This window comes from Thalassospira sp. MCCC 1A01428 (assembly GCF_002115825.1).
Lineage (GTDB): Bacteria > Pseudomonadota > Alphaproteobacteria > Rhodospirillales > Thalassospiraceae > Thalassospira.
Window position 1 is genome coordinate 1 of record NZ_JFJZ01000003.1, and the last position, 115,343, is coordinate 115,343.

At 53.9% G+C, this 115,343-nt stretch carries 95 protein-coding genes and 1 other RNA gene (1 of these 96 running past the window's edge); 46 read left to right on the forward strand and 50 right to left on the reverse strand.

The annotated features are described in order from the left end of the window. Positions 1–195: 195 nt before the first annotated feature. Entirely contained in the window at positions 196–1,329 is a 1,134-nt protein-coding gene (locus THS27_RS03035; protein ID WP_085587766.1) for a DUF2336 domain-containing protein, read from the reverse strand. 258 nt (positions 1,330–1,587) lie between these two features. Here THS27_RS03035 and THS27_RS03040 point away from each other — a divergent pair, with 258 nt between their 5' ends. Beyond that, positions 1,588–1,986 (forward strand): cytochrome c family protein, encoded by a 399-nt coding sequence (locus THS27_RS03040; RefSeq protein ID WP_085587768.1) that lies wholly within the window; start codon positions 1,588–1,590, stop codon positions 1,984–1,986. A 186-nt stretch (positions 1,987–2,172) separates the two neighbouring features. On the opposite strand, the gene THS27_RS03045 is transcribed toward THS27_RS03040, so the two are convergent. Beyond that, the gene (locus tag THS27_RS03045) at positions 2,173–2,904 is read right to left on the reverse strand and encodes a hypothetical protein (RefSeq protein WP_085587770.1); all 732 of its coding nucleotides are present in this window, start codon (positions 2,902–2,904) and stop codon (positions 2,173–2,175) included. Positions 2,905–3,038: 134 nt separating this feature from the next. Further along, positions 3,039–3,926 (reverse strand): SUMF1/EgtB/PvdO family nonheme iron enzyme, encoded by an 888-nt coding sequence (locus THS27_RS03050; protein WP_246832820.1) that lies wholly within the window; start codon positions 3,924–3,926, stop codon positions 3,039–3,041. A gap of 986 nt (positions 3,927–4,912) precedes the next feature. Here THS27_RS03050 and THS27_RS03060 point away from each other — a divergent pair. Further along, positions 4,913–6,001 carry a response regulator gene (locus tag THS27_RS03060; RefSeq protein ID WP_085587774.1) on the forward strand — a complete coding sequence of 363 codons (1,089 nt, stop codon included), beginning with the start codon at positions 4,913–4,915 and terminating at the stop codon, positions 5,999–6,001. A gap of 79 nt (positions 6,002–6,080) precedes the next feature. On the opposite strand, the gene THS27_RS03065 is transcribed toward THS27_RS03060, so the two are convergent. The 3 genes from THS27_RS03065 to THS27_RS03075 are packed head-to-tail and all read right to left on the reverse strand — an operon-like array spanning position 6,081 to position 9,459. After that, positions 6,081–8,240 carry an asparagine synthetase B gene (locus THS27_RS03065; protein WP_085587776.1) on the reverse strand — a complete coding sequence of 720 codons (2,160 nt, stop codon included), beginning with the start codon at positions 8,238–8,240 and terminating at the stop codon, positions 6,081–6,083. Continuing rightward, entirely contained in the window at positions 8,203–9,186 is a 984-nt protein-coding gene (locus tag THS27_RS03070; RefSeq protein WP_210402816.1) for an SDR family oxidoreductase, read from the reverse strand. The genes THS27_RS03065 and THS27_RS03070 overlap by 38 nt, the downstream gene beginning before the upstream one ends. Further along, a complete protein-coding gene (locus THS27_RS03075; protein WP_085587778.1) occupies positions 9,187–9,459 on the reverse strand; it encodes a ribbon-helix-helix domain-containing protein in 273 nt (90 codons plus the stop codon). Positions 9,460–9,544: 85 nt separating this feature from the next. Between THS27_RS03075 and THS27_RS03080 the strand changes: the two genes are divergently transcribed. Beyond that, entirely contained in the window at positions 9,545–10,336 is a 792-nt protein-coding gene (locus THS27_RS03080) for a phosphodiesterase (protein WP_168184808.1), read from the forward strand. A gap of 9 nt (positions 10,337–10,345) precedes the next feature. Here THS27_RS03080 and queG read toward each other — a convergent pair whose 3' ends face one another. The 10 genes from queG to THS27_RS03130 all read right to left on the reverse strand — a co-directional run bounded on the left by queG (position 10,346) and on the right by THS27_RS03130 (position 25,419). Further along, complete coding sequence (gene queG / locus THS27_RS03085; protein WP_085587779.1) at positions 10,346–11,506, reverse strand: tRNA epoxyqueuosine(34) reductase QueG; 1,161 nt, start codon at positions 11,504–11,506, stop codon at positions 10,346–10,348. Positions 11,507–11,896: 390 nt separating this feature from the next. After that, positions 11,897–14,413 (reverse strand): TonB-dependent siderophore receptor, encoded by a 2,517-nt coding sequence (locus THS27_RS03090; RefSeq protein WP_139835458.1) that lies wholly within the window; start codon positions 14,411–14,413, stop codon positions 11,897–11,899. A gap of 159 nt (positions 14,414–14,572) precedes the next feature. Then, a complete protein-coding gene (locus THS27_RS03095; RefSeq protein ID WP_139835459.1) occupies positions 14,573–15,724 on the reverse strand; it encodes a FecR domain-containing protein in 1,152 nt (383 codons plus the stop codon). Positions 15,725–15,824: 100 nt separating this feature from the next. Next, the gene (locus tag THS27_RS03100; RefSeq protein WP_085587783.1) at positions 15,825–16,352 is read right to left on the reverse strand and encodes an RNA polymerase sigma factor; all 528 of its coding nucleotides are present in this window, start codon (positions 16,350–16,352) and stop codon (positions 15,825–15,827) included. A gap of 247 nt (positions 16,353–16,599) precedes the next feature. Beyond that, complete coding sequence (gene queF, locus THS27_RS03105) at positions 16,600–17,067, reverse strand: preQ(1) synthase (RefSeq protein WP_085587785.1); 468 nt, start codon at positions 17,065–17,067, stop codon at positions 16,600–16,602. 18 nt (positions 17,068–17,085) lie between these two features. Further along, positions 17,086–18,228 carry a tRNA guanosine(34) transglycosylase Tgt gene (gene tgt, locus THS27_RS03110; protein ID WP_085587787.1) on the reverse strand — a complete coding sequence of 381 codons (1,143 nt, stop codon included), beginning with the start codon at positions 18,226–18,228 and terminating at the stop codon, positions 17,086–17,088. Continuing rightward, positions 18,225–19,283, reverse strand: a complete 1,059-nt coding sequence (gene queA / locus THS27_RS03115; RefSeq protein WP_085587789.1) for a tRNA preQ1(34) S-adenosylmethionine ribosyltransferase-isomerase QueA — start codon at positions 19,281–19,283, stop codon at positions 18,225–18,227. Before queA ends, tgt begins: the two co-directional genes overlap by 4 nt. Before the next feature lie 70 nt (positions 19,284–19,353). After that, positions 19,354–19,914 (reverse strand): queuosine precursor transporter, encoded by a 561-nt coding sequence (locus tag THS27_RS03120; RefSeq protein ID WP_085588250.1) that lies wholly within the window; start codon positions 19,912–19,914, stop codon positions 19,354–19,356. Positions 19,915–20,148: 234 nt separating this feature from the next. After that, positions 20,149–21,678 carry an inorganic phosphate transporter gene (locus THS27_RS03125; RefSeq protein ID WP_085587791.1) on the reverse strand — a complete coding sequence of 510 codons (1,530 nt, stop codon included), beginning with the start codon at positions 21,676–21,678 and terminating at the stop codon, positions 20,149–20,151. A gap of 177 nt (positions 21,679–21,855) precedes the next feature. Next, positions 21,856–25,419: an AsmA family protein gene (locus tag THS27_RS03130; RefSeq protein ID WP_085587793.1), complete on the reverse strand. Its 3,564-nt coding sequence runs from the start codon at positions 25,417–25,419 to the stop codon at positions 21,856–21,858. Between the two features lie 390 nt (positions 25,420–25,809). Between THS27_RS03130 and THS27_RS03135 the strand changes: the two genes are divergently transcribed. Next, the gene (locus tag THS27_RS03135) at positions 25,810–26,685 is read left to right on the forward strand and encodes a DUF2189 domain-containing protein (RefSeq protein WP_246832821.1); all 876 of its coding nucleotides are present in this window, start codon (positions 25,810–25,812) and stop codon (positions 26,683–26,685) included. 137 nt (positions 26,686–26,822) lie between these two features. Here THS27_RS03135 and THS27_RS03140 read toward each other — a convergent pair whose 3' ends face one another. Next, the gene (locus tag THS27_RS03140; RefSeq protein ID WP_085587795.1) at positions 26,823–27,554 is read right to left on the reverse strand and encodes an SDR family NAD(P)-dependent oxidoreductase; all 732 of its coding nucleotides are present in this window, start codon (positions 27,552–27,554) and stop codon (positions 26,823–26,825) included. Between the two features lie 100 nt (positions 27,555–27,654). Between THS27_RS03140 and THS27_RS03145 the strand changes: the two genes are divergently transcribed. The 3 genes from THS27_RS03145 to THS27_RS03155 all read left to right on the forward strand — a co-directional run bounded on the left by THS27_RS03145 (position 27,655) and on the right by THS27_RS03155 (position 29,713). Continuing rightward, a complete protein-coding gene (locus THS27_RS03145; protein ID WP_246832822.1) occupies positions 27,655–28,023 on the forward strand; it encodes a helix-turn-helix domain-containing protein in 369 nt (122 codons plus the stop codon). Positions 28,024–28,116: 93 nt separating this feature from the next. Continuing rightward, a complete protein-coding gene (locus tag THS27_RS03150) occupies positions 28,117–28,770 on the forward strand; it encodes an HAD-IA family hydrolase (RefSeq protein ID WP_085587797.1) in 654 nt (217 codons plus the stop codon). 34 nt (positions 28,771–28,804) lie between these two features. After that, complete coding sequence (locus THS27_RS03155; protein ID WP_085587799.1) at positions 28,805–29,713, forward strand: agmatinase; 909 nt, start codon at positions 28,805–28,807, stop codon at positions 29,711–29,713. An 84-nt stretch (positions 29,714–29,797) separates the two neighbouring features. Here THS27_RS03155 and THS27_RS03160 read toward each other — a convergent pair whose 3' ends face one another. Then, entirely contained in the window at positions 29,798–30,694 is an 897-nt protein-coding gene (locus THS27_RS03160) for a DMT family transporter (protein ID WP_168184809.1), read from the reverse strand. A gap of 215 nt (positions 30,695–30,909) precedes the next feature. On the opposite strand from THS27_RS03160, the gene THS27_RS03165 reads away from it, so the two are divergent. The 4 genes from THS27_RS03165 to THS27_RS03180 all read left to right on the forward strand — a co-directional run bounded on the left by THS27_RS03165 (position 30,910) and on the right by THS27_RS03180 (position 33,807). Then, positions 30,910–31,830, forward strand: a complete 921-nt coding sequence (locus THS27_RS03165; RefSeq protein WP_085587803.1) for a LysR family transcriptional regulator — start codon at positions 30,910–30,912, stop codon at positions 31,828–31,830. Further along, the gene (locus THS27_RS03170; protein WP_246832823.1) at positions 31,814–32,911 is read left to right on the forward strand and encodes a lipid A deacylase LpxR family protein; all 1,098 of its coding nucleotides are present in this window, start codon (positions 31,814–31,816) and stop codon (positions 32,909–32,911) included. The genes THS27_RS03165 and THS27_RS03170 overlap by 17 nt, the downstream gene beginning before the upstream one ends. An 88-nt stretch (positions 32,912–32,999) precedes the next feature. Further along, positions 33,000–33,455 carry a MerR family transcriptional regulator gene (locus tag THS27_RS03175; protein ID WP_085587804.1) on the forward strand — a complete coding sequence of 152 codons (456 nt, stop codon included), beginning with the start codon at positions 33,000–33,002 and terminating at the stop codon, positions 33,453–33,455. Further along, positions 33,364–33,807, forward strand: a complete 444-nt coding sequence (locus THS27_RS03180; RefSeq protein ID WP_085587806.1) for a carboxymuconolactone decarboxylase family protein — start codon at positions 33,364–33,366, stop codon at positions 33,805–33,807. Before THS27_RS03175 ends, THS27_RS03180 begins: the two co-directional genes overlap by 92 nt. Positions 33,808–33,935: 128 nt before the next feature. Here THS27_RS03180 and THS27_RS03185 read toward each other — a convergent pair whose 3' ends face one another. The 3 genes from THS27_RS03185 to betC form a co-directional block, all read right to left on the reverse strand. Then, complete coding sequence (locus THS27_RS03185) at positions 33,936–34,916, reverse strand: hypothetical protein (RefSeq protein WP_085587808.1); 981 nt, start codon at positions 34,914–34,916, stop codon at positions 33,936–33,938. 449 nt (positions 34,917–35,365) lie between these two features. Next, entirely contained in the window at positions 35,366–36,766 is a 1,401-nt protein-coding gene (locus tag THS27_RS03195) for an FAD-binding oxidoreductase (protein ID WP_085587812.1), read from the reverse strand. A gap of 205 nt (positions 36,767–36,971) precedes the next feature. After that, on the reverse strand, positions 36,972–38,522 hold the full coding sequence (gene betC / locus THS27_RS03200; protein ID WP_085587814.1) for a choline-sulfatase: 1,551 nt from the start codon (positions 38,520–38,522) through the stop codon (positions 36,972–36,974). A 167-nt stretch (positions 38,523–38,689) separates the two neighbouring features. Between betC and THS27_RS03205 the strand changes: the two genes are divergently transcribed. Further along, the gene (locus tag THS27_RS03205; protein WP_085587816.1) at positions 38,690–39,643 is read left to right on the forward strand and encodes a LysR substrate-binding domain-containing protein; all 954 of its coding nucleotides are present in this window, start codon (positions 38,690–38,692) and stop codon (positions 39,641–39,643) included. 90 nt (positions 39,644–39,733) lie between these two features. On the opposite strand, the gene THS27_RS03210 is transcribed toward THS27_RS03205, so the two are convergent. Then, entirely contained in the window at positions 39,734–40,441 is a 708-nt protein-coding gene (locus tag THS27_RS03210; RefSeq protein ID WP_085588256.1) for a TIGR00266 family protein, read from the reverse strand. A 240-nt stretch (positions 40,442–40,681) separates the two neighbouring features. Here THS27_RS03210 and THS27_RS03215 point away from each other — a divergent pair, with 240 nt between their 5' ends. Continuing rightward, on the forward strand, positions 40,682–42,142 hold the full coding sequence (locus tag THS27_RS03215; protein WP_085587818.1) for a branched-chain amino acid ABC transporter permease: 1,461 nt from the start codon (positions 40,682–40,684) through the stop codon (positions 42,140–42,142). 89 nt (positions 42,143–42,231) lie between these two features. On the opposite strand, the gene THS27_RS03220 is transcribed toward THS27_RS03215, so the two are convergent. Beyond that, positions 42,232–43,896 (reverse strand): FMN-binding glutamate synthase family protein, encoded by a 1,665-nt coding sequence (locus THS27_RS03220; protein ID WP_085587820.1) that lies wholly within the window; start codon positions 43,894–43,896, stop codon positions 42,232–42,234. Positions 43,897–44,192: 296 nt separating this feature from the next. Between THS27_RS03220 and THS27_RS03225 the strand changes: the two genes are divergently transcribed. Next, entirely contained in the window at positions 44,193–45,716 is a 1,524-nt protein-coding gene (locus tag THS27_RS03225) for a DNA sulfur modification protein DndB (protein ID WP_085587822.1), read from the forward strand. 172 nt (positions 45,717–45,888) lie between these two features. On the opposite strand, the gene THS27_RS03230 is transcribed toward THS27_RS03225, so the two are convergent. From THS27_RS03230 to THS27_RS03260, 6 genes are all read right to left on the reverse strand, one after another. Next, a complete protein-coding gene (locus THS27_RS03230) occupies positions 45,889–49,527 on the reverse strand; it encodes a hydantoinase B/oxoprolinase family protein (protein WP_085587824.1) in 3,639 nt (1,212 codons plus the stop codon). 74 nt (positions 49,528–49,601) lie between these two features. Further along, positions 49,602–50,900 carry a TRAP transporter large permease gene (locus tag THS27_RS03235; protein ID WP_085587826.1) on the reverse strand — a complete coding sequence of 433 codons (1,299 nt, stop codon included), beginning with the start codon at positions 50,898–50,900 and terminating at the stop codon, positions 49,602–49,604. A 15-nt stretch (positions 50,901–50,915) separates the two neighbouring features. After that, positions 50,916–51,428, reverse strand: coding sequence for a TRAP transporter small permease (locus THS27_RS03240; protein WP_085588257.1), 513 nt, complete (start codon positions 51,426–51,428; stop codon positions 50,916–50,918). 120 nt (positions 51,429–51,548) lie between these two features. Continuing rightward, positions 51,549–52,523: a TRAP transporter substrate-binding protein gene (locus tag THS27_RS03245; protein WP_085587828.1), complete on the reverse strand. Its 975-nt coding sequence runs from the start codon at positions 52,521–52,523 to the stop codon at positions 51,549–51,551. Between the two features lie 292 nt (positions 52,524–52,815). After that, the gene (locus tag THS27_RS03255; RefSeq protein ID WP_085587831.1) at positions 52,816–53,325 is read right to left on the reverse strand and encodes a winged helix DNA-binding protein; all 510 of its coding nucleotides are present in this window, start codon (positions 53,323–53,325) and stop codon (positions 52,816–52,818) included. 156 nt (positions 53,326–53,481) lie between these two features. Next, the gene (locus tag THS27_RS03260) at positions 53,482–55,446 is read right to left on the reverse strand and encodes a methyl-accepting chemotaxis protein (RefSeq protein WP_085587833.1); all 1,965 of its coding nucleotides are present in this window, start codon (positions 55,444–55,446) and stop codon (positions 53,482–53,484) included. A 223-nt stretch (positions 55,447–55,669) separates the two neighbouring features. On the opposite strand from THS27_RS03260, the gene THS27_RS03265 reads away from it, so the two are divergent. The 4 genes from THS27_RS03265 (at position 55,670) to THS27_RS27705 (ending at position 60,628) form a co-directional block, all read left to right on the forward strand. After that, complete coding sequence (locus THS27_RS03265; RefSeq protein ID WP_085587835.1) at positions 55,670–56,464, forward strand: TerB family tellurite resistance protein; 795 nt, start codon at positions 55,670–55,672, stop codon at positions 56,462–56,464. A 192-nt stretch (positions 56,465–56,656) separates the two neighbouring features. Continuing rightward, on the forward strand, positions 56,657–58,492 hold the full coding sequence (locus THS27_RS03270) for an ATP-binding cassette domain-containing protein (RefSeq protein ID WP_085587837.1): 1,836 nt from the start codon (positions 56,657–56,659) through the stop codon (positions 58,490–58,492). A 348-nt stretch (positions 58,493–58,840) separates the two neighbouring features. Then, a complete protein-coding gene (locus tag THS27_RS03275; RefSeq protein ID WP_085587839.1) occupies positions 58,841–59,713 on the forward strand; it encodes a DMT family transporter in 873 nt (290 codons plus the stop codon). 3 nt (positions 59,714–59,716) lie between these two features. Then, complete coding sequence (locus tag THS27_RS27705) at positions 59,717–60,628, forward strand: N-acetylmuramoyl-L-alanine amidase (protein WP_085587841.1); 912 nt, start codon at positions 59,717–59,719, stop codon at positions 60,626–60,628. A gap of 32 nt (positions 60,629–60,660) precedes the next feature. On the opposite strand, the gene THS27_RS03285 is transcribed toward THS27_RS27705, so the two are convergent. After that, a complete protein-coding gene (locus THS27_RS03285; RefSeq protein ID WP_168184810.1) occupies positions 60,661–61,470 on the reverse strand; it encodes an ABC transporter substrate-binding protein in 810 nt (269 codons plus the stop codon). Positions 61,471–61,668: 198 nt separating this feature from the next. Between THS27_RS03285 and rnpB the strand changes: the two genes are divergently transcribed. Continuing rightward, an RNA gene (rnpB, locus tag THS27_RS03290) (RNase P RNA component class A) lies at positions 61,669–62,070 on the forward strand. Between the two features lie 158 nt (positions 62,071–62,228). On the opposite strand, the gene THS27_RS03295 is transcribed toward rnpB, so the two are convergent. Beyond that, positions 62,229–62,852 (reverse strand): pyridoxamine 5'-phosphate oxidase family protein, encoded by a 624-nt coding sequence (locus THS27_RS03295; protein WP_085587845.1) that lies wholly within the window; start codon positions 62,850–62,852, stop codon positions 62,229–62,231. 70 nt (positions 62,853–62,922) lie between these two features. Beyond that, positions 62,923–63,486 carry a cysteine hydrolase family protein gene (locus tag THS27_RS03300; protein ID WP_085587846.1) on the reverse strand — a complete coding sequence of 188 codons (564 nt, stop codon included), beginning with the start codon at positions 63,484–63,486 and terminating at the stop codon, positions 62,923–62,925. Positions 63,487–63,633: 147 nt separating this feature from the next. Here THS27_RS03300 and THS27_RS03305 point away from each other — a divergent pair, with 147 nt between their 5' ends. Continuing rightward, positions 63,634–64,647 carry a GlxA family transcriptional regulator gene (locus tag THS27_RS03305; RefSeq protein WP_085587848.1) on the forward strand — a complete coding sequence of 338 codons (1,014 nt, stop codon included), beginning with the start codon at positions 63,634–63,636 and terminating at the stop codon, positions 64,645–64,647. Here the strand turns inward: THS27_RS03305 and corA are convergent. After that, a complete protein-coding gene (gene corA, locus THS27_RS03310) occupies positions 64,625–65,854 on the reverse strand; it encodes a magnesium/cobalt transporter CorA (RefSeq protein ID WP_085587850.1) in 1,230 nt (409 codons plus the stop codon). The genes THS27_RS03305 and corA overlap by 23 nt on opposite strands. A gap of 147 nt (positions 65,855–66,001) precedes the next feature. After that, on the reverse strand, positions 66,002–66,802 hold the full coding sequence (locus THS27_RS03315) for an EF-hand domain-containing protein (RefSeq protein ID WP_085587853.1): 801 nt from the start codon (positions 66,800–66,802) through the stop codon (positions 66,002–66,004). A 459-nt stretch (positions 66,803–67,261) separates the two neighbouring features. Between THS27_RS03315 and THS27_RS03320 the strand changes: the two genes are divergently transcribed. The 14 genes from THS27_RS03320 to THS27_RS03385 all read left to right on the forward strand — a co-directional run bounded on the left by THS27_RS03320 (position 67,262) and on the right by THS27_RS03385 (position 83,045). Beyond that, positions 67,262–67,780 (forward strand): division/cell wall cluster transcriptional repressor MraZ, encoded by a 519-nt coding sequence (locus THS27_RS03320; protein ID WP_085587854.1) that lies wholly within the window; start codon positions 67,262–67,264, stop codon positions 67,778–67,780. Next, entirely contained in the window at positions 67,777–68,775 is a 999-nt protein-coding gene (gene rsmH / locus THS27_RS03325; protein WP_085587856.1) for a 16S rRNA (cytosine(1402)-N(4))-methyltransferase RsmH, read from the forward strand. Before THS27_RS03320 ends, rsmH begins: the two co-directional genes overlap by 4 nt. Beyond that, entirely contained in the window at positions 68,772–69,212 is a 441-nt protein-coding gene (locus tag THS27_RS03330; protein ID WP_085587858.1) for a hypothetical protein, read from the forward strand. The genes rsmH and THS27_RS03330 overlap by 4 nt, the downstream gene beginning before the upstream one ends. Next, positions 69,209–70,927 carry a penicillin-binding protein 2 gene (locus THS27_RS03335; protein WP_085587860.1) on the forward strand — a complete coding sequence of 573 codons (1,719 nt, stop codon included), beginning with the start codon at positions 69,209–69,211 and terminating at the stop codon, positions 70,925–70,927. The genes THS27_RS03330 and THS27_RS03335 overlap by 4 nt, the downstream gene beginning before the upstream one ends. Next, positions 70,914–72,374, forward strand: a complete 1,461-nt coding sequence (locus THS27_RS03340; protein WP_085587862.1) for a UDP-N-acetylmuramoyl-L-alanyl-D-glutamate--2,6-diaminopimelate ligase — start codon at positions 70,914–70,916, stop codon at positions 72,372–72,374. The genes THS27_RS03335 and THS27_RS03340 overlap by 14 nt, the downstream gene beginning before the upstream one ends. Before the next feature lie 110 nt (positions 72,375–72,484). Next, the gene (locus tag THS27_RS03345) at positions 72,485–73,921 is read left to right on the forward strand and encodes a UDP-N-acetylmuramoylalanyl-D-glutamyl-2,6-diaminopimelate--D-alanyl-D-alanine ligase (protein WP_085587864.1); all 1,437 of its coding nucleotides are present in this window, start codon (positions 72,485–72,487) and stop codon (positions 73,919–73,921) included. Between the two features lie 22 nt (positions 73,922–73,943). Next, positions 73,944–75,032 (forward strand): phospho-N-acetylmuramoyl-pentapeptide-transferase, encoded by a 1,089-nt coding sequence (gene mraY, locus THS27_RS03350; RefSeq protein ID WP_085587865.1) that lies wholly within the window; start codon positions 73,944–73,946, stop codon positions 75,030–75,032. 30 nt (positions 75,033–75,062) lie between these two features. Continuing rightward, on the forward strand, positions 75,063–76,490 hold the full coding sequence (gene murD / locus THS27_RS03355) for a UDP-N-acetylmuramoyl-L-alanine--D-glutamate ligase (protein ID WP_085587866.1): 1,428 nt from the start codon (positions 75,063–75,065) through the stop codon (positions 76,488–76,490). Continuing rightward, positions 76,487–77,629: a putative lipid II flippase FtsW gene (gene ftsW / locus THS27_RS03360; RefSeq protein WP_085587869.1), complete on the forward strand. Its 1,143-nt coding sequence runs from the start codon at positions 76,487–76,489 to the stop codon at positions 77,627–77,629. Before murD ends, ftsW begins: the two co-directional genes overlap by 4 nt. A 104-nt stretch (positions 77,630–77,733) precedes the next feature. Next, positions 77,734–78,930, forward strand: coding sequence for an undecaprenyldiphospho-muramoylpentapeptide beta-N-acetylglucosaminyltransferase (murG, locus tag THS27_RS03365; protein WP_168184811.1), 1,197 nt, complete (start codon positions 77,734–77,736; stop codon positions 78,928–78,930). After that, positions 78,927–80,339 carry a UDP-N-acetylmuramate--L-alanine ligase gene (gene murC / locus THS27_RS03370; protein WP_085587873.1) on the forward strand — a complete coding sequence of 471 codons (1,413 nt, stop codon included), beginning with the start codon at positions 78,927–78,929 and terminating at the stop codon, positions 80,337–80,339. Before murG ends, murC begins: the two co-directional genes overlap by 4 nt. Continuing rightward, entirely contained in the window at positions 80,336–81,277 is a 942-nt protein-coding gene (gene murB, locus THS27_RS03375) for a UDP-N-acetylmuramate dehydrogenase (RefSeq protein WP_085587875.1), read from the forward strand. The genes murC and murB overlap by 4 nt, the downstream gene beginning before the upstream one ends. Then, the gene (locus THS27_RS03380) at positions 81,274–82,188 is read left to right on the forward strand and encodes a D-alanine--D-alanine ligase (protein ID WP_085587877.1); all 915 of its coding nucleotides are present in this window, start codon (positions 81,274–81,276) and stop codon (positions 82,186–82,188) included. Before murB ends, THS27_RS03380 begins: the two co-directional genes overlap by 4 nt. Further along, complete coding sequence (locus THS27_RS03385; RefSeq protein WP_085587879.1) at positions 82,176–83,045, forward strand: cell division protein FtsQ/DivIB; 870 nt, start codon at positions 82,176–82,178, stop codon at positions 83,043–83,045. Before THS27_RS03380 ends, THS27_RS03385 begins: the two co-directional genes overlap by 13 nt. A 41-nt stretch (positions 83,046–83,086) precedes the next feature. On the opposite strand, the gene THS27_RS03390 is transcribed toward THS27_RS03385, so the two are convergent. The 7 genes from THS27_RS03390 to THS27_RS03420 all read right to left on the reverse strand — a co-directional run bounded on the left by THS27_RS03390 (position 83,087) and on the right by THS27_RS03420 (position 89,703). Then, a complete protein-coding gene (locus THS27_RS03390) occupies positions 83,087–83,665 on the reverse strand; it encodes a PIN domain-containing protein (protein WP_085587881.1) in 579 nt (192 codons plus the stop codon). A 2-nt stretch (positions 83,666–83,667) separates the two neighbouring features. Beyond that, on the reverse strand, positions 83,668–84,138 hold the full coding sequence (locus THS27_RS03395; RefSeq protein WP_085587882.1) for a helix-turn-helix domain-containing protein: 471 nt from the start codon (positions 84,136–84,138) through the stop codon (positions 83,668–83,670). A gap of 169 nt (positions 84,139–84,307) precedes the next feature. Then, on the reverse strand, positions 84,308–85,384 hold the full coding sequence (locus THS27_RS03400; RefSeq protein ID WP_210402817.1) for a LacI family transcriptional regulator: 1,077 nt from the start codon (positions 85,382–85,384) through the stop codon (positions 84,308–84,310). A gap of 46 nt (positions 85,385–85,430) precedes the next feature. Continuing rightward, positions 85,431–86,543 (reverse strand): ABC transporter ATP-binding protein, encoded by a 1,113-nt coding sequence (locus THS27_RS03405; RefSeq protein ID WP_085587886.1) that lies wholly within the window; start codon positions 86,541–86,543, stop codon positions 85,431–85,433. Between the two features lie 55 nt (positions 86,544–86,598). Continuing rightward, the gene (locus THS27_RS03410; RefSeq protein ID WP_085587888.1) at positions 86,599–87,483 is read right to left on the reverse strand and encodes a carbohydrate ABC transporter permease; all 885 of its coding nucleotides are present in this window, start codon (positions 87,481–87,483) and stop codon (positions 86,599–86,601) included. Continuing rightward, positions 87,483–88,376, reverse strand: coding sequence for a carbohydrate ABC transporter permease (locus THS27_RS03415; protein WP_085587890.1), 894 nt, complete (start codon positions 88,374–88,376; stop codon positions 87,483–87,485). The genes THS27_RS03410 and THS27_RS03415 overlap by 1 nt, the downstream gene beginning before the upstream one ends. A gap of 67 nt (positions 88,377–88,443) precedes the next feature. After that, on the reverse strand, positions 88,444–89,703 hold the full coding sequence (locus tag THS27_RS03420) for an ABC transporter substrate-binding protein (protein ID WP_085587892.1): 1,260 nt from the start codon (positions 89,701–89,703) through the stop codon (positions 88,444–88,446). Positions 89,704–90,007: 304 nt separating this feature from the next. On the opposite strand from THS27_RS03420, the gene ftsA reads away from it, so the two are divergent. The 8 genes from ftsA to THS27_RS03460 all read left to right on the forward strand — a co-directional run bounded on the left by ftsA (position 90,008) and on the right by THS27_RS03460 (position 100,796). Beyond that, entirely contained in the window at positions 90,008–91,258 is a 1,251-nt protein-coding gene (gene ftsA, locus THS27_RS03425) for a cell division protein FtsA (protein ID WP_085587894.1), read from the forward strand. A 212-nt stretch (positions 91,259–91,470) separates the two neighbouring features. Then, complete coding sequence (gene ftsZ / locus THS27_RS03430; RefSeq protein ID WP_085587896.1) at positions 91,471–93,180, forward strand: cell division protein FtsZ; 1,710 nt, start codon at positions 91,471–91,473, stop codon at positions 93,178–93,180. A gap of 295 nt (positions 93,181–93,475) precedes the next feature. Next, entirely contained in the window at positions 93,476–94,441 is a 966-nt protein-coding gene (lpxC, locus tag THS27_RS03435; protein ID WP_085587898.1) for a UDP-3-O-acyl-N-acetylglucosamine deacetylase, read from the forward strand. Between the two features lie 241 nt (positions 94,442–94,682). After that, positions 94,683–95,507, forward strand: a complete 825-nt coding sequence (locus tag THS27_RS03440; protein ID WP_085587900.1) for an outer membrane protein assembly factor BamD — start codon at positions 94,683–94,685, stop codon at positions 95,505–95,507. Between the two features lie 163 nt (positions 95,508–95,670). Further along, a complete protein-coding gene (gene recN, locus THS27_RS03445; protein ID WP_085587902.1) occupies positions 95,671–97,341 on the forward strand; it encodes a DNA repair protein RecN in 1,671 nt (556 codons plus the stop codon). Between the two features lie 229 nt (positions 97,342–97,570). Further along, positions 97,571–99,640 carry an NAD-dependent DNA ligase LigA gene (ligA, locus tag THS27_RS03450; protein WP_085588259.1) on the forward strand — a complete coding sequence of 690 codons (2,070 nt, stop codon included), beginning with the start codon at positions 97,571–97,573 and terminating at the stop codon, positions 99,638–99,640. A gap of 42 nt (positions 99,641–99,682) precedes the next feature. Beyond that, on the forward strand, positions 99,683–100,075 hold the full coding sequence (locus THS27_RS03455; protein WP_085587904.1) for a hypothetical protein: 393 nt from the start codon (positions 99,683–99,685) through the stop codon (positions 100,073–100,075). A 112-nt stretch (positions 100,076–100,187) separates the two neighbouring features. Continuing rightward, entirely contained in the window at positions 100,188–100,796 is a 609-nt protein-coding gene (locus THS27_RS03460; protein ID WP_246832824.1) for a thermonuclease family protein, read from the forward strand. Positions 100,797–100,954: 158 nt separating this feature from the next. Here THS27_RS03460 and THS27_RS03465 read toward each other — a convergent pair whose 3' ends face one another. Beyond that, positions 100,955–102,028 (reverse strand): DMT family transporter, encoded by a 1,074-nt coding sequence (locus THS27_RS03465; RefSeq protein WP_085587906.1) that lies wholly within the window; start codon positions 102,026–102,028, stop codon positions 100,955–100,957. Positions 102,029–102,162: 134 nt separating this feature from the next. Here THS27_RS03465 and THS27_RS03470 point away from each other — a divergent pair, with 134 nt between their 5' ends. Continuing rightward, entirely contained in the window at positions 102,163–103,065 is a 903-nt protein-coding gene (locus THS27_RS03470; RefSeq protein WP_085587907.1) for a LysR family transcriptional regulator, read from the forward strand. Positions 103,066–103,131: 66 nt separating this feature from the next. Here THS27_RS03470 and mgrA read toward each other — a convergent pair whose 3' ends face one another. Further along, a complete protein-coding gene (gene mgrA, locus THS27_RS03475; protein WP_085587909.1) occupies positions 103,132–104,178 on the reverse strand; it encodes an L-glyceraldehyde 3-phosphate reductase in 1,047 nt (348 codons plus the stop codon). A 291-nt stretch (positions 104,179–104,469) separates the two neighbouring features. Here mgrA and THS27_RS03480 point away from each other — a divergent pair, with 291 nt between their 5' ends. Further along, complete coding sequence (locus THS27_RS03480) at positions 104,470–105,369, forward strand: LysR family transcriptional regulator (RefSeq protein ID WP_168184812.1); 900 nt, start codon at positions 104,470–104,472, stop codon at positions 105,367–105,369. A 77-nt stretch (positions 105,370–105,446) separates the two neighbouring features. On the opposite strand, the gene THS27_RS03485 is transcribed toward THS27_RS03480, so the two are convergent. The 6 genes from THS27_RS03485 to THS27_RS03510 all read right to left on the reverse strand — a co-directional run bounded on the left by THS27_RS03485 (position 105,447) and on the right by THS27_RS03510 (position 113,261). Further along, positions 105,447–106,466, reverse strand: coding sequence for a TRAP transporter substrate-binding protein (locus THS27_RS03485; RefSeq protein ID WP_085587913.1), 1,020 nt, complete (start codon positions 106,464–106,466; stop codon positions 105,447–105,449). Between the two features lie 63 nt (positions 106,467–106,529). Next, the gene (locus THS27_RS03490; protein WP_085587915.1) at positions 106,530–107,849 is read right to left on the reverse strand and encodes a TRAP transporter large permease; all 1,320 of its coding nucleotides are present in this window, start codon (positions 107,847–107,849) and stop codon (positions 106,530–106,532) included. Next, entirely contained in the window at positions 107,846–108,382 is a 537-nt protein-coding gene (locus THS27_RS03495; protein WP_085587917.1) for a TRAP transporter small permease, read from the reverse strand. Before THS27_RS03495 ends, THS27_RS03490 begins: the two co-directional genes overlap by 4 nt. Positions 108,383–108,422: 40 nt before the next feature. Further along, a complete protein-coding gene (locus THS27_RS03500) occupies positions 108,423–109,802 on the reverse strand; it encodes an MmgE/PrpD family protein (RefSeq protein WP_085587919.1) in 1,380 nt (459 codons plus the stop codon). 23 nt (positions 109,803–109,825) lie between these two features. After that, positions 109,826–110,710: an amidohydrolase gene (locus THS27_RS03505; RefSeq protein WP_168184813.1), complete on the reverse strand. Its 885-nt coding sequence runs from the start codon at positions 110,708–110,710 to the stop codon at positions 109,826–109,828. 535 nt (positions 110,711–111,245) lie between these two features. Next, entirely contained in the window at positions 111,246–113,261 is a 2,016-nt protein-coding gene (locus THS27_RS03510; RefSeq protein ID WP_085587923.1) for an aminopeptidase P family protein, read from the reverse strand. Between the two features lie 244 nt (positions 113,262–113,505). Between THS27_RS03510 and THS27_RS03515 the strand changes: the two genes are divergently transcribed. Both THS27_RS03515 and THS27_RS03520 read left to right on the forward strand, forming a co-directional pair. Next, positions 113,506–113,703 carry a hypothetical protein gene (locus THS27_RS03515; protein WP_085587925.1) on the forward strand — a complete coding sequence of 66 codons (198 nt, stop codon included), beginning with the start codon at positions 113,506–113,508 and terminating at the stop codon, positions 113,701–113,703. Positions 113,704–114,009: 306 nt separating this feature from the next. After that, entirely contained in the window at positions 114,010–114,756 is a 747-nt protein-coding gene (locus THS27_RS03520; RefSeq protein ID WP_085587927.1) for an SDR family oxidoreductase, read from the forward strand. A gap of 247 nt (positions 114,757–115,003) precedes the next feature. Here THS27_RS03520 and THS27_RS03525 read toward each other — a convergent pair whose 3' ends face one another. Continuing rightward, positions 115,004–115,343, reverse strand: the 3' portion of a protein-coding gene (locus THS27_RS03525) for a 50S ribosomal protein L11 methyltransferase (RefSeq protein ID WP_085587929.1). 542 nt of this gene lie beyond the right edge of the window; only the last 340 of its 882 coding nucleotides appear in the window; its start codon lies off the right edge, out of view — the gene reads right to left on this strand; its stop codon occupies positions 115,004–115,006.

Sequence of the window (115,343 nt, forward strand, 5' to 3'; positions counted from 1 at the left end):
ATCCTCTCGCTCCGACCATCAGTTAGAAACCCTGGCGCCTGAAACATGGCGACGGGGTTTCTTTTTTTCACCGCTGAATTTCCCCTTCCTTTCTGCCCTTCATTACCAACCTGACCGCTCCTGAACAAAAACGCACCCGCCGGCATATGCGATGGGTGCGTTTTATAACAAAGGGGCAAATCCCGGGTTGCAACCCTAATGCAGGCTGCTTTCACTGGGCAATTGCAACATACGCCCCATCAGGTAATCAACATCGTCGGAATCAAATTCAACGCCAAGGTCGCCATACTGCGTCAAAATGCGTTCGATCATCCGGCGCGAATACCGTTCACGATCCTTTTCGCGACCATCAAGGTCTGTCTCATGGGCAACCTCGAGGGCGGCACGCACGCCGGGGAAAAAACTGGCGGGCATATCGGCCTTGTTATAAATCGCCTGCAATCCGTAAAGCCCGGAGTCGTGGATCAGGATACGGCTGTTGAGCAACGACACCGCTGCACGACGCGCGATACCGGCTTCAAAAAACGAAATATCGCCCATGCATAATGCACGCAGAATCAAACCGCCAGTGAGGCGATTGTTGGTATAAAGATGCTCGACCAGAATTTCGACATCGCGGCTTTCGCTGTCGTCGCCCAAAAGGCCAATGGTGGCACTTTCCTGCGACTGGGTCATCACGGCATTAACAATCCCCTCGGGCAAGTGCCCGCGTGACACCAGTTCGCCGCGCAACCGGTCTGAAACCAAGGTTACCATGCGTTCGGCAATGGTAATTGGCAAATGATTGCGCGAAATGATCGGCTTTTGAATCCGTTCATTATGGCCGAAATCATCGACAACCTTTTGCAGGGATTGTTCGCTGATTTCCGCCCCGTCATTGCCGATCAGATCAACCAGCACATCTTCGTGTCCCGCCTGGACCAGCGCGCTGGAAACAATCTCGGATACATTGCCGCGTGTGGCAATCGCCCGCTGTTTTTCCACACTGTCAGGACCATCGCCAATAATATCGACCAGGTCACTGTCACTCAGAATTTCAGAGAACTGCAATATCGGCAGCGCCACCGCATCCACATCGCGCGCCAGCGTCAGGGCAACATCGTGGGGCAAAAGCGGCGTCTGTTTCAGATTGCGGGCCAGCGCCTTGCGCACCCGGACTTCCGCATCCTTTATCATGATGCGAAATATGTCTTCGGCCAGCGAACGTTCATTCTCGGATAGCTGGTCGTCACTGAATTGCTTGCTGATTTTATCCGCGGCTTCGGCGCGGTTGTTACCCGAAGGGTCATTAATCAGTTTTGCGACATCGTTTTTTGTAATCGGGGCCACGTAACCTCTCCTGCTACGGCTGGAAATTCCACCAACCGTTACACTTCTTACTATACACCCAAGAGCCCATTGATTGAACGCAATTTATTCACATGTAAATCAGGGTAAGATAACCTGTTCGTGATCATGGCTCGCGACTTATAATGATTCCACGGATTGTCGTGCTTTGATTGCGTTACCCGCCGGGGGCTGTCAGAAAGTTTCCGCGTTGCGTTCGGCGTGGGCACCACGCTACATGCCAAGAGAGAGGCCTTGTAAATGAATTCGATCAAAATGCTTGCTATTGCAATTTCCGCCACCGCAATGTTCAGCACTGCTGCATTTGCTGCGGGCGATGCTGCCAAGGGCGAGAAAGTCTTTAAAAAATGTGCCGCCTGCCATTCGATTGAAGAAGGCAAAAACAAGGTTGGCCCGTCCTTGCATAGTGTAATTGGTCGCGAATGTGGCGCGATTTCCGATTACAAATACAGCAAAGGTTATCAGGATGCGTGCGAGAAGGGCTTCACCATTGATGAAGCATTCCTTGACGAATACCTGAAAGATCCGTCAGCCAAAATCAGCGCGATTGCTGATACCAAAGAGCGTTCGAAAATGACGTTCAAGCTGAAAAAAGAAGAAGACATTCAGGATGTTACTGAATATCTGAAACAAAACTGATCTGTTTTTCCGCACAATTTTTGTGCCAAATTCAAGATCTGGCATCAAAAGGTCGACCGGCACAGGTCGGCCTTTTGGTTCTTCAGGCCAACATTCCGCGAAAAACCTGCCGACGGGCAGAACATTCAATCACCGCACCAGACACCTGTGATTCGGCCCGGATATCGTGCCGTCAGCCCTGAATGTTTAGCGACGATTACCCAATTCCGTTGCAATGCTGCGCATTTGTTCCTCAACGCGGATCACACATTCTGACGTCACCTCAAGATCGCGATCTTCGTAAACATCGCTGTCCGGGTGTGTTTCAGCCCACGAGCAAATAGTTGCATCGCGCTGACGCACCAGAATTTCGATTTGTGGCCGGTAAAACGCAATCATGCCCGTTACCCACCGGTTTACCGGCCAGGATGGCTGGGCATGGTCAATAATGAAATTATCGAGCATCGACAAAACCGTTTCCGCATCATACCAGACCTCGCCGGTCACCCAGCGGTTGGTGGTAAACAAACGTTGGGCAAAACCATACTGGTCCATCGAAATTGCGACAAGATGCGACAGGGCCTCGTTCGGGCCGTCCGGCATTTCAAAACCTTCAATCGGCAAAGGTCGTGCCGACTCGGGCATACCACGCGGACGCATGAAGCTATGGAAATGACCATGTTCGTTCCAGTTGCGCTGCTCGTCCTTGGGATGGGCATGATAATAAAACTGGGCATGGCTGGTGCGGTCATAAACGTCACCTTGCGGGTAATGCGTCCATTCATAAAACGCCCCCGTCGTGCGGATCAATTCACCAACAATGTTGTCACCTGTTGCCGACAGAACGCGATGGCATTCCATCACATCGCGCCCGGCAGCCATCATGGTTTTGAGCTGGCCGGTGGACAATTCCGACCAGTTTATTTCAAGTTCAGTCATGGTTGTATCACCACTTGATGTGTCAACCTTCCACTTCTGAGCAGGCCCGATCGGGCAGAATGGAAATGTCGATCCGGCGGAAAGCCGGTTTGCACACAGTCAGGCCTGTATCAAAAAACTACAAGTAAAAATACTTATCTGTTTGATGACGATACGCGCAAAACACGAAAACCGATCAATATATGCCGCAAATGTTCGGGGCGGCTGTGACGCGCCGCCGGGCGGCATACCCCGCACCCCCGATCATCCCACGAGCCACCCTTTACAATGCGCGCGCCCGGCTGCTGCTGGGACATTGTCCATTCAAACACCTGTCCCGACCCGTCATAAAGACCATAAGGCCCCGGTGGATATGATTTGACAGGAACCGTGTCAAACGGCCCGCGATCAGCACTGTTTAACAAGGACGGATCATAAATATTACCCCACGGATAAAAGGTACCGTCTGGTCCGCGCACAGCCTTTTCCCATTCTGCCTCATTTGGCAGGCGCCATGTTTCGCCGGTTTTTTTACTTAACCACTGGGTATAAGCCACCGCATCCTGCCACGACACCATCACAACCGGGTGATTTTCGCGTCCGGGCCGGGGCGCCCCGTTTTTCCATGCAAACGGGCGCGTGGCTTCATAACCATGCACCAGCCCATAGGTATCCCAGACTTCCCTGGTTACACCAGGGGCAGGGTAGCCACTATCCTTGATAAAGGCCGCATACTGGTGGTTGGTTACCGGCGTTGTCGAAATTTCAAATTCCGGTAAATAAATGCGCCATTTGGTAATTTCCGAATCATACCAGCGGTTACGATGGGCGACATCCTGGCCATAAATCTGTTCGTCAATCCGATAGGCATAATCTCGTTCGATGGCATCCGACCCCTGCCAGAACCAGCCGGCAGGAATAACCGTCAGATCGGGTTTTTCAATATCGGCAGCAAAAACCGTTGATGTCTGTAACGACAGCACCATCATTGTCGCCAGCCCGAAAGCGGTTTGGCATAAGCTGCGTCCGTTAGACAACATCATTGCAATACTGGTTCCCAAAAACAAAATCCCCAAATCCTGGCAGGCTCGCTTCTTTCCCTAACACCAAATTCCCTGGATCAAAACCAATCCCCGGGCCCCTCAATTGGCGAACGGGCTTTGCAAAACAAACCCAACCGTCCCCGACATTCGTCGGGCTGCGTCCTTATGCTCCGTCTGTTTTCCCTAAACTGATATTCTGAAAACCGGTTATAACGGGACTTTTAGAAGTTACATATTTGTAAAACCGCTACATCAATGTCAAGCAACCCCAGGCTGAACCAGATCACACTGCAAATATTCCTGCCATTTTCGTCGCGAAAAAATACTCACGAAAGCGTGAAAACACGTGACCCCACAAACCTGAAATTTTTGTCACTATAGCTTTGCTGATTGATTGCAAACACCCTGTGCCGGGCCGTTTGCACGGTAAATGTTTTTCTCCCCCCGAACATTTGCCACACCGGTCAGCACCTGGACGAAAAACGTCTTCTTCCGCGGGCTTCTCCCCCCGCAAAACGAAAAACCGGCATTGCCCCTTTCCCCAGGGCAATGCCGGTTTTGTATTTTGCACACAAAGCTGGCGTCAAAGGATACGATCAAACACCCCCTTTGCCTGTTTGATCGTATCCTTTCCCGTTTTATTATGCCGCCCTGCTGTTTTGCCTGGTGCCAGGCGTCAGGCAAAACAACGCTTTTCCTTAATAAAACATGCTGCCACCCTGCCATATTCAAGAAAAACCAGGCACAAACTGCGGGGGAAATTTTTTGCAAAACCCGATTTAACATTATCACCACGACAATTTCGGGCCTTAATCGTGCCATTCACACCCCAAACGATTACCGCGAAAGCAGCGCAAGATAACAAAATCATGGACTTATTGCGCAAAAACAGCAAAAATACCGGTTAACACTGTATAAAATATCAAACCTGAAAACAGAAACTCTTACAGTTACGGGACAAGGGCGCCGGTTTAACAAGGTGGCCTATGGAAAAGCAGATTCTAGATGCGCTCTCGCAATCGAATGCCGGGATCGCTCTGTTTGATGCCAATGAACGTCTTATTTTTGCAAATCCGGCATGGAATCAACTGATTACCGGTATTGCAGAAGACGACCTGGTATTTGACGAAACCAGTCTCGACAATGGCGGCATGCTTTCTGTGTGTCTTGTACGTCCGCATATCCATGCCAGCGAAATGCGCCCTTCCCTTACCGATGTTGACAACCAGAAACGCGGCACTGTTCTGGTTGCCGATGACAGTGCATCAAACCGTATGGTGGCACGCCGGATGTTACAGGCCGAAGGTTTCAGCGTAATGGAAGCAGGCGATGGCCAAAGCGTGCTGGATATTTTACGCCGCGGTATTCCGGTTGATGTTGTGCTGATGGATGTTGAAATGCCCGACATGGACGGGCTGCATACCACCCGGCGCATTCGCCACATGGATGGTCCTTCGTCACGCATTCCAATTATTGCCTTTTCAGCACACCGCACCCGTGACTGGAACATGATTGCCCGGCAATCAGGTGTGAACGATTTTATTAGCAAACCAATTCAACGGGCCAGCCTGTTACGCGTTATCAGCGAAAACCTGCTGCGCAACGGCACCAACACCCGCAAGGGTAACCTCTCGGCACCGGCCCCCGTTGCCCGGATGAAACAAAATACCCGCGCTTTTAACAAACTCCCCTCTGACGATTTGCCTGCCAGTCCGGTTCTTGACGTTAATATTCTTGAAAAACTTTATCGCGATGCGGGTATGGACGGGGCAGCCAACGGCATTGACCTGTTTATTACCGAGACCGAATCTCGCCTGGTGCAAATTGATGATGCCCTGTCGCGCTGCGATTTTCACGCTGTTCGCAACGAAGTCCATGCCCTTAAAAGCACATCTGGCACTTTTGGCCTGCGACAATTGGCGGATTTATGCGATGCAGCGCATAACATGTTTGACAGCAACGACATTGAAGAACATCACATCGTCAAATTATCGCGCCGGGTGGTGCAATTGGCCCCAACGGCCCTGACCGCGTTAAACCTGTATCGTCGCAGTCGGTCGTGGGCGCTTAGTTAAGGATGCAAACAACACAAACCGGCAGCCCCCAGCCACGACAAACAAACACCCGTTCCGGTGCACCTTAACAATCGGCCATTCATCGTGCATCAGCCTGTTTGTTTTCGCTTTTTTGTCCCGTTTCCCACACCTGCCACACCAACAGGTTCCAAACGGTCAGCGCGGCATTAAAATCATTGGCGCAGGCCCGTCGCCATATTTTTCGCTGATCGGCCCGGGTTAGCTGCACGCGGCTGAAAATGTATTTTTGTGCTGTATTTTCATCCCCCCAGATCAGCATCGAAACATCGCGTATCCAGTTCCCAACCGGGGGATTAAACCCCGCCTTTGCCCCATCAAGATATCTGGCTGGCACCATGGGCCGCACAACCGCGCGCCAAATCGCCTTACCCTGCCCTGCCAAATGGTCTTGAACCGGAATTAAACGGGCCAGTTTGCGCACCGCCGGGTCCAGCAGCGGCGGACGATATTCAACACCAAACGCCATTCCCATGCGATCGCTCATTGCAAGCTGATTACCAGGCAGTGTGACAGATTGATCAAACTGCATCATTGCCGCGGCAATATCATGATCCAGCCCTGTCATGTCATTTTGCAACCGGCCATACCGGGCAAGAACACAACGATTGTTCCAGCCGGTTAAAACATCATCACGGCTCCCGGTCGTCATCTGTAAAAACTTGTACATTCCTGAAAAATGCCGGTTTAGCGCGGGGGGCAAATACGGTTCGCCAAACGTTAAACATGCGGCCAAACCACGACGTGCCAAACGTGGCATTGCCAGCCATTTCTGCGCAAGTTGCGCCATCCGATAACGACGATAACCGCCAAAAATTTCGTCGCCCCCATCGCCCGTCAGGCATACCGGGGCAATATCGGCAACAGCCTGACTTAACCTGTGTGTTAAAATCATCGCCGGGTTGGCAAATGGCCCGCCAAATGCCAACAACCCCGCCTGTAATCTTTGCAAAATGTCATCGGCCCGGTGCGGTGCCGCGACAATTTGCAACGTTAATCCCAAATGGTCGGCCAAATGTTGCGCGCGCCTGGTTTCATCAAGCCGCCGATCACGAAACCCCATCACAATGGCCGTTGGCCGCTTTGTTTTATCGCTGCGATGCCTGCCCATATGGCTGGCCATGGCGGCAATGCCGGCGCTATCCATCCCGCCAGATAACAGGCAGGCAAAAGATCGGTCACATGTCATTGCTTCGGCAACAGCCCGGTAAACCCTGCGACGCATACCCGACACAACCTGCCCGGCTGTCGGCATGCTGCTGCCAGCCCCTTTCATACGGGCGGCCTTTGTGTGTTCTGCATCCCGGTTTAAGACATCAGACCGGGTAAATAACTTCCGTTGGTTTTGCCTGGCACTTCTGGCACTTTGGCCGGCCAATGGCTGCGATCTGCGACTGGATTTATCATAACATTCCAGCTTGCCATTCTTCCAACGAGCGATTTCGCCGGGTTGCAGTTGCAAAACATGACCAAAAACCGTTTTTGGTGCCGGTACAAACAAATGGGCCAGCGCGGCATCAAACGCTGTTTCATGAAGGGCAGCAGTAACGCCTGGCACCGTCAAAAGCGGGGATAATTCGGATGCAAAAAAAAGATGTCCGTCGTCGCGATGGGTGAAAAACAATGGTTTTTGGCCCATATCATCCACGGCCATCCATAAGGTGGCCGTATGGCAATCCCACAAGGCAAAGGAAAAGGCCCCGGCCAGGTCCGCCAACACAGCGCCTAATGCCGCAACCTGTGCCGCGTAATCGCCCCCTGCTGCCCCTATTGTTTTTATAAGCAGGCGTAACAAAACATCGGTATCGGCAAGGTTTTGGCCCGGTTCCCGCGCAACACGCGCCGGGTTGGGGCCATTCACATCACCGTATGACATACGGGCCGATAATTGCCGATATCCGCCAATATAACCGTTAAACACCAATACAAAACGGCCATCACGGCTGGTGATGGGTTGGGCTGCACGCGCTGTCAGGTCCGTTGTGGCAAGACGACGATGTACAAAAACCGGCCCATCGATATCGGCCGGAACGGCACCATCGGCAGTTAAAACAACATCCGTTTCAGGCCATATACCGGCACCATCCGGCCCCCGATGTGCCAGCGCATCGGACGTTGCCATCGCCCAAGGGCGGGCATCTTGGTCGGTTGCTCCGGCAAAACCACACATATACTGGTGGCCGCTAGTCAGTTTTTCGGGGTTGGGCGAACCATGCGCCAACCCGGCGCAACCCTTCGCGGGCCTCGACCGGTGGCAACCAGTGTAAATCGCGGCGAATGGCACGATTATCAATTTGCAACGAACTGGTTAAGCGCTGCACCTGCGCCGTTTTGCCGGTAACCCGGCCAATAAAGCCCAACACACCGGTTGGAACCGACAGCAAAATCGCTTTTTTGCCCATGCCTTCGGCCAAAAGGGAAATCATTTCACCAATCGAAAAATCCTCGCCATCCGATACCATATAGGTTTTATAACAGGCACTTGGGTGCTGCGCGACCACCACACAGGCATCGGCGAGGTTATCAACATGAATTAAACTGCGATAATTATGAATGGCGCCGAATGGCAAGGGAATGCCCCGGGATGTCAATTTCGCCAAAGCCGCAAAATTGGCCTTTACCCCCGGCCCGTAAACCAGTGGGGGCCGTAATATGGTTAGTCCCAGCCCCGATTCTTCCGAAAACTGACGCAAGGCATTCTCGGCTTCGGCCTTGGATTGTCCATATGGGTCTTGCGGGTTAACCGGGCTATGTTCGTTGAAGGCCGAAAACAGGGTTTCTTCGCCATTCACCTTGATCGAACTTACAAAAACCATACGCTTTACATTTTGCGCCGCAGCGGCCCGCGCCAAATGAAGGCTGCCTGCCACATTAACCGCGCGAAACGCCGCCAGCGGATCAGACGATACATCATTCATCACATGGACGCGTGCTGCCAGATGCACAACACAGTCAACACCCTGCAAATGCCCGGTCCAGTCGGTATTGCCATCAATATCGCCAATGATCCGGGCATCCCGCGCCAGATCAGCCGGCAACTGTGCCAGGGCAGCTTCAGTGCGCACCAGGGGGCGCACAGTGAAACCGTCGGCAAGGGCCGCCTTGCATACGGCCCGGCCGACAAAACCATTTGCCCCGGTAATCGCCATTGTTTTCTGGTCGGTCATTTATTCAGGCTCGCCTTGATCGGGGTTAAGGGCTGGTGTTTCATCCGGTCGTGCCATATTCAGGCGTTGTTGCAAATCACCCAAAACATACAATCGCAACGCGCTGGACAAATTTCCCTCGCGTCCTTCATCAATCAGCACCACCATTTCTGCAATGCTGCGCCCTTCTCGCATGGCAATGCGTTGCAATTCCTGCCAAAACGCATCTTCCAGCGAAAAACTGGTCCGGTGTCCGGCAATGGTGATGGATCGCTTGCGAACTTCGGTATTCATCAAAAATTCCATTGAACACACAAATAAAACAACACGATATAGTCTTAGCAGCAAGCGCGTATACAGTCAGGAACAAACGGGGCCAATGATGAAACTTATCCACCTTAGCGATTGCCATTTCACCGACCCTGTCCCCGATACCCCGCCTGGCAGTAAACCACACCCGCAAAAAACCCTGCAAGCCGTCATTGCCGATATTTGCCAATGGCATAGTGATGCCGAACTATGTGTGATTTCCGGTGATTTAACCCACCAGGGCACCCTTGCCCAATATGCGCTGTTTCGCGATACCATCGCGGCCCTGCCGATGCCGGTGCATGTTATTCCCGGCAATCATGATGTACGCGACACAATGCTTACAACCCTGCCCGATACCCCGTGCGATGAAAACGGTTTCATCAATTATTCATTTACCTGCAATGGCATACGTATCGTGATGCTTGATACTCTGTCCGACGGTGAAGATAGCGGCATTTTATGCCCCATGCGCCTTGCATGGCTGAAAACCGAACTGCACCATTCACGCAACCTGCCCTGCCTGGTTTTCATGCACCATCCGCCTGTCGCAATGGGTTTACCATTTATGGACAGCATAAATTTGCAAAACGCCGATGCCTTTGGCGACGTTTTGCAAGTCCACCCGGCCATTCGCCACATCTTTTTCGGGCATCTGCATCGCCCCTGCCACGGCATTTGGCGCGGTATTCCCTTTACCGGGGGTGCCAGCAGTTTTACCGGGCAACCGCTGGCAATGCAGCCGGGCGCGGGGTTGCCCGATAAACCCTGGCTGGAACCGGGATATGGCATTGCGCTGATCAATGAAAATGACGCCTCGGTGCGCTATCATTTTGAAACAGTGCCAAACCCGAAAAATTAAGCCTGAAATTCAGGCTGCATTGTTCCATTCTGCCAAAACCGTTTCATCGGTTTCCTTTGCCAACTGATGGCTTCGCACATCGTTAAACGATGCCGGGTCCATTAATTGTGCCATTGCCCATACCGCGCTGGCACGAATAAGGACGGATGGATCCTCTAACAGGGTGCGCACCTGTGTAAGAATACTGGCATCCGCACCCTTGTTATCATTGCCAATCGCAATCAGCACATTGCGCAAAAACTTTGCCCGGCCAATCCGTTTGATTGGCGATCCGGCAAAAAAGGCGCGAAAGGCTTCGTCATCCATTTCCAAAAAATCGGCCAGCCGTGGCGCGGTAAGCTCGGCACGCGGCATAAAGGCCAATTCTTCTGTGCGGCTGGCAAATTTGTTCCACGGGCAAACCGACAAACAGTCATCACACCCATAAATGCGATTGCCCATCGCCCGGCGAAATTCGTGCGGAATGACGCCGTCATGCTCGATCGTCAGGTATGAAATGCACCGCCTGGCGTCAAGTTTATAGGGTTCGGGAAACGCATTGGTCGGGCAGGCATCCAGACAATTGCGACACGATCCGCAATGGTCAATCTCGGGTTTTTGCGGGGCATCGTCAAATTGCAGGGTGGTAAAAACCTCGCCCAGAAACAACCACGACCCATATTCGCGCGACACCACATTGGTATGCTTGCCCTGCCAGCCAATGCCCCCGGCCTGGGCCAGCGGTTTTTCCAAAACCGGCGCCGTATCGACAAACACCTTTACCTGTTCTGCCCCGCCGGTTTGCTCCACCAGCCAGCGGGCCAGTTGTTTCAAACGTTTTTTGATCAGGTCGTGATAATCGCGGTTTTGCGCATAAACCGAAATCATTGCCCGGTCGGGATGGTCCAGCAAGGCAAGCGGGTTTTCGGCCGGGCCATAATTGGTGCCCAGCACAATCACGCTTTTTACATCTTCCCACAAAACACGCGGGTCACGGCGACGTGGTAGCCGTTCGGGGTCCGCCATCCAGGCCATGCTACCAAATTCCTGCCCGGCAACAAATTCATCCAGCCGCTGCTGGTTGCGGGCATCAATTTCGGGGCGCGCAATACCGCAAACGTCAAAGCCAATTTCCCTGGCTTTGGCGCGAAGCATATCAAGGCTGACGATGTTCGCCGTTTTGGCTGTCATGGCAACGGGTTTGGCTTATCTGTGTTATTTGTGTTTTCTATCTCTCGGTGCCGCCTTATATCGTTTTTCACACAAAAAACAAAAGGCCGCAGCATTACACCACGGCCTTTATCGCCAAAAATCAAACAGCAGATCACCTGTTACAGGTCAAAAAGGCCGCAAAACCCGGCACTGCCACCGCAAAATATTGATGGGTGAATTACAGTCCGGATGCGAAAGCCGGACTGACCACTTCATGCAATGACACCCCCTTCAACAGGAAGATTAAGACCTTTGATGTAGCGCGCGGCGTTACAGAATTGGCTAAAAAATCAGGGTGCAGCACCGAACGGGCCGCCCCCCTCTTTTCATGTCAGGTCGTGCATGGCGCGACGTCGCGCATTTTGCCTTCTAGAAACGATACCGCAAGGTCGCCAGCATGGTGCGTTCCTGACCGACGTAACAGTTCGCAAGGTTATAACAGGACGCAATGTAATCCTTGTCGAACAGGTTATTGATGTTAAAGCGCATATCGGCATTTTCCACACCAATGCGCGACAGGTCGTAATCAAACGACAGATCAACAATGGTGTAATCGGGTACGCGCTGGGTATTGTCCGCCGTCGCCCAGGTTTCGCCGACATAGCGCGCCCCGGCCCCGACATCCAGCCCGGCCAACACCCCGGCATCAAAGCTGTATTTACCCCATAAGGATGCCGTGTGCTCAGGTACCTGCATCGGTGTTTTACCGTCCTTGGCATCGCCCGGCGCATCATAGCTGGCATCGGTATAGGCATATCCGGCTGTCATGCTGAAATGATCGGTCAGTTTTGCCCGTGCCTCCAGCTCGATCCCTTGCGATTTAATTGTACCTGCGGGCGAATACACAAAGGTCACCGGGTCGGCAATCGCGACATTTTCCTGTTCAATATGAAAAACCGATGCGGTGAACAACATATCGCGCCCTTTGGGCTGATATTTGATCCCGGCTTCATATTGCGTGCCTTCGGTCGGGGCCAGCGGGTCACCATTGGCATCGGCATACAGGTTAGGGTTAAACGATTCCGAATAGTTGAAATAAGGTGCAATGCCGTTATCGAACAAATACAGTAACCCGGCACGGGTGGTCAGTTTGCTGCGGTCTTCGCCGGTGCGCTTTTCTGTCAAACGGTTCAGGTTATCGGTTTCCACCCAATCCTCGCGCGCGCCCAGTGACAACCGCCAGTTTTCATAGGCAAGCTGGTCCTGCACATACACCCCGGTTTGTTCCAGCGTTTTGGTCGCCAGCGCATACGGCGTGCCAAATGTGACATTGGCATTGCCATAGGACGGGTTCCACGGGTTGATGCCTGACACAGCAGTGTACCAATAATTGGTCCGTGATCGGCGATGCTGATAATCCAGCCCGCCTATAACGGTATGATCCACACTGCCCGTACTGAAATTGCCTGTTAGCTGGTTATCAACCGTAAAGGCCCGCAGGCTTTCATAACCGCCATAATAGGCACGTTTCAAATTGTTGGTACTACCATCCCAGCCTGTTTGGTAAATCTGGTCAATATCAACATCTGAATCCAGAAACCGGAAATTCTGTTTGAATGTCAGATCGTCGTCAAAATCATGCTCGAACTGATAGCCAACCATGTTTTGTGTGCGATCAAACTTTTCCAGAGACGGTTCACCGTCAAAAAAATCACGTGGAAGATACTGCCCGTTATGGGGATAAAGTGTTCCTTCTGCGGGCACGCCATTGTGGGTACCGCCTTCGGGGTCGCGCTGAAAATACCCCATCAGGGTCAGGCGAGTATCATCGGTAAAATTCGCCGTTAACGACGGTGCGATGACATAACGTTCTTCTTTGGCATAATCAAACTGGGTATCAGATGCATCGGCCTTGCCAACCAGCCGATAGGCCAGCTTGCCACCTTCACGGATCGGGCCGGTTATATCAAAGGCAACGCCGCGCTGCTGGCGCGTACCATATGAAACCTCGACTTCGCCCTTTTGATCAAATTCGGGTTTTTTACTGCTAAGGGCGACCAATCCGCCCGGCGACGACCGGCCATATAAAACCGATGCCGGGCCTTTTACGGTATCAATCCGTTCCACAAAATACGGGTCAATCTGCATTGAGCTATAGGTCGAATCATCGCTCATGGTTTTCATGCCATCGAGATAGATATTATCGATGCTGCGATCGACCAGCCCGCGCAAAATCACGTAATCATAACGGTTTGATGCCCCGACCTGCCCGGTAAAAGCCCCGGGGGTATAGCGCATCGCCTGCATCACTGTTTGCGATCCCTGATCTTCGATTTCGTCCGATGTCACCACCGAAATGCTTTGCGGCGTTTCCAGAATTGACGTGTCGGTTTTGGTCGCCGACAATGACCGTTTGGCGACATATCCCTGTACCGGGCCGTCTGCACGTTCAAATTCCTTGTCGGCTTCCACCCGTACCGGGTCCAGCACCACATCCCCGTCGGCCGCACCGTTGATCGTTACCTTTTCAATCGTGATGGTGTCGCCACTGGTCACGCGCCAGTTGTAACCTGATCCGGCCAGTAAACGGTGCAACGCCTGGTCACGGGTAAAACTGCCAATAACAGCAGGCGATTGCGCACTGGCGACACCGTCGCTGGGGAAAAACAGTTTCACATTGGCCTGATCGGCAAAAAGGGTTAGTGCGCGGTCCATGTTCTGGGCGGGAATGCTGAAATTAATTGCCGCATCATCGGCAACCGGCCCACTTTGCGCCCACGAAGATGTTGCCGGTATCATGCCCCCGGCCAGGGCTGCGCCCGATATCATGGTTGTCATCATCAACCGGCCCGCCCAGCGGGTGGCAGCGCGACCGGAAATACGATGTGAAGAAGCGGCAAAAAAGGGTGTGGCCTGCCGGTTGGCACGGTTGGAACCCAGCGTCATATTGTTTAACCCTTAAATTTAATCATCCCAATGCAAATGATTTTGATAACGGTTATCACTTGCTGTTGGTCATATGACGAAACCGGCATTCGAAACTTGCAGCAAAAATTTCAAAAAATTTTGCCAGTTTTCGACTTCATCTTATTTCAGGGTTTTAAATCAATAGATTACAGTTGCAACCATGGTAGAAAAAACATGTGCATCCGTGGTATCGTCAATCGATTTCAACAGATCATCAAGGTCATTCAAATCGAAAACACCACTGACTTTAAGGTCTGCCAGTTGCTGATTTGCCAAAATGATCCGGCCTTTACGATAACGTTGAATTTCCGCAATCACTGCTGACAATGGCTGACGATTAAAAATCAGCTTGCCGCGCATCCATGCGGTTTGGGCATCTACCCCGTCTGACAAAACGTCCGATAGTTTCCCTGACCCGTCATAGGAAACCCGTTGTCCTGCCGTAATATTAACCGGAAGGGTTGTCTTTTGCCCGGTTGAAACGGCGACAATGCCTTCGCGAACACCAACATGCACGCCATCGTCGGCCAGCTGCACGTCATAAACCGTACCTACCGCACGCGCCTGCCCGTTTTGTGCCATCACAACAAAGGGGCGGGCCGGGTTTTTGGCCACTTCAAACAGGGCTTCGCCTGCATCCAAATGCACTTCGCGCCGGGAAGGCGAATAATTAATCGACAATGCCGATGCGGTGTTTAAATGCACCAACGTGCCATCAGGCAACGAAACCGTGCGATGTTCACCAATACCCGTTGCGTAATCGGCAAACAGCCCGGCCACCGGGCCAACCATGCCCGGCACAATCACGCCAGCCGTTAAACAAACCAGCACGCCCAATGACGCCAGCAACACCGCCGTGCCCCGCCCTATCGGCCATGCCGGTTTGCGTATTTTCGCATGACCATTACGGTGCAAGTGCATGGCGTGGTCATACTGTGCCTCGCGGTCCGCCGATATTGATCCACGGCGACCCTGGCCAAACCCTGGTGTAGCCATCGGCATAGCGTGGCGTGGTTTTGCTTTCGAGATTATGTGGCGATGCCCACCCTCGTTTCCGGCCTGCCAGTTCTGCGCTGCACCGGTTTGCCCTATGCCATGTAACAGCAACCGGGCCTCGTCCATTGCGACAGCATGATCGGGCGATTGCGACAACCAATCGTAATAATCCTGTTGCACATCGTCACTGACATGACCGGACGACAGCGTTACCAGCCAATTAATGGCCGTATCGCTGATATCCCGGTTGTCGTGGTTTTGATCGCGGTCCTGCCCGTCTGTATCCTTGGTCACCGGCGCATTCCTGTTGTTTGGCCATCCACCTGGCACAGGGAAAATTGCCCCCCTGATTTATAGACGTTCAGGCACCGCCAAACCGGCAATTCAAATGTCATTATTTTTGGTCCGCCCGCCAAAGTTCATCGCGGCATTGTTGCAAGGCACGGGCAATATATTTGGCAACCATGCTTTCCGAAACCCCCAATTTCCGCGCGATTTCGGCATGGGGCAAGCCATCAACCCGAAACATCAACAGGGCACGACGCGGGTTCTCCGGCAATCGGTCCAATGCACAATCTAGCAAAGCCAGTTGTTCACGGCCCATCGCCGTGGCCTCAGGCGATGGTTTTGGGTCGGCCACCAGTGCGGCGGCACCTGCGGTATCGGCGGCATTGGCATTGTGGCGCTTTTCACGGCGCAACCAGTCAATCGCCAGGTTACCGGCAACCCGGTAAATATAGGCACGCGGGTTATCAATTGGCACATCGCCCGGCGGCGATGATGCCAGGCGCAAATAGGTATCCTGGGCAATATCGGCAGCCCGTTGGGAATCCCCGCCCATACGACGGGTTAAAAACCGCACCAGATGGTCGTAATTTTCCTGAAAACTGCTGATTAAAATCGACGCTGTATCGCGACGCATCTATGTGGCCCATCTTGCGCAAACATCTGCTGTACAAACCTGCCGTTCCTTCCGACAGCGCACAACACCCCTTGCATAACAAGAACGCCCCACTCTCGCAATGAGAATAATTATCAATATTACCAAGCGGTCAATAAAAAACAGGGCACCCAAAAGATGCCCTGCCTATATGCCGTTCAAAAACATATCATTCTGATACATTTTTCAATAACCGGTCACACCCGGTCACACAGCGATAACGGCTTTGTCAGCCACGCCCGCGATACGGTGCAACCCCCTGATCAGGGATCCACACGCCTTCGGGCGCCGGGCCGGTCTGATAAAACACATCAATCGGTATCCCGCCACGCGGATACCAATAACCGCCAATCCGCAACCATTTGGGGTTCAGCGTTTCGGCAATACGCTTGCCAATGCTCACCGTGCAATCTTCGTGAAAGGCACCGTGATTGCGAAACGAGGTTAAAAACAGCTTTAACGACTTGCTTTCAACCAGCCAGCCATCCGGGATGTAATCAATTACGATGTGGGCAAAATCGGGCTGGCCGGTGATCGGGCACAAAGACGTAAATTCCGGGGCGACAAACCGCACGCAATAATCCGTACCTTCCTGCGGGTTTTTCACCTTTTCCAGCACGGCTTCTTCGGGGCTGGCGGGCTGTTTGGTATCACCACCCAGCATGGTCAGGTTTTGATAAATGCTTTGGTCTGACATGGTATCTATCCCTTCGCCTTAATCCTCGATCATTGGCACAGGATCAATATCCCCGCCTTCCTGATCGGCATAAAATTGCTTTGCAAAGGCTTCCATCCGGCCTTCGGCAATGGCATCGCGCATGCCCTTCATCAAATCCTGATAATATTGCAGGTTATGCCAGGTCAGCAGCATCGCCCCTAAAATTTCGTTCGCCTTAATCAGATGATGCAAATAGGCGCGTGAATATTGCGAACAGGCCGGGCACGAACATTGATCATCAAGCGGGCGGTCGTCATCGCGGTGACGGCCATTTTTAAGGTTCACCGTGCCCCGGCGGGTAAAGGCCTGGGCATTGCGGCCCGAACGGGTGGGCAATACGCAATCGAACTGGTCAATTCCGCGCATGACAGCGCCCACCAGATCAGACGGTTTGCCAACGCCCATCAGATAACGCGGCTTGTTGGCCGGCAGCATATCCACGCAAAAATCCAGCGTATCAAACATCACCTGCTGGCCTTCACCCACGGCAAGCCCGCCCACCGAATGGCCCGGCAGGTCCAGCTCCGCCAGCTTTTCCGAGCTTTCCCGGCGCAGGTTTTCAAACACACTGCCTTGCTGAATGCCATAAAGGGCATAGCCTTCACGCTCGACAAAGGCATCGCGCGACCGTTTGGCCCAGCGCATCGACATGCGCATGCTTTCGGCGGCAACATCCTCGGTCGCGGGGAAAGGCGTGCATTCGTCAAACGCCATCGTAATGGTCGAACCCAGCAAATGCTGAATTTCCATCGAACGTTCCGGGGATAGCGAAAATTTGCGCCCGTCAATATGGCTTTTGAACGTCACACCTTCTTCGGTGATTTTGCGCAAACCCGCCAGCGACATCACCTGATACCCGCCACTATCGGTCAGGATCGGTTTGTCCCAATTCATGAATTTGTGCAAACCACCAAGGCGGGCAATGCGTTCGGCCCCCGGGCGCAACATCAAATGATAGGTATTGCCCAGCAAAATTTGCGCACCGGTAGCGGCAACACTTTCGGGCATCATGCCCTTCACGGTGGCAGCGGTGCCAACGGGCATAAAGGCCGGCGTTTCAATCACGCCATGCGCGGTGTGAATGCGGCCGCGCCGCGCCTTGCCATCTTTTGCCAGCAGTTCGTAACGAAATTCGGTCATGACTTTTTCAGTGCTTCAACTTGGTTGGCGCATTCCAAAAGCGAACAATCGCCATAAGAATAAAAACGGTATTTTTGCGCAATGGCATGTTCATATGCCGCCTTCATGCGGTCAAACCCGGCAAAGGCCGATACCAGCATAAACAACGTTGATCGCGGCAAATGGAAATTGGTCAGCAACAAATCAACACCGCGAAATTTATAGCCCGGTGTGATGAAAATGCTGGTTTCGTTTTCAAACGGTTCAACAATGCCATCTTCAGTGGCCGCACTTTCCAACAGGCGCAGCGAGGTTGTCCCCACCGCCACCACGCGCCCGCCCTTGGCCCGGGTTTCATTCACCAAGGCCGCAATTTCGGGCGAAATGCTGCCCCATTCGGCGTGCATTTTATGGTCTTCGGTGTCATCCACCTTTACCGGCAAAAACGTGCCTGCCCCGACATGCAGGGTGATGGTGCGGCGGGCAATACCGCGCGCATCCAGGTTCGCCAGCAATTCGGGCGTAAAATGCAAACCCGCTGTCGGGGCCGCCACCGCACCGTCATGCCGGGCAAAAATGGTTTGATAATCGTGGCGGTCCTGATCATCGCCCCCGGCTTCACGCCGGATATAGGGCGGTAACGGCATCACACCATATTTTTCAAGGGCGGCGATCAAATCAGCCCCGGCAACGTTAAACCGCAGCAAAACTTCGCCGCCGTCCTTTTTGTCCATCACCTCGGCTTCAAAGCTGTCATTCACCTTGAAAATCTCGCCAATGCGCAGCTTTTTGGCCGGTTTGGCAAAGGCGCGCCATTGTGCCAGCCCTTCCTGCTTGTGCAGGGTGACTTCAATTTTGGCCTCCCCGCGCTTGCCAAACAGGCGCGCCGGGATCACGCGGGTATCATTGGAAATCAGCAAATCGCCGGGGCGCAAAATATCGGGCAATTCACGCACGATACGGTCATTCATCGCACCGGCTGTTAAATCCAGCATCCGGGCAGAATCCCGCGGGTCAGCCGGATGTTCGGCAATACAGTCGCGGGGCAGGTCAAAATCGAACAGATCGACTTTCATTTTTTTTCCATTTTGGCAGCGTCAGAACACCGCAATAGCAAGGCGTACTTGGGATCACATCGAAAACAGATCAGGCACTTGCCGATTGTGCGGCAGTTGCATCATTTCGGGTTGCCGGACGAATAACTGTCATCAATATGCGGAACGGGGCCAGACACGTCATCGCCATAATCATTTTGGCCGAAAAATCGCCCAGCGCCCATGTATGCCACGGAAGACCGGTGCCCGCAAAGGCGATGGAGAAAAACAGCGCGGTATCAAGCATCGACCCAATGGTCGAGGAAACCAGCGGTGCCTTCCACCAGCTTGCCTGGCGCAGACGGTTAAACACGGTAACGTCCATTAATTGCGCCACCAGAAACGCCGTGCCCGAGGCAACGGCAATGCGGGTATCAGCAAACATCAGCGACAGCACAACGGCAATGGCAAAGCCCGACAGCACCACAAACCGTGCGGCACCGGCCCCGCGTGCGCGGTTGGTAAGATCGGTTACCAGAAACGCGACCGGATAGGTAAAGGCCCCAAACGTCAGCCAGTCGGCCAGAACACCAGGCAACGGATATTCGACCAGAATGTTTGAGGCGACAACCGTGGCGGCCATTGCCAGAATGCCTGCAATGATGGCTTTCATGTTTCTAGAACCTTGTTGGTAAAACCCGCGCATAGCAAATCTCGCGGTGCCGGTATCCGGAACGACGATGCGCAAAATGGGTCGCAAAAATAGTGCGCGTTGTTTACGCGCCGCATCTTTACCGGTCAAGCACAAAAAACAATGGCCGAAACACCCAAAGGGCATTCCGGCCATTGCCGCAGATCGCGCATTGCTCCGGGGATTATGGAGAAACGCTGCGAACCTGTGCCATCATCACAGCATCATGCCACGGATGGTAAAGAATAGAAGGGCACCCAAAAATGCCCCTGCAGGCACCGTTACAATCCACGCTGTGGCAATGGTCAGGGCATAACGGCGGCGCACCAAAAGGCGTTTGTGCAATTTGCGTTCGGCCCGGTCGGCCAGGGCCGGGTCCATCTGGCGCAAGGCTTCGATATCCTGTTTTTGCGCGCTAAGGCCGCTGCCCTCACCAATCAGCATCGGGGCATCCTGCAACCGGCGACGATGGCTTAGGGTTTCCCGCAGGAAACCGACACCAAACACCGCACCGACCGCAATATGGGTTGAACTGACCGGCAGGCCAAAGGCCGATGCGACAATAACGGTTAATGCCGCCGACAGGGCCACCGTATAGGCGCGGATCGGGTCCAGCTTGGTAATTTTGCTGCCAACGGTTTTGATCAGTTTTGGTCCGAACAAAATCAACCCCGCCGAAATACCCAGCGCCCCGATCACCATCACCCAGATCGGAATGGGTGCCGAGGTAACAATTTGGCCCTGATCAACACCGGATACGATTGCCGCAAGCGGCCCAATCGCATTGGCAACATCGTTTGAGCCATGGGCAAAAGACAACAAGGCCGCCGACACAATAAGGGGAATACGAAACAGCGAAGCGATTTCCTTGCGCCGTCCGGTCATATCGGCCGAGGCGCGAAAGACCGCCTTGCGCACCGGCCACAAGGTCAGGGCAAACGCAGCAACACCAATTAAAATGATGGTGAATGTATCGGCCTTCCAGATCTTTTTAATGCCCTTCATCATCAGATACATGGTGAAAGCAGACACCATGATACTCACCAGAAGCGGCACCCATTTACGCGCCGCCGTTACCCGGTCAGGCACATATAAAACCTTGAATTTGATAAAGGCCAAAAACCCGGCGGCAATCACCCCGCCCAGTACCGGCGAAATTACCCAGCTTGCCGCGATGGCCCCCATATTGGACCAGTTCACCGCGTGGGTGCCCACAGCGGCCATACCGGCCCCCATCACCCCGCCGACAATGGAATGGGTGGTGGAAACAGGTGCGCCAAGATATGTCGCAAGATTAAGCCACAGGGCCGCTGCCAGCAGGGCTGCCATCATCACCCAGATAAAGGTTTGAGCATCGGGCATTTGGGCAGGGTCGATAATACCGTTTTTAATGGTACTGACCACATCACCGCCGGCCAGAATTGCCCCGGCCGCCTCGAACACCGCCGCCACCAGCAACGCCCCCAGCATGGTAAGCGCACGCGAACCGACAGCAGGACCAACATTGTTGGCAACATCGTTGGCACCAATGTTAAGCGCCATGTAACCGCCAATAACAGCGGCAGCAATCAGGAAGCCACTTCGCGGCAGCCCGCCCATGTGAAAGGCAACAAATGCGCTGCACGCCAGCAGAAAAACAAGCGATAAACCCAGTTTTGCACTGAGCGAGGCTGTTTCACCAACACCGGCGTCCATTCGCCGCTGCCATTTCAGGTCTTTATCGAGCGCCGTCTTTTTCGCGACCATAGCAACCATAACCTTTGCAGGGGAATCGACGGGCGGATCATGTCGAAGCAATCACCATTTGTTAAGGTTTTTTTGCAGATTTATGAACATGTCGGCATTGCAAGCCCGCCCCAAATACAAAAACAGCCCCGAAACCGGAGCTGTTTTTGCTGTTTCAATCATTTTCGGCCCGAAAATTTAGCGGCCAAACTGGTTCAATAATCCCTTGAGAACACCTTTAGCGGCATCCTTGGCCTTGTCCCCGTCAGACTGGCTTTCGCCGCTATCGGACTTTTTGTTGCCCAATGCCTTGCCCAGCAGGTTTTCCAGGGTTTTAACCGCCACCTTGTCCATACGGCCACTAATTGCGGGATCGTCGATTTTACCTTTGGCATAAACACTGAATGGCGGCAGATCGTTGATTTTTTCGGAAAAATCAAAATCAGCCTCGGTATCCATAACCCATTTTGGCAAATCCAGCGTCGCGTTGGCATCGGCGGTGCCCACACGTGATGTCGCATCAACACGGGTGGTTTTGGCAATACCGTTGGTAATTTGCAAATCGGCATCCAGCGTCCGCAACAGGTCGTTATTACCAACGCCTTCCACCACCATGGCCGCCGGCCCCTGACGCAGCAAGGCACGCAGGTCCAGCTTGGGATCGGTTGATCGTTTGCCCGCATTGCTAAAGCGAATATCTTTAAGCATGAAATTGGCTGTGCCGTTTAATGCCTTAACCAGCGCACGCGAGGTATTGCCGGTTGCCGTTACCGTAAATTTAGCCCCTGCCGTGCCTGTCACATCATCATTGGCAACCCGGATCGGGAAAACCCTGGCAACATTTGCATTATCCAGCGTTCCGGTCAAATCCAGCTTGGGGGTATCCTTGCGGGCATCAAACGTCCCCGAAACATCCAGCGGACCATCGCCAAGTTTGCCGGTCAGCTTGTCAATCGTCACCAGCCCCTGATCCATCTTTACCGACAGGTCCGGGTTTACCAGCAAGAAATGATCGTAGTCCAGCTGGTTCAGCACAATGGCAATGGTACCGTCAATCAGACGCAAGGCTGAAACGTCAATCACGTTATCATCCCATGGGGTGCCATCGCGGGCATCGACACGGGTTAACAATTCATTGTCAAACGCGGGCAATGCCGCCCGGCGCATCCCGGTACGCGGCACATCAAGTGCCGCCCGTTTCGATGCCGGTAAAAACGGATCAACCTTTAACGTGCCGCCCTTCAAACTGACATCAAGTTTGGTCCGCTCGCCCGTTGCATCCATTTTAACTGTGCCACTGGTTTCAAATGCCCCAATGGCCAGTTTGGCAATATTAACGGCAACGTTTTTGGCATTCCCATCCACTGTGCCTTGCAACGCCAAACGGCCCAGATCACCCGACGGCTCATATGTAGGGGCCACCAGCGGCAAGGCCCGGTTAAGGCTGCCTGCCTGTGCGGTAATATCGCCTTTAAGGCCGGGCGCATCCCCTAACAGGTCTTGCAACTGGCCTTTCAGGGCCACCTGCATGGTCGAATTTGACAGGCTGGCATCCAGGTTTGGCCCGGTAATGGCACCGTTAAGGGCGACATCAACCTTCATCGACTTATAATTCGCCGCCGGGGCGGGCAAGGTGATGCCGGTCAATTTAACAAACGGTTCCAGGTTTTTGGCGGTCACACCCAGTTTCAGGTTTTTAAATTCCGGTACATCCTTTTGTCCCAGAAAACCGCCACTCCCCTGAAGCGACATCCCTGCCGCATCGGCCACGGAAAGATTTTTAAGGGTGATGTCAGGGCCGTTAAGGCTACCTTCCAATGCAATACCCCGAATGGCGACACCCGATGATATGACTTCATCCGCACCAATCCGGTAATTGGCGGCAAGGCCGTTTAAGGGTGCCAATGCATCGTGGATGGTTTTAACCAGATCCTGCTTTGCACCTTTTTGTGCCCCTTCACTTGCCGCCCCGTCGGGGCTGGCCGTTGTGTCATTGGCCGCCGCATCACCCGTGGCGGGTTTCGCCGCCGAGGACGCGCCCATATATTGATCAAGATTGATTTTATCAAGCTTAAGCCCGATACCAAGGGCGGGCAGACCTTCACTGTCAAGATTGGCAACAATCGCCCCGCGAACTGCGGTATCGTCCAGACGCATATCGACATTATTGATATTAATCTGGTCCGGGGTGCCTTTTAACCCGCCGGTCAGCGAGAAGCGACGCAAGCGGTCGGCGCGAACACCGTCCACATCCACACCCAGCCAGCGCATCACCGCCCGGATATTTTCCGAGGCAATTTCATAACGCAAATCAGCACTGACTTGCGGTTTCGCCCCGGAAATAGAGCCAAAAACCTGCAAATCCGTTCCGCCGGGCAAGCCAGCCGATACTTCGTTCAGGGTGATTTTACTGTTCGCAATGCCCGCATTGATCCGCGCATTGTGAATGGGGGTCTGATTATAAATCAGACTTTCCACTTCCAGATCAATCGATCCGGTCAGGTCTGCGGGAATAAGCGGTGCCGTGCCCGCATCGGCAACGCCGTTTTTACGCCCCTGCGCAGGGATGGACTGCCCGTTGGGTTTAGTCGCATCAGGCACATCCGCCGCTGCTTTTTCGGGGGTGGATGCGCTATCGGCGGATGCATCCTTATGCCCGCCAGATGCATTGGCCAGCGCAATGATCGCATCAAGGTCAAGCTGGTTAAAACGCAGGGCCAAATCGGCCTTCATTTTGGGGTCGGTCGCCACCGAAAGCGCGCCGGAACCCCGGGTTTCGCCAAAGCGAACCGCAAGGTCATTCACCGTTACCGCCTTGGCGTTGGCGGCCAGTTTGCCCGACAGGTCAAATTCCTTGGCGGCAATATCGGGAATATCGGCATCATCACCGGCAATGCGCTGGGCTGCCTTGCGCAAATCGTCAAACTTGCCGTTAATTTCACCGTTAAAATCCGGGGCATCGCCCGAAAGGTCAACCTGCCCGCCAACATCAATGCCGCCGTCAACTTCATCAATACCCAAACGAACCGAAACCGGGAACGGTTTGTTCTGGCTGATTTCGCCCAGGTTCAGCTTGAAGGTCATCGGGATGCCGCGATAAAAAACATAGCCTTCACCGGTTGCCGGGCCGTTCAGGCTATCGGCTTCAACACTTAGGGTCAGGCCTTCAATTTTTTCTTCTGTGCCCGGGGCACGGTAAATAATGGTGGCATTTTCGATCGACAGGCTATCGACGCGAACCGAACTGGCAAGCGAGCTTTCACCCGTATTCTTAGCCGGTACCGTGTCGCTTCCAGCCTCACCACCCGCCGGGGCGCTCTGGTCTTTAGGGGAATTGATTGTACCTGCTTCCGGGCCGTGCCCTTCGGCATTTTTGGGGTCAAACACCAGGTTGCTGGTGCCATCGGCAAAGGTTTCAATCGACACGACCGGGTCAATCAGGCGCACCTGTGTGACCCGAATATTGCCGGTCAGAAGCGGCATCAGCGCAACTGAAACTTCAACTTCCTTGACAGTCACCATGTTTTTATCGGTGGCACCATCGACATTGCCCAGCACGGCATCTTCAACCGAAAGTGCGGGAAACGGCAATAATGACAAGGACAAATCGCCGCGCAATTCAAGATTGCGTCCTGTGGCTTCGTTTACGGCCGTTGTGACCTCGGATTTATAGCTGTTCCAGTCAATCAGCGACGGAATAACCAGCAAGGCAACAATGACCACCACCACAAGGGCGCCAATTACAGCGAGTATCTTTTTCAACGCTTCAGCTCCGCTTTCTTTTTGCGCGCGATCTGCCGGGTCGGCCCCAACAAAATTTTCCCCATAGAAACCATTATCATACAGGCCCTGATTTGCATTGCAGCAGAAAATGGCAATCTTTTGGTTGTTACCCTTTCAAGCCCCCCCTGAAACAAGGGCAGCACCGCATTTGTTCCGGCTAAGTGCAGTTTTAACCCTCAAACATCCGTGATGCACAGCGATTACGATCACTGGTTCATAACGCTATGCTGGAAAAACAATTAATAGGTGCTAATATAAACCTCAAATAAAAAACAAAATACCCACCCGGATCATCACCCGCGATGATCTGGCAGGACAAAGAGGGTTGTATCTGCTGAAACGATCATCGCTTCAGCGCAGGGAGGATATATGATGACGGATACCACAGCCTCGCATGTAACGACCCCAACGGCGTCGCACAGCAACGGGGATGCAACCGCACCGGCGGGCTTCACCCGGCACGGCATTGCCATTCGTGCCGTTACCAGCGACCAGTCTGGCAAATGGCTGGAAGCAGGCTGGCGCGATTTCAAACGCACACCTGCCATTGGGCTTGCCTATGGTGCATTCTGTGTTTTAGCGGGTTATATCATTTTACTTAGTCTGTTTCAGTCGGGCCTGCCCTATCTGACCTTGCCTTTGGGGGCCGGCTTTATGCTGATTGCGCCGCTTTTGGCGGTGGGCCTGTATGAAACCAGCCGCCGCCTTGAAATGGGCGAAAACGTTACCCTGTGGCACAGCCTGAACGGCTTTCGCCGCAATCCCGGCCAGTTAGGTGCCATCGGCATTATTTTAATGCTGTTCTTTCTGGTCTGGTTTCAGGTGGCGATGTTTCTGTTTGCCCTGTTTTACAACGGCAATGTTCCCCCGCTTGATACCCTGATCTGGCAAACATTTTTTACCCGCGATGCAATGGTGTTTCTGATTACAGGGTCCATCCTTGGTGGCGTTTTTGCCATTACGGTGTTTGCCATCTCGCTGGTCACGATACCGCTTCTGGTGGATCGCGATATCGATGTCATTACGGCCCTTACCCTTAGCCTTCGCGCCTTTCGTGCCAACTGGCGCGTTTTAACCGGCTGGGCCGCTGCCCTTGCCGTGCTGGCCGCCTGTGGCATGGTGGTGTTCTTGCTGGGCCTGGCCGTTGTCATGCCGCTTTTGGGCCATGCCAGCTGGCACGCCTATCGCGGTTTGATCGACACCACAAACGCCGATGCCCCGCGTTTGCGCCGGGTTGTACCATAAAATATAAAAACACGGGAAGCCCCGGTAACAAAGGGCCTTCCCGTGTTAAAAACCCTGGCCGACACCAAAAACACCCCGTTATAACGGGAAAAGTTCACATGGCCGGCGCACGCGTTTTTTGGCAAATTACGGGTGCTTTAAACCTGCGCCATGCCACCATCCACACATAATTCCGCCCCGACAATAAAACCGGCCTCGTCGCTTGCCAAAAACAGCGCCGCACTGGCGACCTCTTCGGGGCGACCAAGACGGCCGGCAGGGATCAAATCGGTCAGGGTTTTTCGCACATCATCCGATACCGCATCAAACATGGCCGTATCAATCGGCCCGGGGCTGACAACATTCACCCGAATGCCCTTTGGGGCCAGTTCGTTTGCCCAACTGCGTGCAAATGCACGAATGGCCGCCTTGCTGGCCCCATAGGTGCCATATCCTACCGTGCCAATCATCCCGGCAATGGAACCGATCAGGACAATCGAACTGCCCGGTGGCATGAACGACACGGCCGCCTGCGCGGCAAATACCGGCGACCGCACGTTCAGACCAAAAATCTGGTCGAAATGCTCCGGCGTAACAGTTTCAAGTTCTGAATATGCCGATGTTCCGGCGTTGATTACCAAAACATCCAGTTTTCCATATTGTTTACCAATAACAGAAATCTGTTGAGCAATTTCATCCTGGTTAGCAGCATCGGCAACAATGCCAACAGCATTATGACCTATCCCGACAATAGCAGCATCAAGCGCATCCTGCCGACGACCGGTTATAATAACGCGCGCGCCCTCGCTCGCAAAACGTTCGGCTATTTTAAGGCCGATCCCACTGGCTCCTCCAATGATCAGGGCTGTTTTCTGGGTCAATCTTTCCATCGGAAAACTCCTTTTGTGATGATTGACGCCACGATATATAATGTATATCTAAGGTCAATAATGCACTTAATATAGCGTAGATATATAGGAGTATATCGCCGTGCCCGATGATATCGACGCCCCCTTGATTAACGTCTATCAAACCCGCCCGATACTGGAACAAATCGCCAATAAATGGTCTGTGCTGATTTTAACGGTTTTATGCCCGCGCCCGGCCCGTTTTAACCAGCTCATGCGCCGTCTTGACGGCATTACGCACAAGGCCCTGGCCGAGGCCCTGAAACGGCTGGAACGCAACGGACTTGTAAAACGCGAAGTTCTGCCGACAACACCCGTTGGTGTCGAATATTCGATCACCCCGCTTGGTCTGTCGTTGAAAAAACCGTTCGAGGCCCTTTATGACTGGGCCTTAACCCATGGCAGTGAACTTGAACAGGCACAAGCAGGCTATGATAAAAGAACACAATAATTGTGCCGTGCCCCAAACACTGACAGACTGAAATTCCGATCATAAATTCAATCTGCCACCCTGATACTCAACCAGCTTTTAAAAGGTAATTCTATGACCGGGCGTCGATTTTCAGCCTTCCTGTTCGATATGGACGGTACAATTATCAACAGTATCGAGGTTGCCATTGAAGCCTGGAGCCAATGGGCCGTTCGCCATGGCCTTGATGCTGCCGAAGTAACAAAAGCCATGCATGGCGTGCGCGCGGCTGAAACCATTGCCCGGTTTGGCCCGGCAGGCATTGACATCGACCACGAGGTTGCCTTGCTGACCGATGCCGAATTTAATGCCGTTGATAAAGTAAAACCCATTGCCGGTGCGGCCAGGTTTTTATCAGCCCTGCCCCGGGATCGCTGGGCAATTGTCACGTCATCGCCGCGCCGTCTTGCCTTGCAACGCATTACGGCGGCGGGTCTGCCCATGCCCGATATTTTGATCACCGCTGAAGATGTAAATGCAGGAAAACCGGCACCGGACTGTTTTATCGCCGCTGCCGAAAAACTGAACGTTGAAATTTCGAACTGCCTGGTGTGGGAAGATGCCCCGGCAGGTATCGCTGCTGGCAAAGCCGCGGGTGCCGACGTCATGATTGTCACAGCAACCCATGACAGCCCTGATGACAAGGCGGGTGAAACCATTATTGATTATCAAAACCTTGCCTGCGATATCGCCCCTGACGGGACCTTAACGCTTAAGGTGATTGCGTAACCGCGCAGCCAAAAACTGACACAGGGAAATAACAATGTCCTCAGCTTCATTTCTGGGTCTTCCGGCGCACCTTGCCGATGGCATCAACCCGCGCGCCGTGATTTTTGGCGCAGGGCACGGCAGCACCTATCCGGGCAAGGATAGCAGCGGTTATGCCATGGCGGCCGATGCCATCCGCGCAGCCAGCCAGGGCGACGCCCCCCTGATTGACCATTGGGATTTTGACCTCGACGGGCCCCTGTTTGACGGCAAACCGGTAAGCTGCATTGATGCAGGTAACATTCCGACCATCATGCACGAAAATGCAAATAACTGCCGCCTGGTGGAAGCAAAAACCCGCGAAATACTGGCAATGTCTGCCGTGCCAATTTTACTGGGAGGGGATGATTCCCTGCCCATACCTTTTTTCAACGGTTTTGCCGACCACGGACCGATCTGGATTTTGCAAATCGACGCCCATATTGACTGGCGCGACGAATTACACGGCGAACGATACGGTTATTCAAGCCCCATGCGCCGGGCCAGTGAAATGCCACATGTCGCGGGCATGGTGCAGGTTGGCCTTCGCAGTGTTGGCAGCGCACGCCAAACCGAAATTAACGCCGCCCGAAATTACGGCAGCCATTTTGTCACCGCACGCGACATACACGCACATGGCGTGGAAGCCGCGCTGCGCCACATCCCCCAGGGTGCGCAAGTGGTAATCACCCTCGATTGTGATGGGCTTGACCCTGCCATCATGCCCGGGGTGGCGGCCCGCACACCAGGCGGCCTTGGCTATACACAGGTTATTGATCTGATCGCCGGTGCGGGTACCCGTGCGCGCATTGCGGGGTTCGACCTGGTAGAACTTTATCCACCCGCCGATATTAATGGCATATCAGCCCTGGTTGCTGCACGCCTGCTGGTTAATGCAATTGGCACGATCGTGCGGCAACGCTAGGTGCCTGTGCCTTTTGCCTGCACGGCCATCAGAAAATACAGCTCGCACGCGGCGGCAGATATTGCCAACAACATTACAGGGTTTTCACACATCCACCGCGTGCGATGCGGCCTTTTTCCCGCCGGGACGCACCAGAAACGTCCCTAACACCACGCAGCCCAGCGTGATCAACAATTCAGGGCGTAATTCTTCGTTAAACAGGGCGACACCACCGATCAGGGTCGTCAATGCCATAACATACCCGATCTGGCTAAGATAAACCGGGCCTGCAACACGTTGCAGTTCGAAATGGCACATATACATCAGGGCAGCGACAACAATTTGAACCATGATAATCCCCCAAAGATAGCTCTGATCAATCGATGGAACCATCAGGGTGTCGCGCAGGGTTTCAAACCCAAGGCAATATAGTGCACTTGCCAGCATCATACCTGCCGCCAGCGGCACCGGGTTGGCCCCAACCGGCCAATCAGCCGTGCGATAAACATTGCCCATCGCCAGGCTAAGAGGAATGATCGCTGCAATCAGCAAATAAACCAGCAAAGTGCTATCGGGGGCCGATAATTGTGGCACATATAAAACCAATACGCCCGCAAACCCCGCCATCAGGCCCATCATCCGGCCAAGGCGGGCGCGCTCCAGCCCGACACACATGGATAACAGATACGTTATCAATGGCGGCATTGCGGTAAAGACCCCTGCCAGTGCCGCGCCCAAATACGGCACCATAAAATACCCCACCCCCATTGGCAGGGCCAGACTGACCAGCCCGGCAATAAAATAATAGCGCAAATAACGCGGCGCAAATGACGGCATATCCCGGCGCAAGGCCGAAATAATCAGCAGCACGCCCCCCGCACCAAGACACTGCCAGAATAAATAGGACAGGGGCGAAATACCCGCCCCAACCGCCAGCTTGGCAAGAAGAATGGATGCCCCGCCCAACATCCCTGCCCCTAACAGCAACAATAGTGCTTTCATTATCCACTCTTTCATTTCGGCCCCTGCCCCAGACACGCGACACGCGTTACGCCACTTTATTTTTTCACGCGATCGCAGTGTTTTTCGGGAACCAAAGCCTTTGGTAATGCTTTTGATAACAGGCAGATTACCACAGCGTTTTTTAATGATCGTGCCGTGTTTTTGCCCCAATTTATTTCCATTATGGAAATAATGATGGGGACTTTAGGGACAAAATGGACAGATTACGCGGACTGGAATGTTTTCGCAAAATTGCCGAACGCGGCAGTTTTGCTGCTGCTGCACGCGATTTAAACATGTCGCCCGGTGCCATTACCAAACAGATCAATGCACTGGAAGACATGCTGGGCATTCAGCTTATTGCGCGTACAACCCGACGCCTGAGCCTGACCGAAGCGGGCGAAACATATCTGTCGCGTATTTCCCTTATCCTGGATGACATGGATGACGCCAACGAAACCGTACGCGATCTGGGCCATGGCCCGCGCGGCTGTGTGCGCATTGCCGCCCCCACATCATTCGGGGTGATCAAACTGGCTCCGGCCATTGCCCGCCTGCTTAACACCCACCCGGACCTGTCGGTTGACCTGGTGCTGGATGACCGTCTTACCGATATTGTCGATGAGGGTTTTGACATCGCCTTGCGCGTTAGCGAAACACTGGCCGATTCATCCCTGATCGCACGGCGCATTGGCAGTTATTCACGTGTTTTGGTCGCAAGCCCGGCATATCTGGCAAAGAACAGCCCCATTACCCACCCCCATGACCTGTTGGGCCACGACTGCATTTTATTTAGCAGTGCGCAGCGTACCGGCCTGTGGCATTTTACCAATCCCGCCAATGGCAAGGAAATGGCTATCGAGGTTAGCGGTCGTTACCGCGTCAATAGCAGCCTTGCAATGCGCGATGTGCTAAAAGAAGGTTGCGGCATTACCTTGACACCGCGTCTGGTTGTGGAAGACCTTATCGCGCGGGGGGATCTTTCCTGTGTGCTGGCGGAGTATCTGCCGCGCAACCTTAATCTTTTTGCGTTAAGTGCGCCGCATCGGCACAAACTTCGTAAAATTCGCACTGTTACCGATTTTCTGGCAAAAGAACTTCGTATGGAAAACCGCGATTATGCCCCAAATGACTAACCTGCGTGCCCGATCGCCGCTGGCGGCCCTGTTTTGTGCCACAGCCATCGCCACCTGTGTTACCGCCGTTCCGGCGCAGGCACAGGAAAACACCGCCAAAGGCCCCCAGTCCCAGCGCACCCCGGACGATAAATGGGGCATATCATTATCGGTAGAAAACGACCTGTTTGTTGAAAACAATCAGGACCGGCATTTTACCAATGGTGTAAGGCTGGCCTTTATATCGCCCGAAGACAGCGCCCCTGCCGACTTTTTAAATGTCGCCAAGGAAATTCCGTTTTTTGCTTCGAACGGGCGCATCCGCACCAGCTATGCGCTGGGGCAAAGCATGTATACCCCCAGCGACATCACCATTGCCGAAAACCAGCCCAACGACCGCCCGTGGGCCGGGTATCTCTATGGCAGCCTGGGCTTGCTGTCCGATACCGGCCTTGGCTATGAAGGGCACGAGGATTACGCCCGGATTGATACCCTGGAACTGACATTGGGTGTTGTTGGCCCGGCATCGCTGACCGAACAAAGCCAGAAATTTGTTCATAAACTGATCGACAGCCCCGAACCCAAAGGCTGGGACAACCAGATCAAGAACGAACCGATCATTGGCCTGTCTTACGAACGCAAATATCGCGGCTGGGCCAAACAGGAACTTCTGGGTGTTGAAGCCGATTTAACCCCAAGCACCGGTTTCACCCTCGGCAATGGCTTTACCAATGCCGAAATTGGGGCAATGGCCCGGGTCGGCTTTGACTTACCCGCCGATTACGGCCCCCCGCGCATTCGCCCCAGCCTGCCCGGATCGGACTTTTTCAAACCCGATACCGATGGCTTCCCGCTAAGCGGTTATTTATTTGCCGGGGTTGTTGGCCGGGCTGTGGCACGCGACATCACGCTGGATGGCAACACATTCGCCGATAGTAATTCGGTCGATAAAAAACCGCTGGTTGGTGATTTGCAGGTTGGCTTTGCCGTTATTGTTGGCCAGGCCCGCATTACCTATACCCATGTGTACCGAACCAAGGAATTTTACGGCCAGAACGGCACCGACCAGTTTGGCGCCCTTTCAGTATCCATGCGATTCTAGCCTTGTACAGAACCGTATAAAAAACGGCTTGACTTAAAGCACGCTCTAACCCCTAGCGTCCTTTGCGTAAACGCGGGAAGGAAACGCCATGAAGATTGGTCAACTGGCAAGAAGCAGTGGTTTATCGGCCCATACGCTTCGTTATTACAAACGTATCGGGCTGCTGCCATTCGCAGATCGCGATGCATCGGGCCAACGTGATTATGATGAAACAATCCTGATCTGGATTGAGTTTTTAGGGCGGTTGAAAAACACTGGCATGCCCATTCGCACCATGCTGGCCTATGCCAATATGCGCAACGATGGTCCTGCCACCGAAAAAGCCCGGCATGATCTTCTCGTCGCCCACCGGGCGCACGTGCAGGCCACGATCGAAAATCTTCAGGCAAACCTTCTCGTCCTTGACACCAAAATCGCGGGCTATGCCGCGACCCTGCAAAGGACGCAAGATAATGACACATCAGCCCAACCCGGCACAGACAAGCCCGATTACCGAAACCCGGTTCCAACGCGGCCAACACGCCCTGGCAGAAATCGACGGTGAAGGCGGACAAAAAGTTGTCGATGCCCTGGCCGACATCGCCCCCGATTTCGCCCGTTATCTGATTGAATTTCCCTTTGGCGATATTTATACCCGCCCCGGCCTGTCCGTGCGGGATCGTGAAATCGCCACCATTGCCGCCTTAACCGCCATGGGCACCGCGACTGCGCAATTAAAGGTCCATATCGCAGCGGGCCTCAATGTAGGACTTACCCGCGATGAAATCGTCGAAATCCTAATGCAGATGGCGGTTTATGCCGGCTTCCCTGCCGCCTTGAATGGGCTTTTTGCCGCACAGGATGTGTTTGCCGAACATGATGAAACAGCCCGGGATGTTGCGACGTCAAACGCATAACATATCGCAAAAATAAATCCGGAATGATTTTTGGTATCGCGTGATCGAAACAAACAACCCCGCTGAAAATAATCCAGCGGGGTTGTTTGTTTTAAATACCATCGAAACGACGGCAGGCTGCCTGCACCTTATGACTTAGGTGTGGTCGGGCTGGCCTCATTGTCCTGCGCGGCACTTGTATTCACAGGCTCGATATCGTCAAAACCGTCATTGGTGGTATCAACAGACTCCTCGCTTGTGGTGTTTGCCGCAGTTTGAACGTCCTGGGTATTGACACCCTGAACGGAGGAAACCTGGCTGGTAATTGCTGTTGTCTGCGACGGTGCTGCCGCCACGGCCGCCGTGGTAATGACAGCCGCCTGCTGAGGGGCTGCCGTTGCCGCAGCCTTTGCCACCATCGCCGCCCGAGGCGGATCAAATCGGACCGCGGCAGTCGTAATGTCACCCGCCCGGTCTGGTGCCGCCGTCACGGCAGCCTGTGTAATTTGTACCAGAAAAGCAGGATGTACCGTTGCGGCTGCGATCGTGATTTCTCCTGCTTGGTTCGGGGCACTTGCCACTGCAGAAGCGACAACAGTGACAACAGCCAGACCATTTTCCTCTTTCACCTCAACACTGCTGCCTCCCGCAACGGCAACCGCAGTTGACGTAATCGTCGCAGCAGCATTCGGATTACGCTTGATTGCAGTTGAAGTCACAAGTCCCGCGATATAGGGCGAAAGGCCTTCTTGAGTCTTTCCACGACCCTGCAGGATCTGCTGAACGACCTGTGCCAAAGAAGCAGGGTCCGTTGACGCATCATTGATCGCTTGCTTTTCAGCATCAGTAAGTGACTGCGCAGAGTAACTTGAGGTAGTAGAAACAGTAACAGCTACACCAACAGCGGCGGCGGCTGCAACACCCGCAGCAGCAGCGGCGGCACCAATACCCAAATTACCAGCACCACTACCTGCTGCCCCGGCCCCTGCCGGGGCCCCTCCCCCGCTGGCACGGAAACCACTACTTGCCCCTGCCCCGGATGCGGCCTGTGCGAATGCAGACGATACATTTGCGGCAATCAGGCTTCCCGAAAGCGCTGCAATCACGGCAAAATTCATTAACCGATTCATCAATTTCGTCCCCACTTAAATGAAAAATACACCATTGCAACGATAGAGAGAGCAAACTGACTATATTGTATCGTAAAAAACATAAAATCGGCAATCGCTATAATTTTTATCGCAAAGTCGCGCAAAGCATAGCGAAATTTAACGAACCGGGCAAACAGCCGACCGATTTTACACAACTCTGCCGTTCCCTCCTGCACCCAAAACGACCAAGATGCATAATTGCCCCGGCAGATCCATCAAAACCCAAGACACGGAACAAGTGTGTTTTACAGAACGGATCAAAACGTTGCGGTAACGGCAAAAGAGCCCCTTTCAAGGCATGTAAAACCCGTCCACAGATAAAAACAGATGAACGGGTTTTGACGGTTTCGGTATCACACCGGATCGTTTTATTCAGCCCGCAAGGCCCGGTTAATTTCGGCGGATTATACCTGCCCGTCGCAAAACGGTTAACCCGGTATCAATTTTCCCGGGTTCATCAACCCTTTCGGGTCAATAGCGTTTTTAATTGCCCGCATCACAGCAATGGTATCGGGGCCATGTTCGGCCTCCATAAAGGCCAGTTTACCATAACCAATGCCATGTTCGCCGGTACAGGTGCCGCCAAGGCGGAGCGAGCGCATCACCATGCGTTCGTGCAAACGATGCGCTTCTGCGACCTCTTCGGGTTTTTCCGGGTCCAGCAGGATCAGGGTATGGAAATTGCCATCGCCAACATGCCCGACCATGGTGCAGGTCAGGATCGAGGCATCGCAATCCTCGCGGGTTTCCATGATGGCTTCGGCCAAACGTGAAATCGGCACGCAAACGTCGGTCGACATGCCGCGTTTGCCAGGCTCAAGCTGCAAGGCGGCATAATAGGCTTTGTGCCGGGCGGCCCACAATTTGGTGCGATCTTCAGCACGGGTCGCCCACTGGAATCCCTCGCCGCCAAATTCCTCGGCCACCGATTGCACAAATTCGGCCTGTTCCTTAACCCCGGCTTCGGTGCCATGAAATTCAAAAAACAGGGTCGGTTTTTCTTCATAGGTCATTTTGGAATAGGCATTGACCGCACGAATTTGCAACGCGTCCAGCAGTTCAATCCGTGCCACCGGAATACCGGCCTGAATGGTCATGATCGTGGTGTTTACCGCCGCTTCGACCGAGGGAAAGGCACAAACTGCGGCTGAAATGGCTTCGGGGATACCATACAGTTTCAGGCCAATTTCCGTGATAACACCAAGTGTCCCTTCTGAGCCAACAAACAACCGGGTCAGATCATAGCCCGCCGATGATTTGCGCGCCCGGTGGGCGGTTTTAATGATTTTGCCATCCGGCGTTACCACGGTCAGCGACAAAACATTGTCGCGCATGGTGCCATAACGCACCGCATTGGTGCCTGAGGCCCGGGTGGCCGTCATGCCCCCGATCGAGGCATTGGCCCCCGGATCAATCGGGAAAAACAACCCGGTATCGCGCAAATGTTCGTTAAGCTGTTCGCGCGTTACACCCGCCTGCACCCGGCAATCAAGGTCTTCGTTATGGATTTCCAAAATCTGGTCCATTTTGGAAACATCAATGCAAATACCGCCCTTTAGCGCGGCAACATGCCCTTCAAGCGACGACCCGGTGCCAAAGGGAATGATCGGCACATTATGATCGGCACACAGCTTAACCGTTTCGGCAACTTCTTCGGTCGAGGTGGCGAAAACCACTGCATCAGGCGGCGATGCATCGTGCCAGCCCTCATCCTTGCCATGATGATCAAGAACGGCCTGTGCCGTGGAAACGCGATCACCAAATTTCTCGCGCAGGGTTTCAATCAGGCTGGCCGGTACTGCGACCCGTTCATAATGATGATCTGACATGACGTTCCTCGTAAATCTGTATTAAGGCAGGAATCCCACCTGGTATTTTGCGTACCCTACGCCGGGACGATCAAAATTGGTATTACCTTTTAGCTGTTTAACGTAAAAAACCGCCCACGCAAACGTGGACGGTTCATATGGCACCATCGCAGTCAAACAGCCCGCAAGCCGAAAGACCAAAGACCGTTATTTACCCCAAAGACCGCTATTTACCCGTCTTCACATCATAAAACCCCGGAACATTCAAACGGGCATCGATCTCGACATCATCAAGGTCTTTGTGATTGCGCATATACATATTTGATGTATCGCGGGTCGGCTGGTGATCCCAGGACGTAATGCGCCCCCGGGTCAGGGCCTCATACACCAGCTTGCGGCGTTTCTGGCTGTTGATCACTTTTTTACGGAACGTATCCATGTCCCAGTTTTCGGCCAGTTCGGCGCGAAAGGCATCGCGGATTTCGCTGTGTTTGGGGTCATCAATAAGGTCGCAAACTTCGTCGGGGTCATTGATCAGATCAAACAGCATATCCGGGTCGGTTTGCGATGCGATATATTTATATGCCCCCCGCCGGATCATGATAATGGGCGACAATGCCCCTTCGCCGCAATATTCACCAATCACTTCATCATGGCCGCCATCGCCCTTGATGTGCGGCATCAGGCTGCGGCCATCAATAGGTTCTGCCGGGGCGGGAACTTTATCATCCCCCACCAGATCACGCAGGGTTGGCAAAATATCGATCAATGATACGGATTCCGAAACCCGTTTTTGCCCCCGGGCCCCCGGAAAGGCAAAAAACAACGGCACCCGGGCCGAGGGTTCATACCACGACATTTTATACCACATGCCGCGTTCGCCCAGCATATCGCCGTGATCGCCGCTAAATATTACTAGCGTATTGTCGGCCATGCCGGTTTCGCGCAAGGTACGCATCAACGACCCGACCAGGCAATCAACATAGCTGATCGACGCATAATAAGCCCGGCGCGCCTTTAACACATCCTCGTCGGTTACCGGTTCCTGGTCCAGATTATAAACATGACGCAGGCGTTGTGAATGCGGGTCAAGGTCTTCGGGCTTCATGTTGACATGAGGCGGGTCAATTTTGACCCCGTCATACATGTTCCAGAATTCAGGCCGGGCGTTATAGGGATCATGCGGATGGGTGAAAGAAACTGTCAAAAAGAACGGCCGGTCATCATGGCGTTGATCGCGCGCCACATCATACAAATAACGACGGGCCTCAAACACGGTTTCATCGTCAAAATCCAGCTGGTTGGATCGATAAACCGGGCCAGCCTGCGTCACCGACCCCATATTGTGATACCAGGTCGGGCGGTCTTCAAAATTGTCCCAGTCGCAATACCAGCCATAATCGGCAGGGTAAATATCGGCTGTTAAACGGTCTTCATAACCATGCAGCTGATCCGCCCCGCAAAAATGCATTTTGCCCGCCAATGCGGTGCGATACCCGGCGTGGCGAACATAATGGGCCAGGGTCGGAATATCAGACGCCAGATCCGATGCATTATCATAGGCTTCGATCCGGCCTGGTAACTGGCCGGTCATCAGGCAAAAACGTGATGGCGCACAAAGCGGGCTGTTGGTATAGGCCGAATCAAATACCACCGCATTTTCAGCCAGGGCATCAAGGTTCGGCGTTTTCACCACTTTATGCCCGTAAAGCGGCATGCAACGCGCGGCCAGCTGGTCGGCCATGACAAACAGAATATTCATCGGCTTCGATGTCATCTTTTTATGAACCCCCTGATTATATGTTTAAAAAACTGCATCACGACACGCCCTGAATTCGTCCGGCCTTGCTGATGTGCGGATCAATTATGCTGGTTTGTTTCACATTTGAATTATTCTTGTGAAGACAGCTTGTATTCATCCCTGCCATCAATAATATTGATGCCATGCGATATGGAAACATCCCGTCCCCTCATGCCCTGATTGCCTTTGAAGCTGCGGCGCGCTGCGGCAGTTTTACCCGTGCGGCACAGGAACTGGGCATTGGCCAACCTGCCGTCAGCCATCAGGTAACCGTGCTGGAAGAACAGCTAAACCAGCCGCTTTTTCGCCGCTTGCATCGGGGGGTGGCCCTGACCGGTGCCGGACAGGAACTTTATGACAGTGTAAGTGCCGCGCTGGGCCATATTGACCAGACAGTCGAAAATATCCGCACCCGGCGCGGATCACGCATCAGTGTTGGCACCGACTTTGCCTTTGCATCCTTTATTCTGATGCCGCATCTGGCCGATTTCACCACCCGTTTCCCTGATATCGAAGTTAATGTTGTCACCAATCAGACCGGGCGGTTTGGCATGGATGAAAATATTGATATCGAGCTGTCCTTCGGGCATTGCGGGCCTGACGGTATTTTATTGCTGGCCGAACAGGTGGCTCCGGTCTGCAGCCCCGCTTTTCTGGCCCGGTATGGCTTTGCCCAAACGCCCGATGCTTTATGCAAAATGCCGTTGCTGCATCTCGACAGTGAAATTAAAAATCGCTGGTTTAACTGGGAAAGCTGGCTTCACGCTGCCGGGCACACGCCAGCAACACCTCTAAGCGGCCACCGGTTTAACACCTATTTGCTGGTTTTATCTGCGGCCCTTTCCGGTCAGGGCGTTGCCCTGGGCTGGACAGCATTGTTACAGCAACATTTGCAAAGCGGACAACTGGTACCGGCCTGCCCCATTACCCTGTCATCGGAACGCGGTTATGTTTTAACATCGCGTTCAGCCCCCCGGCGGCAAAGCCAGGTCACTGCCTTTGCCAACTGGGCACGGGAAATTATCGCCTATGACAATATGAAGCCCTTTGGTACCGCGCCAGAAGATAGCGCACCCGATAATCCTGATGTCGCATAAACAGAAACCACCAGCCATCACCAGCCACTGGCAGCGGCTTGGCAATCTCTGCGTGTCGCCACACCGGCCCCAACCGAAGCGGGCGTTTTCTCAGCCCTTGTTGCGATCCTTGGGCAAGGCTGCGGAAATACGGTCGGCCAGGCGCGAAAATGGCAGGCTTTGCAACCACACTGTTCCCGGTCCTTCCAGGGTTGTTACAAACAGCCCTTCGCCCCCAAACAGGGCATTGCGAAAACCGCCAACAAAATCGATGGAATAATCAACATTGTCGGTCAGGGCAACCAGCGACCCGGTATCCACCCGCATTTTCTGGCCGGGGTGTAAATCCTTGCGCACAATCGTGCCACCGGCATGAACAAACACCATGCCATCGCCCGTTAAACGTTGAAGAATAAAACCTTCACCACCAAACAACCCGGCCCCCAGGCGTTTGGAAAAGGCAACATCAATGTCAATCCCGGCTGCGGCACATAAAAAGCCGTCCTTCTGGCATAAAACCTGTCCGCCAAAATCATGCAGGTTAATATCAATCACCTTGCCGGGATAAGGGGCGGCAAAGGCCACATGCCCCTTGCCTGCTCCTTCATATACAAAGCTGGTAATGAAAAAACTTTCCCCGGTCAGCATCCGTTTAAACCCTGAAAACAGGCCGCCACCGGTATTGGTCTGCATGGAAATACCAGCGCCCATATACATCATGGCTCCGGCTTCGGCGCGCACACCTTCGCCGGGGTCAAGTTCGATCTCGACCAGTTGCATCTCGCTGCCAATGATTTTGTAATCGATAATATCTGCCACGGGTTTTCCTTTGTGTTTCCTTGGCCAGGCCAGTTTGCCCACACACCATACCAACGCCTGATGATCAAAACCAATCAACAGGCCCCTTAAGTAGCGGGCAAGCCACGGAAAACCACTATAATCAAAATTCGCCCTCAAAGCAGGGCAATATTGTGACGTTTCACCGTCCGTCTCCTCACACCCCTTTGACAATTCACGCAAAACTTGCATTATACCCTACCCAAACATACAGGGCGAAAAATGGGGCGGGGATGGTCGATCAGGGGCTGGCAAATTTTGCTGGGGCTATTGTTGCCCCTGCTGTTGGGCGCGTGCGAAAAACAGGACCTTTATAAGTTCAATATTTGCCGGCTTGCCCTGCCAGGCGTTGAAAATACTGGCCTTCGCTTCCATCTTCTGACCCGCCCCGACATTGATAAAGGTAGCGACACCGTTACACTGATTTATCAAATCCTGCCCGATAGTATCCCCTATCACGGCGATAATGACGGTGCCCTCTCCGATGACATCCCCCTGCTGGGTCAAGGGTCACCTGCCTTTGCGCATAGTATTACCTGCCAGTTTGCCAGGGCCGCTTCACCCGGTTTACGTGTTCCACTCATCGGGGTCACGACATCGCGCTTTGGCCCCCTGCCCGACAGCCAGCTTACCCTGCTTGACCGGTTCTGGATCAACCGTATTGGCCGCAGTGCCCTGCAGTTTTTCGATGATGAAAGCCGCACCGCCACCCTGCCCGATGTGCCCGACATTGGCGATAAAGCCGCCTTTGCCGCCCAGCTTACCCTGTCGAGCCTGTCACGCGGCGCGGTTTACGCGTTGCTGGCCCTGCCCTTTACCCTGATTTACGGCCTGATAGGCCGCATCAACCTTGCCTTTGGCGAAATGCTGATGGTCGGCGGGGTGGCCGCAATGGTTGCCAGCCAGGCAGTGGTCGGCAGCATTGGCTGGCACATCACCCTGATTGTGACATGCGCGATTGTTGCGGCAATAACCTATGGTGCCGGGCTCGGGCATGTGTCGTGGCGCTGGGTTTTTGGGCCTCTGGGGCGTTTTCGCGCAGGGGGGCAGGCAATGATTGTGGCATCACTTGGCTGTGTGCTGGTTATTCAGGAATTTGTGCGCATCGCGTGGTCGGCACGCAATTTTAACCTGCCGCCAGTCTGGCAGTTTACCCTGCCTGTGGCGCGCGGCGGGCATTTTATCGTTAATATTGACGAGTTCGACATACTTGCCGTTCTGTTGGCCGGGGCCATGTGCGTTATTTTACATGGTTTAATGCGCAACACGCCCTATGGTCGCGCCTGGCACGCCATCAGCCAGGACCGTTTTGCCGCCGCCCTGTGTGGTGTGCGCCTGCATCGTATCGAAGCCCAAACCTTTGCCCTGGCCGGTTTGTTATGCGGGCTTGCCGGGGCAATATTGGCGCTGCGTTATGGCGTAATCAATTTTCATTCCGGCACCATGTTTGGCTTCAAGGCATTAACCGCTGCCATCCTTGGCGGTATTGGTGTCATCCGCGGGGCGTGGCTGGGGGGGCTATTGCTCGGGCTGCTCGAATCCCTCTGGACCGGCTATTTCGGCGACCCATACCGCGATGCCGCCGTGTTTGGCCTGCTGGCTCTGGTGCTGATATTAAAGCCCGAAGGACTTTTGGGGGTTAACAACCGGCATGACAGTCTGTTGGCAACTCGAAGCCCATAAACCCCGGCGTTACGCCATCTTTCGTTTAATAATACCCGTTACGGGACGGAGTATGAACAGCCCCGCCTCGCAACAGGTATTTAATCTGATCAGGTGCTGTGTGCCATTTCACGCCGCTTGAACGGCCCGAACGGAATTTCGGACGGTGCAAATGTTTCGGCCGATGCCCGGTCCCAGCGGCTGTGCCAATCTGACAGCGCCGGAATTTCGGGGCCAGAGACCAGAAAACCTTCTGGCAGATAAGGGTAAACCTCGTTCCCATCCAGAAACTCGTTATCCTTTTGCCGAAACATAAAGTGATAGGGCATAAAACCGCGCGGGTCGCGCAACCCGGCTGCCCCGGTGATTTCGCCCAACGCATGGAGTGTGTTGTGGTGAAAACGGGCAACACGGTCGCTTTTATCGCCCACATCAATGGCGCGCTGGCGCATTGGATCCTGGGTGGCGATGCCAACCGGGCATTTATTGGTATGGCACGACTGCGCCTGAATACATCCCAGCGCAAACATGAAACCGCGCGCGGCATTACACCAGTCAGCGCCCATCGCCAGGGTCTGGGCAATATCAAACGCCGACACAATTTTACCCGCCGCGCCAATTTTTATATGCTCACGCACTCCGGCCCCGCGCAGGGCATTATGCACAAAGGTCAGGCCTTCATGCATCGGCATGCCAACGCGGTTGGCAAATTCAACCGGTGCGGCCCCGGTGCCGCCCTCCTTGCCATCAACCACAATAAAGTCAGGCAAGATTCCGGTTTTGAGCATCGCCTTGATAATGCACATAAATTCACGACGATGACCAATACACAGCTTAAAGCCAACCGGCTTGCCGCCCGAAAGATCGCGCAGCTTGCCGATAAATTCCATTAAGCCAACCGGCGTGGAAAAAGTGCTGTGCCCAGCGGGCGACACACAATCAATCCCCATCGGAATGCCCCGCGCCTCGGAAATTTCCTCGGTAATTTTGGCAGCAGGCAACATACCGCCATGGCCGGGTTTGGCCCCCTGGCTTAACTTCACTTCGATCATTTTGACCTGCGGGTCGGCAGCCGTTTCGGCGAATTTTTCTGCCGAAAAAGTCCCGTCCTCATTACGACAGCCAAAATAACCCGACGCTACCTGATAAATCAGATCACCGCCGCCCTGACGGTGATACCGGCTAATGCTGCCTTCGCCGGTATCGTGGGCAAAGCCGCCCTTTCGCGCGCCGGTATTCAACGCCAGAATGGCATTTCCCGAAAGCGAGCCAAAGCTCATGGCGGAAATATTGTAAAGACTGGCGTCATAGGGCTGCTTGCAGGCCGGGCCACCGACACGCACCCGAAAATCGGCATCGATAATGGCCGTCGGTGTGACCGAATGGGTCAACCAGGCATAGCCGGAACTGTAAACATCCTCAATCGTGCCAAACGGGCGTTTATCCTCAACCCCTTTAGCCCGCTGATAAACCAGTCCCCGGTCCTGACGGCTGAAGGGCAACTTTTCCTGATCCCCTTCCAGCATATACTGGCGAATTTCGGGGCGAAAACTTTCCAGAATAAACCGGATATGGCCGCTAACCGGATAGTTCCGCAAAATGGAATGCCTGTTCTGGCGAATGTCATACCAGCCCACCAGCATCAAGGCACCAAACACCAGGGCAGGCACCCATAACCACGCCCCCCAGAACGGCACACAAAGTACCGACACAATCGCAAGAAGCGTCACGCCTGCAAGAACCGCGTAACGTTGATACTGGATTAGGAAATTCAAGGTGAGCCTGTCCTGTCGAATAAAGCGGGAAAAAGGGTAGCGCAATTAGTTACCGTACCCGGCAACTGTAACCATTTCATCCACCTCAGCAAGCCTTGAATACCAAGACCAATACAGTCTGCGTAAAGAAACTGGCCAGAACATCATAGGGTACAGCAAAAAAACGAGCGCTTCGAATCTTCATTCACCGCCTAAAAAACCTGGATCTCAAAAAAAATAACCAGGTGAAAAAAAATATTGACCTGGATTTAAAAAAATAGCATCCTGGATCTAATGAATTCAACCGGAGAACGACAATGGAACCGACTAGATCCCTTGGCGATATAGCCAACAACATTGATTCACAAGTTCAAACCCTGACCGTATTGGTCGGGGAAAATTTAGGGTACACCACGCTAAAAACGTCGATGACACTACGCCAGTTCATTGACATGTCGTGGGTAGCCAACAAAAGTAACAACTCATCCCATGAGGCATTCAAAGAAGAAGCGATTGCTCAAAGAAACTTGATCCCTGCCCATGTCAAAGGTCTAGCCCAATACACGTTAATGGGACTTGTTAAGTCACAAGTTAGAATAAGAAACAAACAGGGAAAGTCGGTTTCAGAAGAAATTAAAAAAATCGCTTCATCATTACCAAATGGCCCGTATGCCTCATTACAACCTGTCGTTTGCAACATCAGGAATTGCCAGTTCGGGGGCACTGACTTACAGGTGCAACCGATAAAAGATCGACTAGATATTGATACTGGTGTTTACAAAGTCCCATTAGGACAACGTCAATTACTATATGTGGTTGACGGCCAACATCGACGCGCAGGATTTGAACAAGTTCTCGATTTTTTAAAAGATGTCTGCAGAACATACAAATATCCAAAACGAGGTATATTTTCACCTTCTAACTATAATGGAGAGATAATCAGTGAATCAGAAAACGAGTTTTGGCAAGATGTTCTTGATTTAGCCTTGACCCGATCGACACTTGCTATAGAAATCCATCTCGGATTGAATGCTGAGCAAGAACAGCAAATGTTTGTCGATCTAAACTCTAAATCAAAAACTGTCCAAGTTTCGTTTGTAAATAGCTTCGACCATGCTGACCCGATCAACAAATACATTAACGACGTACTAATTTCAGAAAAAATTTTGCCATTTCAACCTTCTGACGAAGATCAATCAGATTGGCACAAAGACAGAGGGCAACTAAAAAGAAAAGATTTAAAACAAATAAATAGCTTACTTTTACTTGGGAAAACGACCTCAAACACGGCCACTCCGTCTATCATCGAAGAGAGATCTGAGTTTGGTAGAAAATTTTGGAACGCTGTCTCGAATATTAAACACTTCGGAAAAGATGGTGCCAAAGCCAAAACTATTTCACAACAGCCTGTCGTATTAAAGGCATTAGCGAAACTATCTTTTGACCTCGGCTATGGAACACCTGCAATTAGAAATCAACAGTCTTTGAGCAAATTATTTTCCGAAATTAAAGATGGTAAACTAAGCTTTAGCCACGAAAACGAAGTATGGCGATCGTTATTTTACAATGAAGAAGATAGAAATAAAAAATTTCCCGGCATCGAGGAATATATATACATCCCAAGTCAAACCAACCTTGATGCAGGGACTTGGGATGAAGACAACAAATGGGTGAGATACGGATCGAGACACAATGACATTTATCCTCGCTTAGGAGATATCATTCGTTTTCAATTAGGTCTCCCCCCCCGTCCAACGGTAAAAAAGTCAATTGAAAACGACAAAAATAAGAAATTAGCCGAAGAACTTCTAAAGGACTTCGACTTGTCTTCTTTTGAGTAAAATGCCCGATACATTCCTCGAAAAATTCAACGTATCTTCCGTTACTAGTAAACAAAAAAGCCGCCCGGTTTCCCGGGCGGCAAGTTTTTAAGGGAGCATCACTTGATGCCGGGCTGCTGAAGGGAGCAGCCCTTTATGGGGTGCTGGCGAACAAATGCCCGAGATGGGGGTCTCAGGCTTTGCCGTAACCGCCACCACCCGGGGTCTCGATGATGAAAACATCACCGGGATTCATTTCGGCACCATCAGTGCCCTTAAGTTCAACAATGGTGCCATTGGTGCGTTCCACCGCGTTGCGGCCAAGCTTGCCCGGTTTGCCCCCGGCAACAGCCTGGACCGGCACACGGCGATGGTTGGACAGGATGGATGCCGTCATTTTTTCAAGGAAACGGATGCGGCGCACGGTGCCATCCCCGCCCTTGAATTCGCCATCGCCACCCGAACCGGTACGAATACCAAAGCTTTCCAGCAAGACCGGGAAACGCCATTCCAGCACTTCGGGGTCGGTCAGGCGGGAATTGGTCATGTGCGTATGCACACCCGACGTGCCATTATAGCCCGGACCAGCACCGGTGCCGCCGCAGATGGTTTCGTAATACTGGTGTTCGTCATTGCCATAGGTGAAGTTGTTCATGGTGCCCTGCGCGCCCGACATGGTGCCAAGGGCGGCATAAAGAGCATCGGTAACATGCTGGCTGGTTTCAACGTTTCCGGCCACAACCGCAGCAGGATGAACCGGGTTCAGCATCGAACCTTCGGGTACAATCAAATCCACCGGTTTCAGACAGCCGGCATTAAGCGGAATGTCATCATCCACCAGCGTTCTGAACACATACAGCACAGCCGCCCGTGTTACCGCAGATGGTGCGTTGAAGTTATTATCAAGCTGCGAGGATGTACCTGTGAAATCAACCGTTGCCGAACGGTCGGCCTTGTTGATGGTAACCTTGACACGCACAACCGCGCCATTATCCATTTCATAGGCAAATTCACCGTCATTCAGGCCTTCCAGCACGCGACGAACGCTTTCTTCGGCGTTGTCCTGCACATGTTTCATATAGGCATGAACCACATCAAGGCCGAAATGATCGACCATTTTACGCAGTTCCTGAACACCCTTTTCATTGGCGGCAATCTGGGCCTGCAAATCGGCAATGTTCTGATAAGGGTTGCGCGCCGGATAGGTCGCCCCTTCGAGCAGGGCAGTTAAACCGGCTTCATCGAACTTGCCCTGATCCACCAGTTTGAAATTGTCGATCAGAACGCCTTCTTCCTCAAGCACACGGGAATTGGGCGGCATGGAACCCGGCGTGATCCCGCCAACATCGGCATGGTGCCCGCGCGATGCCACATAAAACAGAATGTCCTTGCCTGCGTCGTCAAACACCGGGGTGATGGCGGTAATGTCGGGCAAATGGGTGCCGCCATTATAGGGATCGTTCAGGATATAAACGTCGCCCGCTTTCATTTTACCGGCGTTTTTGGTCATCACCGCCTGAACCGATTCCCCCATCGATCCCAGATGCACCGGCATATGTGGGGCATTGGCAATCAACAGGCCTTGCTGGTCAAACAGCGCACAGGAGAAATCCAGCCGTTCCTTGATATTGACAGAATAGGAGGTATTGGCAAGCGTTACACCCATCTGTTCAGCAATATTCATGAACAGATTGTTGAACACTTCCAGCATCACCGGGTCGGCTTCGGTGCCAATGGCTTCGGTGCGCTTTAAGGGCACAACACGCGTCACCACCAAATGGTCACGTCCATTGACCCTGGCTTCCCAGCCCGGATCAATCACGGTTGTGCCAACCGGTTCGACAATTACGCACGGGCCACTCACCACCGCGCCCGGCTTCATGTCTTCGCGCTTGTAAAACGGAGTCTGATGGGCTTCACCGCCAAATACCACCCGGCGGGTTGCAAGGGCCGTTACCTTGCTATCCCCGACTTCAACGGCTTGCGCATCGGGCAGGCTTTCGGTTTCGCCAATGGCTTCAACGGCCACGGCTTCCACCACCAGCGGCTTTTCTTCCATCACAAAGCCATAACGCTGTTTGTGCTGGTCTTCAAACTGGGCCTTGATGTCGTCCGCCGTGCCAAAATCAACGATGAGCGGATTATCCGTACCATCATAACGCAGATGCAGCTTTTTCAGCAGGCGGATTTTATCATCACCAATGCCCTGTTCGTGCAGTTCGGCACGGGCTTCAACACCCAGCTTATCAAGTTGCCGGTCCAGATTTGCCAGTTCTTCGGTTTTAAGACGGGCTTCAACGGCCTGTTCGCGCATCGCCCGAATATCGGCCAGCCCCATGCCATAGGCCGACAAAACCCCGGCAAACGGATGGACAAATACCCGCGTCATGCCCAGCGTATCGGCCACCTGGCAGGCATGCTGCCCGCCGGCCCCGCCGAAACATTGCAAAATATAATCCGACACATCATAGCCACGCTGCACCGAAATCTGCTTGATCGCGTTGGCCATATTTTCAACGGCAATGCGCAAAAAGCCTTCGGCGACTTCTTCGCTGGTCATGTCATTGCCCGTATCGGATTTAATTTTAGCCGCCATTTCGGCAAAGCGGGTTTTAACCGCTTCATCATCAAGCGGTTCGTTGCCTTCGGGGCCAAAAACCGGCGGGAAGAAATCGGGCTGAACCTTGCCCAGCATCACGTTAATATCGGTAACGGCCAGTTGCCCGCCCCGGCGATAGGCCGCCGGCCCGGGATTGGCCCCGGCACTGTCCGGGCCAACCCGAAAACGCGAACCATCAAAATGCAGGATCGACCCGCCACCTGCGGCAACGGTGTGAATTTTCATCATCGGCGCGCGCATCCGCACCCCGGCGACCTGGGTTTCAAAATCGCGTTCATATTCGCCGTCATAATGCGAAACGTCGGTCGAGGTGCCGCCCATGTCAAAGCCGATGACCTGTTGATAGCCATCCATTTCGGCTGTGCGAACCATGCCGACAACACCGCCCGCCGGACCGGACAAAATGGCATCCTTGCCCTGGAATTTTGACGCATCGGTCAAACCGCCATTGGACTGCATGAACATCAGTTTCACACCGCCAAGCTGGCCTGCAACCTGATCGACATAGCGCCGCAAAATCGGCGACAGATAGGCATCAACAACGGTGGTATCGCCGCGCGAGACCAGTTTCATCAGCGGGCTGACTTCGTGGCTGACCGAAACCTGGGTAAAGCCGATATCCCGGGCAATTTCAGCCGCCGCCACCTCGTGCGCGCTATAGCGATAGCCGTGCATAAACACAATGGCACAGGCACGAATGCCGTCGTCAAAGGCGGTTTGCAAATCGTAACGCAAACAGTCACGATCCAGCGCTGTCAGTTCCTCGCCCTGGGCGTTAAACCGTTCGGACGCCTCGATCACCTGCTCATACAGGCTTTCGGGCAGTTTAATGTTGCGATCAAACAGCCGGGGCCGGTTTTGATAGGCAATGCGCAGGGCATCCCGGAAGCCCGCTGTGGTAACCAGAACAGTCCGGTCACCTTTGCGTTCCAAAAGCGCATTGGTGGCAACCGTTGTGCCCATTTTAACAGCGTCGATCATATGCGCCGGAATGGCATCACCAGGGGCGACATTTAACAATTCACGAATGCCCTGAATGGCGGCATCCTTATAACGTTCCGGATTTTCCGAAAGCAGCTTGTGGGTTAAAAGTGTTCCATCGGGCTTGCGGGCAACAATATCGGTAAAGGTGCCGCCACGGTCCACCCAGAACTGCCATTTTGCGGTATCAGCGGTGTTGGTTCGGGTCGTGTTTTGGTCAAGCGAAGCCATGATGCTTACTCCTTCAGCATCCGAAATTCAGAAATAGCAAGAAAGCAGGACCGGCAATGCCGGTCGCACATTGCCTAGTTCATTTGCGTCGGCAGCCAGGTGGCAATGCCGGGGAAAATCGTGATCAGGGCCACAGCCGCCATCAGCAGAAAGAAAAACGGCAGGGCCGCAAGGGCGATGGAAAACAGGTTTTTCCCGGTAAGCCCTTGCAAAACAAAAAGGTTAAAGCCAACAGGCGGGGTGATTTGCGACATTTCAACCACCAGAACCACATAAATGCCAAACCATAAAAGGTCGATATTTGCGGCCTGTACCATAGGCAGGATGACCGATGTGGTCAGCACCACCACCGAAATACCATCGAGAAAACAGCCCATAACGATAAAGAACAGGGTCAACATCGCAAGCAGGGCATAGGGCGACAGGTTCATATCCGAAATCAACCCGGCCAGTTCCCGCGGGATACCGGTAAAGCCCATGGCGACGGTTAATATCGACGCCCCGGCCAAAATAAAGCAGATCATACAGGATGTACGGGTCGCCCCCATCAGGCCATCGACAAAGCTGGCCCAGTTCAGGGTGCGGCTGAAGCCCGATAAAACCAGCGCGCCAACCACACCAAAGGCCGCGGCCTCGGTCGGGGTGGCAATACCGCCATAAATAGAGCCAATAACAGCGGTAATCAGCAAGATCACCGGAATAAGCCGGCCCGACGCCCGGATTTTATCCATGAAAGGCATACTCGGCGCTGCGGGGGGCATTTTGTCCTTGTGAATGGTTGCCCAGATCATGACAAAGCCCATAAACATGACAATCAGCATAATCCCCGGCAACACACCGGCAATAAACAGCCGCGCAATGGAAAGTTCGGCCGACACGCCATAGACAATCAGAATAATTGACGGCGGAATAAGCAAACCCAGCGTGCCAGACCCGGCAAGGGTGCCCAAAATCAGCTTGTCGGCATAGCCCTGCTTGCGCAGTTCGGGGATCGACATGCGGCCAATGGTGGCCGCTGTTGCCGCCGAGGACCCCGACACAGCAGCGAAAATGCCGCAGCCCAGAATATTCACATGCAACAGGCGACCGGGCAATTTGTTAAGCCACGGGGCCAGGCCGGTAAACATGTCTTCGGACAGACGGGACCGAAACAGGATTTCGCCCATCCAGATAAAAAGCGGCAATGGCGCAAGCGACCAGGTGGCAATGCTGCTCCAGGCGGTGGTTGCCATAACCGGGCCGGTTTGCGCGCCCGAAAAGAATTCAAGACCAATGATGCCAATGGCAAACAGCGACAATGCAACCCACAGACCTGCGCCGAGAAACAAAAACAGCAGCGCCATCAGGAACAGGCCGATTTCAAGTACTTCCATAGTAACCTTACTCCCCTATTCGGTCATGTCGCTGGTTTCGCGATCGGCAAAAACAGTTGCGCGACCACAAATCGTATCGATAAGCCCTTCGACCAGGGCCAGTGTCAGCATCGCCAGACCAAAGGTCATGGCCGTTTGCGGTATCCATAACGGGAAGGCCAGCACACCGGCCGAGGCATCGCCATATGAATAACTTTCCTGCGACAGCACGCCCATCCACCAGGTAAAATACCCGGCCAGAAACACGGCAAATACCAGCGTTAGCAATTCCATAACCCGGCGCGCGGTGCCCTGAAGATGGCTGATAACCAGCAACACCCGAATATGCGACCCCTGCCGCAAGGACGGCCCAAGGGCAAGAAACGTACCCGCGGCCAGGCAAAAACCTGCCAGTTCATTGGCATCGGGGATGACATGGCCCAACAGGCGCCCAATGGACTGTGAAAGAATAAGCAGTGCGATCGTCACCAGAAACACAGCTGCCAAAATCGATGTTATTCCAAAAAGAATATCCAGTGATTTACGCACAACAATCCCCTTTCCGCCCGGCATACCCGGTGGTTGACATTGATAGACAGAATATCATTTTGACGGTTGGTTGTCCGGGGTCTGGATTGGCATCAGACCCCGGCACCCACAGGGAGGATGTTATTTCTTGTAGGCGTCGATAATAGCCTGGCCTTCGGCGCCGGTTTCTTTCAACCAGTCCGCCACCATTTTATCACCAACTTTTGCCAGGCCGTCTTTAAGTTCGGCACTGGGGGCGGCAACATTCATGCCGTTTTCTTTAAGTTCGGCTTTTTTGGCATCGGCTTCTGCCATGCTCATTTTCCAGCCGCGGTCCTCGGCTTTGGCTGCCGCATCCATCACGGCTTTCTGCACGTCTGCCGACAGGTGATCAAACGATTTGGCATTTACGATCACCATGTTTTTGGGCAACCATGCCTGCACGTCATAAAAATTATCAACAAAGTCCCATGCCTTGGAATTGGCACCGGTCGAAGGTGAAGTCATCATGGCTTCAACAATGCCGGTGGCAAAGGCAGTCGGAATTTCGGGTACTTCAACCTGGGTTGCAACCATGCCGGTCAGTTGGGCCAACTGCGAGGTGGTGGTGTTATATGCCCGGAATTTAAGCCCCTTAAGATCGGCAACCGAATTGACTTCCTTGGCGGTGTAAAGGCCCTGTGACGGCCACGGAACCGCATAAAGAACTTTCAGGCCGTCTTTTTCCAGCTTGGCTTCAATGGCCTGGCGCGATGCATCCCACAGTTTTTTGGCATCATCATAGCTGGTTGCCAGGAACGGGATCGCATCGACGGTGTAAATCGGGTCTTCATTGGCCAGCAGCGAAATCAGCACTTCGCCAATCGGCACCAGGCCACGTTGCACTGACCGTTTGATTTCCGCGTGTTTAAACAGCGAGCCACCCGAATGAACCGTCAGGGCCAGTTCGCCATTGGTTGCAGTTTCGATATCCTTGGCAAATTCCACAATGTTCTGGGTATGGAATGTTGCATCAGGATAAGGCGTTGCCATGTCCCATTTTTCAGCCGCCATTGCCGCCCCTGCCGAAAAAGTCATCGCCGCCAGAGCAACTGCCGAAAGAGCTTTCTTCATCATTTTTCAGTCTCCCATTTTTGGTTTTTGGATCAGCCTTCCAACAAAACGGTCACATTTTATCGTTATTTTGTCAACGTCATTTCAAGGCAGCCATGCAAAAAGCTGGATGCACATTTTTTAATCATCCCAAACCAGGGCCAATCCGTTGAAACAAAAAGCGCATTCGTTAAATCTGATACGTATTGTGCAATTATGAAAAAACAAAACGGCGGCTTCCGATTCAGGAAACCGCCGCTTTTTTGAATGATTTTTTAAAAAACCAGACTCGAAACGTTAAAAAAACGCCCCGGTTTTACATGGCACTGGCCGAGCGCGATGCCTGGTCATAAACCCCCGAAATCGCGCGCAGGGTTTTGGCCACATCGCCAACTTCTGCACGGTTAACACCAAGGCGTTCAAATGTTTCGATCAGGCAGGCTTCGCGCACTTCACGATAACGCTGGCACAATTCGCGACCTTCTTTCGAGGTGGCATAATGCACTTCCTTGCCCCGTTTAATGCCATCAACAAACCCCAGTTTGCGCAGTTTCTTCAGCGCATAATTCACCAGATGGCTGTCTTCGACATTTAGAACAAAACAGACTTCGGACAGGCTTTTTTCGCGTTCACGAGAATTGACGTTATGCAGAACAAGAATATCCAGAATGGAAAGATCCGGCACCCCGGCGGCCCGCATACAGCGCACAACCCACCGGTTAAAGGCGTTGCCCGACAAGGTTAGCGCAAATTCAAGTTCGGATAATTCAGCTGCACGCTCGGAAACCAAATGCGATGACGAGACGATATATTGTTTATCTGCCATGTTCGACGTTCCAGTTCTTTTTATAATATATACAACCGAACCGCGTATCGAATGGCACAATCATCCGATCGGTAGAAAACGGTTTATCGTTGTTTTATCGTAAAAAAAGGTGCATCGACAAGCGTAGATGCACCTTCCTTTATCAACAACTTGTCATCAAAGCGCGCGCATTCTGGTAAGGAAGCCGGTAATCTCCTGCTGAAGATGGTTATTTTGCGTTCCCAGATCATTGGCAGACTGGTTTACATCGTTGGCCGCAACATTGGTTTTGGACACAGCACCGCTCACCCCGACCATCGCCGACGATATTTCTTCGGTGCCACTTGCTGCCTGTTCAACATTTTGCGAAATCTCGCTGGTGGCAGCGGTTTGTTCCTCGATCGCGGCAGCAACAGCCGCGGCACGTTCGCTGATTTCTGAAATCATGCCGACAATTTCCTCGATCGCGGTTACCGCATCGCGCGAGGCTCCCTGAATACCGGTAACCTGTGCCGTAATTTCCTGGGTGGCACGCCCGGTTTGGGTCGCCAGGTTTTTAACCTCGCTTGCAACCACGGCAAACCCCTTGCCCGCATCACCTGCACGGGCCGCTTCAATCGTGGCATTCAAGGCCAGCAAATTGGTTTGTCCGGCAATATCGCTGATCAGGCCAATCACTTCGCCAATACGGATCGCGGCATTATCAAGCCCCTGAATATTATCGCTGGTAATACGGGCCCGTTCCGATGCGGCCAGGGCCATGTTTGACGTATCACTAACCTGCGACGAAATTTCATTGATCGATGCCGAAAGCTCGGTTGCTGCCGTCGCCACCAGTTGCACATTGGCCGATGCTTCCTCGGTGCCGGCCGAAACCGCAACCGATTGCTTGCTGGCGATATCAGCACTTTCGCGCAACACCCCCGAAGATTGATGCAACCTCTCAACAGCCTGGTCCACAGATGCCATAACCTTGACAACGACTTCGTCAAATTCACGAATGTTGCGTTCCTGGGCTTCCATGCGCAAACGGCGGCGTTCTTCCTGCTTGCGTTGTTCTTCCTCAAGTTTGCGACGCTCGATACCGTTTTCACGAAACACCAGCACCGCCCGCCCCATCTCGCCAATTTCGTCCTTGCGCGATGCCTCTGACAAATCGACAGAAAAATCGTTATCAGCCAGCCGCGTCATTTTTCCGGTCAGGGCCGTAATTGCCGCCACAATCGCGCGCGACAGCAACCCGCAAAGCACAATCAGAACCAGCGCCCCAATGACGAAGGCGGCAATGCTGAACCGCAAACCATTTTCGGCAATCATTTCCGCTTCTGCACGTTTGTCTTCGGCATAGGCTTCAATTTCACTCAACAAGGCATCAAGCAACGGTTCGGCCTGGGAGAAATAGTCACTTAAAATCGTCAGCGATTGTTCACGCGCCAATATGGCATCAGCAACGCCTTTGAAATCAGAGACATACGATGTTATCAGCTTTTCCAGCGTGGCTTTTTTATCTGCCGGAATATCGGTATTGCTGGCAAGGGCTGCCTTGAATTCGGCAAGGCGCTGGTCAATTTCGCCGATATATTTGGGGTCCATTCGCGCCAGAAAATCCTTTTCGTGGCGCCGCATCATCAACATCAAAATTGTCAGCTTGTCGGCATTATATGTTTTAAGTTCGCCTTCAACATCATGAACCGAGTTTCGCAATTTGCCCATCAGGCCGCTTTTTTCGTCCAGACCGATCTGGCGTTGCAGGGCAACGATATCGGCAAATGCCGTGGCGTATTTGGTAAACAAACCTTCGATCTGAACAATCTGTTCGTTATGCCTCGCCATTTCGGGCCGCGTTTTAAGTGTGGCTAATCCCGAAATAACATTGTTAACAGTCTGCCCATGCAATTCGACATAAGTGTCTTCCTTGCGCAGTAAAAAATCTTTTTCCCGGCGACGGGCGTTTAAAAACTCCATTCCGACATCATTAATCAGATTCCGGTCGCTCGTTGCTGCCATTGACGCAGTTTCTGCATCACGCCTTGACTGATCCGACACAAACTGACTGATCGCAACAAAAACAAACACAATTAAAGCCGCTATTCCGATAAGGGAAATCTGGTAGATCAGCTTAAAACGTGAAAGAAACTTCATAAAGTGGTCCGCCGCTCGGTTTAAAACACATATCACGGCTTGTTACGTGGCCACGCCCCTGCCAAATTCAATATCGTTGATGAAACAAAAATGCATATATCCGGGGTTTTGCCATGCAGGCTTGCCCTGCCGGCATTGGTATCTTATTTGTCAGGCAACATAACTTTCCGCTGGCGCCGTGTTTCGTTGCACCGCCCTATTTCACGATCGGAGCATTGAGACCATGAGCATTTGGGGAAAAATTATTGGCGGCGCAGCAGGTTTTGCCCTGGGCGGGCCGCTGGGCGCCATTTTGGGCGCAACAGCAGGCCATATGGTCGACAAAGCCAATGATGGCGGCTTTAACCAGGAACGCATTTCATCACAAGGCGGGCCATGGGGCCAAAGCTGGGGTCAGGGTGCCGGCCAGTTCGGCGGTGCCGACCCGCGCCAGATCGCCTTTGCCACCGGCGTTATCGTGCTGGCAGCCAAAATGGCCAAGGCCGACGGCAACGTCACCCGCGAGGAAATCAACGCCTTTAAACGGTTGTTTCATGTCACGGGGCCAGATGCCGCCCAGGTTGGACAAATTTTTGATGCCGCCCGCCGATCGCCTGACGGGTACGAACCTTATGCCCGCCAGATTGCGCAAATGTTTGCCGGCGAACGCGCTGTTTTGGAAAGCATCCTTGAGGCCCTGCACCAGATTGCCCTGTCTGATGGCAATTTGCACCCTGCAGAAAAGGAATATTTGCGCAAGGTTGCCAATATTTTTGGCTTTGCCGATGTTGATTTTGACCGCGTTCACCAGGGCAACACCGCCCCGTCGGGCCAGCTTGACCCTTATAAACAGCTTGGCCTGACCCGTTCTGCCAGCAACGAGGAATTAAAGGCTGCCCATCGCAAACTTTCGCGCGAAAACCACCCCGACCTGTTAATGGCCAAGGGGATGCCCGAAGAATTTGTCGAACAGGCCAACGAAAAAATGGCGCGCATCAATGCCGCCTGGGACCAGATTTGCAAGGAACGCAATATCTGATCCCTGCATCATAAACACGCATCGTCGCAGGCATCAAAGCCCGATGGTGCTGGCATGATTGCAAAAACACCCTGCCCGCGTGCTTTTGCACGGCTGCTGTGCCCGGTGAAATCATGATTTCACTTGCACAACAGCGCTTTTTGCGGTTTGCAGGGGGCAACATTTACACCGGTTTTAAGGTTTTGGTTTTTCATGGCGCCACCGCTGATCAATATTAACGACATCCGCCTGACCTTTGGCGGCAATGATCTGTTTTCCGATGTGTCGCTGGCGATTGGCGACCGCGACCGCCTGTGCCTGGTTGGGCGCAATGGCGGCGGCAAATCAACCCTGCTTAAAATCATCGCCGGCGAGATCGAGGCCGATGGCGGCGAACGATTTGTCCAGCCGGGCTGCAAGGTGGCCTATCTGGCGCAGGAACCCCGTTTTGATAAATACAGCACGGTCGAGGAATATGTTCTCGACGCGCTGGACGATCACGAACAGGATTACGCCTATCGCGCCTATATGCTGCTCGATGCTGTTAAAATCGACCCGCAAGCCGACCCCAACACTCTTTCAGGCGGTGAAGGCCGCCGGGCCGCGATTGCCCGCGCCCTGATTGCCGACCCGCAGGTTTTGCTGCTGGACGAACCAACCAACCATTTGGACTTGCCAACGATTGAATGGCTGGAAAGCGAGATCAAGGCGTTTCGGGGTGCCGTCGTGGTGATTTCGCACGACCGGGCATTTTTGAACGCGGTATCAAACGGGGTCCTGTGGCTGGATCGGGGCGTCATGCGCCGCAATGATCAAAACTTTGCCCTGTTTGATGACTGGTCCGAAGAAGTTTATCGCAAGGAAGCCGAAGAACGCGCCAAACTGGATAAACTGATTGCGCAAGAATCAGTTTGGGCGGTTCAGGGCATTTCGGCGCGCCGCAAACGCAACCAGGGCCGTTTGCGCCGGTTATATGACATGCGCCATGAACGGTCCCAGCAGGAAGGCCGCATTGGCAATGTGTCGCTGGCATCCGATGCCGGGTCCACATCGGGCAAGGTGGTGATTGAAGCCACCGAAATTGGCAAATCATGGGAAGACAAACACATTATTTCCGGCTTTTCGACCCGCATTTTGCGCGGCGACAAGGTCGGTATTATTGGCCCGAACGGGGCGGGTAAAACCACCCTTTTGAAAATGCTGACCGGCCAGATCGAACCCGACGAAGGCACCATCAAAATCGGCACCAACCTGACGCCAACCTATTTTGACCAGAAACGTGCCGCGCTGGACGATACCAAAACCCTGTGGGATACCCTGTGCGATGTGGGCGGCGACCAGATCATGGTGCGTGGCAACCCGCGCCATGTGGTTAGCTATCTACGCGATTTCCTGTTTGATGAAAAACAGGCCCGCAGCCCCGTTGGGGCCCTGTCGGGGGGCGAGCGTAACCGGCTGTTGCTGGCAAAACAGCTGGCAAAGCCCACCAATCTTCTGATCATGGACGAACCGACCAACGACCTTGATATGGATACGCTGGACCTGTTGCAGGAAATGCTGTCGGAATATGAAGGTACGCTGATCCTTGTCAGCCATGACCGTGACTTTCTGGACCGGGTTGTTACATCGTCCATCGTCATGGAAGGCAATGGCATTGCCACCGAATATCCCGGTGGTTATTCCGATTATGTGCATTTGCGCGCCCTTTCGGCCAAGGCCGAACCGGAAAATGCCACATCGAACACCAAACCGATCAAACGCGGTGGTGGCAAGGGGGGCAATGCCGCCCCGGCCAAACCCAAAAGCAAGGCCAAGTTAAGTTACAAGGACCAGCGTGATTACGACACGCTGCCCGGTCAGATTGAAAAACTCGAAGCCGAGATAACCCAAATCGAAGCAGACCTTGCCGACGGGACGCTTTTTACCTCCAACCCCGATGCGTTTCAAAAGAAACTGGACCGGATGGAGGCCGCCCGCGCCGAAGCTGCCAAAGCCGAGGAACGCTGGCTGGAAGTTGAAATGATGCGCGACGAACTGGGCATTGAATAACAGCTGCTCCGCGTAAGATCTGCTCGCAGATCCAAGGCCAGCCTCACAGCAGGTGCCACCTGGCTTGTCGGCAAATACGCAGAGGCGGCACAAAACACCCCCGCCCACCAGCGGCAAATAAACAGACAGAGAGAACCCGCCGGTTCTCTCTGTTTTTGTTTTCAAACCCGATTGGCAGGTATGGCCGCACGCAAAAATACGTGCAGGCTGCACATTTTTGCATCCGGGGGTTACATGCTTGGGGCTTGAGTCGTTCCAGACAAACACGTAACCATAAATGCAAAGTCATTTACGTGCGGGGGTGTTTGCATATCCTGCATCATCGCCCCTGCCCATTCAGGTTGTGTCATGCCCTTAAAAGCCGCCCTTTTATCACTGTCTGTTGCCATTATCTGGGGCATTAACGTGCTTACGGTTAAAGGGGCAGTTAGCGAAATTCCCCCGGTAATGCTTACCGCCATGCGCTTTGCCGCTGTTTCCCTGTTGCTGGTGCCCTTTACCAAAATCCCGCGTGCAAAACTGGGCAAGCTGGCCGTCTTGTCGGTTGTTTTTGGCTTTGGTCATTTCGGGGTGCTGTTTTACGCCTTGTCGATGCTCGATGCGGGGCCGGTTGCGATCATTGTTTTACTGGGTGTTCCCTTTTCATCAATGCTGGCAACCTATTTTTTTAACGACCGGCTAGGCTGGAAACGCCTGTTAGGAATGACGCTGGCCTTCGTTGGCGTGACGCTAATGTTCTGGGATCCGTCAATGACGGATTTGCAGGTTCCGTTGTTGCTGGTGGTGTTTGCGGCCCTGATGTGGGCTGTGGCCAATGTCCTGATCAAACAACTGGGCGACATCAACACGTTTGAATTAAATGGCTGGATGGCCCTGATGGCAGCCCCGCAATTGCTGGTTTTATCGTTTATTCTGGAACCCGATGCGATTAACGCCGTTATGAATGCAAGCTGGATGGCGTGGGCAAATTTAAGTTTCACCGTCGTGATGTCGTCGATTGTCGCTTACGGGTCGTGGTATTATCTATTGAAAACCTACGATGTGAACCAGGTTGTGCCATGGTCGTTACTCGCCCCGATTGTCAGCGTCACCGGGTCGATCCTGATCTTTGGTGAAGCCATCAGCAGCTTTAAAATCATTGGCGGGTTAACGGTTCTGGTTGGTGTTGCCGTTATCATGTTTCGCAAACCGCCGCAAAATCAGGAACAGGGAATGGATTAACCCATGGCGGAACAGCACGAACAGCCGACAAAGCCCGTGCCGACCATTATTTGGCACCCCTCGCCCAATTTTGGCGACCGCCCGGCGGGGGCCGCCATTGATACGCTGGTGTTGCATTACACCGGTATGCCCAATGGCGAAATGGCCCTGACCCGCATGTGCGACCCGGCATCCCAGGTTTCGGCCCATTACATGGTCGAGGAAGATGGCTGTATTTACCAGTTGGTAGCTGAATCCAAACGCGCCTGGCATGCCGGGCGCGGATTTTGGCGCGGATGCACAGATATCAATTCATCTTCCATCGGCATTGAAATTGTTAATCCCGGCCATGAATTTGGCTATCGCCCGTTTGCCATTGCCCAAATCGATGCGGTTATTGCCCTGTGCCAGGCACTGTTGGGCCGACACGATATTCCAGCCCACAATATCATCGCCCATTCCGACATGGCGCCGGACCGCAAGGAAGACCCCGGCGAATTGTTTCCATGGCAAAAGCTGGCTGAGAACGGCATCGGGTTATGGCCCCAAACCGACATACGGAATCAATCCCCCCCCGACGAAAGCAAACAGAATTTCGCGTCGCCCGCCGACAGGAGCAATGAAACATCCATCATGGATGGCGTTATTGCCGCAACAATTGTAACTGATAACCAGTCCCGCCCCGTCAACGCCCTGCAAGACACAGCCCCCCCGGACCAGCCGGAAGCCGACGCAGCAGGCAGCGTTTCCCCGGGTGATTGCGAGGTGTTGTTTGACAGGTTGTTAGCGCAATTTGGTTACGGGCCGGGGCAAGCAATAGATAACCGGATCGCGTTTCAACGCCACTGGCGCCCCCACTGCCTTAACGGGCGGGCGGACGAACAAAGCCTTGCCATCCTGACAGACCTGATAGGCCAGTGCCCACCCCTGCCATAACACAGAGTAATCACAGCTGATTATAATGCCGGTTACGGCATCAGCCGGTCTTGCGGCAAAGTTGGCTGGCTGCTGCCGGAAAAATAGCGGTTAAAGGCGATCTGGCTAAAGCCCAGATGTTTATAATACAGCCGGTCAATGCTGCCATTGGCAATCATTTCCGTTATTGCCCCGTCATAATCAGCCAGAACCGGCGCCAGTTCGGTTTTTAAGCGCAAATAAAACGGTTCAATGTCCACGGCGGGCAACAGGGTTTTTAACCCCGCCGGTTCGCGCACAGCGTCCGAGCCAAAATGCAGGCTGGCAAGATCACGAAAAACAACATCGACATAATTTTTTCGCAGCATCAAAAGGCCATGCGCGTTTTCGCCAACATCAACCGGGTACATTTGGGAATCAGAGATGATTTTTTCCGGATAATCATCGCCCTGCACATGTAACCAGTTGGCCCCCTCGAAGGTTGATGGCCCTTCATAGGCCGTGTGGGGATAACTTTCGCGCACAACGGCAACCATAACCCGGTTGATCAGGCCAAATTTCGAGGCCTGCAACGGTTCGACCGTAACTTCCTTCAGGCTTTCAAACAAAACCCCGTCATACACCCCATAGCGAATGCCAAAATGACACCGCGAATGGGGCATTTGCGTAAAGCTGACACTATGCCCCGTGGTTTCAAATGCCTGCCGGGCAATATCAATTGCCAGCCCCGTTGCCCCTGCGCCATCATCATAAGCATAGGGTTCCCACCGGCTATAGCACAGGCGTATTTCGTCGGCCGCTGCCTGTGGCGACCGGCCCAAAAACCCAACGAATATGGCAAGTGTGATGACCAGAAAACGCAATAGAGACTCCAGAACACGATGACAGGGGATTAAAAATCAACTGTGAGGTTATACTACCCTTAAGTAGTGGTCATCAAACTGCAATTATTCAAGGCTCCCTTGCATCTTTATCATGCAAAAGGATAAGCACATCCCAACCCACGGTATATGTTTCGCTTTTTCTTGACCTTGGCGCATTGCTGGCGTAAACCGCGCCCACCAGATGGCTGGATGGCCGCCCTGATGTGCAGCGATGCACAAAGGGGAGGAAAGTCCGGGCTCCACGGAAACACGGTGCCAGATAACGTCTGGCGGGGGCGACCCTAGGGAAAGTGCCACAGAAAGGAAACCGCCTGATCGCGCAAGCCATCGGGCAAGGGTGAAAGGGTGCGGTAAGAGCGCACCGGTCCTTCGGTAACGCGGGACGCATGGTAAACCCCACCGGGAGCAAAACCTAATAGGAATGGTCGGCCGGACGGTTCGCCGTTGTCGGCAGGCAGGTTTTCGAGCCACCATTCGGGTTGGTTGCAGGAGGCGTTCGGCGACGAACGTCCCAGATGAATGGCCATACAGTGCGGTTCGCCGCATGGACAGAACCCGGCTTACAGGCCATCTGGTATTTTCTTTTTACGGTTCGCACAGGCCCCGTGCCCAAAGGCCCGGCTTTGCAACAGGCCGTGCATTTCCCTGACCGTCACATATTGCGACCGCGTGCCATTTGGCCATAAAAATGCCCGGCAAAACGAACCTTGCCGGGCGAAATTACATTCCGAAATCTGTTATCCGCGTTCAGCGATCGACTTGGCAAAATGGGCATCGCTTTCTTCTTGCGATACCTCTTCCCCGCCTTCAATCGACAACTGGTCTTTAATGATGGCACCCAGTGTTGGAAAACTTTTGCGGTTGATCTGGGCATCAACCTGCCACAGGCGCGACCGCATCAGTGATTTGGCACAATGCAAGAAGGCCTCCTCAACCGTGATTTTAATCACGCTGATTGGCAATTTTCCGGTATGGGCAAACAGGTTCAAAAGTTCCGGGTCATCATCAAGTTCGGCCGTGCCGTTAATACGCAGGGTCTCATTCATGCCTGGTACAAAAAACAGCAGCCCCACCTGCGGGTTAACCAGAATATTGGTCAATGTATCCAGGCGGCGATTACCGGGGCGATCCGGCATCAAAAGGGTGTTATCATCTAGCACATGGACAAAACCCGGCCCGTCGCCGCGGGGGCTGACATCGGCCGACCCCTTGCCATCTGCCGACGAAATAACAGCAAACGGGGATAGCTCAATAAAACGACGGCAATGTTTATCCAGCGCAGAAAGCTGTTTTTGCAGGGCAATTTCCAGCGGATCACCGTAAATCGTCCGTAGTTGATCAAGGGTTTCAATCTTTGCCATGCGGGCCTCCTGTATGCGGGATGGCACAAACTGCGTCAAACAAAGTTGCAAGTCAATCGCAATAACTGCTTTATGACAGGATCTGTTCCGTCGTCAATATCGTGGCAAATTCGCCCGACAGGCTGGCAAGATGTACATCATGAACGGTTTGTGCGTCCACTTTACCGCCATCTGGCAAATAACGGTCAAAACAAAAACACGCATCACCGGCCAACAGCACGTCAAATCCCAAATTGCCCGCCATCCGCGTGGTGGTATTTACACAATGATCCGTACTAATGCCGCAAATCACCAGCTTTCCTGCGCCAGATGCCCGTAAATCCGCCTCAAGGGCCGTGCCGATGAAAGCCGAATTAACATTTTTGCCATAGGTTTTTTCGCCGTCTTTCGGTTGGGCGAAATCTTCAAATTCATGGCCGGACTGGCCCGGATACAACCGCGATTGCGGCGATGTTGAAAAATGCTGCACATGAATGATCGGACCTTGCCGGGCACGCCAACGTGCAAGCAACCGGGCCGCATTATGTTCGGCAGCGGGGTTATTGCGCTGCCCCCAATAATTCAGGTCGCGAAAACCTTTTTGCCAGTCGATCATGATCAAGGTGGGCTGTGTATGTGATGCTATATCCGTCATGTCAGATTTCCCTTGTCAGACCCGGCCCTGCCAAATGGCAACGCCCTTTATACGGGCTAGACTATCGCATCCACCCTTGGCATAAATGACAAATACCCCTTTATTTATGCCAAAACATCTGCCGTTCCCCATCAAAGGACCTGTCACATGAAAGCACATCGTCGCGTGGTTTTTATAATAACACCGCAATCGGTGCTGCTCGATATAACGGGGCCATTACAGGCTTTTCACGATGCCAACCTGCTGGTGCAATCAAACCAGGGCACACCCCATGCCAACATACCGCCTGCCCCGCCATATGAAATTATTCTGGCATCACAAACAGGTGGTGCCATCGTTACCGATACCGGCATTGCCCTGCCAACGGTGCCACTGGCAGATCTGACAGATCAGCCCATCGACAGCCTTATTGTCGCAGGAACCGACGAACCTCTGACCGCCCTTGATGACCAGGCATTGCTGGGCTGGTTGCAGGCCCAAAAAACACAGGCACGCCGGATTGCATCCATATGTATTGGCGCGTTTTTACTGGGGGCTGCCGGTATTCTCGACGGGCGAAATGCCGTTACCCACTGGCGCTGGTGCGACAGGTTGCAAAACCGGTTTCCCAAGGCCCACGTCAAACCCGACCCGATTTATATACGCGATGGCCCGGTCTGGACTTCAGCCGGGGTAACCACCGGCATAGATATGGCAATTGCCATGATCGAGGAGGATTTGGGCCGAGAAACAGCGCTGGCCGTGGCGCGCGGCCTGATCATGTTTATCAAGCGCCCCGGCGGCCAGTCGCAATTTAGTCAGCCCCTAAACCAACAGGCCTATGACCGTAATGGCCGGTTTGATGCCTTGCATGTGTGGATGCGGAAAAACCTGCATTTACGGCTGGGCGTCGAAGACCTGGCGGCACAGGCCCATATGAGCCCGCGTAATTTTTCGCGTATTTATGCCCGTGAAACCGGCACGGGCCCGGCCCATGCGCTGGAAAAAATGCGGATGGATGCAGCACGCGATTATCTTGAAACCACCCATAACACCATTGCCCATATTGCCGTTTTATGCGGCTTTGGCGACGACGAACGTATGCGCCGCTGCTTTATAAAACATTTGGGTGTTGCGCCAGGCGCCTATCGCGCCCGGTTTACAACCAGCCTTTCCGTTTGAAATACCAAAGCGGACCAACGGCCGACAAAATCATCAATCCAATCGCCAGCGGATAGCCAAATTGCCAATGCAGTTCGGGCATGAACTGAAAGTTCATACCGTAAATGCTGGCGATCAGGGTGGGGGGCAAAAACGCCGCCGCCGCGACCGAAAAAATCTTGATGATATTATTCTGTTCCAGGTTGATCATGCCCAGTGTCGCATCCAGCAGAAACGTCACCTTGTTGGCAACGAAATTGGCATGTTCGGTAATCGACAAAATATCGCGTGAAAGCGTTTTCAGCCGTGCTTTCGGGTCTTTTTTAAACCGGGCCTGGGTGTTTAAAAACAGCGCCATGCGATTCAGGTTCAACAGGCTATCCTTGGCCTTGCTGGCAAGGTTGCCTGCCCGGCCAATACGGCGCAGGTTTTCGTGGTGATCCTGGTCTGATCCGTTGCCTTCCTTGGAAAACACCGCATTGGAAATTTTCTCAAGATCAGCAACAGAAATTTCCATAATATCTGCCAGCCGGTCAACAATCTGTTCCAGCAAACCCAGCAAAACCGCGTCAGCCGAACTTGCCAGCCCCGGCGTGCGCTTCACCCGCCGCGTATAGGTTTTAAACGGGATCGGGTCGGCATAACGCAACGTAATCAGCGTTTTTTTGACCATAATAAAGGTAACGGCAATGGATTCAGGGTCGTCGGTTGCGGCTTTGTTTAACACCGTTACCGTCATGAACAACGCACCGTTTTCATCATACAAACGCGATGAAAGTTCAATTTCCTGCATTTCTTCACGGGTTGGCACCTCAATGCCAAAACGGGCTTCTATCGCGCGCAATTCGCTGGCTGTTGGCTCGAACAAATCAATCCATACCGGGGCGGCCTTGGCCGCCTTGCCCGGTGCAACGATTTTGGTTCCCGCCAGCACCGCAAGCTCACCGGCCCGTTCGCCGGTTGCCTCGTGCCCTGCATCGTTGCCTGTTTCGTCAACATGTTCCCGGGCAAGCTCGCGATCGAGTTGTTCGGTAGGGTTGTCGCTATCGCGGTAAATGTCGTCCTCGGCGTCATAGTCATCATGGTCGCCAGCGTGTTTCGCGCTCAGTTCAACCGCGCCATGTTCTTCAACATCCGCCCCGGACACGGTAACGTCGCCTTCGGTATGTTCCGGCGCATCGCCATCTGTCGATGTGCGTAGCGGGGCGTAAATTTCGTTGCTTTCCATGTACGTTCTCCGTCATCTCGGACCGGGACATTTTGGCCATGTATGACCTGCAAGGCCGGTTTTGTCACCCTTTCAGTCGTGACAGTTCTTTAACATACCCGCCATCAACAGCATTATCGACAGGTCGGCACGCTGCCCCCTTAACAGCTAAAACGGTAAAACCGTCTGAAATACAAACGGGCTGACATCACTTGCATTTCCGCGTTTTTCATCAAATGTTGCCGCAACCTTTGCCATGAATTCGCTTTTTTCAATCATCTGGTTTTGGTTGCTGTCAAATTCAGGAAACAGCAATTCCAGTCTGCGGGCCTCGGTACGCAACCGGTTACGGTTGGCATCGGCCGATCCGGGCAAGGCCTCGACGGCGGAAAATTCGCGCATCACCAGCACATTATCACCGTTTATGTCATGACGGCGAAACATCCAGGCCGCATAACTTGCTGCCTCGTCGGCATTGATCCGGCCATCCTGATTAATGTCGGACGGGTGATATTGCGCCCGGTAAATCGTAACCTGCTCGGGCACCGCCATCGGCGGCACCACCAGCCCGCCCTTGCGGGCAGCATCCATCTGTGCCTGCGTTGCGGCATTGGCACCGGCGGCCCCATTGCCATTTTGCGCACCGGCAACATTGGGCACATTAACACCGGGAATGGCCGGCATGGGAATCCCCGCACTGCCCGTTCCAAACCCGTCATCATCACTGCTCTGCCCAACTGCGGCACCCGTCATGCCACCAAAACCGCCGAGCCCACCCAGCCCGCCAAGACCAAATTGCTGCAACAGGGCGGGGTTATTTTGCAATTGCTGCATCAGGGCGGGCAGCATCTGGCGCATTTGCGGGGAAATGGCGCTATAAGTGCTGTCCGACTGGTTTTTACCATGGTTTGCCGTGCCCGAACGGCTTTGACTGCTGGTACTGTTTTGGGCCAGTGCAGGCAAAGTCATCAACAGGCAAGGCACAAAAACCTGGCAGGCAATTAACCTGATTATAGTCTTTATTTGCAAAACTGACTCCGGTTCGCAACAGGGCGGGCAGGCAGATCATAACAGGCAAAGGCACAATTTATCCCATCAAACTCCATCCTGGCCCAAAAACCAATCCCCGATGGGCTGCTATGGTCATATTTGGGTTTTCATGGTCCAAAACGCAAAAACATACTGAAATCGCACCTTTTATGCCCTGTTCAGCCCAATATGCCCCTACCCAAAAAAGGCCAGAAAAGGGCAGAATTGCCCACAAATTTCATAGTTGAACCCATCAATTCCCATTGACCCCCATGATATCCCATGGTACCCCATTCCATAGGCATTTTAGCGGTGCCGAGTGGGGCACAGACGTCTGGTTGGCGATGTCTTTTTCCAAACTTCGTTTTCCAGTGGTCGATTTTCAGGGGATTAAGGCGGGTGCTGTTCACCGGGACGCACATTCACAAACTGGATCGGAAAGGGCGCGTATCCGTGCCCAAACGGTTCCGTGCCGCCCTTGAAGAAGACGGATTTGCCGGCATTTATGTTTATGAATCCCCCAAGGAACCCACTGTCGAAGGCTGTTCTGAAAGCCACATGGAACGCATTGCGGCATCGCTTGACGATCTGGAAATGTTTTCCGACGAGGCAGAAGACCTTGCCGACACCATCCTTGGCGCGTCGCATGCCCTGCCGTTTGATGGCGAAGGCCGCATCATTTTGCCACCCGAATTAATCGAATATGCCGGCATCACCGATCAGGTTGCCTTTGTGGGCCGGGGCCGCACCTTCCGCATCTGGAACCCCGACACCTTTGCTGATCGTAAAACCGCCAGCCGCACCCGGGTTGTCAATCGCGGTTCAACCCTTAAGCTGAAACCGGCTGCCGCGTCCCCTGCGCGTAGCGCCGGCATGCCCCCCGGTTCTGCTGTGGAAACACCGGAGGACGAGGCATGACAACATCCCCCTTGCTGTTTGACCCGTCTGCGCCGGCCCCGCACAAACCGGTTTTGCTGCGCGAAGTGCTGGAATATCTAAAACCCGCCGAAGGCGAAATCATTGTAGACGGCACATTTGGCGCAGGCGGTTACAGCCGCGCCATTCTTGATCATGCGCCCTGCACCCTTTATGGCATCGACCGCGACCCAAGCGCGGTTGAAACCGGCACCAAACTGGCCGCTGACTATAATGGACGCTTTCACATGGTTGAAGGCTGCTTTGGCGATATGGCAACCCTGCTGCCGACACACGGTGTTGCACAGGTGGATGGCATCGTTCTTGATATCGGTGTGTCGTCGATGCAGATCGACCAGGCTGATCGCGGATTTTCGTTTCGCACCGATGGCCCGCTTGATATGCGCATGTCGATGTCTGGCCCCAGCGCGGCTGATTTCATCAATACCGCCGACGAAGAAGACATCGCCAATGTCATTTACCGGTTTGGCGAAGAACGCGCCTCGCGCAAGGTCGCCCATAAAATTGTGGAAATGCGCGCCGAAACCCCGTTTACCAGCACCGGCCAGCTTGCCAGTGCCGTGCGATCGGTTGTGCGTAAATCCAAAGATGGCATCGACCCGGCGACCCGTACTTTTCAGGGCCTGCGCATCCACGTAAATGATGAACTGGGCGAGCTGGACCGCGCCTTAAATGCCGCCGAAGCCATTTTGAAACCGGGCGGACGGCTGGTAGTTGTCACCTTCCATTCACTGGAAGACCGGCTGGTGAAAACCTTTTTCAAGGAACGCTGCGGCGACCCGCGCAAACAGTCGCGCCGCCTGCCCGGCGAACCCGAAGCCGCCAAACCGACCTTCAGCACACTTAGCCGCAAGGCCGTCACCGCTGAGAAAGACGAGTTGCGCGCCAACCCGCGTGCCCGGTCGGCCAAATTGCGCGCTGCAGCGCGCAACGACCTGCCCGCCACCGCCACCCTTAAAGCAGGAGGCACCGCATGACCAAAATCGTAACCGGTTTCTGGTTTTTAATGACGGTTTTGATCGGCGTTGGCACCTATTGGGTTTCGCACGAAGTGGAACGTCTGGAACGGCGTTATGCCGCCATTCAGTCCGACATTCTTGACGAACAGGAAAGCATCCACGTTTTTCAGGCGGAATGGAGCTATCTGAACGCACCGGGCCGGATTGAAAAGCTGGCCCGGGAATATCTGAAACTTGACCAGATTCAGCCCCTGCAAATGGCCAGCATCGACACAATTCCGACCGACACCGATGCCAAACGCTACCGTCTGGACAAATTTGGTGAAGCCGTGGCCTATATGCCCGCCCCGCGCGACCGGCCAGGCGAAAGCGCCTATGACGAAGCATCGGAAAACATGATCATTGATGGCCCCAGCGTTGGCATTCCTGCCCCGGAAACCGGGGGCCAGCAATGAACCTGTTACGCTTTTCATACTGGCTGCGCGGTGATCGCCCGGAACTGGGCCCCGAACAACGTGAAAAACACGCGCTGGAAACAGCGCGTAACCGCATTTTTATTACCGGCATCATGTTCGGCATCGGCTTTTTATGGATCGCCGGGGGCCTGTTTAATGCCACCGTGCTAAAACAGGGCAACGAACCTGATTTAACCGCAGGCACGGATAGCAAGGAACTTAAAACCGAACGCGCCGATATTGTGGATCGCAACGGTATTTTGCTGGCGACCGACCTTCCGACCAGTTCGCTTTATGCTGATGCCCGTGTGATCAAGGACCCGGTTGGCGCGGCCGACCATTTGCTGACCGTGCTGCCCGGCCTGGATCGCGATACGCTGATCCGCCATTTGGGCTCGCAAAAGGCATTTGTCTGGTTGCGCCGCAACCTGACCCCGGACCAGCAATACAAGGTCAATGCGCTTGGTATTCCCGGCCTGAATTTTCAGCGCGAAGAACGCCGCGTTTATCCGCAAGGCCGCCTTTTTGCCCATGTGCTGGGCTTTACCGATATTGACAATAACGGCATTGCCGGCGCCGAACGCGAATTTGACAATGATCTGCGCAGCAATTCCGGCCCGTTGCGCCTGTCGCTTGATATCCGGGTGCAGCATGCCCTGCGCGCCGAGGTTTCCAGCGCAATGGAAACATACAGTGCCGCCGGGGCCACCGGCCTGGTAATGGACATTTATACCGGCGAAGTCATGGGCATGGTTTCCCTGCCCGACTTTGACCCGCACCGTCCCGGTCAGGGCCCGGCAGATGCGCGTTTTAACCGCGCAACGCTGGGTGTTTACGAACAGGGATCAGTGTTTAAACTGTTTAATGCTGCCATCGCACTTGATACCGGCACATCGACACTTTACAGCACCTACGATGCCACCAAACCCATGCGTGTCGCCCGGTTTACCATCCATGACTTTCATGGCGAAAACCGCTGGCTGACAGTGCCCGAAATCCTGGCTTACAGCTCGAATATCGGCTCGGCCCGCATGGCGATGGATTTTGGCATTGAAACCCAGAAAAAATATTTGAAAGACTTTGGCTTTCTCGACCCGTCCGATGTCGAACTGCCCGAAGTCGCCTCCCCGCTGTTGCCCAACCCGTGGCGTGAAATCAACCTGATGACGATTTCCTACGGGCATGGCATTGCGGTTACCCCCCTGCAACTGGTGAATGGCATTTCAACCATTTCCAATGGCGGCATTCGCCGCCCCAGCACGATCCTGAAACAGGACGGTGCCCCGGCAGGTGTGCGGGTTATTTCAAAAAAGACTTCTGACGACATGCGCCGTTTGATGCGTCTTGTTGTTACCGAAGGTTCCGGCAAAAAAGCCGACGTACCGGGTTACTTCCTTGGCGGAAAAACCGGTACAGCCGACAAGCTGGTTAACGGGCGCTACGTAAAGAATGCCCGAATGTCTACCTTTGTGGCCGCCTTTCCGATGCAGGACCCGCGCTATGTGGTTCTGGTGACGTTAGATGGTCCGCAAGGAACAAAAGAAACTTATGGATACGCCACGGCCGGCTGGGTAGCAGCACCGGCAGTGGGTAAGGTTGTGACACGTATTGCTCCCCTACTGGGGATCGAACCGGCGTACGCGAAGGCGCCGGAAATAGAGCAAGCGTTGCGTTTGGATCTTCGCAAAGAGGAACGCAAACTTGCGTCTTTCTGAGCTTATGGCAGGAGATCAGGCGGCATTAAAACATGCCGAAGGACAGGACCCTGATATCAAGGGCCTGACCGCAGATTCACGCGCAGTCCGTGATGGATATATGTTCGCCGCCCTTCCGGGGGCGCGAGAAGACGGTGCCAAATATATTGACGACGCCATCAAACTGGGGGCGTCGGCGATTTTGGCAAAAACCAATACCCCGAAAACACCGGCCATTACCGTGCCGTTGATTCCGGTTGAAAACCCGCGCCAGCGTTATGCGCAGCTTGCGGCCCGTTTTTACGGCAAGCAGCCCGATACCATTGCCGCCATTACCGGCACCAATGGCAAAACATCCACCGCTGTTTTCACCGAACAGCTTTGGACATTGCTGGGTAAAACATCGGGGTCCATCGGCACATTGGGCATTCGCGCTGCCGGGGCCAAAATCCCCGGGTCGCTTACCACGCCCGACCCGGTTGCCCTGCACCAGTCGCTGGCCGAAATGTCCGATATTGGTGTAACCCATGTTGCCATGGAAGCCAGTTCGCACGGGTTGGACCAGCACCGGCTCGATGGCGTCAAGGTCCGCGTTGCGGCCTTCACCAACCTGTCGCGCGACCACCTGGATTATCACGGCGACTTTGCCAAATATTTTGCGGCCAAGGCCCGGTTGTTTCAAAACCTGCTGATGGCGGATGGTACTGCCGTCATCAATGCCGATATCGCCCAATATGACCTGCTGCAACGCATTTGCCAGGATCGCGGCATTGACATATTGTCCTATGGCACCAAAGGCGACGGCATTAAATTGCTGTCCACCAAACCCGATGCCACAGGCACGAAAATCAAACTTGCCATCGACAATGGCGAATACAGTGTGCATTTACCGCTGATGGGCACTTTCCAGGTCATGAATGCCCTGGCAGCCCTGGGCATTGTCATTGCATCGGGTGCGGAAATTGACGATGCGGTTGCTGCCCTTGAAAAACTGCAAGGTGTGCGGGGCCGGTTGGAACTGGTGGGCAAAACCAAATTTGGTGCGCCGGTTTTTGTCGATTACGCCCACACCCCCGATGCCCTTGAAACCGTGATCAAGGCCGTGCGCCCGCATTGCAAGGGCCGGGTGATTTGCATTTTTGGCGCCGGTGGCGACCGCGATACCGGCAAACGCCCGGAAATGGGCCGCATTGTTAAAGACAATGCCGATATCGCCATTATCACCGACGACAACCCGCGCAGCGAAGACCCGGCAACCATTCGTGCCGCCATCAAGGTCGCGTGCGAAGGGGCGGTTGAAATTGGCGACCGCGCCGAAGCCATCAAACGCGGCATTGGTATCTTGCAACGTAATGACATTTTGATTATTGCCGGCAAAGGCCATGAACGCGGCCAGATCGTTGGCGCAAACGTATTGCCATTTGACGATGCGGCTGTGGCCCGCAATCTGTTGCTGGGTGGCAACTAGCCACGTATATACCCGCCGCTACCCTGCCCGTTTCGGGGCGGGGTAGCGCATGGGGTAACGTGTGATCTGCCAGACAGACAGAGACCTGACCAACGGAAAGAAGAAACGTGATGAGCAAAGCTGTTTTATGGACGGCAGAAGATGCCGTATCCGCCACCGGCGGCATCGTCGCTGGCGACTGGCAGATAACCGGCATTTCAATCGACAGCCGCAAAACCCGGCCTGGCGATTTGTTCATTGCCTTAAAAGGCCCGAATTTTGACGGTCACCAGTTTGTCGCCAAGGCGTTTGAGGCAGGCTGTGCCGCCGCCCTTGTTTCCGACGGGTCGGTTTTACCGCCCGATGCCCCGGCCCTGATTGTTGACGATACCCTTGATGCCATGGTGCGCCTTGGCCTGGCAGGGCGCGCACGCAGCAAAGCCAAAATCATCGCCATTACCGGCAGTGTTGGCAAAACCGGCACCAAGGAAGCCCTTAAATATGTTCTGGGCGAACAGGGCAAAACCCACGCCAGCCCGGCCAGCTTTAACAACCATTGGGGCGTGCCGCTCAGTTTGGCGACCTTGCCGGTCGATGCCGAATATGGCGTTTTTGAAATTGGTATGAACCACCCGGGCGAAATTACCCCGCTGGTTCAAATGGTGAAACCCTCGGTGGCATTGATCACCAACGTGGTGGGCGCGCATACCGAATATTTCAAGGATGAAGGCGAAATCGCCAAGGCCAAAGCCGAAATCTTTGAGGGGCTGGACAAGGATGGCGCCGCTGTCCTTAATCGCGACAATTTGCATTATTTTGCCCTGGCCCGCCGGGCCAAAGAACTGGGCATATCCACCATCAAGGCTTTTGGCACCGATGCCACCGCCGACTACCGCCTGTTTGAAGCCAATATTGTTACCGGCGGCAGTGCCGTTCGGGCCCGTGTCGGGGGCCGTGATCTGGAATATTTCATTGGTTGCCCCGGTGAACACTGGGTCATCAATTCGCTGGCGATTTTGGCCTGCGTTGACCAGCTGGGTGCCGATGTGGTGCGGGCTGCGCAGGATTTGGCCGATGTCACCCCGCCTGCCGGGCGCGGCGCACGCCATATCCTTGCCATCAACAACAAAGCCGGGGCCAAAACCGGGCAGTATGTTTTGATCGACGATGCCTATAACGCCAACCCGACATCGATGATGGCCGGGTTAAAACTGCTGGCAAACGAAAAACCCGAAGGCAAAGGCCGCCGCATTGCTGTTTTGGGCGACATGCGCGAACTGGGTGCCGAGGCCGAACAAATGCACCGCGACCTTGCCCATCCGCTTGAACATCTGGGAATCGACGGTGTTTTTACGGTTGGCCCCATGATGGCCCTGCTGGCACAAGAACTGCCCGACGACCGCCATTTAGGCCATTTTGATGCCGCCGAGGACGCGATTTCCCCCATTCACGCCGAAATACGCGATGGCGATGTGGTTTTAATCAAAGGTTCGCTTGGCATTTACGTTTCTAAAATTGTTTCCGCTTTAAAATCCGGCCATACGGGCACTGCCCCGACATCCAACTGACGCATAAGGGACCCAAGGGGCGATGCTCTATAACCTGCTATACCCGCTGGCTGACCAGTTTCCGCTGTTTAATCTGTTTCGGTACATCACCTTTCGTACCGGCGGAGCTGTTTTCACATCGCTGGTGCTGGCATTTGTGCTGGGTCCCTGGCTGATCGACCAATTGCGCGCCCGCCAAAACGAAGGGCAGCCCATTCGCGAAGACGGGCCGGAAAGCCACCTTCTGACCAAAAAAGGCACGCCCACCATGGGCGGCCTTTTGCTTCTGATTTCTACCTGTGTGGCGACCCTGTTGTGGGCCGACCTGACCAACCCCTATGTGTGGGCGGTTTTACTGGTTACCATTGGCTATGGTTTTCTGGGTTTCATGGATGACTTTTTAAAGGTGTCCAAACGCAATTCCAAAGGCCTGCCGGGCAAGGTCAAACTGCTGGGACAGTTTTCCATTGCCGTTCTGGCATCATGGTGGATTGCCCACAATACCGACCCGGCCCTGGCAACCCAGCTGGCCTTTCCGTTTTTCAAAAACCTGTTACTGGATCTGGGCTGGTTTTTCGTTCCCTTTGCCATGTTTGTCATGGTTGGGGCGTCAAATGCTGTCAATCTGACCGACGGGCTGGATGGCCTTGCCATTGTCCCGGTCATGATTGCCGCCGCCAGCTTTGCCCTGATCACGTATCTGATTGGTAACGTTCAGTTTGCCGATTATTTACAGGTTCATTATATCGCCGGGTCCGGTGAATTAACCGTGTTACTGGGCGCACTTGTCGGTGCCGGATTGGGCTTTTTATGGTTCAACGCCCCACCCGCCATGGTGTTTATGGGCGATACCGGGTCTTTGGCCCTTGGCGGGGCACTGGGTGCGGTTGCCGTTGTTACCAAACACGAACTGGTCCTGGCGATTATTGGCGGTTTGTTCGTCCTTGAAACGGTATCGGTGATTATTCAGGTCGGATCGTTCAAGCTGACCGGCAAACGCGTGTTTCGCATGGCTCCGCTTCATCACCATTTTGAAAAAAAGGGCTGGCACGAACCCACTATCGTGATCCGGTTCTGGATCATCTCAGTCATTCTGGCCCTGATCGGCCTTGCCACCCTTAAGCTGCGTTAAGACTTACCCTGTTTTGAATGGAACGCGACATTGATCGATCTTTCACATTTGCGCGGAAAAACCGTTGCGGTTCTGGGCCTGGGCAAATCGGGGCTGGCCAGTGTGAAGGCCCTGATCAAGTCAGGTGCCACGGTTTGGGCCTGGGATGATAATGCCGATAGCCGCCATCAGCTTGATGACTTGAGTGTCACGCCGGTTAATCTGGTAGAATGCGACTGGAACCAGCCCGACATGCTGGTGATCAGCCCCGGCATTCCTTCCACATTTCCAACCCCGCACCCGGCGGCCGAAAAAGCACGCCGGGCAGGCAAACCGATTATCTGTGATGTGGAACTGCTTTGCACCACAGCGGCCCATGTCCCCATGCTGGCGATTACCGGCACCAACGGCAAATCAACCACCACCGCGTTAACCGCCCATATCATCGCCCAATCGGGTATCAAAACCCAGGTTGGCGGCAATCTGGGGTATCCGGTTTTGGGGTTTGATGCCCTTGATACTAACGATTGTTACGTACTGGAACTCTCAAGTTATCAGTTAGACCTGATTGCTGACGCTGCCTTTGATGCCAGCGCGCTTTTAAACATAACGCCTGATCATTTGGACCGTCACGGCGGCATGCCGGGCTATATCGGCGCAAAACGCAATATTTTTGCCCGCCAAAAAGGGCCGAAATGGGCGATCATTTCAATTGATGATGAACCCTGTGCGCAAATGGCAACCGAACTGGCCCGCGAAGGCGGCCACCGCATGGTTGAAATTTCGGTAAACGGCCCGGCCCCGCATGGCGTTTATGTCGATGATCACTGGCTGGTCGATGATCTGGATGGGCATAAAAACCCGGTGCTGGACCTTGCCACCGTGTCCCACATGCCCGGCCGACATAACTGGCAAAACATTGCCTTTGCCTATGCCCTGTGCCGGGCGCGCGCCGTTGCCCCCGCCGATATCCTGGCCGGGGTTATGTCCTTTCCCGGCCTTGCCCATCGCCAGGAACAAATCGGCACAATTGATGGCATTGTTTTTGTTAATGACAGCAAAGCCACCAATGCCGAAGCCACCGCAAAGGCGCTGTCTGCCTATGACAACATTTACTGGATTTTGGGCGGCAAACCAAAGGAAGGCGGCATTGACGGGCTGGAACCCTGGTACGGACGGATCAAAAAGGCCTTTTTGATTGGCAGTGCAACAGACGATTTTGCCGCCAAACTGGATGGCGATTTGCCCTATGAAAAATGCGGCACACTGGAAATTGCCACCGCACGCGCGCTTGATTGCGCCAGGGCAGACAAAGCCGGCCACACCAACGATGAAAATGCGCCACTAACCCCGATTATTTTGTTGTCGCCTGCCTGTGCATCCTTTGACCAGTTCAAAAGTTTTGAAGCCCGCGGCGATGCCTTTCGCACCCTGTTTGGCACCCTGTCGTCACAGTCCCCCGGTCTGGAGTCCTTATGAAATCCCTGTTTGGCGATAAAAATGGCAATACTGCCTTTTCACGCGCCGATACGTCGGTTTTAAGTGTGTGGTGGTGGACCGTGGACCGCTGGTTGCTGGCAGCAACCATATTGTTAATGGGTATCGGCGCACTTCTGGTGATGTCAGCCAGCCCGCCTGTCGCTGACCGTATTGGTGTCGATAGCTTTCACTTTGTCCGCAGGCAGTTTTTCTTTTTGGCACTGGCGGTTATTTGTGCCGGTGGCATTTCCATGCTGTCGATCAAATGGGTGCGCAGGCTCGCCTCGATCATGTTTTTAGGCGTGGTCGCCATGCTGATTGTAACGCCCTTTGTTGGCGCGGAAATCAAGGGCGCTGTCCGCTGGATCAATTTTGGCGGCGTCACCATCCAGCCATCGGAATTTTTAAAACCGGCCTTTGCCGTTGTTGCTGCCTGGATGTTTTCCGAAGGGCGCTTAAACCCCAATTTCCCTGGCTATATCGTTAGCTGCATGTTGCTGGCAACCTGCATTATTTTGCTGATGATCCAGCCCGATTTCGGGCAAACAGTGGTGATTACAGCGATCTGGTCAGCACAAATTTTTCTCGCCGGCCTGCCTATCGTGCTGGTTTTCGGTCTGGGGATGAGCGTGGTTGGCCTGGCGGCTTCGGCCTATCTGATTTTGCCGCACGTGCAATCGCGCGTGGACCGTTTTCTTGACCCGGCAACGGGCGACAATTACCAGATCCAGCGGTCGATGGAAGCCTTCATGAATGGCGGCATCATGGGCCAGGGGCCGGGCGAGGGCACAGTTAAAAACTATCTGCCCGATGCCCATTCCGACTTTATTTTTGCCGTCGCAGGCGAGGAATTCGGCCTGTTATTTTGCCTGCTGGTGGTGGGTATTTTCACCTTCATCATCATGCGGGGCCTGTCGCGCATGATGGGCGAACGCAATATGTTTGTCGTTCTGGCGGTAACCGGGCTTCTGGTTCAGTTTGGTTTACAGGCCATGATCAACATGGCATCGACCCTGCAACTTGTCCCGCCCAAAGGCATGACCTTGCCGTTTGTGTCCTATGGCGGGTCATCAACTGTCGCCATTGCCATCAGCATGGGCTTTATTTTGGCCCTGACGCGAAAAAGAAGCACCAACTAGGCCGTTTTTCGCCTGCGTTTGAAAGGATATTAACCTTTCTCGGTTTCTCTTGAAGCATCCGGCCTTTAGGTCCATCCGAGTTTCGCGCAGGTTACATGTCCACCATGACGACAGACGATTTCACCATTGCCGACACCCCGCTTGACGGGCAGTGTATTGCCCTGACATCAGGCGGAACCGGCGGGCATATGTTTCCTGCGGTTTCGCTGGCGCGCGCCTTGGTCAGGCGTGGGGCGAAGGTGGTATTTTTCACCGATGCCCGGGCCGCCCGCTATACTGAAAATGTCGAAGGTGTAACCACCATTTTGCTCCCTGCCGGGGGTATTGCCGGCAAGGGACTCCGGGGACGGTTAACCGGCATGTTCCGCCTTGCCCTTGGCACATGGCAGGCCCGACGCCACCTTAAAAAAATTCGCCCTGCTGCTGTTATCGGATTTGGCGGTTATGCCTCTATCCCCGCGACTGTGGCGGCAAAGGCCTTGCATATCCCCCTTGCCATTCACGAACAAAATGCCGTTTTGGGCCGGGCCAACCGGGTTGTGGCCGGGGCGGCAGCACGCATCGCCACATCATTTCCCGAGGTCCGCCTGATTGACGATGCCGACAAACCCCGCGTCGTCTGGACGGGAAACCCCGTCCGTCAGGAAATTGCCGCCCTTGCCACCGCCCCTTATCAGGCCCCGGCTGATGACGGTGCGGTAAATGTTTTAATAACCGGTGGCAGCCAGGGCGCACGCATCCTGTCTGACATTCTGCCCGAAGCCATCATTCGCCTGCCAGATGCCCTTAAATCGCGCCTGCACATTACCCAGCAAGCCCGCGCCGAAGACCTGGAAAAAGCCGCCAAAACCTATGAAGGTTCGGGCATTGATGTCACGCTAAAGCCGTTTTTTGACGATATTCCGCAACGATTGCGCGATGCACATCTGGTGATTGCGCGTTCTGGCGCATCGACGGTGGCGGAATTAACGGTTGCCGGGCGGCCATCCCTGCTGGTGCCCCTGCCCCACGCAATTGACGACCATCAGCGCTATAATGCCGAACAGGTCGAACAGGCGGGCGGCGCATGGATGTTATCGCAGGAACGCTTTACCGTCGAAATCGTTAGTGAAAGACTGGCGAAACTTTTAACCGGCCCCGCCGCCCTTGCCCTTGCTGCCGATGGCGCACGCAGTGCCGCACGGACCAATGCCGCCGAACGGCTGGCCGACATGGTGCTGGACCTGCTGGGGCTGAACCCGGCGGGCACACCGGTCGATCTGAAACAAAAAACACCACACGTCCAAGGAGACCTCGCATGAAAACCCTGCCGCTTGGCATCGGAAACATCCATTTTGTCGGGATCGGCGGGATCGGCATGTCTGGCATCGCCGAGATTTTGCACAATCTGGGCTATCAGGTGCAGGGTTCCGACATGGCGGACAACGCCAATGTCCAGCGCCTGCGCAATCTGGGCATTACCGTGTTTATCGGCCACGATGCCGAAAATGTTGCCGATGCCAAGGTTGTGGTCATTTCAACGGCGGTAAAGCCCGATAACCCCGAAGTGGTTGCCGCACGCGCCAACATGATCCCTGTTGTGCGCCGGTCAGAAATGCTGGCCGAACTGATGCGCCTTAAGGCCGCCATCGCCGTTGGCGGTACGCATGGTAAAACCACCACAACATCACTGGTCGCCACCATGCTGGATGCCGCCGGGCTGGACCCGACAGTTATCAATGGTGGCATCATCAATTCCTATGGCACCAATGCCCGCCTGGGCGATGGCGACTGGATGGTGGTGGAGGCCGACGAGTCTGATGGTACCTTTGTCAAGGTCCCCTCGACCATTGCCGTTGTCACAAATATTGACCCCGAACATCTGGATCACTGGAAAAGTTTCGATCAGCTGCGCGAGGCGTTCAAAAACTTTGTTCAGAACATTCCGTTTTACGGCTTTGCCGTTTTGTGCATCGACCATCCCGAAGTCCAGGCCCTGATTGGCCGGGTAACCGACCGCCGCATTTTTACCTTTGGTTTTTCACCGCAGGCCGATGTGCGCGCCACCAATGTCCGTACCGAAATTGGCCAAAGCACCTTTGACGTTGTCATTCGTGAACGGGTTGATAGTGCCGAACGCATCATTCACAATGTGCGTTTGCCAATGGTGGGCGATCATAACATTTCCAATTCACTGGCCGCCATCACCGTGGCGCTGGAACTGGGCATTGACGACGACAAAATCGTATCGGCCTTTGATGGCTTTACCGGGGTCAAGCGCCGCTTTACCAAAACCGGCGAAGTCGATGGTGTTACGATTATCGACGATTACGGCCATCACCCGGTGGAAATTCGCGCTGTTTTGAAAGCGGCACGTTCGGCCACCCAAAACAATGTGATTGCAGTCGTACAACCACACCGTTATTCGCGCCTCCATGACCTGTTCGAGGAATTTTGTACCTGCTTTAACGATGCCGACACCGTAATTGTCGCCGATGTTTATACCGCTGGTGAAAGCCCGATTGAGGGGGCCAACCGCGATGCCCTGGTCGAAGGATTGCGCAACCGGGGCCATCGCAAGGTACTGGCCCTAAGCAGCCCCGATGAACTGGCAAATGTCGTAACGGGTATCGCCCAAAAAGGCGACCTTGTGGTGTGCCTTGGCGCTGGTTCCATCAGTACCTGGGCCAATGCCCTGCCCGCCGGGATGGAGGCCCTTAAATCGTCATGACTTCTGTACGCCACACCCCGATCATTGATCATTTGCCCAAAGTACGTGGCAAGCTGCGCGAAGGCGCATCGCTGGCGAAAGTCACCTGGTTTCAGGTTGGCGGCCCGGCCGATGTGATGTTTCGCCCTGCCGATGCCGATGATCTGGCCCTTTTTTTGCGCGACAAGCCAAATGAAATTCCCGTTACCGTTATTGGTGTCGGGTCGAATTTGCTGGTGCGTGACGGGGGTTTGCGCGGGGTTGTGGTGCGACTGGGGCGTCCCTTTACCGATGTTACGGTTCACGGCGACGAAATCCATGCCGGTGCCGGTGCGCTTGATGGCAATGTTGCGACAGTTGCACAGGAAGCAGGGCTGGGCGGGCTTGAATTTCTATCGGGCATTCCCGGCACCATTGGCGGTGCCCTGCGGATGAATGCCGGGGCCTATGGCAGCGACATGCATGATGTGTTGATCCGGGCCGAGGCGATTGACAGCCATGGCGAAATCCATGATCTGGCCGTCAACGAAATGGGCCTGACATACCGGCATTGTAACATTCCCGATGACTGGATTTTTACCAAGGCCGTTTTGCGTGCCAGCGCCGGGGACAAAGCCGAAATTGCCCGGCGCATGACTGAAATCAGCGAAGCCCGCAATGCAAGCCAGCCGGTACGCGCCAAAACCGGTGGTTCCACCTTTGCCAACCCCACACCCAAGCGGGCATGGGAAGTTATTGATGCGGCAGGATGCCGGGGATTAACCATTGGCGGCGCACAAATTTCACCGCAGCATTGCAATTTCATGATCAATCTGGGCGACGCCAGTGCGCAGGATCTGGAAAACCTGGGTGACGAAGTGCGACGGCGTGTACGGGCACATTCGGGCATTGATTTGCAGTGGGAAATTCGCCGGATTGGCGAACGTTTGGGACAATCGATTGTGGGAAAAGACGCATGAGCAAGCATGTCGCGATGATTTATGGCGGGTGGTCAGCCGAACGCGATGTTTCGCTGTCCACCGGGCGCGAGGTTTCCAAGGCATTGCGCGAAAAGGGCTATGCCGTTTCAGAAATTGACGCCACCCGCGATCTCGCCCGACAAATCACCAGCCTGTCGCCCAAACCCGACGTTATTTTTAATGCCCTGCATGGCCGCTGGGGCGAAGACGGCGCGGTTCAGGGATTACTGGAAATTTTAAACATTCCCTATACGCATTCCGGCGTGCGCGCATCGGCCATTGCGATGGATAAAATGAGCGCGAAGGCCCTGTTTCGTGAAAACGGCCTGCCCTGTGCCAAACATATTTATGTTAGCCGCGACGACATTAAAAACGGCATCGCCCTGCCGCCCCCCTATGTTCTAAAGCCCAATAACGAAGGGTCGTCGGTCGGGGTGGAAATCATCCTGAATGCCGAAGAAGAACAAAACATGCTGGCACGTGACTGGGTGCACGGCGACGGTGTGATGCAGGAAGAATATGTTGCCGGGCGCGAAATGACCGTAGCCGTCAAAGACGGCGAAGCCATGGAAGTGATTGAAATTTTAACCGGCAACCACGCCTTTTATGATTACCAGTCCAAATATGCCAATGGCGGATCACAGCATATTATTCCCGCCGATGTCCCCTCAGCCTTGCGCACGCGGGTTCGCGATTGCGCCGAACAGGCCTATCGTGCCCTGGGCTGCCGTGGTGTCGCCCGCGCCGATTTTCGCTATGACCCGGAACACGACCGGCTGGCAATTCTGGAAATTAACACCCAGCCGGGCCTGACCCCGACGTCGCTGGTGCCCGATGCGGCCCGACACGAAGGCATGAGCTTTGCCGATATTGTTGCGTGGATGGTTGAGGACGCCACATGCGAACGATAACAATCGCCGATCAGGCGCGCGAACGCCGCGAAAAGGTTCAACGCGAATATGGCTGGAGCGCCATTTTCCGCAAGGTTGGCCGTGTTTGCCGCTGGATCAGTGCCACCGCCCTGATCGTGGGCGGCCCGATTGCCCTGTGGCAAAGTGGCAAAACCGAGCAATGGCTGGCAACCGCCCAGAGCGAAGCCATTGATGCATCTGCCCGCTTTGGCATGGTCGTCAATACCATCGACGTTGCCGGGCGCCACCGCACCGACCCCAACGCACTTTTGGCTGCCATCGGACAAAAACCGGGATCGCCGATTATTACTTTTGACGCCGACGCAGCGCGCGAACGGATTGAACAACTATCGTGGGTCCGTACGGCAACGGTTGAACGGCGCCTGCCCGATACCATCATCATCCATGTTGAAGAACGCCAGCCCCTTGCCCTGTGGCAGCATGGCGATAACCACATCCTGATTGATGCCGATGGTGTGCAGTTGCAAGATTACGAACTGGGGAATTTTCTGAACCTGCCGGTTCTGGTGGGCGAAGACGCGCCCGAACATGCCGCTGAAATGATCAAAACCCTTAAAACCATCCCGCGCCTGTTTGAACAGGTGACAGGGGCGCAGCGCATTGGCCATCGCCGCTGGAATGTGCAACTGGCAAACGGCATGTTCATCCGCTTGCCCGAACATGACATGGGCAAAGCCTGGGCGCGGTTAGACCAGCTTGACCAGGCACACAAACTTCTGACAAGTGACGTTCTGGTGGTGGATTTACGCCTTGCCGATCGCACCTTTGTCCGCCTGACACCAGGTGCCGCCGAACTGCGCCGCAACCCACCCAAGGAAAAGAAAGGGTCGGTTTAAAATAAACATGCCCAAAATCACGCACCGAATTCGAGCCGGAATTATCCCCAAAAAGATCGATTTTCTGTCAAAAGACTAGCCGTTTGTGGCAAACCATGCGCTTCGACTTTCAAAATGATTTCGCTCGCCGTGAGTTCTGGATGATTTAAGCGTTCCCTCATTTTCCGAATCGCCTCAAACGCTGTTGGCATATGCAGCGTAATTGTATCTGCTATAAATTCGTCGGGTGATTTTACTTCAATGCCGAAAGGGCCGGTTTTATCTTTAGGAAAATCACGAAGATTATCCGTCACAAGAACCTGCGCATAAGTACGGACCGCTGCGGCCAGTACATGGCGGTCATTTTCATCTGGCAGCTCTATTGAACGAATATAAACCTCATGACCACTTACACAAGCTTCCGGAAAGGCACGTTCCATGGCGGAACGCTGTTTCGCCGTATCAGCCTTACCATTGGTTATTTTGGCTATCGCCACTTCCATCTCACTAAGAATCTCGCAGCTCCAGCGGGGACGAAAAAGCTCTGCGCCCGCCAGACTCAACAACAAGTTCCGTTTCAGGGCACCGGCCAGAACACATGCATCAATCAAAGCTGTGAAGTGATCTGCCCGGTATGTCATACTTATTCCTCTTCCAGAATAAATTTGGTATCCAGCGTCGCAAGATCTGCCAGAGCATTCTCACGTTCGTCATCGCGCTTTGCTTTGTAGACGAACAAATCTTCTGCTTTGACGCGGCGATGACGCCCGACTTTAGCAAACTTTATCTTGCCACGTTCGAGAAGACCGATCAGATACGGACGCGAGACATTAAGCAAATCAGCTGCTTGCTGGGTCGTAAGATCCGCACTTAGCGGAACCATCTGAAAACCCTGACGGCCAGAAACTAGCCGTAATAACTGCATAAGGCTGGTTGTTAAGGCTGGTGACAACGTTATAGTTTCACTTTTTCCCTCTGCATTCGCTACCGTCAAATTTGTTGCTTCACCGTCCTTTGACTGCGAAGCAATAATCTGGCGCAATTGATCTGCGGTCGCACTTTCAACCTGCGTCGGCAATCGACCGCCGAAATCGTCCATTTTAAGTGCAGACATTTCTCATCTCCATTCCCTGTTCTCGTCATCCCGCTCGAAAAGAGGAGACAACAGGGAATATATACCAGACATTTACAAACGAAATAAATGAAATGTTCGAAATATTCGAATATTTCATTTTGATTCGGTCATAAAAAAGCTTACATGCCGATTGAAACAGTCTTCAATACTAATGCGACAAAGTTCGCCACACCGGTTCTGGCTGGCCCAGACTATGAATTTCGTCAATCGGCCGGCCTTCGATGACGTCAATCAGATGACGGGCCAGTTCCTGCCCGGCCAGAATAAGGTCTTCGCGCAGGCTGTCGATCCGCGGGCGGGTGAAATTCAGTAAATCCGATGTTTCCTTGGCAATCACGTCAATGTCCTTACCCACCGTCAGGCCCGACTGGGTAATCCCGTCAATCAATGCCAGCGCGCAAATTTCACTGCCGCAAATAATGCCGTCGGGCACGTAATCCTGATGGCGCAATGCCATCCCGGCCTGACGCAAAACTTCACTGCCGGAATCAAGATCCACACCGGGTAAAACCTCGAACGGGACATTTGCCTGTTCGGCCACGGCAGCAAGCCCGGCCAGGCTTTCGCGGTAATAGGTAAATTCCGATGGCGGCGATAACATCGCCAGCCGTTTGCGCCCGCGTGATAACAACCGTTGTGCGGCCAGGGTACAAAAGGCACGGTTGTCAAAGTCGTGATAGGCATGTTGCCGTGCATCGGCACAACGGCCATGGGTGACAAAGGGCAAGCCACTATTGATCAACGCGGTTACACGGGCATCATCGGGTTTGATATGCGTAATAATCACCCCGTCCGCCGCCCTGGTATCAAGGATATAACGGATCGGCGTCATCGGGTCATCATTGCGGGCCTGCGGGGTTACCACCAGATGGTATGGCGTTTCACGAATAACATCGGAAATGCCCACAATTAACCGGCGGGCAAATTCGGGGATTTTATCTGTCTGATCCAGAACAAGGCTGATGACATTGGTTTTTCCGGTGCGCAAACGCACCCCGGCACGGTCCGGGCGATAGCCAATGGCATCGGCAACCTGACGCACACGCTGTTTGGTTTTTGCACTGATATCGTGGGCATCTTTTAGCGCCCGCGACACCGTTGTCACGCCCAAACCCGTCATTTCTGCGATGGTTTTTAATGTCGGTCGCGTGCGCGAACCAAAGCTGGCATCGACGCGACCGGCCCTGTCATGATCGGACAGCGTCCGTTCCTCCTTGAATAACAATGCAACACCATTGTCTCCGGCAAAGCTATTGCCATGCGAAGCGCGCCTAGCGCAAGCGTTCCCCGCTTTGAGCATCAAAAAACACAACTTTATCAAGGTTAAACACCAGGTCGTGATTTTGCCCGGCCTGCCCGGTCCAGTCCTGATGCAGGCGTGTTACCACTTCCTTGCCCCCAAGGGCGGTAATCGCATAAATATCGGCCCCGGCGGGTTCAATCACATCGATCCGGCATTTGGCCGTTACCGTGCGCTGCGATGTGGCACGGGTGGCCGCCCCACCCTGGGCATCGGTAATGGCTTCGGGCCGAATGCCCATAATCACCTGCTCGCCCTTCATTTGCGCAACACTTGCCGGAAGCTGATCAAAATCCAGCACCAGCGGATCATCGCCGTCACGTGTGACGCGCACCCGCGCCCCGTCAATTTCCACCGGCACAAGGTTCATCGCCGGTGATCCCATAAAATCGGCTACGAACAGGTTGGACGGATCATTATAAATTTCGGCAGGCGTCCCGTATTGCTGAACAATCCCGCCCTTAAGCACGGCAATTTTGGTACCCAGTGTCATGGCCTCGATCTGGTCGTGGGTGACATAGACAATGGTGGTGCCAAAGGTTTGGTGCATCCGTTTGATTTCGGTTCGCATATCAACCCGCAATTTGGCATCCAGGTTTGAAAGCGGTTCATCAAACAAAAACAGTTTGGGGTTGCGCACCAATGCCCGCCCCATTGCCACACGCTGGCGCTGCCCGCCCGAAAGCTGACCGGGCCTGCGGTTCAGCAACGCCTCGATTTGCAGGGTTTTGGCAACTTCTTGCACTTTGGCGTCGCGTTCAGCCTTGGGCATACCGCGCATTTCAAGGCCAAAGGCAATGTTCTGGCCAACATTCATATTGGGATAAAGCGCATAGCTTTGAAACACCATCGCAATATTGCGCTCGGCGGGCGGCAGATCGTCAATTACGTCGCCATCAATGCGAATTTGCCCGGTGGTCAGGCTTTCCAGCCCGGCAATGGTATTTAACAATGTCGATTTGCCACAGCCCGACGGGCCGACCAGCACCAGAAAACCGCCTTCTTCCACATCCAGTGCAATGTTTTTTAAAACATCGACCGGGCCGAAACTTTTGCAAACGTTATCAATTTCCAGAAATGCCATTCTGTGTAGACCTTTATTAATGTCAGGCAATGCTGCCAATGATGTCGTTTCGGGATTAACCCTTAACCGCGCCCGCCATTAGCCCGCGGACAAAATATCGCCCGGAAACGATATAAACGATCAGGGTTGGCAAGGCGGCAAGGATGGCCCCGGCAAAATGCACATTATATTCCTTCACCCCGGTTGATGATGAGACCAGATTGTTCAGTGCCACCGTCATCGGCATTGAATCAAAATCGGCAAAGGACGCCCCAAACAGAAAATCATTCCAGATATTGGTAAACTGCCAAATCACCGTCACCACAATGATTGGCCCGGAACTGGGCAACAAAATTCGGGTAAAGGTACGGACAAACCCCGCACCGTCCATTTTGGCAGCCTTGATCAGCTCATCCGGGAAGGCGGCATAATAATTGCGGAAAAACAGGGTGGTAAAGCCAAGCCCATACACCACATGCACCAGCACCAGCCCGCTTGTTGTCCCAGCCAGACCGATCATGCCCAGAATGCGCGCCATCGGAATCAGTACAATCTGAAACGGAATAAAGCAGGCGAACAGCATCAACCCGAAAATAATTTTATCGCCGGGAAACCGCCATTTGGTCAGCACATAACCATTTAGCGCGCCCAATGTGGTGGAAATGGCAACCGCAGGCACCACCATAAACAGGGAATTCAGAAAAAAGGGCCGCAACCCGGTGGGTTCAACGCCGATTTGTGATGTGGACCATGCTTTTAACCACGGCTCAATTGTAAAATGTTCGGGCAGCGACATCATGTTGCCGCCGCGAATTTCATCCAGCGTCTTAAGCGAATTGACCAGCATCACAAACAGCGGCAGCAAATAGTAAACCGCAAACAGGATCAATACGGCATAAAGGGCCGCACGCATCAGCTTGCCTGCGCCAATCGCCGATTTTTGGCTTGCATAAGATGACATCAGCGACGCTCCCGCAATTCGGAATAAAGATAAGGCACAATAATTGCGGCAATCATTGCCAGCATGATCACTGCTGACGACGCCCCAACCGCCATCTGGTTACGGGTAAAGGTATAGGAATACATAAATGTAGCCGGAAGCTCGGTCGCACGGCCCGGCCCGCCATTGGTCAGGGCCACCACTAGGTCATAAGCCTTGATTGCCAGATGGGCCAATACCACAAAGGCCGATAAAAACACCGGGCGCAATTGCGGGATGATAATGCGGGTATAAAGGCTCCATTTACTGGCACCATCCATTTGTGCTGCCTTCAATATCTCGCCATCAATGCCGCGCAACCCCGCCAGAAACATTGCCATCACAAACCCCGATGACTGCCAGACCGCCGCAATCACCACGGTATAGATCGCCATGTTGCGATCCTTGATCCAGTTAAAGGTGAAACTTTGCCAGCCCCACAAATGCATGGTGTTTTCAAGGCCCAGCCCCGGGTCAAGAAACCATTTCCATGCCGTACCGGTAACAATGAACGACAGCGCCATCGGATAAAGATAGATCGGACGCAAAATACCCTCGCCGCGAATTTTCTGGTCCAGAAATATCGCCAGGATCAGGCCCAGAATGCAGCAAATTGCAATATAAAGAATGCCGAAAATCGCCAGGTTTTGCAGCGCTGTCATCCAGTTGCGCTGCCCCCATAAATTGGCGTAGTTGGCCAACCCGACCAGATCAAATGATGGTAACATCCGGCTATCCGTAAAGGACAGATAACCGGTAAACAGGATAAATCCGTAAACAAAAATCAGGATCAAAAACAGACTGGGACTTAAGACCAGCCGGGGCAAAATTTCGCGCAGGATGGACTGCGCCCTGCCAGGCACGGTTTGGGACATGACGATGCTCCGCACTTCATTATCCTGATGGCCGGGCACCCCCGGCCATCAGAACTGTTATTGGTTTTTACTGCGCAGATTCAACAGCATTGACCAGTTCTTCGGCCGCTGTTTTCGAGTCATATTCCCCGTTAAAATGCGCTGTAATCACGTCATACATCGCATTTTTAACCGCACTTGGCACCGCATGGCCATGCGCCATAGATCCAAACAGCGTGCCTTTTTCGTTGGCTTCAGCCAGTTCTTTCATGCCTTTTTTACCGCAGGCATCAAAGGCTTCGGGTGAAACATCCGTCCGTGCCGGAACCGACCCCTTAACCACGTTAAAGGCCGACTGGAAGGTAGGGGACATAACTGCTGCAGCCAGTTTTTCCTGCGCATCGCGGCGGTCTTCGCCAACCTTGAACATCACAAACTGGTCAGAGTTGAAGGTAACCGTGCCCTGGGTACCGGGGAAACGGAAACACATGAAATCCTGATCAGGAACTTTGCCTGCATTCAGAAACTCGCCCTTGGCCCAGTCGCCCATAAACTGCACACCGGCTTCCTTGTTGATCACCATCGCAGTTGCCAGGTTCCAGTCCCGACCCGAGAAATTGTCATCAACATAACCGCGAAGCTGGGTCATGCGGTCAAACACCTTGACCATGGTATCGGAATTAAGGGCATCGGGGTCCGTGTCGATCATGGCCTTTTTATAAAATTCCGGCCCACCGGTCGACATCAGGACAGCTTCAAACATGGTGGCATCCTGCCATGCCTGCCCGCCATGCGCGATGGCGGTGTAGCCAGCCCCTTTGATTTTATCAAGATCGGCAATCAGTTCGTCCCAGCTTGTGGGCTGTTTTAAATCCAGCTCGTCAAAAATCGCCTTGTTGGCCCAAACCCAGTTGGTGGAATGCACATTCACCGGCACAGCGATCCAGTGACCGTCATATTTGGAAAATTCTTTCAGCGCATCGGGAACGACTTTATCCCAGCCTTCCTTGCCAGCCAGATCGTCAAGGTTGGCCAAAACCCCTTCCTTGGCCCAGTCCTTGATGTCGAAGCCAAGCATCTGGACTGCGGTAGGCGGGTTTCCCGATGTCACACGGGCACGCAAAACGGTCATGGCCTGTTCGCCACCCCCGCCGGCAACCGGCATGTCATTCCAGGTAACACCCTGACCTTCCAGGTCCTTTTTCAAAACCTGAAGCGCCTTGGCCTCCCCGCCTGCGGTCCACCAGTGCAGAACCTCGACGCTTTCTTCGGCGCTGGCAATCGCAGTGGACATCGCCAGAGCCGCAATAACGCCTAATCCGGCACGGGCAAACTTGCCTACAAACATTTGGTTTCCTCCCTGTTGATTTTAATTAGCGACCAATTACTGCAACGTTACAGTTGAGAGTCAAGCGCCACCTGTAACGTTGCAGTACAGCAATTGGAAATTTGGCCAAATCTGTAGTTGCACAAGGCAGCTTGCTGCATCGCAAAAAAGACATTAAACCAACAGTTGGGACATTAAATGTGAAAGACTCCACCCTGCCTTAACCAATTTGCAACTGCTTTTGACCGAAAACCGGGATAAGGGGTGTTTGACTTTGCGGGCGACGACCACCCCAAACATCAAAAAGTAAACTCAGAGCAAACAATTGGCACGCAGCAAAACGAGGTCAGGGCTGATAGCGGCCCTGGATATCGGCACATCTAAGGTCTGCTGTTTTATTGCGCGACCCGACAGGTCCGGCCAGCCGAAAATCATCGGTATCGGCCATAACATGTCGAAGGGACTGCAAAGCGGATCGATCGCAAATCTGGACGCGGCACAGGAAGTGGTGCTCGCGGCGGTGAATGCTGCCGAAAAAATGGCGGGACAAACCATTGAAACCGTCATCGTCAATCTTTCCGGCGGGCGTCCCGAATCCGAAACGCACACCATTGAACTGCCTTTGGGCTCCCGCCCGATCGGTAATCTGGAAATTCGCAAGTTAAACGACCAGAAAGACGCCCTGTTGCGACAGGCTGGCGACGAGTTGATCCATACCGTGCCGTTGGGCTTTCGGGTTGATCAGTCCGTCGGGCTTGGTGATCCGCGCGGCATGTATGGTTCGGTCGTCGGGCTGGATTTGCATTTTGTGCGCACACAAATTGCCGCCTTGCGAAACCTCGAAACATTGCTGGCACGCTGCCACCTTGAAATCGAGGAAACAGTAGTAACACCGCTGGCATCGGGTCTGTCGGCCCTAACGCCAGACCAGCGCGAACTGGGTGCCACCGTCATTGACATGGGGGCGGGCACCACCAGCGTTGCGGTTTTCCACGGTGGCCAGGTCATTTATACTGCCAGCTTCCCGGTGGGTGGCGCGCATGTCACCCGCGACATTGCCTATGGCCTTAATACATCGCTGTCTCATGCTGAACGGTTAAAAACCCTGCATGGCAGCGCATTGACATCCCCGTCCGACGATCAGGAAATTCTGGCCGTCCCCGTGATTGGAGATGAAGACGATGCAAATGTAAACCATGTGCCGCGCTCCATGCTGATCAATATTATCAAGCCACGCCTGGAAGAAACATTCGAGCTGATCCGTGACCAGCTTGAGGAAAATGGTCTTTCGCAAATTGGCGGACGGTCGATTATGTTAACGGGCGGTGCCAGCCAGCTTAACGCCATTGCCGACCTTGCCGGACAAATGTTTGAACGCCCCGCCACCATCGCCACCCCGCACGGCGTAACGGGCATGGCACAAGCAACATCCGGCCCGGCATTTTCGGCCTGTGCCGGCCTGTTGCTGCGCGCAGTCGAACAACAAAACGACCCGCTCAGCGAAGCCATGAACCATATCCGCCAAAGCGGCGGCCGGTTTGGCCGGTTAGGTGCGTGGTTAAAAGAAAATTTCTAGGCTGCATTTTCTACTGAAACAGGCCGGGCATCCCGTGTTAAATATTTTCCTGCCCGGCTTTGAAAAAAAAACGAAAATTTTTCGCCGGTTAACGATGTCATTAACACCGCACTAACTCTTTCGCCTGTAAAAGATCAGCACGGGTCTAATTTCGGCAAAGGGAAGGCCGTTTTTGGATTCAGACTCCTAAGCGCGGAGAAGGAAGAGCAAACATGCCAACAATTAATTTTTCCGTACCTGAAGCGGAAGAAAACCTGAAACCAAAAATTACCGTTATCGGCGTCGGTGGCGCCGGTGGCAACGCGGTCAATAATATGATCGCATCCGAACTTGAAGGCTGCGACTTTGTTGTTGCCAACACCGATTCACAGGCATTAAGCCAAAGCAAATCGGTTCGTAAATTGCAGCTGGGCCGACAAATCACCCAGGGCCTTGGCGCTGGTGCGCGACCTGATGCCGGCAGTGCTGCTGCGGAAGAATCGATCGATGAAATCATGGCGCAGCTTGAGGGCAGCCACATGGTCTTTATCACCGCCGGGATGGGTGGTGGTACCGGTACCGGTGCAGCCCCTGTTATTGCGCGGGCAGCCAAGGAATCAGGTATCCTGACCGTTGGTGTCGTTACCAAACCGTTCCATTTTGAAGGAACGCGCCGGATGCGCACCGCCGAACAGGGCATTGAACAGCTTCAGCAATATGTTGATACGCTGATCATTATCCCGAACCAGAACCTGTTCCGGGTTGCCAACGAAAAAACCACCTTCGCAGATGCCTTCCAGATGGCCGATGATGTGCTGCGCAATGGTGTGCGTTCCATTACCGACCTTATGATGGTTCCGGGCCTTGTGAACCTTGACTTTGCCGACATTCGCACCGTCATGAGCGAAATGGGCAAGGCCATGATGGGCACCGGCGAAGCATCGGGCGAAAAACGCGCACTGGAGGCTGCTGAAGCCGCCATTGCCAACCCGCTGCTTGAAGATGCATCAATGAAGGGTGCCCGTGCGGTGCTGATCAACATCACCGGCGGCATGGATATGGCGCTGTATGAAGTTGACGAAGCCGCCAACCGCATCCGTGAAGAAGTCGATCCCGAAGCCAACATCATTTTCGGTTCGACCTTTGATCCGTCCATCGAGGGTGGCTTGCGTGTTTCGGTGGTGGCAACCGGCATTGATGCCGAAGAAGTCCGCCGCCCGAAGCCAACCACCATTCCGCTCACCCCGGCCCGTGGTGACAAACCTGCTGCTGCCAAACCGAATGCCGGTTTTGGTCATCAGGCACCGCAACAGGCCCCGGCTGAGCATGCCCCGGCCGCCGCTGCATTTAGTGGTCAGGACGAATATGCTGGCGGGTCTTCGGTTGAAGACATGCCCGCTGAACGTTTTGCCGCAACCGGCAATGCGCAACAGCCTGGCCTGTCCAACCCGGCCACCGATAACGGCCAGCAGACCGGTTCCATCGAACTGGGCCAGACCGTTTTGAAACCGAACCCGGCCCTGCGCCAGGCCCCGCGTGCCCAACAGCCGCAGCCCAGCGTACCGCGCCAGCACGTTGCAGATGACAATGGCGATATGCCGTTCATTCCGCCGCGTGCCGCCCGCCCGACCGACAATGCCCCGGCCCGTGGCGAGCCCGATGTTTACGACGCCGCTGACAACAACCACGGCACCCGTCCGCGGTTTGGCGGTATTCGCAACCTGTTTGGCAAAGGACAGCACCAGGCCGATGGCGATACCGCCCCGCGCCAGCAAAACGCTGCCCCGCACCAGCAGGCACCAGCACCCCGCCAGACAGAATTGTCGCTGGGTGATGATGCACGACCACAATTGAAAGCCGATCCAGCTTCCCGGGTTAAAACGTCTTCGACGTCTGATGACCTTCTGGAAATTCCGGCTTTCTTGCGCCGTCAGGCCAACTGACGGTTTATTCTCCGCGCGAAAAGGGGGAAGGTTTTGGCCTTCCCCCTTTTTTAGTGGCATCCGCAAAAATACGTAATTTTTTACATTTTTTCGGAACAAAACACATTGTTACCGTAATGTTAATTTTTCAGATAAGTTATTGATTTTAAAATATAAACTGAACGTTACAAAGCGTAACAAAGCGTGATTTGCCGCATTGCGGCACACCGGTTAGTTTGTGACCCTAGCAAACGGGCCGACACGCAGTCCGATAAATCATCATCGTGATACAACCTGATTTTTCTGGGGGTTCCCCGTGAATAACATCGCCGATATCAGCACCGCATTAAATGACCAGCGCGCCACGGCTTCGTCCGTTGTTTCGCAGCGCAGTCTTAAATCCTCTATTGGCTGTGCAGGCGTTGGTTTGCATTCGGGCCAGAAAATTCAGATTACGTTGCACCCTGCCCCGGTTGATCATGGTGTGGTGTTTCGCCGGGTTGATCTGCCGGGCAAACCGCAATTTGCCGCCCTGTATGATGAAGTTATCGATACCCGCCTGTGCACCTGCCTTGGTGACCTGGAAGCCGGGATCAAGATTGGCACGATTGAACATCTGATGGCCGCCCTTGCCGGTCAGCGGATTGACAATATTCTGATTGATATTGATGCCGACGAAGTCCCGGTCATGGATGGCAGTTCGGCGCCGTTTACCTTCCTGATCGATTGCGTTGGCATTGATGAACAAAATGCGCCGCGCATGGTGGTGGAAGTTTTGAAAACGGTTGAAGTCGAACATAATGGCTGCCGTGCCAAAGTTGAACCTGCGGATGGTTTCGAGATCGATTTTGAAATCGATTTCGCCAGCAAGGCAATTGCCAACCAGCGCCTGTCTGTCGCCTTTGATGATGGTGTGTTTGTCAATTCCATCGCCCGCGCCCGTACCTTTGGCTTCCTCCATGAAGTCGAAGCCATGCGCAGCGCCGGTCTGGCCCTTGGTGGTTCACTGGAAAATGCTGTGGTGCTGTCAGGTGATTCGGTGATGAACGAAGAAGGCCTTCGTTACGAAAACGAATTTGTCCGCCACAAAATCCTTGATGCCCTTGGCGATCTTTATGCCGCCGGGCACCAGTTACAGGGCAAGGTTACCGCTTACAAGTCGGGCCATATGGTTAATAACATGTTGTTAAAAGCCCTGTTCGCCGATTCGGCCGCCTGGCGTCTGGTGCCGATGCGCACAGCGTCGCTTAGTGCCAGCGAACCGGTACGTGTTTCTGCCTGAAAACCATGATGCAGGCATTTTGCAGGCAGTCGCCTTTGGTGACTTGCCTGCTTTTTTTTGCCTGTTTAACCACCCGTGAATGGCCCGTTGCCCCCGGCATTTTTCAGAAAAGCATGGAAAATGCCATTTTCATTGATGGAAGCACTTGCCCATAGGCGGTATTGACGTGATATAGTCCGGCCACACCAGCGAAATCCAACGGATTTCAGCACGACCGCAGACAGAATTAAGGATTGCAACCTTGCCTCGTTCGGCTTACGCGAAACATCTGATTGCCGTTTGCGGCCTGGCTTTTATGCTGGCTGCCTGTTCCAGTACCAAAGAACCGGAATATATCGAAAGACCGGTGGCGGAACTTTACAATACCGCCCAGAATTTACTGGACCAGAAGGAATACCAGAAAGCAGCCAAAGCCTTTGACGAGGTGGAACGCCAGCATCCCTATTCCGTATGGGCCACCAAGGCGACCCTGATGTCGGCCTATTCCTATTATCAGGACAACAAATATGACGACGCGATCAGCGCGCTGGATCGTTTTATTTCGTTGCACCCTGCCAATGCCGACGCCGCCTATGCCTATTATCTGAAAGCCCTGTCCTATTACGAACAGATTTCGGACGTACGCCGCGACCAAAAAATGACCGAAAATGCCATGCAAAGTCTGGACGACGTTATTCGTCGTTTTCCTGACAGCAAATATGCCCGCGACGCCAAGCTGAAAAAAGACCTGACCGTTGACCATATGGCGGGCAAGGAAATGAGCGTAGGCCGCTATTATCAGGATCGCGGTGACTATTTACCGGCCATCAACCGGTTTAAAAAAGTCGTTACCGACTACCAGACAACAACCCATGTGCCCGAAGCCCTGTCCCGTTTGACCGAATGTTATCTGGCACTTGGCCTGACTGGCGAAGCCAAAAAGACCGCATCGGTCCTTGGCTATAACTTCCCGGGCAGCGAATGGTACAAGGATTCCTACGATCTGGTGCTGGACAAGAAAACCGGTGACGATGCCGATGAAAGCTGGTGGGATGCCACCACGGGCGCAATTTCCGGCCTGTTCTAAACAGTTTCACGGTTTTTAACGACGAAAACAGTTAATTTTCACAGCCCTGCACACATATTTTGTGCGCAGGGCTTGCAAGCGCGTCAATGTTTCGGCACTGTGCATTTGACGCTATGTTCTCGTCCTGTTCTGCGTCTCGTTGAAACAACGCCAGTATGCCAACATGCTTCGACGCCTTAGCATTCGCAATGTTGTCCTGATCGATAAACTGGACCTGGATTTCCATGAAGGGCTAAGTGTTCTGACCGGGGAAACAGGTGCCGGCAAGTCGATCCTGCTTGATTCTTTGGGGCTGGCCCTGGGCGCACGTGCCGATAGCGGCCTTGTGCGCCATGGCAATGACAAGGCAAGTGTGACCGCAACCTTCACCCTGCCTGCCGGGCACCCGGTATTTGGCCTGTTGCATCAGCAAGATATCGACATCGAAGATGACGACCTGGTGGTTCGGCGTGTTGTGACCGCCGATGGCCGCTCGCGCGCCTATATCAATGACCAGTCGGTTTCGATTGGGGTGTTGCGCGATGTTGGCAATTTTTGCGTTGAAATTCAGGGCCAGTTTGACCAGCACGGTTTGCTGGACCCGACCACACACCGCGCCACCCTTGATGCCCATGGCAACCTGTCACAAGCGGCCCTTAAGGTGCGCGATCACTGGCGCAACTGGCGCGCGACCCAAAAAGAACTGGCAAGCGCACAGGCCCGCATCACCAAGGCCCGCGAAGAAGAAGAATGGCTGCGCCACGCGGTAGACGAGCTTGAAAAACTGGCCCCGCAGGAAGGCGAAGAAGAACAACTGGCCGAAGAACGCCAGTTTCTGATGCATGGTGAAAAGCTGGTTGCCGCCCTGGGCGATGCCGAAAACGATTTATCGCGCGGCAAAGGGGCGGAAAGTGCCATTCGATCGGCCCAGCGCCATTTGGAACGCGAACTGGAAAAGGCCGAAGGCCGGTTTGAGCCGATTATCGAGGCCCTGGACCGTGCCGCCATCGAACTCGAAGAAGCGATGCACGCCATATCGGCAGCCCAGGCCGATTTGAACCTTGATTCCGGCCACCAGGAAAGTGTCGAGGAACGTTTGTTTGCCCTGCGTGCTGCCGCGCGCAAATACAATGTCCCCGCCGATGGCCTGCATTCCCTGATGAAAGATTTCCGCCGCCAGATCGAACAACTGGAATTTGGTGAACAGGAACTCGACCGGTTAAAACAGGCAGGTGAAAAATACCGCCAGTCCTATATCGAGGCCGCGCAAAAACTGCATGAAGCGCGCAAAAAGGCCGCTGCCAAAATGGATGGTGCGATCAATGCGGAACTGCCACCTTTGCGCATGGACAAAGCCCGCTTCATTACCGACATCGTCGCCCTTGAAGAAAACGAATGGGGTGCAGACGGCCTTGATCGGGTGCAATTCACGGTTTCCACCAACCCAGGAAGCCCGGCAGGGCCACTTAACAAAATTGCATCGGGCGGCGAATTATCGCGCTTTTTGCTGGCGTTAAAGGTGGTTCTGGCGCGTGTTTCGGCCGTGCCCAGCCTGGTATTTGACGAAGTGGACAGCGGTGTCGGTGGGGCCACGGCGGCGGCGATTGGTGAACGGTTGCATTTGCTGGCACAGGAACGGCAAATTCTGGTGATCACCCATAGCCCGCAGGTGGCCGCCCGCGGGCGCACCCACCTTAACATCGCCAAACGCGAAGATAGCGGCAGCATGGTGACGCGGGTAAATGAACTGGTACAGGATGCACGGCGCGAAGAAATCGCCCGCATGCTGGCCGGCCATTCCATTACCGCCGAAGCCCGCGCCGCCGCCGACAGCTTGCTGGGCCTGCCTGCCTGATAACGGCAAGCCTGAGCGGGGCCGGTACTTGCCCCGATCAGGCCTGTACCCACATTTGTCAGCAGGGCTTAAAAACCGGGAACTACCCCTCGCCAGAAACGCCCCGGTATTTTAAAAGAGCTGATCCAACGGCCCGCAATCTGGAACGGAAAAACACGACATGAGCGCCGATAAAACAGCGTCCGAAACCGCACAAGGCACCGCAGCCCAAACCGGCAGCAGCACCGGCATTTTGCCCGACATGCCGGAAACCAGCGGCGAAGCCCGCCGCCAGCATGCCGAAATTGCCGAAAACATCCGGTCCTTTAACGAGGCCTATTATATTAATGACGAACCGCTGGTGCCCGATGCCGAATATGACGCGCTGTTTACCCGCCTGATCGCGCTTGAAAGCCGGTATCCGACCCTGAAAAAAAACAGCCCGACGCAGGAAGTGGGCGCAACCCCGGCCGAGGGATTTGCCAAGGTCAAACATGCCCGCCCCATGCTGTCGTTGGCCAATGCTTTTTCACGCGACGATATTGTTGATTTTCTGGCCCGTATTCGCCGCTTTCTAAGCCTGACGGCGCATAGCCCGGTTGAACTGGTGGGCGAACCGAAAATTGATGGCTTGTCGCTGTCGCTACGCTATGAAAACCGCCAACTGATCAGCGCCGCCACCCGCGGGGATGGGACCGAAGGCGAAGATGTTACCGCCAATGTCGCCCATATTGGCGATATCCCGCGCATTTTGCCCGAGGATGCGCCCGAAGCCGTGGTCGAAATTCGCGGCGAAGTTTATATGTCGCGCTCTGATTTTCAAAAACTGAACGCAACCCAAAGCGAAGCCGGCAACAAAACCTTTGCCAACCCGCGCAATGCCGCTGCCGGGTCGTTGCGCCAGCTGGACCCCACAATTAGTGCCAAACGCCCGTTACGCTTTTTTGCCTATAGCTTTGGCGAATTATCCGAAAGCCTGGCCGACACCCACTGGAACTTTATTGAAAAGATCAAGGGCTGGGGCTTTGTCACCAATCCTTTTACCCGGATGCTGCATGATGCCGATGAAATTATGGCATTCTACGAAGAACTGGGGAACCAGCGGCCCGACCTTGATTACGACATTGACGGCATTGTTTACAAAATCAACGATTTTGAACTGCAACTGCGCCTGGGTTTTGTCAGCCGGTCGCCACGCTGGGCGATTGCCCATAAATTTCCGGCGGAAAAGGCCAAAACCCGCCTGAATGCCATTGAAATTCAGGTTGGCCGCACGGGCGCACTTACCCCGGTTGCCCATCTCGAACCGGTAACCGTGGGCGGGGTTGTGGTATCGCGCGCCACCTTGCATAACCGCGACGAAATTGAACGGCTGGGCGTGCGCGTTGGCGATTTGGTGACCGTGCAGCGCGCGGGCGATGTTATACCGCAAATTCTGGGTTATGTGCCCGAAGAACGGCCCAATGACAGCGTCGAATTTCAATTCCCCGATACCTGCCCCAAATGCGGCAGCCACGCCATGCGTGAAGAGGGCGAAGTTGTTACCCGGTGCAGCGGCGGGCTGGTCTGCCCGGCGCAGGCAGTTGAACGCCTGAAACATTTTGTGTCACGCAATGCCTTTGACATCGAAGGCATGGGCGGCAAACATATCGAGGCCTTTCATGATCTGGGCTGGGTAAAACAACCGGGCGACATTTTTCGCCTGCAAGCCGATCACGGCGAAGAACTGGCCAAACGTGAAGGCTGGGGGCCAAAATCGGCGGAAAAGCTGTTTGCCAGTATTGAAGAACGCCGCACCATCGGGCTTGACCGTTTTATTTACGCGCTGGGCATTCGCCAGATTGGTCAGGCAACGGCAAAATTGCTGGCCCGGCATTATGGCTCCATCACGGCCTGGCGTCAGGCCATGCTTGATGCCCAAACCGCCGATAGCGATGCGCTGCGCGAACTGATCAATATTGACCAGATCGGCCCCGGTGTTGCCCATGACTTGCTGGAATTTGCTGCCGAAAGCCATAATCGCGATGTGTTGGATGATTTGCAGTCGGAGCTAACCATTACCGATGTCGAAGCCCCGGCAAATGTAGACAGCCCGGTGAGCGGCAAAACCGTGGTCTTTACCGGCAAGCTGGAGCTGTTTTCACGGAATGAAGCCAAGGTTAAGGCCGAAAGCCTGGGGGCGAAAGTTGCCGGGTCAGTTTCAGCAAAAACCGATTACCTGGTTGCAGGACCGGGTGCGGGTTCCAAACTAAAGAAGGCAGAGGAAGCCGGTGTTACGGTTTTGGACGAACAGGGCTGGCTTGATCTGATTGCCACGTAAAATAATGATCGGGCATCTCATAGCGATTAAAGGAAAACGACCATGGAAGATTTAACCCGTTTTTTTCACCGCTATGGCGATGCCCATCTAAAGCTGACCGTCGACACGCTGGAACCGTTTTTTCATATCCCCTGCCTGATCAACGATCTGGGCGGGGTTCATGCCATCGCCAATACCAATGATCTCGCTGAATATCACGCCCCGTTTCTGGCTGAACTAAAACAGGCCCGTCTGGCAATGTGCAAGGCAATGCTGATTGAACAGCATTCAGCCCTGCCCGGTGGCGCGCGGGCCGTCGTTTCCTTTCGCTTTGGCAACCAGGATAACGACCTGATTTTTGATTGCGATTATGCCTTTGCCCTGCTGCGCGTAGATCAGAACTGGAAAATTGTTTTCGCCCAACTCGGCGAAATTCGTTACAGCGACCTATATTAAGATAACAGCTTATCGCCAGTTCCGGGGCCCTCGCCATCCGCTTCTGGCCCCGGCAACCATTTGGCAGCGCTATCGATCCCACCATTATTTGCCGCGAACCAGGAATGCCGCCATGCCCACAGGCACCCAAAACCCCACCCGTAGCGATACCAGGCCGCCCTTAAAACACGCCTGGTCGTTTGGGCCACGTACGCGCCATGCCGCAATGGTGGTCGGCGGAATTGTGATGGCAACGTCATTAATGCTGCCATCGCTTCGCGCCCAGGCAGACGAGCATTTTGGTCCGCTGTCGGGCAAACCCCGGGCGGTTGATGGCGATACGCTGGAATTTGGTTTCAAGCGGGTGGATTTATATGGCGCAGATAGTCTGGAGCGTTTTCAGAAATGCGTGATTGCCGGACAAAGCACGGCCTGTGGTGCAGATGCCTGGCAGGCAATTACCAACCTGATCGACAAAACACCCGTGCGCTGCGAAATGAAGGCAATGAACCGCTATAAACGCAACATGGCGGTATGTCGCAATGCCAATGGCGCCGATATCGGCCAGCAACTGATCACGATGGGCTGGGCCGTGGCACGCACAGACGAAGTTCCCGCCTATGCCGCCGCCGAACAGGCGGCCAAAGCCGCCCGACGCGGGGCCTGGGCCGGTAAATTTATCGACCCGTTAAAATGGCGGCGCGGGGAACGCCTGCCCGAACATGCCATCAGCATTTATTAAACCTGGTCAGCCCGGTAATTCGCCTGGTAATTGCAGGGACTTCCCCGCAATTACCACATCCCCGTAATGCCCCCTCATTTCAGGGTTTCAGCCAATATTCGGTGCGCACACCTGTTTTGTTGGCCGTGCGGCAATATTTAAACCGCACGCGTTGGTTATTACGCCGCAGGCCCCTGAAACGGGCGCGCCAGCAAACGGCCCAGCCCGGCCATGGTCACTTTGTTTTTAAGCGATGCCACGCCAACCATCACCACGGCAAAACCGGCCAATTGTGTGGGGCTAAGGGTTTCGCCCAAAAACAGCCAGGCCGCAAAAAATGTAAGGGCGGGGCCGGAAAGCGAAATTAAGGATGCCTGCGTTGCGCCAATGCGACGAATGCCTTCAAACAGCAGGAAAAACGGGATGACGGTGCAAAAAATGGAAATGCCCGTGGTCCATAAAATGCCGCTCAGGTTCAGATGCAGTGGCTTTTCGACGGACAGTTCGTAAAGCACCATTGATATGCCCGCGACCGTGTTGATCAATGCCGAAAAATGCATTGATCCGATAACGTTGATTTTACGCTGGCTAAAATACAGATAACAGGCATAGGTCAAAGCTGATGCAAACGACCAGAAGACCCCCTGCCACATATGATCTGACACCAGCGTAACCCCGTTGGGCGCCACCACCAAAATCAGCCCGCAATAGGTAATCAGAAAACATAATATCTGGCGCAACGGTGGAAACCGCCAGCGATGCAGGGCTTCCAATATCATGACAATGGCGGGAAAGCTGAACAGAACAATCCGCGATACCGTGACATCAATGATGGAAACAGCGGTAAAATCACACAGGGACGCGGCAAAAAACAACCCGCCATAGGCAGCCCCCCAAATCATATCCGCCGGGCGGATGGCGCGTTCACCGGGGCGGTTTTTGCCAAACATCCACACACCAAACCAGAAGAACGGCATGGCGATTAAAAACCGTAGCAATAACAGGCCGTCCACCGTCATGCCGGTGGCATAAACAAACTTTGCCAAAAGGCCTTTCATTGCCAGCGCACAGGTTGCCAGCAACACCAGCACAAGCGCCGAACGCGCCACCTTTGCTTTTGCTGCCTCGGCCTCATGGTGTGCGCGGGCCGCGTTTTGTGCATCTGTGGCGGCGGTATCGACTTGCGTGGCCGACGATACAGAAACATCACTGGCAGGCGTTTTACCTGTCAATGTGGATGATGTAGGGGTCATGGGGGCTCCGATCTCTCTCTATTCTTATCGTACGCTGCCACAGACATTATTCAATTCGAATAAAATGTTAGCAGATATCAGTTTTGTTGATAACATAACCCTGGTCCCATTTCTGTCATGACAAGTCGCATATCATGGACATCAAACAGCTTCGCAGTTTTATTCACATTGCTGAACTGGGCAGCCTGTCACGCGCGGCTGACCGGCTAAACCTGTCGCAACCGGCCCTTAGCCGCCAATTGAACCTGCTGGAAGAAAACCTGAATACCCAATTGCTGGAACGCACCGGGCGCGGCGTAAAACTGACCGAAGCCGGGCGGATCCTTGCGGAACGGGCGCGGGTTATTCTGGGGGACCTTGCCCGGTTGGAAGCCGATTTAAGCGAGCGGCGCGACCATGTGACGGGGCATGTTAATATCGGCCTGCCGCCCAGCGCCGGCATTGTCATTACTGGCGCGCTGGTAGAGGCCGTCCGCGAACGTTACCCCGAACTAAGCCTGTCGATTGCCGAAGATTTAACCGGTGACATTCAGGAAGGTCTGCTATCCGGGCGGCTTGATGTAGGGGCATTACACGACGGCATGATTTCGCGCAGCCTGCATTCCGAACCATTATGGCGCGAGGACCTGTTTTTAATTTCGCACCCGTCACAGGTGCCTGAAAATGCCAGCGAAATTGCCTTTGAGGACGTGGTACGCCTGCCGTTAATCATGCCTACCCCCAAACACGGCCTGCGCGCCAAAATGCAGGAAGCCGCCTTTCGTGCCGGTCGGCCCCTGATGCCGGTGGTCGAGGCCGATGCCCTGCGTGTCCTGGTTGATCTGGTTCATCGCGGGTTGGGGCATACGGTACTGCCCAGATCCTCGCTGGTGGCCGAACTTTCGACTGGTCGTTTGAAAGCCCGGCGTATTGTGCAGCCCGGCATGGCCCGAACTGTCATGTTATCGTGGCTACAAGACCGCCCGCTAAGTGCCGGGGCCAAAGCTGTGATTGATACCCTGCGCGAACTGGCCGGAACCGTGCCGATGGGCGATTGATCTGGATAAAACAAAACCGGCATCCCCCGCAGGAATGCCGGTTTTATCATTAGTTTCAAGCGATGATCAGGCGTCAGCCGAGGAATCCGACGAACGTTTCCACAGGTTCAACCCGCCATCGGTGGCGTATTTGTCAATTTCCACCAGTTCTTCGGTGCTGAAATCCAGGTTGTTTAGTGCATCAAGGCTGTTATCAAGCTGTTGCACATGGCGTGCGCCAATCAATGCCGATGTAATTTCGGGGCGACGCAAAACCCAGGCAATCGCCATTTGGGCCAGGGTTTGACCGCGACGCTGGGCAATATCGTTAAGCGCCTTCACACGTGCGATATTATCGTCCGTCAGCATGGATGACTGAAACGATCCCCCTTGGGCTGCACGGGAATTTTCCGGCACACCGTTAAGGTATTTATTGGTCAAAAGCCCCTGTGCCATTGGCGAAAAGGCAATACAGCCAATGCCCAGTTCGGACAGGGTATCAAGCAGCCCTTCTTCCTCGACCCAGCGATTAAGCATTGAATAGCTGGGCTGATGAATGACGCAGGGCGTGCCAAGGTCTTGCAAAATTGCCTGTGCCTTGCGTGTCATTTCCGCCGAATAGGACGAAATACCAACATAAAGCGCCTTGCCCTGCCGTACGACCTGATCAAGCGCGCTCATGGTTTCATAAAGCGGGGTATCGGGGTCTACCCGGTGGGAATAGAAAATATCGACATAATCCAGCCCCATCCGCTTCAGGCTTTGATCCAGGCTGGAAATCAGATATTTGCGTGATCCCCATTCACCATAGGGGCCGGGCCACATGCGATAGCCCGCCTTGGTTGAAATGATCAGTTCGTCACGGTGGGCGCGCAAATCCTGATCCATGATCCGGCCAAAGTTTTCCTCGGCCGAACCGGGGGGCGGACCATAGTTGTTGGCAAGGTCAAAATGCGTTACCCCGCGATCAAAAGCCCGGCGCACCATGGCGCGCTGGGTTTCGTAAACATCAACCCCGCCAAAATTGTGCCAAAGCCCAAGGGTGATTTGCGGCAATTGCAGGCCGCTATGACCTGACCGACGATAGGTCATCTGTTCGTAGCGCGATGCGTCCGGCATCCAGTCCGATGACATATTTTTCCTCCTGATGATTTTCTATCGGGATACACCCAAAATTTGAATCGATCCAATGCGGCGAAGGATACGTTATTTTCACCTGCCCTGTCAGGTCAGAAATCCGGAAACTGTACCCGCCATGGCGGTTTTCAAATAAATTCCCTTTGTCTTATCAAGCACCTTGCGCACAAAATACCGAATGATGGACATTTGCGGCCAGCCGCCATGTTCGATAAATTGCTTTCAATAGGCGGCTTTGGCCAATATCGGTGTATATGCGCCTGAACGGGTATGAACGGGGACCGACAGATGAAGGCAAGCATTCGCGGACTGGAGCTGTTTCGCTCGATCATGCTGACAGGATCAATCAGCAAATCATCGGTTGAACTTGCCATTTCACAACCCACCGCAAGCGGCCTTTTGAAACGGTTAGAAGATTCCATTGGGCTGATCCTGTTTGAACGCAGCGCCTTTGGCCTGTCCCCCACCCCCGAGGCCATCAAACTGTTGCCCGAGGTCGACAGGATGTTTCAGCATCTGGATCATGTGCAAACAAAAATCGTCAATATCGCCGAAGGAGATTCCGCCTTTCTGTCGGTTCAGTCCCTGCCGTCGATGTCGCAACATTTTGTCGCCCCGACCATTAAACTGTTATGCGAGCATTTCCCCAAGGCCACGGTTTCAATCCATTCCGGGCAATCATCGCAGGTCGTAAACAGCATTCGTATGGGGGCATTTGATGTCGGGTTTGTGTATGGTGCGCGTGAAAATTCAACGCTGGAATATATCCCGCTTAAAAAAATAAAATTTGAATGCGTGGTTCGTGCCGATCATCGGCTGGCACAGGAATCCCGCGTTGAACCCGAAGACCTGCGCGATGAAAACCTGATCCTTAACCGGTCGGGTACCTATTTGCGCAATGCCCTTAACCGCGCACTTCGTCAGCACGATATTCCGGTATCACCAAAGGTCGAAACCGGCACATTACAGGCCTATGACCTGATCAATTCGGGCATCGGCATTGGTATTCTTGATACCTCGCTTTTATCAGATAACCATTACCCCGACCTGATCGCTGTACCGACCTTTATGAATATCGAGGTGGAAGCCTGCGCCATTTTCAACAAGGCCACACCCTTGTCACGGATTGCACACCAGTACCTGACAATCGTTCAGGACTTTTTTAACGCCGCCCCCAAAACCGGATAAACCTGATCTGCGCCCAAACGCAAAACGACCCGGCAAAACCGGGTCGCTGCATAAATTATCGTGATTTGCTGAAAAAACTAGTCGGCGACGCCGGCAATTTCTTTCAGGCGGGTCATCACTTCCTTGCCCACCAACGGTTCGCCCAGTTCTTTCCAGACCGGCTTCATCTTGCTCACCCACTGAGCATGCTGCGCATCATCAAGGGTATGAATTTCAACACCTTTCTGACGCATGAACTCGACATCGTCGCTGTTCATTTTCAGGCCGTTTTCAATGTTCCACTCGGTGGCCGCTTTCAGGGCATCGGAAATGCCGGTCCGTACATCGTCGGGCAAGCCATCCCACCAGCTTTTGCTGGTGCCAACCATGTAGTACGAATACATGTGGTTGGTCAGGGTCAAATGATCGATCATTTCGTACATGCCAGACCCCTTCCACGCATTCGGGGTGACTTCGGCACCATCGATCACGCCGGTCTGAAGGGCCGTCGGGGCTTCACCCCAGTTCACGCTAACCGGGTTGGCATCCACGGCAGCAAAGGTTTTGACATAAACCGGCGCCGACTGAACACGAATTTTCATACCGGCAATATCAGCCGGGGTCAGCACTGCCTTGGTTCCGGTGTAGCCCAGAACACGCGGACCATTGATCCAGAAGGCAACCGGTTCCACGTTTTTGGCTTCAAGGGCGGGCACAAACATATGACGGATGGTTTCGTCCTTCATCGCGGCCGAAAATTTTTCCGGCGTGTCGAGCAAGAACGGCAGATTAAAGGCATTCATGCCTTTGGCCAGGCTGGCATAAGTGCCGGTGGTCGGCGCGATAAAGTTGACTGCATTTAACTGTACGCCCTGCACCTGGTCGCTTTGGTCAAACAGGGTGCTGGAATGGTGCAGTTCAACAACCACCTTGTCGCCAAGGCGATTTTTAATTTCTTCGGCAAATTTTTCAAAAGTCTGCCCCTTCAGACTGACCTTTGCCGAATCATCGGACATAACAATTTTAATCGGTGCAGCCTGCGCCACTGTTGCCCCAAAGGCCACCCCGGCCATCAGAACACCAGCAAGCGTCAAACGCAGTTTTCCGGTATATTTCATCGGTTTTCTCCACTGTTTATCATTTTGGTCATCACGCCATTCCGTCCCCGGAAATCGTGCGCATCACTTCATCAAAGCCGGCAGGTAAAGCGAAATTTGTGGTACGAAAGTTACAAGCATCAGCGCTGTAATCGTCGCGAAGATCCATGGCAGGGCAGCCCGGAAAACATTCAGGACGGACATGCCCGATATGCTGCTTGCAACAAAAAGGTTCATGCCAACAGGCGGGGTAATAAGACCCAGTTCGATATTCACGACCATGATGATGGCAAAGTGAATCGGATCGATGCCAAGCGAGCGTGCGGCAGGTTCCAGCAGGGGGGCAAAGATCAGGATAGTGGGCACGCCTTCCAGGAAGAACCCGACAACCACCAGCAAGACATTCACACACAGCAGGAATTCAACCGGCGACAACCCGGCATCAAGAACAAACTGCGCCAGTTGGGAAGGCACCCCGATTTTGGTAATGAAATAGCCAAACATCAGGGCATTGGCGGTCACCCAGAAGATCATGCCAACGCGCGGAACCGTATTGGCAACGACGCCAAATACATCGCGTATTTTAAGTTCGCGATAAATCAGCATGCCAATCACAACGGCCAGGGCAATGGCCACCAGGGCGGCTTCGGTCGGGGTGAAAATGGCACCACCGCTAAACTGCATGCCAAACAGATCAAACCCGGGGAAGCCGTAAATACCCACGATAATAACTATGGGTAACAACAATGCCGGAAAGCTGACACGAATGGCCCGCCCCATATCGCCGACAGCGGCACGTTCGCGTACCTGCACCCCTTCGCGCACGGCAAGGAAACGCGCGGTTAACAGCAGCAATGCGCCGTAAATTACCCCCGGTACGATACCCGCCAAAAACAGTTTGGGGATCGACGTTTCAGTAACAAAGCCATACAGGATCAACGGAATACTGGGCGGCAACAGAATACCAATTGAGCCTGACGTGCAAATTGCCCCAATCGAAAACCGCTTGGAATAACCTTCTTTAAGCAAGGCGGGATACAGAATATTGCCCACCGCCGCTACGGTTGCCGGGCTGGAGCCGGAGATAGCGGCAAAGAAAATGCAGGTCAAAACAGTTGCCATGCCCAACCCGGCCTTGAAATGCCCCAGCAGAGCACGGGCCAGATCCACCAGGCGTTTCACCAACCCGCCATTTTCCATCAATGCGGCGGCCAAAAAGAAAAACGGCACCGCCATCAGGGTGAAATGTTCAAGATTGGTCAGAAGTTTCTGACCAACAATGCCGGTCGGGATCGGTGAAAAAATCAGCGACGACACCACAGCCGCCCCACCCAGTGCCACAGCAATCGGCGCACCGATAATGATAAGGGCAAAGAAAACAATAGCTAAAAATGCAACAGTCATTTGCCCTGCCCTTTTTCTGCGGCCAGTTTGGCAAGATATGTTTCTTCGGGTTTTAATGCGCCAATGTCTTTACCCAGTTTGATCAGCAGCATCAGATAACGCAGGCTGAAAAACACCATGGTGATCGGCACAACCAGGAAAAAATACAGTTCCGGAAGATCGGTTTCCTGATTAACCGCACCAATCATGGATAAGAAACGGGCATAAAAAATGCTGTCATAGGCATAATACAGGCACAGCGCCAATGTCGCGCCATAAGCCAGAATGTTCAGCACTGCCCGGACTTTCGGCCCGACAGTCATCGCCAGCAGATCAACGCGGGGATGAAACCCTTCACGTACCGCCCGACTGGCGCCAAACAACATGGCCCATACCAGCGAAATCACCAGCGCAGTTTCCAGCCAGTGAATGCCGGAATTAAAAACATAGCGCAGAATAATTTGCAGAAGGCCCATGCAGACCCCAAGCAGGGTCAGGCCGACCATCATCACCTTTTCAAACCCGCACAACAAAAGGTCAAGTCGCCGGATCATTATGTTTCACTCCCAAACATTTTTGTTTTCCCCTTTTCGCCTACGCGGCCATCTCGTTTGACGGTGTCCACAGCATGCTTAAACCGGAAAGACTGGTTAGGGTTTCCATTGCCATAATGGCATCATGCAAACGGGCCGATGCCTCAGTTGATAGTACCCGGGCCGCACAATCGTCGTATTTGGCACGGATCAATTCGCGCGGTGCCGGTTCATCGGCATGGCGTCCAAACGGGCGATCCAGTCGTTTGTTAAGCTGGCGACCATCGCGCAATGTCACATCAACTTCGCTCAGGTAATTACCCGGTCGGGTTAATGACAGATCATTATGCGGGGCAGCATGTACACGGCCCATCAATTCCCGGGCAACCGGGTCATTATACGCCTTGGCATCAAAACTGGCGAAACTCAGCCCACCTTCCAGCAAAGCCCGGGCCGCGCAATATTGCACACTGAATTTGGCATCAAGGCTGTTGCGCAATTCGGGGCGATTAACATGGGTTAAACGCAGCGGATGAATGCGGGTATCAATTTTCGCAATGTCACTTGCACCAAACCCATACTGTTTTTGCAGTAAGAACAGGGCATCGACCGTGGCATGGGTGCTGTCGCAACAGGGATAAAGCTTAATGCCAATTCCCGGCTCGACAATATCAAGCGGGTTGGCCCAGTCTTTGGTTATCAGATCAGCCTGATAATTACCTTTGCCATTATAGACGTTCAAAAACCCCTGTTTGGCTTCAAGCACATCAAGGCTGGCGGTAAACCCGTTTTGGGCAAGCTTTGCCGCCATCAGGCCGTGACGCGCAGCATGACCAACATGATAGGGTTTGGCCATGGTGCCAAAATTGGCCTTGACGCCACTGGCCAAACTGGCGCAAAGCGCCAGGGCAAGGGCGGTCTGATCGCGATCAAGCCCCAGCAATTTGGCCGATGCCGCAGCAGCACCAAACACCCCCATGGTCGCGGTTGGGTGCCAGCCCAGATCATAGTGATGAAAATTAACGGCACGTGCCATACGGGTTTCAGTTTCAAAACCGGCAATAAAGGCCACCATAAAATCAATACCGGAAACCGCCTGACTTTCGGCAATCGCAAACAGGGCGGGTAAAACCGGGGCCGAAGGATGCCCGCCCATGGCGATATTTACATCATCAAAATCAAGCGCATGAGAGGCCGCACCATTGATCAGCGCGGCGCACAGAATATCGAGTTTTTCCGTCCGCCCAACCAGCGAAACCTGCCCTGGCGTTGCCAGCCCTTCGGTTTGCAACATGGTTTCAACCACGGGCTCGTGGGTACCGGCAAGGGTACATCCCACCGTATCGAGGATAACGGTTTTGGCATTTGCAATCGCAACAGGCGTTAAATCGTCTTTTCCCAGCGCAAAAATGCGCCCGGCAAGGTCCGTAATCAATGTCATTCTTTTCTTCCGAAATCCGGGTGCTAGCGCCAGTAAAGCCGTGCAGGATTATCAACCAGCATGGCATTAACGATTGCGGGATCACCCGCCCATTGTGCGACAAGGTTCAAGGCCCGGCCGTTATCTTCGGGCCGGAAATATTCAATTTTATCGGGTGAACGTACCGTTCCTGGCGCGGGCATGGTGTGCGGCCAGTCGCTTCCCCACAACATACGGTCGGGACGTGCGGCAAACAGGGCTTCCACAAAGGGCTGCGCATCGCCATAGCCATCTGCCGTTGAAACCCGATACAGGGCTGAAAGCTTTAAATAAACATGGTCGCAAGCCAGCAAGTCACACAGCTGGGCAAAACCGGGCTGGGCCGTATCACCCGCCGCATCCAGACAGCACATATGATCAAGCACCAGTGTCACCGGCAGGGCGGCAAGCTGGTCAGCCAGCAAGGCGATATTGGCCAGTGTCGTAAAGACCTGAATATGCCAACCCAGATGGGCGACGCGTTTGACCGCATGATCCAGTTGGGCCGCAATGCTTTTGGCATCAACATCACCGTGAGTGCGCAAATTAAGGCGAATGCCGCGCACACCGGCATCGTGCATTCGGACCAGATCATCCTCTGAAAAACTGTCATCAATAACGGCTACGGCACAGGCACGGTCTTGCCCCAGCCGGGCAACGCCATCAAGGATGCACCTGTTATCGGTGCCATAGGGGCTGGCCTGAACCAGCACCGCACGGCGAAACGATAATTGTGCCAAATGATGTTTCAACGCGGCAACCGGGGCGTGGTCCGGGGTATAAACCCGGTTTGCCGACAACGGAAACCTGTCCGCATCAAATATGTGAACATGGCAATCACATGCGTTTTCCGGCATGGCAAAAGCTGGCGCCTGATAAGTCTGGGTCATATTACACTCGGGCGTTCCTGTTCCTCCGGCCATTGCCGAAGGGCTGATAAACTTCCCTGCCATTCCGCTAAAAGTCTGACCGGTGCCCATCGGGGTAAACCGCAAGCATTCAGTACCGTTCAACCCCCTGCGGCAGGCAGGTGTTTCAGATTAAGTTGTTGGAACAAGTATCCGTCAAATTTTGCAGCTTTTTCAAATCGGTTTTCCTGTGACCCATACAAAATTTTTCGATACCCCGGCAACATCAATAAAAAATATTATTTATCAATAACTTATATAGATAAAATACAATTGGATAGTTTGGTGATACCTGAAAACCGACATATGGTTTAGCATCACACGATGCACCGATATGGCAATGGTAAAACTGCTAACGGGATGCTTTCGGCCATGCCTTAGCTTAACAAAGTCGTCCCCATGGGGCCTTGGCACCACCATATTTGACATGCTGAAACGATTTCGGGACCGCAAGGATATAATCCCTGCAGTCCCGATAAAAATTTGGCCTGGCAGCCGTAATAAAGGGGAACCGTCGTTAGCGCGTCAGCGGTGCAGTTGCCTTTTGCAACCACGTGCGATGGGTTTCATCAAGCTCATCGGCATAAAGGGCATAAACCTGGGCGTGATAATCATTCAGCCATTGCAGTTCACCGTCATCTAGCAGGCTGGCATCAATCAAACGGCGTTCAATCGGTGAAAATGTCAGGGTTTCAAAGCCCAGCATCGGCAATTCCGCCCCGGCGGGGGCGTCAATTTCGCGCACCGCGATCAGGTTTTCAATGCGAATGCCATATTCGCCTTCCTTGTAATATCCCGGCTCGTTCGAGACGACCATGCCCGGTTTTAAGGCAATTTTGTTTGGCCCCTTGGAAATGCGCTGCGGACCTTCATGCACCCCAAGGTAACTGCCCACACCGTGTCCGGTGCCGTGGTCAAAATCCAGCCCGACATCCCACAGGGGTTTGCGGGCCAGGGTATCCAGTTGCTGGCCGGTCGTACCCGCGGGGAATTTGGCCGTTGCCAGCGCAATATGTCCCTTTAAAACGCGGGTAAACCGGTCACGCATTTCATCGCTGGGCGTGCCGATAATGGTGGTGCGGGTAATGTCGGTGGTGCCATCAATATATTGCCCGCCCGAATCAATCAGGAAAATTTCACCAGGTTGCAATTTGCGATTGGTTTCCGGGATGCAGCGATAATGGCAGATTGCCCCGTTGGGGCCACTGCCGGGAATGGTGGTAAAGCTGCTATCACGAAACAGCGGGTCTTCCTCGCGCAGCGACAGCAATTTGTCTGCCGCCCGCATTTCATCAAGGGTGCCATCGGCGGCGGCCTTTTCCAGCCAGGCGAAATAGCGAATGATTTTTTCACCATCCCGCTTGTGCGCCTTGCGCGAACCTTCCAGTTCAACCTCGTTTTTAATCGCCTTGGGAATGGCAATCGGGTCGCGGCCCACGCGCACGGTTGCCCCGGCTTCGCCAAGCTGCACCCGCAGCCAGTCCGACGCGGTTGCTTCATCCAACCTGACCGACCCGTTGCCAAGCCCGCGCAAGGCATCGGCCAGTTCGCCGGGATGGCGCAGGGTGGCGTCACCTGCAATCCAGTCGCGGGTTTCGGCGGCAAATTTTCGTTCGTCAGCAAACAGGTCAACATTGCCGTTTTGATCAATAATCGCATAGCCCAGCATCAGCGGTGTTTGCGGTACATCACCGCCGCGAATGTTTAACAACCAGGCAATGCTATCGGGGGCAGAAATAACCGCGGCCTCGCATTCCAGCGTTTCCAGGGCCCTGGCAATGGCAGCACGTTTATCGGCACTGCTTTGCCCGGCATGTTCCAGCAGATGCGGGCGTGCCGGGGCCAACGGCTGGGCGGGTTGTTTTTGCCACAGGGCGTCAATCGGGTTCGGGTCAATTGCCACCAGTTCCGCCCCGGCACTTTCGCAGGCTTCGCGCAATTGCTCGGCATGGGCAATGGTATGAAGCCACGGATCATAAGCCAGTTTCTGCCCGGCTTCGATATGGTCGTAAATCCAGCCGACAGCGGGTTCATTGACCAGATGGCGATATTCGTAAATATCGTTGCTTACCTGCTGGCGCACCTGAATGGTATAGCGCCCGTCGACAAAAATCGCGGCCTTGTCGCGCATGACAACAGCCGCACCCGCCGACCCGGTAAAGCCGGTCAGCCATGCCAGACGTTCGGCACGGGCGGGCACATATTCGCCCTGATGTTCATCAGCACGCGGCACGATAAAACCGTCAACACCTTTGGCCGCCAGATATTTGCGCAAATCGTCAATCCGGGTTTTGGCGTCAAACCCTTCGGCGGCATTGCAAAATGCGCCCTTGCGTTCGTCGCGCAAGTCAAGCAGCGCCTCCTTTGTGTCTGGCGACAGGTTTTGCCCGACCAGATCAAACCAGTCCGCACGGGTGGCACCATTGGCCGCAGCCAACACCCCGTCAACCAGATCAATAACCGACGTAAGATCCTTTTCGACGCCATCATTTTTTAACAAGGCAGCCAGATGCGCATCGCCCGAATAGGTCATGAAATTTCCTCTTACAAGATCCGGAATGGGGACAGGGTGGTGAAACAGCGCGAGATTACGGGTTTTTGCCTATTATATACAAGTCTGAATTCAGGGGCTTTTCCAGGCAAAATTATCTCTCATGCGGATCAGGTATGAAAGCCCTGCGCACTTCGCAATACAAAAGTTAACAGTTTTTAACTATGACATGTTCATGACAAAAAGATGACCCGTCGGGCCGTCAATTTGCAGGAGACAATCAACGGTGGTCCGTTTTCCATTTACTGCGCAAAGTGTTGCCCAGTCTCGTCGTCGCCAGACAGCCTATGATGGCCTTGAGCGCCTTTCCTTGCAGGAACGCATTGCGCTCGGTTTTGATACAGGCAGTGCCCAGTCTGGCGAAGTGATGATCCAGGCATATGATGGCGATCTCGCCAACAGCATGACCGCAGATCGGGACTGACAGGACCTTCCCGCCCGTTACCAGATTGTCTTGTTGCAAACGACATATGGCACGCAGGATTGCGGTTCACTTTCCTTGTGGTTTATTTTTGTTTTCCCTCTGAAACGGCTCCGCCCCTTCCCCGGCGGGGCCGTTTCGTTTTTCCCCCGCCTCGGCCTTTCCCTACACTTGCCCGACCCGCCCGGCGCATCAATCACGGTGTTGGTCTATCGCCCCGGCCTGACTTGTCGTACGCGGTTGAAACTGCAATAGTTCGGTCTTTGGATACCATCCTGTAACCCTATTTTTGTCACCAAAGGCCGCACCATGACCAAAACAATATTAATTACCGGCGGATCGCGGGGCATCGGCCGGGCGACCGCCCTGCTTTGTGCCCAACGCGGCTGGAACACCGTTATCAGCTATGTCGGTAACAAAAAGGCCGCCGAGCAAACACGGGCGGACTGTGAAAATGCCGGTGGCAAATGCGTTATCAAACGCTGTGATGTCGCCCGTGAGGAAGATGTAATCACGCTGTTTGCTGTCGCACGCGATAGTTTTGGCAGTTTGGACGGTGTGGTAAACAATGCCGGTATTGTCGCCCCGGCCCAGCCATTGGCTGACATGGATGTGGCGCGGATGCGGGGTATTTTTGATACCAACATACTGGGTGCCTATATGGTTGCACGCGAAGCAGCGCGCTATATGGCACGATCACGAGATGGCAATGGCGGTGTGATTGTCAACATATCGTCGATGGCGGCAAAGCTGGGTGGCCCGAATGAATATGTTGATTATGCAGGGTCAAAAGGAGCGATGGATTCCATGACCATTGGCCTGTCAAAGGAACTGGGACCCGAAGGCATTCGCGTCAATGCTGTCCGCCCGGGCATTATCGAAACCGACATCCACGCCAGCGGCGGCCGCCCCAACCGTGCGGCAGAACTGGGGCCAAACTGCCCGCTGGGCCGCACGGGCAAGGCCGAAGAAGTGGCCGAAAGCATTTTATGGCTGCTTGATGATGCATCATCCTTTGTAACCGGTGCCATCATGGATGTTTCAGGCGGGCGCTAACCGCGCCGCCCGTCCCCTAAATGACGCCGTAATCAATCCAGATGACGAAACCAACGGACATAACCGTGCCAATAATGACAGCAAAAGGCCCGTGTGCCTTTGCCTGATATACCGGCATTACGCACAAATATGTTCAGTTTTGCCCGGCCCTTTCCATGCCGCCGCAAGCGTTACCTTATGGATCGCTGAAACAAAAACGGGGCACCTGTATAGGCACCCCGTTTTTCAATTTTCTGCGCGAGAAACCTTAACCCACCACAAGCGTGGTCCAGTTTTCAACTTTGAAACGGTTCAGCAAGGTCAGGCCGACTTCGCGATAGGCTGAAAGCACAAACTGTTCCTGATGGGCCAGCAGGCCAGACAAAATAACCACACCGTCTTCCGACAGGGTGTTGACCAGTTCATAGGCCATTTTGCGCAGCGGACGGGCCAGGATGTTGGCGCAAACAATATCGTAATATCCGGCATCGCGAATACGCGCGTCAGAAAAACCATTAGAATGCAGGGCCGTGACCAAGGCCCCGATCTTGTTAATTTTGGCGTTTTCACGCGCCACCCGCACCGACGGGGCATCAATATCGGCCATC

What these genes read in the sequence shown, in the direction of transcription:
- THS27_RS03040 (WP_085587768.1), top strand. Translation starts at nt 1,588, where the DNA reads ATGAATTCGATCAAAATGCTTGCTATTGCAATTTCCGCCACCGCAATG.
- THS27_RS03045 (WP_085587770.1), bottom strand. Translation starts at nt 2,904, where the DNA reads ATGACTGAACTTGAAATAAACTGGTCGGAATTGTCCACCGGCCAGCTC.
- THS27_RS03050 (WP_246832820.1), bottom strand. Translation starts at nt 3,926, where the DNA reads ATGATGTTGTCTAACGGACGCAGCTTATGCCAAACCGCTTTCGGGCTG.
- THS27_RS03060 (WP_085587774.1), top strand. Translation starts at nt 4,913, where the DNA reads ATGGAAAAGCAGATTCTAGATGCGCTCTCGCAATCGAATGCCGGGATC.
- THS27_RS03070 (WP_210402816.1), bottom strand. Translation starts at nt 9,186, where the DNA reads ATGACCGACCAGAAAACAATGGCGATTACCGGGGCAAATGGTTTTGTC.
- THS27_RS03075 (WP_085587778.1), bottom strand. Translation starts at nt 9,459, where the DNA reads ATGAATACCGAAGTTCGCAAGCGATCCATCACCATTGCCGGACACCGG.
- THS27_RS03080 (WP_168184808.1), top strand. Translation starts at nt 9,545, where the DNA reads ATGATGAAACTTATCCACCTTAGCGATTGCCATTTCACCGACCCTGTC.
- queG (WP_085587779.1), bottom strand. Translation starts at nt 11,506, where the DNA reads ATGACAGCCAAAACGGCGAACATCGTCAGCCTTGATATGCTTCGCGCC.
- THS27_RS03090 (WP_139835458.1), bottom strand. Translation starts at nt 14,413, where the DNA reads ATGACGCTGGGTTCCAACCGTGCCAACCGGCAGGCCACACCCTTTTTT.
- THS27_RS03100 (WP_085587783.1), bottom strand. Translation starts at nt 16,352, where the DNA reads ATGCGTCGCGATACAGCGTCGATTTTAATCAGCAGTTTTCAGGAAAAT.
- queF (WP_085587785.1), bottom strand. Translation starts at nt 17,067, where the DNA reads ATGTCAGACCAAAGCATTTATCAAAACCTGACCATGCTGGGTGGTGAT.
- tgt (WP_085587787.1), bottom strand. Translation starts at nt 18,228, where the DNA reads ATGACCGAATTTCGTTACGAACTGCTGGCAAAAGATGGCAAGGCGCGG.
- queA (WP_085587789.1), bottom strand. Translation starts at nt 19,283, where the DNA reads ATGAAAGTCGATCTGTTCGATTTTGACCTGCCCCGCGACTGTATTGCC.
- THS27_RS03120 (WP_085588250.1), bottom strand. Translation starts at nt 19,914, where the DNA reads ATGAAAGCCATCATTGCAGGCATTCTGGCAATGGCCGCCACGGTTGTC.
- THS27_RS03125 (WP_085587791.1), bottom strand. Translation starts at nt 21,678, where the DNA reads ATGGTCGCGAAAAAGACGGCGCTCGATAAAGACCTGAAATGGCAGCGG.
- THS27_RS03135 (WP_246832821.1), top strand. Translation starts at nt 25,810, where the DNA reads ATGATGACGGATACCACAGCCTCGCATGTAACGACCCCAACGGCGTCG.
- THS27_RS03140 (WP_085587795.1), bottom strand. Translation starts at nt 27,554, where the DNA reads ATGGAAAGATTGACCCAGAAAACAGCCCTGATCATTGGAGGAGCCAGT.
- THS27_RS03150 (WP_085587797.1), top strand. Translation starts at nt 28,117, where the DNA reads ATGACCGGGCGTCGATTTTCAGCCTTCCTGTTCGATATGGACGGTACA.
- THS27_RS03155 (WP_085587799.1), top strand. Translation starts at nt 28,805, where the DNA reads ATGTCCTCAGCTTCATTTCTGGGTCTTCCGGCGCACCTTGCCGATGGC.
- THS27_RS03160 (WP_168184809.1), bottom strand. Translation starts at nt 30,694, where the DNA reads ATGAAAGCACTATTGTTGCTGTTAGGGGCAGGGATGTTGGGCGGGGCA.
- THS27_RS03165 (WP_085587803.1), top strand. Translation starts at nt 30,910, where the DNA reads ATGGACAGATTACGCGGACTGGAATGTTTTCGCAAAATTGCCGAACGC.
- THS27_RS03170 (WP_246832823.1), top strand. Translation starts at nt 31,814, where the DNA reads ATGCCCCAAATGACTAACCTGCGTGCCCGATCGCCGCTGGCGGCCCTG.
- THS27_RS03175 (WP_085587804.1), top strand. Translation starts at nt 33,000, where the DNA reads ATGAAGATTGGTCAACTGGCAAGAAGCAGTGGTTTATCGGCCCATACG.
- THS27_RS03180 (WP_085587806.1), top strand. Translation starts at nt 33,364, where the DNA reads ATGACACATCAGCCCAACCCGGCACAGACAAGCCCGATTACCGAAACC.
- THS27_RS03185 (WP_085587808.1), bottom strand. Translation starts at nt 34,916, where the DNA reads ATGAATCGGTTAATGAATTTTGCCGTGATTGCAGCGCTTTCGGGAAGC.
- THS27_RS03195 (WP_085587812.1), bottom strand. Translation starts at nt 36,766, where the DNA reads ATGTCAGATCATCATTATGAACGGGTCGCAGTACCGGCCAGCCTGATT.
- betC (WP_085587814.1), bottom strand. Translation starts at nt 38,522, where the DNA reads ATGACATCGAAGCCGATGAATATTCTGTTTGTCATGGCCGACCAGCTG.
- THS27_RS03205 (WP_085587816.1), top strand. Translation starts at nt 38,690, where the DNA reads ATGCGATATGGAAACATCCCGTCCCCTCATGCCCTGATTGCCTTTGAA.
- THS27_RS03215 (WP_085587818.1), top strand. Translation starts at nt 40,682, where the DNA reads ATGGGGCGGGGATGGTCGATCAGGGGCTGGCAAATTTTGCTGGGGCTA.
- THS27_RS03225 (WP_085587822.1), top strand. Translation starts at nt 44,193, where the DNA reads ATGGAACCGACTAGATCCCTTGGCGATATAGCCAACAACATTGATTCA.
- THS27_RS03230 (WP_085587824.1), bottom strand. Translation starts at nt 49,527, where the DNA reads ATGGCTTCGCTTGACCAAAACACGACCCGAACCAACACCGCTGATACC.
- THS27_RS03235 (WP_085587826.1), bottom strand. Translation starts at nt 50,900, where the DNA reads ATGGAAGTACTTGAAATCGGCCTGTTCCTGATGGCGCTGCTGTTTTTG.
- THS27_RS03245 (WP_085587828.1), bottom strand. Translation starts at nt 52,523, where the DNA reads ATGATGAAGAAAGCTCTTTCGGCAGTTGCTCTGGCGGCGATGACTTTT.
- THS27_RS03255 (WP_085587831.1), bottom strand. Translation starts at nt 53,325, where the DNA reads ATGGCAGATAAACAATATATCGTCTCGTCATCGCATTTGGTTTCCGAG.
- THS27_RS03260 (WP_085587833.1), bottom strand. Translation starts at nt 55,446, where the DNA reads ATGAAGTTTCTTTCACGTTTTAAGCTGATCTACCAGATTTCCCTTATC.
- THS27_RS03265 (WP_085587835.1), top strand. Translation starts at nt 55,670, where the DNA reads ATGAGCATTTGGGGAAAAATTATTGGCGGCGCAGCAGGTTTTGCCCTG.
- THS27_RS03270 (WP_085587837.1), top strand. Translation starts at nt 56,657, where the DNA reads ATGGCGCCACCGCTGATCAATATTAACGACATCCGCCTGACCTTTGGC.
- THS27_RS03275 (WP_085587839.1), top strand. Translation starts at nt 58,841, where the DNA reads ATGCCCTTAAAAGCCGCCCTTTTATCACTGTCTGTTGCCATTATCTGG.
- THS27_RS27705 (WP_085587841.1), top strand. Translation starts at nt 59,717, where the DNA reads ATGGCGGAACAGCACGAACAGCCGACAAAGCCCGTGCCGACCATTATT.
- THS27_RS03295 (WP_085587845.1), bottom strand. Translation starts at nt 62,852, where the DNA reads ATGGCAAAGATTGAAACCCTTGATCAACTACGGACGATTTACGGTGAT.
- THS27_RS03300 (WP_085587846.1), bottom strand. Translation starts at nt 63,486, where the DNA reads ATGACGGATATAGCATCACATACACAGCCCACCTTGATCATGATCGAC.
- THS27_RS03305 (WP_085587848.1), top strand. Translation starts at nt 63,634, where the DNA reads ATGAAAGCACATCGTCGCGTGGTTTTTATAATAACACCGCAATCGGTG.
- corA (WP_085587850.1), bottom strand. Translation starts at nt 65,854, where the DNA reads ATGGAAAGCAACGAAATTTACGCCCCGCTACGCACATCGACAGATGGC.
- THS27_RS03315 (WP_085587853.1), bottom strand. Translation starts at nt 66,802, where the DNA reads ATGACTTTGCCTGCACTGGCCCAAAACAGTACCAGCAGTCAAAGCCGT.
- rsmH (WP_085587856.1), top strand. Translation starts at nt 67,777, where the DNA reads ATGACAACATCCCCCTTGCTGTTTGACCCGTCTGCGCCGGCCCCGCAC.
- THS27_RS03330 (WP_085587858.1), top strand. Translation starts at nt 68,772, where the DNA reads ATGACCAAAATCGTAACCGGTTTCTGGTTTTTAATGACGGTTTTGATC.
- THS27_RS03335 (WP_085587860.1), top strand. Translation starts at nt 69,209, where the DNA reads ATGAACCTGTTACGCTTTTCATACTGGCTGCGCGGTGATCGCCCGGAA.
- THS27_RS03345 (WP_085587864.1), top strand. Translation starts at nt 72,485, where the DNA reads ATGAGCAAAGCTGTTTTATGGACGGCAGAAGATGCCGTATCCGCCACC.
- mraY (WP_085587865.1), top strand. Translation starts at nt 73,944, where the DNA reads ATGCTCTATAACCTGCTATACCCGCTGGCTGACCAGTTTCCGCTGTTT.
- ftsW (WP_085587869.1), top strand. Translation starts at nt 76,487, where the DNA reads ATGAAATCCCTGTTTGGCGATAAAAATGGCAATACTGCCTTTTCACGC.
- murG (WP_168184811.1), top strand. Translation starts at nt 77,734, where the DNA reads ATGACGACAGACGATTTCACCATTGCCGACACCCCGCTTGACGGGCAG.
- murC (WP_085587873.1), top strand. Translation starts at nt 78,927, where the DNA reads ATGAAAACCCTGCCGCTTGGCATCGGAAACATCCATTTTGTCGGGATC.
- murB (WP_085587875.1), top strand. Translation starts at nt 80,336, where the DNA reads ATGACTTCTGTACGCCACACCCCGATCATTGATCATTTGCCCAAAGTA.
- THS27_RS03380 (WP_085587877.1), top strand. Translation starts at nt 81,274, where the DNA reads ATGAGCAAGCATGTCGCGATGATTTATGGCGGGTGGTCAGCCGAACGC.
- THS27_RS03385 (WP_085587879.1), top strand. Translation starts at nt 82,176, where the DNA reads ATGCGAACGATAACAATCGCCGATCAGGCGCGCGAACGCCGCGAAAAG.
- THS27_RS03390 (WP_085587881.1), bottom strand. Translation starts at nt 83,665, where the DNA reads ATGACATACCGGGCAGATCACTTCACAGCTTTGATTGATGCATGTGTT.
- THS27_RS03395 (WP_085587882.1), bottom strand. Translation starts at nt 84,138, where the DNA reads ATGTCTGCACTTAAAATGGACGATTTCGGCGGTCGATTGCCGACGCAG.
- THS27_RS03405 (WP_085587886.1), bottom strand. Translation starts at nt 86,543, where the DNA reads ATGGCATTTCTGGAAATTGATAACGTTTGCAAAAGTTTCGGCCCGGTC.
- THS27_RS03410 (WP_085587888.1), bottom strand. Translation starts at nt 87,483, where the DNA reads ATGTCATCTTATGCAAGCCAAAAATCGGCGATTGGCGCAGGCAAGCTG.
- THS27_RS03415 (WP_085587890.1), bottom strand. Translation starts at nt 88,376, where the DNA reads ATGTCCCAAACCGTGCCTGGCAGGGCGCAGTCCATCCTGCGCGAAATT.
- THS27_RS03420 (WP_085587892.1), bottom strand. Translation starts at nt 89,703, where the DNA reads ATGTTTGTAGGCAAGTTTGCCCGTGCCGGATTAGGCGTTATTGCGGCT.
- ftsZ (WP_085587896.1), top strand. Translation starts at nt 91,471, where the DNA reads ATGCCAACAATTAATTTTTCCGTACCTGAAGCGGAAGAAAACCTGAAA.
- recN (WP_085587902.1), top strand. Translation starts at nt 95,671, where the DNA reads ATGCTTCGACGCCTTAGCATTCGCAATGTTGTCCTGATCGATAAACTG.
- THS27_RS03455 (WP_085587904.1), top strand. Translation starts at nt 99,683, where the DNA reads ATGGAAGATTTAACCCGTTTTTTTCACCGCTATGGCGATGCCCATCTA.
- THS27_RS03460 (WP_246832824.1), top strand. Translation starts at nt 100,188, where the DNA reads ATGCCCACAGGCACCCAAAACCCCACCCGTAGCGATACCAGGCCGCCC.
- THS27_RS03465 (WP_085587906.1), bottom strand. Translation starts at nt 102,028, where the DNA reads ATGACCCCTACATCATCCACATTGACAGGTAAAACGCCTGCCAGTGAT.
- THS27_RS03470 (WP_085587907.1), top strand. Translation starts at nt 102,163, where the DNA reads ATGGACATCAAACAGCTTCGCAGTTTTATTCACATTGCTGAACTGGGC.
- mgrA (WP_085587909.1), bottom strand. Translation starts at nt 104,178, where the DNA reads ATGTCATCGGACTGGATGCCGGACGCATCGCGCTACGAACAGATGACC.
- THS27_RS03480 (WP_168184812.1), top strand. Translation starts at nt 104,470, where the DNA reads ATGAAGGCAAGCATTCGCGGACTGGAGCTGTTTCGCTCGATCATGCTG.
- THS27_RS03485 (WP_085587913.1), bottom strand. Translation starts at nt 106,466, where the DNA reads ATGAAATATACCGGAAAACTGCGTTTGACGCTTGCTGGTGTTCTGATG.
- THS27_RS03490 (WP_085587915.1), bottom strand. Translation starts at nt 107,849, where the DNA reads ATGACTGTTGCATTTTTAGCTATTGTTTTCTTTGCCCTTATCATTATC.
- THS27_RS03495 (WP_085587917.1), bottom strand. Translation starts at nt 108,382, where the DNA reads ATGATCCGGCGACTTGACCTTTTGTTGTGCGGGTTTGAAAAGGTGATG.
- THS27_RS03500 (WP_085587919.1), bottom strand. Translation starts at nt 109,802, where the DNA reads ATGACATTGATTACGGACCTTGCCGGGCGCATTTTTGCGCTGGGAAAA.
- THS27_RS03505 (WP_168184813.1), bottom strand. Translation starts at nt 110,710, where the DNA reads ATGACCCAGACTTATCAGGCGCCAGCTTTTGCCATGCCGGAAAACGCA.
- THS27_RS03510 (WP_085587923.1), bottom strand. Translation starts at nt 113,261, where the DNA reads ATGACCTATTCGGGCGATGCGCATCTGGCTGCCTTGTTAAAAAATGAT.
- THS27_RS03520 (WP_085587927.1), top strand. Translation starts at nt 114,010, where the DNA reads ATGACCAAAACAATATTAATTACCGGCGGATCGCGGGGCATCGGCCGG.